Origin of the sequence: Streptomyces sp. NPDC002838, from assembly GCF_040295365.1 — a bacterium.
GTDB lineage: Bacteria > Actinomycetota > Actinomycetes > Streptomycetales > Streptomycetaceae > Streptomyces.
On the sequence record NZ_JBEOVF010000018.1, the window covers coordinates 1,274 to 111,641 of the forward strand.

Consider the following 110,368-nt stretch of genomic DNA (forward strand, 5'->3'; position numbering starts at 1 on the left):
GAGCGCCGTACTGACGACCGTGGGGACCGTGGTGGTTTTCGTCGTGACGACAGCCGGGGTGAGCGCCGTACTGACGACCGTGGGGACCGTGGTGGTTTTCGTCGTGACGACAGCCGGGGTGAGCGCCGTACTGACGACCGTGGGGACCGTGGTGGCTTCCGACGTGACGACAGCCGGGGAGAGCGCGGTGGGTTCCGTGGGCGGGACGACCGAGGTGGCCGTGGGCCCCGCCGGGATGACCGTGGCGGACGTCCCGGTGGCTTCCGTGGTCGCGATGACCGGCGCGGCGGCGATGACCGGCGCGGTGGCGGCCGTTTCCGGGACGAGCGGGACCGGGATCGTGAGCCGATCAAGCGGCTGCCGATTCCCGAGGACGTCACGGGCGAGGAGATCGACAAGGACGTACGACAGGAGCTCCAGAGCCTGCCGAAGACGCTCGCGGAGGACGTCGCCAAGAACCTGGTGATGGTCGCCCGGCTCATCGACGAAGACCCCGAGGGTGCCTACGGCTACTCCAGGGTGGCCCTCCGGTTGGCGTCGCGTGTCGCCGCCGTACGCGAGGCGGCCGGGTTCGCGGCGTACGCGAGCCAGAAGTACGGCGAGGCGCTTGCCGAGTTCCGGGCCGCGCGGCGGATGACCGGCAACGTGGAGCTGTGGCCCGTCATGGCCGACTGCGAGCGTGGGCTCGGGCGGCCGGAGAAGGCGCTGGACATGGCCGGGGCGCCCGAGGTGCACAAGCTCGACAAGGCCGGGCAGGTGGAGATGCGGCTCGTCGTGGCCGGCGCCCGCCGTGACCTGGGGCAGCTCGACGCCGCCATCGTGACGCTGCAGAGCCCCGAGCTGGCGTCCAACTCCGTGCAGCCGTGGACCGCGCGACTGCGGTACGCGTACGCCGACGCGCTGCTGGCCGCGGGGCGCGAGGGTGAGGCGCGTGAGTGGTTCGCGAAGGCCGTTGAGGCCGACAAGGGCGGCAGCACGGACGCGTCCGACCGGCTTGCCGAGTTGGACGGTGTGGAGTTCGTCGACGCCTTCGACGAGAACGAGGGCGAGGGCGAGGACGACGCTGAGCCCCACCAGGCAGCCGCCGAGGACGCCGAGGACGCCGAGGACGCCGAGGACGCCGAGGACGCCGAGGACGGCGAGGACGGCGACAAGGACTGACGTCAGTGTGTGAAAAGGGCGGGATCCCGGCTAACCGGATCCCGCCCTTTCGTATCTCCGCTTTGTTTGTCCGCGCGGGTTACAGATCCAGCGCCCGCAGTACCAGTCCCGACGCCGGCTTCGGGCCGAACGATGTCGACTTGCGGGGCATCGTGACGCCCTGGCGGGCGAGGTCGCGGACGACCTCCTCGCGGACCGGGTGCATCAGGACGGCCGTACCGCCGTCGTGTTCGGCCTTCGCGACCGTGGCAGCCGTGTCGTGGATGTAGGCGATGTGGGCGGGGGAGTCCTCGGGGATGTGCCAGACGTGGTCGAGGAGGGTGGCGTGCAGGACCGTCGCGTCGAGGGTGCGCCAGGCGGCGGGGCGGTCCGCGGGGACTGTACGGGCCAGGACGCCGGTATCCGGGCGGTCGATCAGGTGGAAGGCGCCGTCGCCGGCGAGAAGGAAGGCGTTGCCCGCGCGGGCCGCCTCGGCCAGAGCCTCCAGGGCTTGCGCCAAGGGCACCTCCAGGCGGCGTACGCGGAACAGGCCGTCCACGGCGGCCAAGGCGTCCGTCACCGGCAGGCCGTGCAGGAGACGGTGGATGGCACGGACGCGCAGGGGATAGCGGGCCGTGTCGACGAGGAGGACCAGGCCGTAGTCCCAGGGGCCGGGGGACGGGTGCTCCGCGCGTAGACGACGGTAGGTGGCCCAGCGGTGGTGGCCGTCGGCGATCAGGGCCTGGTGCCGGGCCAGGTCGGACTGGACGCGGGCCACGTCGGCCGGCTCGGTGACCGACCACAGGCGGTGGCTGAAGCCGTCCTCCGTGGTCGTCGCGAGCAGTGGGGGCTGTTCGGCGGTGCGCTCGACGACCTCGGCGGCGGCGGCCGCCGAGCCGTTGCCGCGGTAGGTCAGGAGCAGGGGTTCCAGGTTCGCGGAGGTGGCGCGCATGAGGCCCGCGCGGTCGGCGACGACATGCGGCATGACGTCCTCGTGCGGCAGGACCACGCCCTCCGACGGCTCCGACAGGTGCAGGGCACCGATGATGCCGCGCTGGAGCATGCCGTCGCCGTCGCGCTGTTCGTAGACGTACAGACCCGGGTCGGGGTCGGCGGCCAGAATCCCCTCGGACAGCCAGCGGCGCAGGGTGCGGGCCGCCTGTTCGTTGCGTTCGGCGGGGGTCGTGGCCTGGGGGAGGATCAGCCGGACGATGTTGTGCGGGTCCGCGGACTGGAGCTGGTGCAGGCCGTCGGGGCGGACGACGACGTCGTACGGCGGGGATGTCACAGCGGCCAGGCTGCCGACCCGGTCGGGGTCGTAGCGAAGGCCTCGGAACGGGGTGAGTTCCAGGCCTCGGCGCGCCGTTGCTTCCGAGTGACCTGCTGTATTCATCCCGGCATCGTACGGGTGTCAGTGGCATGGGGGATGATCGGGGGAAAGCGAGCCACACCAAGGAGCGATGCGTAATGAGCCAGGGCGTCAGGACGAGGCCCGAGGGCAGTGGGCAGGCCCTGAGCGAGGCGTACGACACCGCCCTGCTCGACCTGGACGGGGTGGTGTACGCGGGCGGGAACGCGATCGCGTACGCGGTCGAGTCGCTCGCCACCGCGCGCGGGGGCGGGATGCATCTGGCGTACGTCACCAACAACGCGCTGCGGACTCCTGATGTCGTGGCCGAGCATCTCACCGAGTTGGGCATACCGACGGCGGCGTCGGACGTCATCACCTCGGCGCAGGCGGTCGCGCGGCTGATCGCCGAGCAGGTGCCGGCGGGTGCGCGCGTGCTGGTGATCGGCGGGGAGGGGCTGCGGGCGGCGCTGCGCGAGCGCGGGCTGGAGCCTGTGGAGTCGGCGGAGGACGATCCGGCGGCGGTCGTGCAGGGGTACGGCGGGCCCGAGCTGCCCTGGGGTCGTTTCGCCGAGGCGTGCTACGCCATCGCGCGCGGGGTGCCGTGGTTCGCGTCCAACACCGACCTGACGATCCCGAGCGCGCGTGGCATCGCGCCGGGCAACGGCGCGGCGGTGCAGGTCGTGCGGATCGCGACCGGTGCGGAGCCGCAGGTGGCGGGAAAGCCGTTGCCCCCCATGCACCGCGAGACGATCCTGCGCACGGGCGCCGAGCGGCCGTTGGTGGTCGGGGACCGGTTGGACACGGACATCGAGGGCGCGTTCAACGGGGAGGTCGACTCGCTGCTCGTCCTGACCGGCGTGACCGATGGTGCGCAGTTGCTCGCGGCGCCTCCGCAGCACCGGCCGACGTATGTCGACGCCGATCTGCGAGGGATGCTCACCGGGCAGCCGGAGGTCACCGAGGAGCGCGACGGCTTCCGGTGCGGCGGCTGGACGGCGACGGCAGGTGCCGAGCGGCTGGAACTGGATGGTGAGGGAGCGGCTTTGGACGGGCTGCGCGCGCTGTGTGCGGCGGCCTGGACGGCGGCCGGCGAGGGGGTGTGCGAGCTGGACGGTGAGAAGGCGCTGGCACGACTGGGGTTGTGAGCCGGTGTCGTACGGCATCGAGTGAGCACGCTTGCCTGTGAACCCGAGGACCTTCGTACCTCGGGATCGTGGCTAAATGCGAGGGTAGGCTAACCTAACTGCGTGTTGGTCGACAGTCCTCCCGAACAGCGCGCGGAAACCGCCTCCGCGCCCCCGAACCGCCGGGCGATACGAGCCTTTGGACTGCTCGTGTCCCTCGTGATCCTGGTGCTCGTCGCGTTGGCGAGTATCGCGATCGGTGCCAAGGCGCTCTCCCTCGGAGAGGTCTGGCACGGACTGTTCCAGGATTCGGGGACCTACGGCGACGTCGTGGTCGCCGACCGGCTGTCGCGGACCGTGCTGGGACTGCTCGCCGGCGCCGCTCTCGGCCTGTCCGGGGCCGTGCTCCAGGCGCTTACCCGTAATCCGCTGGCCGACCCCGGGCTGCTCGGCATCAACGCGGGCGCGTCCGCCGCGGTCGTCACCGCCATCTCGTTCTTCGGCGTCACGAGTCTGAGTGGCTATGTGTGGTTCGCCTTCATCGGCGCGGCCGCGGTCGGAGCGCTGGTCTGGTTCCTCGGCGGCAGCCGAGGCGCGACGCCGGTGCGGCTCGCGCTCGCCGGAACGGCGATCAGTGCCGCGCTCTACGGCTACCTCCAGGCCGTGATGATCCTGGACGACGCGGCGCTGGCCAGGATGCGCTTCTGGACCGTCGGTTCGCTGGCCTCGGCGAGCAACTCGGCCATCCAGCAGGTGCTGCCGTTCCTCGCGGTCGGCACGGTCCTCGCGCTCGCCCTCGCCCGGCCGCTGAACGCCATGGCCATGGGCGACGACACCGCCAAGGCGCTCGGCGCCAACCTCAACCGCACCCGGGCGCTGGCCATGCTCTCCGCGACCGTGCTGTGCGGGGCCGCGACCGCCGCCTGCGGGCCGATCGTGTTCGTCGGGCTGATGGTGCCGCATGTCGTGCGGTCCTTCACCGGGCCCGACCTGCGCTGGATCCTGCCGTACGCGACGATCCTGTCGCCCGTGCTGCTCCTCGGGTCGGACGTCATCGGCCGGATCGTGGCGCGGCCCTCGGAGCTTCAGGTCGGCATCGTCACCGCGATCATCGGCGGTCCGGTCTTCATCTATCTCGTACGACGGCGGAGGACGGCGCAGCTGTGAGGACCAACCGTGCCATCAGGACCCCGGGCGGGCTCTCCCTGCGTCTGGACGTCCGCGCCGTCACCGTCGTCGCCCTGCTGCTGCTCGCCGCGCTCACCGCGAGCGTCGTGCTGATCGGCACCGGCGACTTCCCGATCCCGGCCGCCGACGTGCTGAAGACGCTGTTCGGCGACGGCAACGCGGGGCAGGAGTTCATCGTCAACGAGCTGCGGCTGCCGCGGGTCCTCGTCGGACTGCTGGTCGGCGCCTCGCTGGGGCTCGGGGGCGCGCTGTTCCAGGCCATCTCCCGCAATCCGCTGGGCAGTCCGGACGTGCTCGGGCTCGGTCAGGGGGCCACGGCCGGCGCGCTCGTGATGATCGTGGTGTTCTCCGGGAGCGCGGCCCAGGTCACCGCAGGCGCCCTTGTGGGCGGCCTGGTGACGGGTCTGGCCATCTATCTGCTCGCCTGGAAGCGGGGTGTGCACGGCTATCGACTGGTCCTGGTCGGTATCGGTGTGTCCGCGATCGTCACCGCGATCAACGGCTATCTGCTCACCAAGTCCGACCTCGTCGACGCGGCCCGCGCGGTCGTCTGGATGACCGGGTCGCTCAACGGCCGCGACTGGGACCAGGTCTGGCCGCTGCTCGCCCTGTGCGCCGTGTTCGTACCGCTCGTCCTCGCCAAGGCGCGCGGGCTGCGGATGATGGAGATGGGCGACGATGTCTCGTACGCCCTCGGAGTGCGCGTCGAACGGGTGCGGATGCTGCTGCTGGTCGCCGCCGTCCTGCTCACCGCGACCGCCACCGCCGCCGCCGGTCCCGTCAGCTTCGTGGCGCTCACGGCGCCGCAGCTGGCCCGCCGCCTGACCCGCTCGCCCGGCCCGAACCTGCTGCCGTCCCTGTGCATGGGCGCCGCCCTTCTGGTCACCGCCGACTGGGTCTCGCAGCGTACGTTCGGAGCCGATCAGCTGCCCGTGGGCGTGCTCACCGGCGTCCTCGGCGGTGTCTATCTGCTGTGGCTGCTGGTCACCGAGCGCAAGGCGGGCCGGATATGAGCCCGCAGAAGGGAGACCGGCCCCACAAGCGCGGCTCGGCGAACGAGAACACCCGAAGGAGCACTGTGAACCGCCTGTCCGCCGAGAACGTCACCCTCGCCTACGACCAGAGGGTCATCGCCGAGCGGTTGTCGGTCGAGATACCCGACAACTCCTTCACCGTGATCGTCGGCCCGAACGCGTGCGGCAAGTCCACGCTCCTGCGGGCGCTGTCGCGGATGCTGAAGCCGAACCAGGGCCGGGTACTGCTCGACGGACAGGTCATCCAGTCGATGCCCGCGAAGAAGGTCGCGCGGACCCTGGGCCTGCTGCCGCAGTCGTCGATCGCGCCCGACGGGATCACCGTCGCCGACCTGGTCGGCCGCGGCCGCTACCCGCACCAGGGCATCCTGCGCCAGTGGTCCACCGAGGACGAGAAGGTCGTACAGGAGTCGATGGCCCAGACCGGGGTCGCCGAACTCGCCGACCGCTACGTCGACGAGCTGTCCGGCGGCCAGCGGCAGCGCGTGTGGATCGCGATGGCGCTCGCCCAGCAGACGCCGCTGCTGCTCCTCGATGAGCCGACGACATATCTGGACATCCAGCACCAGATCGACGTACTGGATCTCTGTGCGGAGCTGCACGAGGAGCAGGGGCGCACGCTCGTCGCCGTGCTGCACGACCTCAACCACGCGGCCCGCTACGCCACCCACCTCATCGCACTGAAGAGCGGCGAGATCATCGCGGAGGGCGCGCCGAAGGACATCGTCAACGCCGAGCTCGTGGAGGAGGTCTTCGGGCTGCGCTGCCAGGTGATCGACGACCCGGAGACGGGGACGCCGCTGGTGGTGCCGGCGGCGCGGAAGGCGCGTACGGCCACGAAGGTCGCGGCTGAAGCGGCTAGAGAAGCTTCCTGAGGCGGAACAGGTCCCTGAGGCCCGCCTCCAGCTTCACCCGGCCCGAGCCCCAGGCCTTGGCGAAGTTCAGCTCGCCGTCGACCAGCGCCACCAAGTCGTCGCCGGCCACGGCGAGTCTGATCTCGGCCTTCTCGGGCGGCGGTCCCTGGAGCGTGTCGGCCACGACGATGCGGCCGTCGGTGAGCCGGCCGACGAATGTGACGTCCAGGTCGGTGATGTGGCAGCTCACCGAGCGGTCCAGGGCCGCGGCCGTGCGGACGTCCCCTTCGGCGGACTGCATGTTGTCCGAGAGCTTCTCGAGTGCGGCGCGGCACTCCTCGATCGTGGCCATCGCGGTCGACGGTACCCCAGCGGTTCGAGGTAGCGTCTGGGCATGAGCGACTCAGTGCCCGAGGCCGAGATCCGGGAGGAAGCGGAGGCTCCGGAGCGGGACGTGCCGGCCGAAGCCGGCCACGACCCCGCCGCCCCCGCTGCGCTGAACGTGCCCCGCACCCCCACCGGCAACGCCGACGTGGACGCCCAGCTGGAGCGGCTCGGTGACGCCGACCACATCGCCACGGACGGACACCTCGAGGTGTACGAGGATGTACACCAGGGGCTGCGCGAGGCGCTCACCGCGCTCGACGCCCGCCCGGGACCTCCGGCGCCCCCGTCGACGTATGGCAATAGGAGCTGAACCGAACGTGGCAGGAGTGGCACGCCGCCGTCTCGACGCGGAGCTGGTCCGCCGGAAGCTCGCGCGCTCGCGCGAGCATGCCGGCCAGCTGATCGCCGCGGGGCGCGTGACCGTCGGCAAGACCGTCGCGACCAAGCCCGCCACGCAGGTGGAGACCGCGGCGGCGATCGTGGTCGCGGTCGACGACAGCGATCCCGACTACGTGTCGCGGGGCGGGCACAAGCTCGCCGGTGCGCTGGAGGCGTTCGTACCGCACGGGCTCGTCGTCGAAGGGCGGCGGGCCCTGGACGCCGGCGCGTCGACCGGGGGTTTCACGGATGTGCTGCTGCGGTCGGGGGCCGCGCACGTCGTCGCCGTCGACGTCGGATACGGACAACTCGCCTGGTCTCTTCAGAGCGATGAACGCGTCACCGTCAAGGATCGTACGAACGTACGCGAGTTGACGCTTGAAGCGATCGATGGGGAGCCTGTGGATCTTGTCGTGGGGGATCTGTCCTTCATCCCGCTCGGGCTGGTGCTGCCCGCCCTGGTGCGGTGCGTGAAGGCGGACGCCGATCTGGTGATGATGGTCAAGCCGCAGTTCGAGGTGGGGAAGGAACGGCTGGGGAGCGGGGGCGTGGTGCGCAGTGGCCAGCTGCGGGCGGAGGCCGTGCGCGGTGTGGCCCACAAGGCGTGGGAACTCGGGCTCGGGGTGAAGGGTGTCACCGCCAGTCCGCTGCCCGGGCCGTCCGGGAATGTCGAATACTTTCTGTGGCTGCGGGCCGGAGCACCCGAGCTGGACCCGGCCGACGTTGACCGTGCAGTGGCGGAGGGGCCGCGTTGACACAGAACCGAGCTCGTACTGTTTTCCTGCTGGCCCACACGGGCCGGCCCGCGGCGATTCGCAGCGCCGAGCTGGTGGTGAAGGGGCTGCTGCGCGAGGGCATCGGCGTGCGTGTCCTGGAGACCGAGGCGCTCGATCTGCCGCTGCCGGGGGAGGTGGAGCTGGTCAAGGAGGCCACTCCGCAGTGCCTCGACGGGTGCGAGTTGCTGATAGTGCTCGGTGGCGACGGGACGCTGCTGCGGGGGGCCGAGTTCGCCCGGGCGTCCGGGGTGCCGATGCTCGGCGTCAACCTGGGGAGGGTCGGCTTCCTCGCGGAGGCCGAGCGGGACGATCTCGACAAGGTCGTCGACCGGGTGGTGACCAAGGCGTACGAGGTCGAGGAGCGGATGACCGTCGATGTCGTCGTGCATCGCAACGGGGACATCGTGCACACGGACTGGGCGCTGAACGAGGCGGCCGTTCAGAAGGCCGGCGCGGAGAAGCTGCTCGAGGTCGTGCTGGAGATCGACGGGCGGCCGGTTACGGGGTTCGGGTGTGACGGGATCGTGCTGTCGACGCCTACCGGATCGACCGCGTATGCCTTCTCCGCGGGTGGGCCTGTGGTGTGGCCCGAGGTCGAGGCGCTGTTGATGGTGCCGATCAGTGCGCACGCGTTGTTCGCCAAGCCGTTGGTCACTTCGCCGGATTCTGTGCTTGCTGTGGAGGTTCTGCCTCATATTCCGCCGGGGGTGCTGTGGTGTGACGGGCGGCGGACTGTGGAGTTGCCGCCCGGGGCGCGGGTTGAGGTGCGGCGGGGGGCTGTGCCGGTGCGGTTGGCTCGGCTGCATCATGCTTCGTTCACTGATCGGCTTGTGGCCAAGTTCGCGTTGCCGGTTTCTGGGTGGCGGGGGGCGCCGCATTAGCGCTCCGTGGGGGGTGGTGGGGATTTCTGCGCGGCTGCAGGTCGTTTGTGGCTGATCGCGCAGTTTCCCGCGCCCCTGGGCGTCTCCACTCGCCCGAGTGACATTGCGCGGTCGATCCACATCGTTACCTGCACCTTCACATGTCAGGGGCGGGGGCCGTCGCACTTGCCCTCCCTGACCTCGTAAGGTCGTGTCCGTGTTGGAGGAGATGCGGATACGGTCGCTGGGAGTCATCGACGACGCGGTCGTCGAGCTGTCGCCCGGGTTCACCGCCGTCACGGGTGAGACCGGTGCGGGCAAGACCATGGTGGTCACCAGCCTGGGGCTGCTGCTCGGTGGGCGTGCCGACGCGGCGCTCGTGCGGATCGGGGCCAGGAGCGCGGTCGTGGAGGGGCGGATCAGTGTGTCCGAGGACGCCTCGGCCGCCGTACGGGCCGAGGAGGCCGGGGCGGAGCTCGACGACGGGGCGTTGCTGATCAGCCGTACCGTTTCCGCCGAAGGGCGGTCGCGGGCGCACCTGGGCGGGCGCAACGTGCCTGTGGGGGTGCTTGCCGAGCTCGCCGACGAGCTGGTGGCCGTGCACGGGCAGACCGATCAGCAGGGGCTGCTGAAGCTGTCGCGGCAGCGGCAGGCGCTCGACCGGTATGCGGGCGATGCCGTCGCCGTGCCGTTGGCCAAGTACACGGAGGCCTATCGGCGGCTGCGGGCCGTCTCCGTGGAGCTCGACGAGATCACCACGCGCGCGCGTGAGCGGGCCCAGGAAGCCGACATGCTGCGTTACGGGCTCGACGAGATCGCCGGCGTCGAGCCGCGCGCCGGAGAGGACGTGGAGCTGGCGGAGGAGGCGGAGCGGCTGGGGCACGCGGAGGCCCTGTCGTCCGCCGCCACGGCCGCCCACGCCGCGCTCGCCGGCAATCCGGAGGATCCCGAGGGCATCGACGCGGCGACGTTCGTCGCGGGCGCGCAGCGGGCCCTGGACGCCGTACGGTCGCACGATCCGGCGCTGGCCGCGCTCGCGGGCCGGATCGGGGAGATCGGGATCCTGCTGGGCGACGTGGCGGGGGAGCTCGCCGGGTACGCCGACGACCTGGACGCCGATCCGCTGCGGCTGGCGGCCGTCGAGGAGCGGCGGGCCGCGCTGACCGCGTTGACGCGGAAGTACGGCGAGGACGTCGCCTCGGTGCTGGCGTGGGCCGAGCGGAGTGCCGCGCGGCTCACCGAGCTGGACGGCGACGACGAGCGGATCGGCGAGCTGACCGCCGAGCGGGACGCGCTGCGGACCGAACTGGGGGGGCTGGCACAGGCGTTGACCGATGCGCGGGCGGAGGCCGCGGAGCGCTTCGCCGCTGCCGTGACCGCCGAGTTGGCCTCGCTCGCCATGCCGCACGCGCGCGTGTCCTTCGAGATTCGGCAGACCGAGGATCCGGAGGGCGTCGAGGTCGGTGGGCGTGCGGTGGCTTATGGGCCGTCCGGTGTCGACGAGGTCGAGCTGTTGCTGGCCCCGCATCCGGGTGCTCCGCCCCGGCCCATTGCCAAGGGCGCGTCCGGTGGTGAGCTGTCGCGCGTGATGCTCGCCGTCGAGGTCGTGTTCGCGGGGACGGATCCGGTGCCGACGTATCTCTTCGACGAGGTCGACGCGGGCGTCGGCGGCAAGGCCGCGGTCGAGATCGGGCGGCGGCTGGCGCGGCTCGCGAAGACCGCGCAGGTCGTCGTCGTGACGCACCTGCCGCAGGTGGCCGCCTTCGCCGACCGGCAGTTGCTGGTGGAGAAGACGAACGACGGGTCGGTCACCCGGTCCGGCGTGAAGGTGCTGGAGGGCGAGGAGCGGGTCCGGGAGCTGTCCCGGATGCTGGCCGGGCAGGAGGACTCGGAGACGGCTCGGGCGCACGCGGAGGAGCTGCTGGCGACGGCGAGGGCGGACCTCTAGGGGGACGCCCGGGTGAGAGCCGTAGGGTGGTCGGATGATCAACCGCGCTCGCAGGACCACCTCGTTGGGGCTCACCGCAGTCCTCACCCGTGCCGCGAACGCCGCCCTGCGGACCAAGACTCCCGGCGGCCGCGACCGCTGGGAGCGGAAGAACACGCCGGGCGGACCGTCGAGTTGTACGCCGGGCCCGCGTCCGCCCTGGCGGCTGCCGTCGGGGCCGGGCGGGTCCGGCCCGCGGCCGGGTTCGCCGTCCTCGCCGCCGGGATCTGCGGGGCCTACGACGACGTGGCCGGCGCCGGTGACCCCCGGCGGGGGTTCCGCGCGCATCTGGCCGCGCTGCGGGACGGCGAGGTCACCAGCGGGGCGGTGAAGCTGTTCGGGATCTCCGCGGCCGGGCTCGTCGCGGGGGCGCTGCTCAAGGAGCGGGCGGTCGACAAGGTGCTCGCGGGGGTGGTGATCGCCGGGGCCGCGCACTTCGTGAACCTCGTGGACGTACGGCCCGGGCGGGCCGCCGCCGTCGTACTCGCGCTCGGCGCGCCGGGGCTGCCGCGGGAGGGGGCCGGAGCGGAGCTGTCCGCCGTCGCGATGGGGGCCGCGGCGGCCGTGCTGCCCGACGACCTCGGCGAACGGGCGATGATCGGCGACACGGGGGCGCACGCGCTGGGCGCGGTCCTGGGCGCCGCGGTCGTTGTGGGTAACAGGAGGGTGGGGCTGCTCGTGCATGCGGGCGCGGTCGTCGCCGCGGCCGTGTACGGGGACAGAGTGAGTGGCGTGATGGGGTTCGGGTTGAGTGAGGGTTTCGCACAGAATTGCCCTACCTCACTCGTGTGAGTGACCCGACCCCGTGCGTCGCCGGGCCGCCCCCTACCTGGCGTTCCCGGAACACCCGTACGTCCTGGCATCCTTGGCGTAGAACGCAGTACGCGTAGGAAGCGCGCGGTACACCCCTCCGCTCGATACCTTCTGTACGTTTCCTCGTGACCGCCCGACGCCGAACCAGGAGCCCCGGCCACGTGACCCCCGTGAGCAGCCACTCACCGCACGGCCAGTCCCCGCTGCGCACCGTGCAGGTGCTGGGCGGAGGCAACGCCGGCAGCAGCGCGCATGTGCGCTCCCTGGCCTCGGGGTTGGTCGCGCGGGGCGTGCGGGTGACCGTGTGCGCCCCCGTCGAGGCGGATCGCACCTACGACTTCACCGGAGCCGGCGCCGAACACGTGCACGTGCCGCGCAGCAGTGATCCGGCCTCCGTGGCCGCGCTGCGGGCGGCGTGCGCGAACGCCGACCTGGTGCACGCGCACGGACTGCATGCCTCATTCCGTGCCGTGCTCGCGCTCAGCGGACGGCGCACTCCGCTCATCGTCACCTGGCACGACCGCGCGTACGCCGAGGGTGCGCGTGCCCATCTGGTGCGGCTGTTGGAGCGGCGGGTGGTCAAGGCCGCCTCCGTGGTGCTCGGCACCACCTCGGCCCTCGTGGACCGGGCCCGCCGTACGGGCGCACGGGACGCGCGACTGGCCGCCGTCGCCCTGCCCGGGCCCCGCCGGGCCGTCGAGCCGGAGGACCCCGACCGGCTGCGACCCAAGGTCCGGGCCGAACTCGGCGCCATCGGCCGCCCGTTGCTGATGGCCGTCGGCTCCCTCGACCGGTACCGGGGCTACGACATGCTGCTGGACGCCACGCGCGCGTGGCGCCGCCTCGACCCCGTGCCGCTGGTGGTGATCGCGGGGGAGGGGCCGTTGCGGGGGGAGTTGCAGCGCCGGATCGAGGACGAGGGGCTGCCGGTCCGGCTCATCGGGCTGCGCGAGGACATCACCGAGCTGCTTGCCGCCGCCGACCTCGCGCTGCTGCCGAGCGGTGGGGACTCGCGCTCCGTCCTCGCCCATGAGGCCTTCCACGCGCGCGTGCCGCTCGTCGCGACCGGGGCCGGCGGCATCCCCGAACTCGTCGGCGACGCGGCCGAACTCGTCCCGCCCGGGGACCCCGAGGCCTTCGCCGACACCGTCGTACGGCTCCTCGGTGATCCCGAACGCCGGGAACTGCTGGCGGAGAAGGGCGTGCGGCAGGCGGCCACCTGGCCGAGCGAGGACGAGACCGTCGCTCAAGTGCTCAGCGTCTACGACGAGTTGACTCAGCCGCAGCCCTTGATGTGAAAACGGGTGGCCCTAGGACACGTGCCGACGGGCCCGCAGCGCCAGGCTCAACGCCAGTACCGTGTGCGGGTCGTCGAGATCGGTGCCCAGCAACTCACCGATACGAGCGAGGCGGTTGTAGAGCGTCTGCCGGTTGAGATGCAGTTCGCGTGCCGTCTCCGCCTTGCGGCCCGCGTGTGCCAGGTACGTCTCCAGGGTGGGCAGCAGCGGCGGCTTCGAGCGCTTGTCGTGGTCCCGGACCGGGCCGATCGCACGGTCCACGAAGGCCGCGAGGTCGGGGTGGTCGCGCAGCCGCCACAGCAGCAGGTCGATGTCCAGGCGGCGGGCGTCGTACCAGGGACGGTCCGGCAGGCCCTGCGCCGCAGTCGCCGTCTCGGCCGCGTGCCTGAGGCCGGCCGAGGCCGCCGCCCAGCCGCCCGCCACTCCGACGACGACCACCGGCGGCTGCGCTCCCGGCCGTTGCATCCCGGCCCGCTCCACACCCGCCCGCAGCGCCGCCGCGACCCGGTCCGCGACCGCCGACCGCTCCGACTCCGCACGCAGGCCCAGCAGAAGAGGGACGCGGCCTTCGACCGGTCGTACGCCCAGCAGGACCGGCACGCCCACCGAGGCCAGCTCCTCCGCCACCGCGCGCGCCAGGACCGCCCAACCTCCCCCACTCTGGGCTCCGCTCGAGCGGGCGGTACGCCCATCCGGAGACAGGGCGTCCGCGAGCCGCATCACCACCGGCAGCAGCGGGCTGTCACCCGGCTTGAAGCCCAGCACGCGCGCCTGCGCGGGCGCGTCCTGAGCGGCGATACGGCCCTCGGCGAGGTCGGTCAGGAAATCGCCCCGTCCCCGCGCCGCCAGCTCCTCCTCCTGGCGGGCCTGCATCAGCACGACGGCGAGGATGCCGGCGGCCCGTTCGGCGGCCATCCGGTGCACGGGCGCGAGAGGGGCCCGGACGGGCAGCAGGACGAGCCGGGCCCGCACCGACCCCGTCCCCGGACCGCCGCCCGGCACGTCCACCAGGACCGAGCCCGTCGGCGGGGTGTCCTTGTGCTGGGCGCGCAGCCCCTCCCACACCTGGAGCGGATCCGCGCCCTCGGGGCCGGATCCGGCGGCGAACAGGAGCTGGCCGTCCGTCGTCTCCAGGAAGACCGGGTTGCCGCTGAAGTCGGCCAGGATGCCCAGGACCTGAGGGACTCCGCCGCCGCCCAGCAGGGCCTCCGTACAGCGGCGGTGCACCTCCTCCGCGCGCTGCAGCAGGGCGTAGTGGCCGTTGACGATCTCGGTGTGGATCTCCTCCGTCACCGTCACGAACGGCACCTCGCGGTGCAGTTGGACCAGTGGCAGACCCGCCGAGCGTGCCGTGTCTACGAGGGCGGCGGGCAGGCGGGTGAAGCGCGGGCCGAGCTCCACGACGAGGGCCGCGATGCCGCGCTCGGCCAGGGCGCGCACGAACGCGCGCTGGTCGGCAGGACGGGTGCCTAGGCCGTAGCCCGTGGTCAGCAGCAGCTCGCCGCCCTTGAGCAGCGAGGCGATGTGGGGCACCTCGCCGGCGTGCACCCAGCGCACGGTCCGCTGCAGCCGGTCGGCGCCCGCGAGGATCTCCGGGAGCCCGCTGCGCAGGCCGGGCAGCTCCAGAGCCCGCTGCACGGTGATCCCGGCGATCTGGGTGTCGAATCCGCCGCCGTTACCGCTGCCCGTATCGCTGTCCGTGCCGTCACCCACGCCGCCGTTCATGCATCGGACGCTACCCGCGCACCCGCCGTGCCGACATCTCGGAGTGGTTATGTCGACCTTGGTTGGGGCGTACGCGGCTGGGTAGCGGCCGGGGCATGGACATCAGCGTGGTCGCCGTGGGGCGCGAGGACGACAGTGCGGTCGACGAACCGTTGCGGGTGGCGGAGCTCGCCGACCGGCTCGGTTACCGCGAGGTGTGGGCCGGCGAGGGACCGACATGGGACTCCTTCGTGCTGGCCGCGGCGATCGGGCGGGCCACCGAGCGGGTCGCGTTGACCGCCGGGCCGGTGCCGGTCTCGGTGCGCGACGCCTACACGATCGCCCGGGGTGCCGCGTCGGTCGCGGCCGTCACCGGCCGTCCGGTCGGGGTGGCGCTGGGCACGTCCAGCAAGCGGGTGGTCGAGGGCGTGCACGGCCGGCCCCGCGTCCGGCCCGCGGCCGCGATGGAGGAGGCCTCGGCGGCCGTACGAGGATTCCTGCACGCGGCTCCGGGCGAACCGGTCGTGCCCGGCAGCCCCTTCCGCCGCCGTCTCCCGCCGCCCGGCGGCCCGCTCACCGTGGCGGCGTTCGGCGACCGCGCGATCGCCACGGCCGCCGCGCACGCCGACCGGATGCTGCTGGACATCGTCACTCCGGAGCAGGTCCGCATGCTGCGGGCGAAACTCGAGGCGGCCGCCGAGCGCGTGGGCCGCACACCGCCGACGCTGGCCTCCTGGCTGCCCGCGGCCGTCGATCCGGCGCCGGAGTCCCTCGCCCAGGTGCTGGGCAGCATCGCCGGCTATCTGACCGTGCCCGGCTACAGCGACATGTTCGTCGCGGCGGGCCTGGGCGAGGCGGTGGAGCTGGCCGCGACCGGCGCGGACCGGGACACCCTGCTGCGTGCCCTCCCGCCGGAGGCGGCCGGCATGGTCGGCCTGGTCGGCGACCTGGACGCCGTACGCGCCCGGATCGACGCCTATGCCGAGGCCGGGCTCGACGAAGTCGCCCTGGTTCCGGCCACGGCGGGCGACCCGGGCGGGGAACGCACCCTGAAGGCCCTCAGGCCGGCCTGATGTTGTGGTTGAAGCGGAAGACGTTGTCGGGGTCGTAGCGCCGCTTCAGCTCGGCCAGCCGCCGGGCGTTCTCCGCGCCCAGGCCGGCCACCACCCGCTCCGCGCCCTCGTCGCCGATGAAGTTGAGGTAGACCGCGCCCGTGCTCCACGGCCGGACGTCGGCGCGGACGTCCCGGACCCAGCGCACGCACCGCTCGTCGTTCGCCGGGTCCTCCCACATGCCGTAGGGGTGCACCGCCCAGGGAGCGTCCCGGTAGGGCACCGGGTACTCGTGCGGGCCGGCGGCGACGGCGGCCCCCTGCGGGAGCAGCGCGTACTGGGTACCGGTCGGTACGGGCATGGCCTCGGCGCTCGCGCAGTAGACGTCCACGAAGTCGTCGGGCGCACCCGTCAGGTACTCGGCCGACCAGTAGTGCCGCATGCCGGGCGGGTCGTCGATCATGCACTGCACGTCGGCGTACGGCATCGCTCCCACGATCTCCGCCTCGTGCGGCAGCGCCAGCAGGGGCTCGGCGAGCTTGCGCATGTCCTCCTCGGGGCCCGCGTACGTCAGCAGCGCACCGCACAGCCGCGTACCGACCAGGTGCGGCGGCAGGAACTCCTCGGGCGGGCCGGTGAGATACAGGATGCCGCCGCCCACCTCGTCGGGGCCCGCCGCGATCACGTCGCGGAAGGTGCGGACGGCCTCGGGGCCGAACTCCGGGAGGTACATCAGCAGCGCGATGGAGAACTGGGGCAGCTCGTGCAGTTTCAGCGTGATCGCCGTCGCGATGCCGAAGTTCCCGCCGCCGCCGTGCAGGGCCCAGAACAGGTCGGGATTCTCGTCGGCGTTCGCGTGGACCCGGCTGCCGTCGGCGCTGACCAGCTCGACGCCGAGCAGATTGTCGACGGCGAGTCCGCACAGGCGGTCCAGCCAGCCGGTGCCGCCGCCCAGGACGAAGCCGCCGACGCCGGTGGTGGACGCCCGGCCGCCCGTGGTCGCGAGGCCGTAGGGCTGGGTGGCGCGGTCGAGGTGGCTCATCGTGGCACCGCCGCCGATCCGTACCGCCTCGGCCCCGGGATGGACGGTCACCTCGTGTATGCGGCGCAGGTCGACCACCAGACCGTTGTCGTTCAGCGCCATACCCGCCACGCTGTGCCCGCCGCCGCGGACCGCGATGTTCAGGTCCAGGTCCCGGCCAAAGCGCACGGCCCGTACGACGTCGTCCTCGTCGGCGCACTGCGCGATGACGGCGGGCCGCCGGTCGATCATGGCGTTGAAGACGGTCCGGGCGTCGTCGTAGCCCGGATCCCCGGGGGCGAACACGTCACCGACCAGATCCTCGCGCAGCGCGGCGAGAGCAGCGCCCGCCTTCGAGAGGGAAGCCATGGCCGCCCCCTTCCGCAAAGGGGCAATCTTGCTTCCAGGCTAGGCGGGCGCGTTGCGTCCGTCCTGTTGTAGGTTCCGCGTCCGGCTGTCCACCGGCGTCGCTCTGAACAGCGGCTTTCACGGGAGTCCCGCCCTCTCGTTCAGGGCGGAGAAGAGAGGGCGGTTGATCAGCGTCATGAGCGAGCCGATGCGCCCGGTCTGGGCGAGGACCGCAGCTGCCGCCCTCGCTGAACAGTCCCCTGGCCTCCAGCCCGACCCCGATCATCAGCAAAGTGACCGGGAACTCGTTCGCGATGTACTTGATTCGGCCACGCGATGGACATCGCCGGCGGGAAAAGGACACGGGATCTGGGATCCCACACCTGTTCAGCCGCCGTACGCACCCGAAGCCGTCAGCCGCAGAGCCGTGTCGATCAGCGGCACGTGGCTGAAAGCCTGCGGGAAATTGCCGACCTGGCGCTTCAGGCGCGGGTCCCACTCCTCGGCCAGCAGACCGAGGTCGTTGCGCAGCGACAGCAGCTTCTCGAACAGCTTGCGGGCCTCGTCCACGCGGCCGATCATCGCCAGGTCGTCCGCCATCCAGAACGAGCAGGCGAGGAAGGCGCCCTCGTCGCCGGGCAGGCCGTCGACGCCCTCGTCCTCGCCCTGCGTCGGGTAGCGCAGGATGAAGCCGTCCGTCGTGGACAGCTCGCGCTGGATGGCCTCGATGGTGCCGATCACGCGCTTGTCGTCCGGGGGCAGGAAGCCCATCTGCGGGATCAGCAGCAGGGAGGCGTCCAGTTCCTTCGAGCCGTAGGACTGCGTGAAGGTGTTGCGCTCCTTGTCGTAGCCCTTCTCGCACACGTCCCGGTGGATGTCGTCGCGCAGTTCGCGCCACTTGTCCAGCGGGCCGTCCGCGTCGCCGGACTCGATCAGCTTGATCGTGCGATCGACGGCGACCCAGGCCATGACCTTGGAGTGCACGAAGTGGCGGCGCGGGCCGCGCACCTCCCAGATGCCCTCGTCCGGCTCGTCCCAGTGCTGCTCCAGGTAGCGGATGAGCTTCAGCTGGAGCAGCGAGGCGTAGTCGTTGCGGGCCAGGCCCGTCATGTGGGCCAGGTGCAGGGCCTCGGTGACCTCGCCGTACACGTCCAGCTGGAGCTGGTGCGCCGCGCCGTTGCCGACCCGGACCGGTGCCGACGTCTCGTAACCGGGCAGCCAGTCCAGCTCGGCCTCGCCCAGCTCGCGCTCGCCGGCGATGCCGTACATGATCTGCAGGTTCTCCGGATCGCCCGCGACCGCGCGCAGCAGCCACTCCCGCCAGGCGCGGGCTTCCTCGCGGTAGCCGGTGCGCAGCAGCGAGGACAGGGTGATCGCCGCGTCGCGCAGCCAGGTGTAGCGGTAGTCCCAGTTGCGGACGCCGCCGATCTCCTCCGGCAGGGAGGTCGTGGGGGCGGCGACGATGCCGCCCGTCGGGGCGTACGTCAGCGCCTTCAGCGTGATCAGCGAGCGGATCACGGCCTCGCGGTAGGGGCCGTGGTAGGTGCAGTGCTCGACCCAGTCCCGCCAGAAGTCCTCCGTCGCCTCCAGGGACTGCTCCGGCTCCGGCAGCGGCGGCGGCTCCTTGTGCGAGGGCTGCCACGAGATCGTGAACGCGATCCGGTCACCCGGAGCGACCGTGAAGTCCGCGTACGTCGTCAAAGACTTGCCGTACGTCTCGGCATGTGTGTCGAACCACACAGAGTCCGGGCCCGCGACGGCCACCGTGCGGCCCTCGTGCTTGTGCACCCACGGCACGACCCGGCCGTAGGAGAAACGCATGCGCAGCGCCGAGCGCATCGGGACGCGGCCCGAGACCCCCTCCACGATCCTGATCAGCTGCGGAGCGCCGTCACGCGGGGGCATGAAGTCCGTCACGCGGACCGTGCCGCGCTGGGTGTCCCACTCGGATTCCAGGATCAGGGAGTCGCCCCGGTAGGTGCGCCGGGCCGCGGTGGGCGGCTCGGCGTCGGCCGCGTGGGCGGGCCCGAGCCGCCAGAAGCCGTGTTCCTCGGTGCCCAGCAGACCGGCGAAGATGGCGTGCGAGTCGAAGCGGGGCAGGCACAGCCAGTCCACCGTGCCGTCCCGGCAGACCAGGGCAGCGGTCTGCATGTCTCCGATGAGTGCGTAATCTTCGATGCGCCCGGCCACGTGCAACTCCAGTCGAACGGCCACGTCACCCCGCGAAAAGGGGGCTGTCGCTAGTGCGGTCAAGGGGGTCGTTGTAATGCGTCGTTGAGCGATGAAGCAAAACAGTCCGTGCTGCTGTGAGGCAAAACGACATCTGTTGCTCAACGAACTGACGAGCTCTCGTTGTTCCGGTGCGTACGGGCGGGGGTGGTGCCGTGTTGCCGGCCGGGCTCGGCAGCGAGTGTCCGAGCAGGATACGACGCACGTAGATGATCTGCGTGCCGCTCCGGACAAGGAGAGTGCGCCGAACGGGTGAGCAAGGGGTGAGAAACCCGTGCGCCTGTGCGAGGTCTGTGTCGGCCCGTGTGCGGAGCGTGGCCGGAAGCCATCTCGCCCGGGCGCTGATACCCTGGTAGCCCGTGGACCGGTGGGCGCCCCCCGAAGGGAAAATCACAGAAGGGGACCCCCGAACCGCAGCGACGGCACCCCCGGAATTCCTCCGGCTCGGCAGCCGCACCGCACCTCCAGACCGCGACCACGGGAGCCCCCTCTTGGCCATGCCGCCCGCTGCTTTTCGAAACAGCAAAGCCACGACGACCAAGCACATCTTCGTCACCGGGGGTGTCGCCTCCTCGCTGGGCAAGGGCCTGACGGCCTCCAGCCTCGGCATGCTGCTCAAGGCGCGGGGCCTGCGCGTCGTGATGCAGAAGCTCGACCCGTACCTGAACGTCGACCCGGGCACGATGAACCCCTTCCAGCACGGTGAGGTGTTCGTCACCAACGACGGCGCCGAGACCGACCTGGACATCGGCCACTACGAGCGCTTCCTCGACCGCGATCTGGACGGCTCCGCCAACGTCACCACCGGTCAGATCTACTCGACGGTGATCGCCAAGGAGCGGCGCGGCGAGTACCTGGGCGACACCGTGCAGGTCATCCCGCACATCACCAACGAGATCAAGCATCGCATCCGGCGCATGGCGACGGACGAGGTGGACGTCGTGATCACCGAGGTGGGTGGCACGGTCGGCGACATCGAGTCGCTGCCGTTCCTGGAGACCGTGCGCCAGGTCCGGCACGAGGTCGGTCGCGACAACGTCTTCGTTGTTCACATCTCTCTCCTGCCCTACATCGGACCCTCGGGTGAGCTCAAGACGAAGCCGACCCAGCATTCGGTTGCGGCCCTCAGGAACATCGGTATCCAGCCGGACGCCATCGTGCTGCGCTGCGACCGCGAGGTGCCCACCGCGATCAAGCGCAAGATCTCGCTGATGTGCGACGTCGACGAGGCAGCCGTGGTCGCCTGCCCCGACGCCCGCTCGATCTACGACATCCCGAAGACCGTGCACGGCGAGGGCCTGGACGCCTACGTCGTGCGCAAGCTGGACCTGCCGTTCCGTGACGTGGACTGGACGACGTGGGACGACCTGCTCGACCGCGTCCACAACCCCGACCACGAGATCACCCTGGCCCTGGTCGGCAAGTACATCGACCTGCCCGACGCCTACCTCTCGGTCATCGAGGCGCTGCGCGCGGGCGGCTTCGCCAACAAAGCCCGCGTGAAGATCAAGTGGGTCACCTCCGACGACTGCAAGACCCAGTCGGGCGCCGCCCAGCAGCTCGGTGACGTGGACGGCATCTGCATTCCGGGCGGCTTCGGCGACCGCGGGGTGCAGGGCAAGGTCGGTGCCATCCGCTACGCCCGCGAGAACAGGATCCCGCTGCTCGGCCTCTGCCTGGGCCTGCAGTGCATCGTGATCGAGGCGGCCCGGAACCTCGCCGACATCTCCGACGCCAACTCCACCGAGTTCGATCCGGCCACCGCCCACCCGGTCATCTCCACCATGGCCGAGCAGCTCGACATCGTCGCCGGCGAGGGCGACATGGGCGGAACCATGCGCCTGGGCATGTACCCGGCCAAGCTGGCCGAGGGATCGATCGTGCGCGAGGTGTACGACGGCAAGGAGTACGTCGAGGAGCGGCACCGTCACCGGTACGAGGTGAACAACACCTACCGCGCCGAGCTGGAGAAGAAGGCGGGCATCCTGTTCTCGGGCACCTCGCCGGACGGCAAGCTCGTCGAGTATGTCGAGTACCCGCGCGAGGTCCACCCGTACCTGGTCGCCACCCAGGCGCACCCCGAGCTGCGCTCGCGTCCGACGCGTCCGCACCCGCTGTTCGCCGGGCTCGTGAAGGCCTCGGTCGAGCGGAAGAATTCCAAGTAACACACCAGTTGTACGGTGGCCGGGGTGCATACCTTCAAAAGGTGGGCACCCCGGTTTTCCTTGTACGTGTGGAAGGACAGGGCATGACGATCAAGGACACCCCCGAGGAGTGGGAGATCCGGGCGACGGAGACCCCCTTCGTGGGGAACAAGACCTCCGTCCGCACGGATGAGGTGGTCATGCCCGACGGCTCGGTGGTCCGGCGCGACTACCAGGTTCACCCCGGCTCCGTCGGCGTGCTCGCCCTCGACGCCGAGGACCGCGTCCTGCTCATCAAGCAGTACCGCCACCCGGTGCGGCAGAAGCTGTGGGAGATCCCGGCGGGCCTTCTCGACGTCCCCGGCGAGAACCCGCTGCACGCCGCTCAGCGCGAGCTGTACGAGGAGGCGCACGTCAAGGCCGAGGACTGGCGCGTCCTCACCGATGTGTACACGACCGCCGGAGGCTGCGACGAGGCCGTGCGGATCTTCCTGGCCCGCGATCTGTCCGAGGCCGACGGGCAGCGCTTCGAGGTGGAGGACGAGGAGGCCGACATGGAGCACGCGCGCGTGCCGGTCGACGAGCTGGTCCGGGGTGTGCTCGCGGGGGAGCTGCACAACAACTGCCTCGTCGTGGGCGTGCTTTCACTGGTCGCCGCGCGTGGCGGCGACGGGCTGGACGCGCTGCGTCCGGCGGAGGCGCCGTGGCCGGCGCGTCCCTTCGAGACGTGAACCCACCCGATAGTGCGTGTGATCTGACGATCGGTTGATCCGATCGGGGGACGTGCCCGCCGCGCTCCGCCCGGAACGTAGCAGAGCGTGAACTAGGCTCTGTAAGCGCTCGAACCGGAGTCCCGGCGGGCTTGCGCGTGCGGTGGGACGGGAGTGTGGCCCGTGACGGATCAGGCGGTGGACACAGGCGGCGTGCAGCTGTCCGGAGACGCTGCTGAGGAGACTCGGTTCCTGGGCCGTACAAGGGAGTTGAAGGAACTCCGCGCCGACATCGAACGCGCCGGCCTCGACACCCTCTCCGGCCGCAAGGCCCCACGCGCGCGCGTATTGCTCATCGCGGGCAGGCCCGGCTCGGGGCGCACCGCCCTCGCCGAAGAGCTCGTACGGCAGGTCGCGGACCGTTACCGGGACGGCGTGCTGCGGGCCCGGCTCAGCGAGCCGGACGGCACCCCCGTCCCCGTCGAGTACACCGCTCGCGAACTGCTCGCCGCCCTCGACCTGCCGACCCCCGCCGGAGCCGCCGAGGACGACCTCACCGCGGCCCTCCGCGAGGCCCTCGCCGACCGCAGGACGCTGCTCCTGCTCGACGACGCGGCCACCGCCGAGCAGGTCGACGCCCTGCTGCCGGACACCCCGGAATGCCTGGCCGTCGCCGTCTCGGGGGGCCCGCTGACCGGCATCGCGGACGTCCGCCCCTGCACCCTGGGCGGCCTCGACACCAAGTCCGCCCTTGAGTTGCTGTCCCGGCACACCGGCTCGGTCCGCATCACCGTCGACCCGCGGGCGGCCGAGGGCCTGGTCGAGGAGTGCCAGGCCCAGCCCGCCGCGCTGATGCTGGCGGGCGGCTGGCTGGCCGCCCGCCCCAAGGCGGCCGTCGCCGACCTCGCCAAGCAGCTGCACGCGGAGAGTGACGAGGGAACTCCGCTGAGCCGGGTCTTCCGACTCGCCTACGCGTCCCTCCCGGGCACCGCCGCCCGGATACTGCGACTGCTCGCCCTCTCCCCGGCCGGCCTCGTCGACCCGCACACCGCCTCCGCGCTCGCCGGCTGCTCGGTGAGCGGCGCCCGCACCACCCTGGACGATTTCGTCGCCCTGGGCCTGCTGCACGCCGTGGACTCGCCGCTGCCCCAGTACGAGGTCCCCGGCTGCCTGCACCCCCTCCTGAAGGCCCTCGCCGAGACCCAGGAGCGTCCCGCCGAGCTCCAGCTGGCCCGCGCGCGGATGCTGGAGCGGACCGTACGGCTGCTGCAGTCCTGCCGGACGATCACCGAGACCGACAGCCCCGAGGCGCGCGAGAAGCTCCAGGGCATGCCGCCCTCCCTACGTTTCCCGAGCCCCCGGGCGGCCGCCGACTGGCTGCGCCTGCGCCGGCCCGCTCTGCTCGCCGCGGCCCGTCTCGCGGTCGCCGACGGGGAGCTGGACACGCTCGCCCGGCGCCTGATGTCCCAGCTGGTCCGGGCGATGGTCGCCCACTTCGGCACGCAGGCGGCCGCGCCCGACCTGTACGGCATCCACCGCCTCGTCCTGGACGTGGCCGAGCGCCGGAACCTGCCCCGCGAGCAGGCCGCCGCCCTGCTCAACCTCGCCGACCTGGACGCCCGGACCGGCCGTACGCGGGAGGCGCTGACCCGCTATCGGGCGGCGCTGGACGCCGGACGCGAGGCGAACGACCCGTATGCGACCGGCCGCGCGATGGAATCCGTAGGCGGTGCCCATCTGGAGCTCGGGGACTACGACCGGGCCGCCGACTGGTTCGGCCGGGCCCTCGCCGAGCGGCTGGCCCGGGACGAGCGCGCCGACGCCGCCCGGCTGTACGGCCGTATCGCCGCCGCGCACACCTACGCGGGCCGTTACGGCGAGGCGCTGCGGAACTGGCGGGCAGCGGTCGCCGGGCACCGCAAGAACGGCGATGTGGCCGCCCACGCGCGGGCGCTGAGCGAACTGGCGCGCGTCCAGGAGTACGCGGGCCGGCCCGAGGAGTCGCTGCGCACCTGCCAGGAGGCCGTGGAGTGGGCGCGCCGCGCCGAGGACGTACGCCTCCAGGCCGCCCTGTACCTGCGGCTCGCCGACACCCTGGAGCACCTCGGCGATCCCGCGGCGGCCTGGCTGCACCGGGGCACGGCCGAGCGGCTGCTGGCGGAGGAGCATCCGGAGCCGGACGCGGAATCCGGCGCGCAGCCCGAGGCGGAGCCGGAAGCAGAGCCCGAAACGGAGTCGGGCACGAAGCCGGGCACGGGGCTGGGCATGAAGCCGGGCACGGAGTCGGACACGGGGCCGGGCACGGGGCCGGGCATGGAGCCGGGCACGGAGCCGGATACGGGGCCGGGCACGAAGCCGGACATGAAGCCGGACATGAAGCCGGACATGAAGCCGGGCACGGGGCTGGGCATGAAGCCGGGCACGGGGCTGGGCATGAAGCCGGGCACGGAGTCGGACACGGAGCCGGGCACGGGGCCGGGCACGGAGCCGGGCACGGGGCCGGGCACGGAGCCGGATACGGGGCCGGACATGAAGCCGGGCATGGAGCCGGGCAGGGGGCCGGGCATGGAGCCGGGCACGGGGCCGGGCACGGAGCCGGGCACGGGGCCGGGCATGAAGCCGGGCACGGGGCCGGACACGGAGCCGGGCACGAAGCCGGACACGGGGCCGGGCACGAAGCCGGAAGCGGAGCCCGGGACGGGGCCGGAGGCAGAGCCCGACAAGGGCCGGAAATGAAGCCCGATCCGGAGCCGGGACCCCTCGATGACCCGGAACACGACGCTAACGCCTGCGAAATCCGCAGTACATCCGCTGAAGGTTGATGCAATGAAAGGCTAGACAGCGGGAACACCTTCATTAGACTGGCTCTGCCGCACCTTCTCCTGCGGTGTCTCCCGGTGTGCCCGCGCATGCCTGGGTATGTCTTGTAATGCCCCACACCCTCTGAGCCAAGGACCGTGATCGACGTGAAGGTCGGCATCCCCCGCGAGGTCAAGAACAACGAGTTCCGGGTGGCCATCACCCCCGCCGGCGTGCACGAGCTGGTGCGCCACGGCCACCAGGTCGTCGTCGAACACAACGCCGGTGTCGGTTCCTCGATCACGGACGACGAGTACATCGCCGCCGGCGCGCAGATCCTGCCGAGCGCCGACGAGGTGTGGGCCACCGCCGACCTGCTGCTGAAGGTCAAGGAGCCCATCGCGGAGGAGTACCACCGCCTCCGCAAGGACCAGACGCTCTTCACCTACCTGCACCTGGCCGCCTCCAAGGAGTGCACGGACGCCCTCGTCGAGTCCGGCACCACCGCGATCGCATACGAGACGGTGGAGCTGCCCGGCCGCGCGCTCCCGCTGCTCGCCCCCATGTCCGAGGTCGCGGGCCGCCTCGCCCCGCAGGTCGGCGCCTACCACCTGATGGCCGCGAACGGCGGCCGCGGTGTGCTGCCCGGCGGTGTCCCGGGCGTGCTGGCCGGCCGGGCCGTCGTCATCGGCGGCGGCGTCTCCGGCTGGAACGCCGCGCAGATCGCCATCGGCATGGGCTTCCACGTCACCCTGCTCGACAAGGACATCAACAAGCTCAAGGAGGCGGACAAGATCTTCGGTACGAAGATCCAGACCGTCGTCTCCAACGCCTTCGAACTGGAGAAGGCCTGCCTGGAGGCCGACCTCGTCATCGGCGCCGTCCTCATCCCGGGCGCCAAGGCCCCGAAGCTGGTCACCAACGAGCTCGTGTCGCGCATGAAGCCGGGAAGTGTCCTTGTCGACATCGCGATCGACCAGGGCGGCTGCTTCGAGGACTCCCGCCCGACCACCCACGCCGATCCGACCTTCAAGGTCCACGAATCGGTTTTCTACTGCGTCGCCAACATGCCCGGCGCGGTGCCCAACACCTCCACCTACGCGCTCACCAACGCCACGCTGCCCTACATCGTCGAACTCGCCGACCACGGCTGGGTGGACGCGCTGCGCCGCGACCCCGCGCTCGCCAGGGGCCTCAACGCCCACGACGGCAAGGTGACTTACCGGGAGGTCGCGGAGGCGCACGGCTTGGAGCACGTGGAGCTCGAGTCCCTGCTCGGCTGAGCCCGCGTCGACTGACCCCCGCGTGGCCGAACCGCTAAGTCACCATTGGGTAAAAGGCGATACGTCAACACTGGTCGTCAACGGCACACATACGGCCGGACCTTGCCCGACAAGGTCCGGCCGGATGTGTGTATGGTCACTTTGCGACTCTCGGTCAACTCGCCTCGAACGTAACCCTTGAACCGATTCGTACACCGGTGAAACCCACCGTGCGACGGCCGTACGCCCTTGACAGAGGGATGTTTCATTGCCGACACATCCTGCCGGGTCCGGCGGATTGTGTTGCTGCGGACGCCCGACACGCCATAGAGTCGCCAACCGTCGGCATGGTGCCACGCTGACCTGTCTAGAAGTTTCCTGGTCACCAAGGAGGTAAGACGACTTGTGAATGAGTCGACATTTTCTCCCGGGGGTGGTCAACCAGGAACGCCTGCACGGGCCCAGGGCTCCGCGGGGTTCGAGGCTGTCGGCTCCGTCGCGGTGCGCACCTTCGCAGCCCACCAGAGTCACCAGAGGTCGATTGTGACTCAGCCAGCACACCAGAGCATGGATGGCCATCACGTGAACGCCATGGCCGGCGACGGAAGTGGCGCGCCCCACAACCACTTCGCCGACTACGACGAACTGCCCGAGGGGCACTTCTACGACCCCGACGCCGAGTACGAGCCCGATCCCGAGTACGCGGCCACGCTCGCGCCCGACGCTGCCCGCCAGCGCCGCGAGCGCATCGGCCCGACCGGGCGCCCGCTGCCGTACTTCCCGATCCCGGGCCCGCTGACCGATCACGGACCCGCGAAGATCATCGCGATGTGCAACCAGAAGGGCGGCGTCGGCAAGACGACGTCGACCATCAACCTGGGTGCCGCTCTCGCGGAGTACGGACGCCGGGTGCTGCTCGTGGACTTCGACCCGCAGGGCGCGCTGTCGGTCGGTCTCGGTGTCAACCCGATGGAGCTCGACCTCACCGTCTACAACCTGCTCATGGAGCGGGGCATGGCGGCCGACGAGGTGCTCCTGAAGACGGCGGTCCCGAACATGGACCTGCTGCCCAGCAACATCGACCTGTCCGCCGCCGAGGTCCAGCTGGTGAGCGAGGTCGCGCGCGAGTCCACGCTCCAGCGCGCCCTGAAGCCGCTCATGGCCGACTACGACTACATCGTGATCGACTGCCAGCCCTCGCTCGGCCTGCTCACCGTCAACGCCCTGACGGCCGCGCACAAGGTGATCGTGCCCCTGGAGTGCGAGTTCTTCGCCCTCCGCGGTGTCGCACTGCTGACGGAGACCATCGAGAAGGTCCAGGAACGGCTCAACCCGGAGCTGGAGCTCGACGGGATCCTCGCCACGATGTACGACTCGCGCACCGTGCACAGCCGCGAGGTGCTCGCGCGGGTCGTCGAGGCGTTCGACGACCACGTCTACCACACGGTCATCGGGCGCACGGTCCGCTTCCCGGAGACCACGGTCGCCGGTGAGCCGATCACCACGTACGCCTCCAACTCCGTCGGCGCCGCCGCCTACCGTCAGCTGGCCAGGGAGGTGCTCGCCCGGTGTCACGCCGAGTGAGTCTGCCGGGGGCCGACGAACTGTTCCGTACGACAGGGGGGATGGCGCTCCAGGCGTCCACTCCCCGGCGCCAGGCCAACGGCGAGGCCCGGGTGCCGGCTCCCGCGGGGGAGTCCGACGGGGCCGCGGGCGCGTCCTCCGAGGACGCACCGCAGTCCGTGCCCGCGCAGGGCGGTGACGGCGACGGCGCGGAGCATGTGGCGACCGACGCGGAACCGGCCGAGGCCGGCGAGTCCCGCAGCCGGGGTGCGGCTGCGGACCGCTCCGGGCGACGTCAGGGGGCGCAGGAAGGTTCTGCCGCGGGTTCCGCGACGTCCGCGACCCCAGCGACGTCCGCTGCGCCGCGCAAGCGCGGACGGGCCGCCGCGCGGCGGCCCAGCGGGCGGGAGCGGCACGACGAGAAGATCACGGTGTACGTGTCCGCCGAGGAGCTCATGGATCTGGAGCACGCGCGGCTGGTGCTCCGGGGTGAGCACGGGCTGGCGGTCGACCGCGGGCGGATCGTCCGTGAGGCGGTCGCCGTGGTGCTCGCGGATCTGGAGACCCGGGGGGATGCCAGCATCCTCGTACGACGGCTTCGTGGGCGGTAGCGGTAGCCTGCGGGGGCTATGACCTCGAACGACGTTCCCTCGGGCTCCGGCGTCCCTGCCGGTCGTCGGCGTGCGCTGGGGCGGGGACCAGGAGCGGCGTCGGTTCCTCTGGAACCCGTGGCTCCGGTGGCTCCGGTGGAGGAGCCTCAGGCTTCTGTTGATGAGGAGCCTCCCGTAGCGGAGCCACCGATTCCGGCGGAGGCGGAACCCGAGGTCGTAGTTCCGGAACCGGCACCCGAAGTACCTCGCAGTGAGCCCGAACCCGCCGAACCCCAAGACCCCGACGACGGCGTCTTCAAGGTCCGGCTCGCCAACTTCGAGGGCCCTTTCGACCTGCTCCTCCAGCTGATCTCCAAGCACAAGCTGGACGTCACCGAGGTCGCCCTGTCCAAGGTGACCGACGAGTTCATGGCGCACATCAGGGCGATGGGGCCGGACTGGGACCTGGACGAGACGACTGAGTTCCTGGTGGTCGCGGCCACGCTGCTCGACCTGAAGGCCGCCCGGCTGCTGCCCTCCGCCGAAGTGGAGGACGAGGCGGACCTGGCCCTGCTGGAGGCCCGGGACCTGCTGTTCGCGAGGCTGCTCCAGTACCGCGCGTACAAGCAGATCGCCGACATCTTCGGCGGACGGCTCGACGAGGAGGCCCGGCGCTACCCCCGTACCGTCGGACTGGAACCCCACCACGCCGAGCTGCTGCCCGAGGTCGTCATCAGAATCGGCGCGGAAGGGTTCGCCAAGCTCGCCGTCAAGGCGATGCAGCCCAGGCCCAAGCCGCAGGTGTACGTCGACCACATCCACGCGCCGCTGGTCAGCGTGCAGGAGCAGGCCGGGATCGTCGTCGCACGGCTGAAGGAGCTCGGCGAGGCCAGCTTCCGCGCGCTCGTCGAGGACACCGACGACACCCTGACCGTCGTAGCGCGCTTTCTGGCCCTGCTGGAGCTGTACCGCGAGAAGGCCGTGGCGCTGGAGCAGGAGACCGCCCTCGGTGAGCTGCTCGTGCGCTGGACCGGCGGGGACGGGGACGAGACGCCGACGGTGACCGACGAGTTCGACCGGCCGCCCGAGGAGCCCAAGGACGAAGCCAAGGAGAAGAAGGCGTGAGCGAGGAGACCACCGAGGTTCCGGCCGGGCTGCGGACCGTCGCCGACCTCGACCTCAAGCCGGCCCTGGAGGCCGTCCTCATGGTCGTGGACGAGCCCGCGACCGAGGAGCACCTGGCGAAGATCCTCCAGCGGCCCAAGCGGCAGATCGCGGACGCGCTGCGGGAGCTGGCCGACCAGTACACCGTGCAGGGGCGGGGCTTCGAACTGCGGCTGATCGCGGGCGGTTGGCGCTACTACACCCGTCCCGAGTACGCGGCGGCCGTCGAGGGCTTCGTCCTGGACGGCCAGCAGGCCCGGCTCACCCAGGCGGCGCTGGAGACGCTCGCGGTCGTCGCCTACCGCCAGCCGGTCAGCCGCAGCAGGGTCTCGGCGGTGCGCGGAGTGAACTGCGACGGCGTGATGCGTACCCTCCTGCAGCGCGGTCTGGTCGAGGAGGCGGGCACGGAACCCGAAACAGGTGCGATCCTGTACAGGACGACGAACTACTTCCTGGAGCGGATGGGCCTGCGCGGTCTGGACGAGCTCCCGGAGCTCGCGCCCTTCCTCCCGGAGGCGGAGGCGATCGAGGCCGAGACCCAGGAAGCCGTACCGTCGTTCGATCCGGATGCTCCGGACGCGGACGACGGTCCCACGTCGACCATGCCTGATACGACGACGACGGAACTTTGATGCGAAGCAGCGGTAGCGGCAAGAGCGGCGGGCGCGGTAACCACCGCGGGGCCGGCAACAACAGGGACCAGAAGCAGGGGCAGGGGCAGGGTCAGGGCCGTCCCCGCAAGCCCCGCCCCGAGGAGCGCCGCTACGACGTGGGCCCCGGCGCCTCCCCGGAGGGCCCGAAGTCGGGGCGCGGCGGCGCGGCCCGCGGCGGTGCCAAGGGCGGACCGAAGAAGCCCCAGCAGCGCGGGCGGACGGCTCCGGCGACCTCGCGTGAGTACGAGACGCGGGCCGAGGAGCGCAACCGCGAGCGGTACGCGGGCAAGAAGGACGTCAAGCTGCCCAAGACCTTCCCGGGCGCCGAGCAGGAGGGCGAGCGGCTGCAGAAGGTCCTCGCGCGCGCGGGATACGGCTCGCGGCGGGCCTGCGAGGAGCTGATCGAGCAGGCGCGGGTCGAGGTCAACGGCGAGATCGTCCTGGAGCAGGGCAAGCGGGTCGACCCGGAGAAGGACGAGGTCAAGGTGGACGGCCTGACGGTCGCCACGCAGTCGTACCAGTTCTTCGCGCTGAACAAGCCGGCCGGTGTGGTCTCCACGATGGAGGACCCCGAGGGCCGGCAGTGCCTCGGTGACTACGTCACCAACCGCGAGACCCGGCTCTTCCACGTCGGCCGGCTCGACACCGAGACCGAGGGCGTCATCCTGCTCACCAACCACGGCGAGCTGGCGCACCGGCTGACCCACCCCAAGTACGGCGTGAAGAAGACCTACCTCGCGCACATCGTCGGCCCGATCCCGCGCGACCTGGGCAAGCGCCTGAAGGACGGCATCCAGCTGGAGGACGGCTACGCGCGCGCGGACCACTTCCGGGTCGTCGAGCAGACCGGCAAGAACTACCTGGTCGAGGTCACCCTCCACGAGGGCCGCAAGCACATCGTGCGCCGCATGCTGGCCGAGGCCGGCTTCCCGGTCGACAAGCTGGTCCGCGTCGCCTTCGGGCCGATCACCCTGGGCGACCAGAAATCGGGCTGGCTGCGACGGCTGTCGAACACGGAGGTCGGGATGCTGATGCAGGAGGTCGACCTCTAGGCCCTGTCGGCAGGCCCTAGGGTTCTCCCATGATCACGACTCCGACCAAACGCGCCGCCACGGGGGCGCTCATCGGCCTCGCCCTCGGGGACGCCCTCGGATATCCGACCGAGTTCCACAGCGTGCCGTCGATCCTCGACAGGTACGGGCCCTGGCGGGAGCTGGAGCTGCCGGCGTCCGGGATGGTCACCGACGACACGCAGATGACGCTGGCGCTCGGGCGGGGGCTGCGGACGGCCATGGACCGGGGGGTGCTCGGGCCCGAGGACATGGCGGAGGCGGTGCGCCTGGAGTTCATCGCGTGGAACCGCTCCCCGGAGAACAACCGCGCGCCCGGCAACACCTGCCTCAGGGCCTGTGCTCTGCTGGAACACGCGGACCGGCCGTGGCAGGACGCCAGCCAGATCGGCTCCAAGGGCTGCGGCGCCAACATGCGCGTCGCGCCCGTCGGGCTCGTCCCCGGGCTGAGCGACGAACAGCGCGCGGGTGCCGCTCAGTTGCAGTCCGCGCTCACCCACGGGCATCCGACGGCGCTCGCCGCGTCCGACCTCACCGCGCACGCCGTACGACTGCTCGCGCAGGGCGCCGAGCCGGCCGGGCTGGTCGACCTGCTGCGGTCGTACGCGCACGAGAACCGCACCCACTACCACGAGCGCTGGCTCGGCGACCTGTGGACGCGCGGTCAGGACCCCAGCCCCGAGCTCTTCATGGCGCGTGGCTGGGACGAGTGCCTGGGGGTTCTGGACCGGCTCCAGGACGCCCTGCGCACTCCCTCGCCGGAGACCGACCCGTGCCTGGCCACCGGAGAGGGCTGGATCGCCGAAGAGGCGCTGGCGACCGGCCTGTTGTGCTTCCTGCTCTTCCCCGACGAGCCGGTGACGGCCCTGCGCCGGGCCGCCTGCACCTCCGGCGACTCCGACTCGATCGCCTGCCTGGCGGGTGCCTTCGCGGGCGCGCACCTGGGCGGGGAGGTCTGGCCGGCCGAGTGGGCGGACCGGATCGAGTACCGGGGCGAGCTGGTGACGCTCGGGGCGCTCTGGGACGCCTGACGGGACGGCGGCGGACGGGCGGCGGACGGGTGGCGGTCACGCCAGGCGGATGGAGTCCCCCTCCACCGTGATCTTCTTCTCGGGCAGCGGCTTGGTCGCCGGAGGGCTGGTCACCGCGCCGTCCGCGATGGAGAACTTGCTGCCGTGGCAGGTGCAGTTGATGGTGCCGTCGGAAACACTGGCCACCGGGCACCGCTGATGGGTGCAGATGTTGGTGAAGGCCTTGAACTCGCCCTGCGCCGGCTGGGTGACGACGACGCCCTCGTCCTTGAAGATCGTGCCGCCGCCGACCGGGATGTCGCTCGTCTTCGCCAGCTCCTGGCCGGGGGAGACGGACGGGGACGCACCGGAGTCGTCGCCGCGGTCGCCGCATCCGGCGACGAGCGCCGCCGCGCCCGTCGCGAGGAGAACCGTGCGCCGCGTCGGGCCTTGAGTCATGTCGTCACTCCGAAGGTGCGGAAGAACCAGAGGGCCGATGTCAGCCAGGTGATCGTGAAGGCCGTGAAGACCAGGCCGCCGACGATCGGCAGCAACCAGCCCGGGAGTCGCTCCGAGCGGAGCAACAGCATCTTGGCACTGAAGGCACCGAAGAAGAAACAACCCAGGAGCGAGTGCCACAGAACGCGTGATCCGTACGTCTGATAGCCCAGCGCGTACAGACAGTGCACCGCGACCGGGACCGACACGAGGAACGCCGCGCGACCCGACCAGCGGTGCGGTGCCGGTGCCCAGCGGGGGCCCGGCAGCTTGCCGTACACCATCGCCGCCGAGACCACCTGGACGAGCGCGAAGAGGAACGCCGTCGTCGCCAGCCAGGACTTCACCGTCCCCGTGCTGTCGAAGCCGACGAGGTCGAAGGCGTTCCCCGCCGGCTCGTGGACCTTGCCGTACGCCCCCAGGCGACCGCCACCGCGCCGGCGACGAGCGCCGGGACCAGGTAGCGGGCGGGACCCGGTCGGCGGTGCGTGGGCTCGGGGGAGGGGAAGTCCTGGGTGGCGGCGTTCGGGTCGACGGTCATGATCGCTCCCGTGAGCAGGGGATCAGGGGGTTGCCGGGCGTGCCGTGAGCTGCTGTCAGTCGACCGTCACCGCACCGGTCTCCGGGGCGATGCGCGGCGCAGTCGAGGGCGCGCCGTCGATGTCGACGGCGGAGGAATCGTCGTCGATACGGCCCGCGTAGTCGGCGTTCGATACGGGGGTTCTCGTCGGGAGCGGAGACGGGGTCGGCGTCGTGGGCGCCGGTGACACCGTGGCCGGGGGCGGTTCGTTCATACGGGCCTCCCCTGAGGCGACTTTCTGCCATGCGAGCGGACCGGTGGCCCGGCGTCCACAGGCGCACAGGAGTGTTCCCGCCCGGCGGGCGTCTCAGCGGGCGGGCGCGGCGCACCGGCCCGACGGGGGCTGACTAGGCTGGACGGACAAAGAGCCGATACGCACATCAGCGAGGAGCAACGCCGTGGCGGTACGAGCGGTCCGGGGCGCCGTCCAGCTCGAGCGGGACGAGGCCGGCCACATGGACGAGCAGGTCGGAGCCCTGCTCAGCGCCATCCTGGAGCGGAACGACCTCACCTCGGACGACCTGATCAGCATCTGGTTCACGGCCACGCCCGACCTGCACAGCGACTTCCCGGCGGCCTCGGCCCGCAAGCTCGGCATCGTCGACGTCCCGCTGATCTGCGCCCAGGAACTGGACATCGAGGGCGCCCTGCCCCGCGTCGTCCGCGTTCTCGCGCACATCGAGTCCGACCGGCCCCGCAGCGGGATCAACCACGTCTACCTCGGCGCCGCGGCCGCCCTGCGCAAGGACATCGCCCAGTGAGAACCGCACTCGTCATCGGAACCGGCCTCATCGGTACGTCGGCCGCCCTCGCCCTGTCCCAGCGGGGCGTCGTCGTCCACCTCGCCGACCACGACGCGGAGCAGGCCCGTACGGCCGCCGCGCTCGGCGCCGGCACCGACGAGGCGCCCGACGCTCCCGTCGACCTCGCGATCGTCGCCGCCCCGCCCGCCCACGTGGCCGGGGTGCTCGCCGACGCCATGCGCCGGGGCGTGGCCCGCGGCTACCTCGACGTGGCCAGCGTCAAGGGCGGCCCGCGCCGCGAGTTGGAGGCGCTGGGCCTGGACCTCGCGTCGTACATCGGCACGCACCCCATGTCCGGCCGCGAGAAGTCCGGCCCGCTGGCCGCGACCGGCGACCTCTTCGAGGGCCGCCCCTGGGTGCTGACGCCGACCCGGGACACCGACACCGAGGTGCTGAACCTGGCTCTGGAACTGGTCTCGCACTGCCGGGCGGTTCCGGTGGTGATGGACGCGGACGCCCACGACCGCGCCGTCGCCCTGGTCTCCCACATGCCCCACCTGGTCTCCAGCATGGTCGCCGCGCGCCTGGAGCACGCCGAGGAGGCGGCCGTACGGCTGTGCGGGCAGGGCATCCGGGACGTGACCCGGATCGCCGCGTCCGACCCCGGGATGTGGATCGACATCCTGTCCGCCAACCCCGGTCCGGTCGCCGACCTCCTCGCGGACGTCTCCGCCGACCTCGACGAGACGGTCCGGGCGCTGCGGGCCCTGCAGGCCTCCGACGAGGCCAAGCGCCTGGAGGGCACCGCGGGCATCGAGAACGTCCTGCGGCGCGGCAACGCGGGCCAGGTCCGCGTCCCCGGCAAGCACGGGTCCGCTCCGCGGGCGTACGAGGTCGTGGCCGTCCTCATCGACGACCAGCCGGGCCAGCTGGCCCGCATCTTCGCGGACGCGGGGATGGCCGGGGTCAACATCGAGGACGTACGCATCGAGCACGCGACCGGGCAGCAGGCCGGTCTGGTGCAGCTGATGGTGGAGCCGAAGGCGGCGCCCGTCCTGACGGCGGCGCTGCGGGAGCGGGGCTGGTCGATTCGGCAGTGATCACTCGCACCGCGCAGTGATCCTCCGGATCATCCGCCTGTAAGAGGGGTCCCGGGGAGCCAGTAACCTTGTGCGGGGCACATGCGCGCCCCGCACACCCCACCACACCGCACCAGGAAGGTGTCCCCCTGTGGAAAACGGCGCCGCCCGGACCGTCCCGTCAGTGATTGTCGCCATCGACGGTCCCTCCGGCACGGGTAAGTCGAGCACGTCCAAGGCCGTGGCCGCGCAGCTCGGTCTGAGCTACCTGGACACCGGCGCCCAGTACCGGGCGATCACCTGGTGGATGGTGAACAACGGGATCGACATCGACGACCCGTCGGCGATCGCCGCCGCGGCCGGCAAGCCCGAGATCGTCTCCGGCACCGACCCGGCGAACCCGACGATCGCGGTCGACGGCACCGACGTGGCCGGTCCGATCCGCACCCACGAGGTCACCTCCAAGGTCAGCGCGGTCAGCGCGGTGCCCGAGGTGCGCGCCCGGATCACCGAGCTGCAGCGGTCGCTCGCGGCCTCCGCCGAGCAGGGCATCGTCGTCGAGGGCCGGGACATCGGTACGACCGTGCTGCCCGACGCCGACCTGAAGATCTTCCTCACCGCCTCCCCGGAGGCCCGGGCCGCCCGCCGCAGCGGCGAGCTGAAGGGCGCCGACGTCCACGCGACCCGCGAGGCGTTGATCAAGCGGGACGCGGCCGACTCCAGCCGCAGGACCTCGCCGCTCGCCAAGGCGGACGACGCGGTCGAGGTGGACACCACCGAGTTCACGCTGGCGCAGGTCATCGAGTGCGTCGTCACGCTCGTCGAGGAGAAGCGGGCCGCGAAGTGAGCGAACTGCCTTCGGCGCGGGGTGCCGAGGTCGGGCGGCGCATCGGCGTCGGCCTGATGTACGGGCTGTGGAAGCCGCGCGTGCTCGGCGCCTGGCGGGTCCCCGCGACCGGCCCGGCGATCCTCGCCGTCAACCACTCCCACAACATCGACGGCCCGATGGTCATGGGTGTGGCGCCCCGGCCGACGCACTTCCTGATCAAGAAGGAGGCGTTCGTCGGACCGCTCGATCCCTTCCTGCTCGGCATCGGGCAGGTGAAGGTGGACCGCGACACCACCGACCGTACGGCGATCACCCGGGCGCTGGGTGTGCTGGCGGGCGGCGGCGTCCTCGGGATCTTCCCGGAGGGCACCCGGGGCGAGGGCGACTTCGCCGCGCTGCGCGCCGGGCTCGCGTACTTCGCCGTACGAGGCGGTGCACCGATCGTCCCGGTCGCCGTGCTGGGAAGTTCCGACCGGCCGGGACGGTTGATAAAGGGGCTGCCTCCGCTGCGCAGCCGGGTCGACGTCGTCTTCGGCGACCCTTTCGAGGCGGGCGACGGCAGCGGACGGCGTACGCGCAAGGCGCTCGACGAGGCGACCGAACGCATCCAGAAGCAGCTCACCGCGCACCTGGAAAACGCCAGGCGGCTGACCGGCCGCCCGGGCGACACTGAGTAGTGGACCAATCCGGAAAACTCCGGGTGTTCCACCGATCACCACGATGAACGAGGTACGGACTTCATGAACGACCAGATCCACTCCGACGGCTCGGGCGGGGAGCACGAGCACGGAGAGCTTGGCGATGCCGAGTACGCGGAGTTCATGGAGCTCGCCGCGGAAGAGGGCTTCGACATCGAGGACGTCGAGGGCGCGATCGAGGCGGCCGGACATGGCCCGCTGCCCGTCCTCGCCGTCGTGGGCCGTCCGAATGTCGGCAAGTCGACGCTCGTGAACCGCATCATCGGCCGACGCGAAGCCGTCGTCGAGGACAAGCCCGGCGTCACCCGCGACCGCGTCACCTACGAGGCCGAGTGGGCGGGCCGCCGCTTCAAGGTCGTCGACACCGGCGGCTGGGAGCAGGACGTCCTCGGCATCGACGCCTCCGTGGCCGCGCAGGCCGAGTACGCGATCGAGGCCGCCGACGCCGTCGTGTTCGTCGTCGACGCCAAGGTCGGCGCGACCGACACCGACGAGGCGGTCGTACGACTGCTGCGCAAGGCCGGCAAGCCCGTGGTGCTGTGCGCCAACAAGGTCGACGGCCCGAGCGGCGAAGCGGACGCGGCCTACCTGTGGTCCCTGGGCCTGGGCGAGCCGTACCCCGTCTCCGCGCTGCACGGCCGGGGCACCGGCGACATGCTGGACCAGGTCCTTCAGGCCCTGCCGGACGCGCCTGAGCAGACCTTCGGCACCGCGATCGGCGGCCCGCGCCGCATCGCGCTGATCGGCCGCCCGAACGTCGGCAAGTCCTCGCTGCTGAACAAGGTGGCCGGCGAGGAGCGCGTCGTCGTCAACGAAATCGCCGGCACCACCCGTGACCCGGTCGACGAGCTGATCGAACTCGGCGGAGTGACCTGGAAGTTCGTCGACACGGCGGGCATCCGCAAGCGCGTCCACCTCCAGCAGGGCGCCGACTACTACGCCTCGCTGCGCACCGCCGCCGCCGTCGAGAAGGCCGAGGTGGCCGTCATCCTCATCGACGCCTCCGAGTCCATCTCGGTCCAGGACCAGCGCATCGTCACCATGGCCGTCGAGGCGGGCCGCGCGATCGTCCTGGCGTTCAACAAGTGGGACACCCTCGACGAGGAGCGCCGCTACTACCTGGAGCGGGAGATCGAGACCGAGCTCGGCCAGGTCGCGTGGGCGCCCCGGGCGAACGTCTCGGCGCGCACCGGACGGCACATGGAGAAGCTCGTCCCGGCGATCGAGACGGCCCTGGCGGGCTGGGAGACCCGAGTCCCGACGGGCCGGCTGAACGCCTTCCTCGGCGAGCTGGTCGCCGCCCACCCGCACCCGATCCGCGGCGGCAAGCAGCCCCGCATCCTCTTCGGCACCCAGGCCGGCACCAGGCCCCCGCGGTTCGTGCTCTTCGCGTCCGGCTTCATCGAGGCGGGCTACCGCCGCTTCATCGAGCGCCGCCTGCGCGAGGAGTTCGGTTTCGAGGGGACGCCGATCCACATCTCGGTGCGGGTGCGCGAGAAGCGCGGCAGGAAGAAGTGACGCACGTATGAGGAAGGGCGGCCCCGACCGGGGCCGCCCTTCCTCATGCCTCAGACGCCTCTGCGCGGCCCGGGCGGCAGCGCCGCCGGAACGTGGTGCATCCCGGTGCTGTGCTGCTGCCCGATCTGTCCCACGCGCTGCCACTGCGACTGCTGGCGGGCGCTGTACGCCCCCGTGCTGTAGGCGCTGTACGAGTTGCTGAACGAGCCCGTACTGTGCGGGATGTTCCCGAAGGCGGTGAACCCCAGCTCCTCCTCGCCGCTGCGGTCACCCGGCAGCGAGCGGAAGGACTTGACGTACTCGGCGTAGAGCGCGTCGTAGATCGGCGTGGCCGATGGGCCACCCAGAGGATCCTGAGCCACTCGCGCAAACGGCAGCGGCTGGAACTGGCGGCGGGGAACGTCGTAGGTGTGCACGTATGTCCAAACGACCCTGAGGTCGAAGGGATGCGGCTGGGCCACGCCCTACGCGCAGCCCCGTGACGGGAGGCGCACTCACGTCCCCGCAAGCGGCAGCGCCGCCGCAACCAACTTCCCGTTCGCCGCCGCCTTGTCCAGCGCGTCCCGCAGCAGGTCCTCTCGAGGCTGCCGCCCGATGGACCCCACCGGCGCCGCGAACAACAGCACCTGCTGGTGCTTGTTGGCGGCGGCCCGCCACGGCTCCGTCACCTGCAACGGCTGGTGCGCCTGCCACCAGGCGATCGGCTGCCCGCCATTCGCCGAAGGCTGAAGCACCGCGTGCAGCTGGCCCATGGCCAACAGCACCGACCACCCGTGCAGCACGGACGGCGTGGAATGAATCGCGGTCACCGGCATGAAGCCCTGCTCGATGAGCAGCGGCAGGAAGTCGTCGCCGACGCCGGTCGTGCCGGGCCGCACGATGGGCCCGGTCGGCTCGACCACCAGGGCGGGGTGCAACTCCCCGGCGATCAGGACGAGTCCGCTGGTCACACCGAGCACGGCCTGCTCGGGCGCGATCTTCTCGGGCTCCAGGTCGACCGTGTCACCGGTGATGGACTTCACGGCACCCTGGAGCTGCTCCTCGGTGACCTGGACAACCTGCGAGGGCAGGCAGGTGGCGTGGGCGAAGGCGAGGACGGCGGTCTCGTCGCCGACGAACAGGACGGTGCTGGTGCGCTCCTGTTCGGAGTCGCCCGGGGTGCGGCAGGACGTGCAGTCGTAACTGCCGGGGGCGTTCTCTCCGGCGAGCAGCCGGTCGGCTTCTTCGTCGCCGATCTCGGCGCGTACCTCGTTGCTGACGTCGAGCATGCGCGGCACGGGTGGCTCCCTCGGGGAAGTGGTGCGTGGCGGGACCGGGTGGCTCCCGGCCCGTGAACCGGGCGGGTCCCGGGCTCATGAAGGAGACAACGGGCGATCTGTGGCGGGAGTCACGCCCCACGGCGAACGGAATCGAACCATCCACCGCACAGGGTCACGTGAAGTACGGAATGCGGCACTCAGCGTCAACTGCTCGGAAATCAGAGGAAGTTGGTTCGGTGAAGTGGGTCACAGATCGTCATGGTGACTGGTCGACAAATCCGGAAATCGGCGAATGAAGTGGGTGTCCGGAAATCGCCGATACCGGAGGTAACGGCGAACTGGCCTGGAATGACAAGGAGCTGGTTGATACCGGTCGGTCGCCCTCCCTAGATTCCTCCGCCGTGTGCAACGAGCACCGTTCGGGTACGTCCGCCGGCCGCGCAAAGCCAGCCAGAAGTACAGCCTCCGGCGGACGGGGAGGGGCGCGACGACCGCGTAGGACACGCCGGGAGTCGCGCACCGCCTTGGGGGACCCCGAGTCGTTGGAGAGGGAACTACATGTCCGAATGTGCCGATACCACTCACGACAACGTTCGTAAGACGCAGACGACCCCCGGCAAGAATCCGAACCGGAGTCAGACCCGTACGACGGCGGTCCTCGCCGGGGCGGCACTGCTCGCCCCCCTCGGACTGCTGGCCGCGACCGGCAACGCCGCGGCGGCGGACAGCGGAGTGTGGGACCGCATCGCCCAGTGCGAGAGCGGCGGCAACTGGCACATCAACACCGGAAACGGCTACTACGGAGGACTCCAGTTCTCCGGCTCCACCTGGCGCGCGTACGGCGGCACGGCCTACGCGCCGACCGCCGACCAGGCGAGCAAGGACCAGCAGATCGCCGTGGCCACCAAGGTCCAGCGGGCCCAGGGGTGGGGCGCCTGGCCGACCTGCTCGGCGCGGGCCGGGGCTTCCGGGAGCGCGCCTGACGCCTCCTCATCCGGTACGGCCGTGAAGTCCGCCCCGCCGAAGGCGCCGGAGCGCTCCACGGGGCACACCACCCGCGGCTCGTCCCGCGGCGACTACACCGTCCGCGAGGGCGACACGCTGAGCGGCATCGCCGCCCGGCACGGGACCACCTGGCAGCGGCTCTACGCCGCCAACAAGGCCGTCATCGGCGGTGATCCCCATGTGATCGTGCCCGGGCAGGGCCTCGAAGTCTGAGCGTCGCTCCCCTGTCCCGGGCACGGGGCTCCGCCCGGCCCGCCGACCGGGCGGGGCCCCTGGGCGTGACAGGCAGCACCGCCTCGCCGGTCATCCGGATGGGCTCGACCCCGGCCTCCGCCCTGTTCGGTCCGCCGCTTCCCGCTGCTGGAACTCGCCCGCCTCTCCGCTGAACACGACCGCGCCGCGGCGCAGTTCGTACACCAGGGCCGGCCGCCCGTGCGGTACGGGCGGCAGCCGCTGTTCGGCCACGACCACACAGGCGTCGAGGGAGCCGAGCAGTTCGTACGTGCGGGCCGCGACCGTGGGCGACATGCCCTGCGCGGGCTCGTCGACGAGCACCACGCGCGCGCGTGCCAGCAGAGCCCGGGAGAGGGCGAGCATGCGCTGCTCGCCGCCGGAGAGGGTGCCGGCGCGGCGCGCGAGCAGGGGCTCCAGTTGCGGATAGGCGGCGAGGGCGCTGTCGTAGGCCGGGGCGGCGAGTTCGAGGTTCTCGCGCACGGTGAGGGAGCCGAACACCGCCCGCCGCTCGGGGACCAGGCACAGTCCGCGGCGGGCCCGCTGGAACGCCGGCACGCGGCTCACGTCGGTGCCGTCCCAGACCACCGCGCCACCGGACAGGGGCACGGTTCCGGCCAGCGCGCGCAGGGCGGTCGTACGGCCGGAACCGTTGCGGCCCAGCAGGACGGTGAGACCGGGGCCGGGCGCGGCGAGGGTGATGCCGTGCAGGACCTCCAGGGGGCCGTAGCGCACGCGCGCGTGGCGCAGTCGCAGGGAGGTCATGCGGGGGCCTCGCGGGCGAGGGCGTCCAGGACGCGGTCGGGCGGGCCGGAGGCGATGATGCGGCCGACCGCCATGACGTGCACGACGTCGGCGAGGTCGGCGACCAGGTCGAGGTCGTGCTCGACGACGAGCAGGGCGGTGCCGTCGGCGGCCAGGGCCCTCAGCACCCGGGTCAGCGCGGCCACTTCGGCGGTGTCGAGGCCGGCGGCGGGCTCGTCGAGCAGCAGCACGCGCGGGCCGCCGGCGAGGGCGCGGGCCAGTTCGACGCGGCGCAGTGTGCCGGTGGGCAGGTCGGCGGCGGGCAACGCGCGCACGGGACCGTCGAGCCCGAGCAGCCTGAGCGCCCGCTCCACGGCGGACGGGTCGGTGACGTGCCCCTGCTCGGCGCCGACTCGGACGTTCTCGGTGACGGTCAGCGAGGGGAAGACGGCCAGTTGCTGGAAGGTGCGGGCGATTCCCAGCCGGGTGCGGGCGTGGGCGGGCAGCCGGGTGATGTCCCGCCCGCCGAGCAGTACTTGGCCGCGTGAGGGGCGGTGTGTGCCGGCGAGGCAGTGGAACAGGGTGCTCTTGCCGGCGCCGTTGGGGCCGACGATCGCGGTGACCTGCCCAGGGGGGACGTTCAGGTCGACGTCGTCGAGGGCGGTGAAGTCGTCGTAGCGGGCTTGGAGGTGGCGGGCGGTGAGGGTGGGTGCCGAGGCGGGTGCCGGTGCGTGGGTGGGCACGCGGCCTTCGGCCGCGTTGGAGTTCTCACCCGCACCACCCGTGCGGCTTTCGTCGTCGGGTGCGGGTGGCCCTTGTGGGGGCTCAGCGCCGTCGGCGGCCCTCAGAGTCCCGCGCACCCGCGCCCCCAACGGCGTCAGCGCCGCCCGCCGCCGCAGTCGCAGGTACCCCGCCGCCCTCCGCAGTGCCTCGTACGGCCCTCCGGGGAAACGCCCCACCAGCACCGCCAGCACCCCGATCAGCGCCGCCGCCACTCCACCCCGCGCGCCCGCGTCCAGGCCGACCAGCAGGGCCGCCGCGGCCAGGGCGCCCAGGGTGCTGTCGGCGCCCAGGACCACGACCGCGGCGAACCAGAGGAGGCCGCGGACGGGGTCGAAGGCGCCGGGGTCGAAGGCGCGCAGGCCCATGCCGAGCATGCCGCCGCCCAGGGCGGCCAGCGCGGCGCCCGAGACGAAGGCGAGGAGCTTCAGGGACGGGACCCGGACGCCCGCCGCCGACGCCCCCGCCTCGTGGTCCCGCATGGCGGCGAGGGCGCGGCCCGTGCGGCCCCTGCGCAGTGCCCACGTCGTGAGCAGCGCGGCCGCCAGCAGGACCAGCTCCAGGACGTAGTACGCCCGGTCTCCTTCGAAGCCCGCCGGGCGGCCCAGCGACAGACCGGAGACGGCATACGGCTGGGCGAAGACGAAGCGGCTCACCCCGACGCCGACCGCGAAGGTCGCGAGCGCCAGTGCCAGGCCCTGGCGGCTGATCGCCGGCCAGCCGGTCAGCAGGCCGAGCGGGGCCACCAGGACCACCGCCACCGCCAGTGCCGCCAGCTCCGGCAGGTGCGGCAGGCCCGGGAAGCGGCCCGCCGCGAGCAGCGCCGTGAACAGGGCGCCCAGACCCGCGTAAGCCGCCTGACCGAGCGAGATCTGGCCGCCGCGGCCGGTGACCACGACCAGGGACAGCAGCACCACGCCCAGTGCCGGCACCTGGACCGACGTGTGCAGGTCCGAGCCCGCGAAGCCGAGTGGCAGCAGGAACAGCACGACGGCCACGATCCAGGCACCCGGCGGGGTCGGCACGCGCGCGGTGGCCGTGCGCGGCAGCGCGTCGCGCGTACCGATCCGCGGGAGCACCAACGCCGCGACCAGCAGGGCCACGACGAACAGGTTCGCGCCGACCGCCTGGAGCAGCGGTTCGCCCCAGCCCGACGGATGCAGCCGCGTCAGCTGGCTCTGCGCCACCCCGATGCCCAGCGCCACCAGCACGGCCACCGTCAGGCTGCGCATCCGCGCGGCCACCGCGACCGCCACCACCTCCATGACGAGCAGCGGCAGACCGTACGGGTCCAGCCGCACGTACGGCGCCAGCAGCACGCCCGTCAGACCCGCCGTGAACGAGCCGAAGGCCCAGCCCGCCGCGGCCACCCGGTCCGCGTCGATCCCGCCGAGCACGGCCAGCTGCCGGTCGTCCACCACGGCCCGCAGCTCCCGCCCGAAACGCGTCCAGCGGATCACCGCGGCGACCCCGACGGCCAGCACGGCCACCACCGCCAGCTGCCCCCAGGGCTCCGCCGACACCGGCTCCGGCGCGTCGTCCCGCGCCCCCTGGCCCCACACCAGCGTGGCCCCGCCCACCAGCAGCACGAACACGCCGATGGACGCCACCAGGGTCTGCGCGGGATCGCTCCCCAGGACCGACAACGGCCGGAACACGAACCGTTCCAGCGCCATGCCCAGGCCCGGCGCCAGCACCAGCAGCGTCACGGCGGCCCCCGCCCACAGCGGCCAGCCCCACTCGACCACGCACTGCCGCAGCACGTAGGCGCACACCATCGCGATCGCGCCGTGCGCGAAGTTGAGCACACCGGTCGCGCGGTACGTCACGATCAGGCCGATCCCGGTGAGCGCGGCGGCGCCGCCGATCGACAGTCCGGCGAGCGTGAGGTCGTACGTCAGCGAGGAGGCGAGCGGAGACATCAGCGGGGACATCAGTCGGTTTCTTCGGCGGGCTCGCAGATCGGGCAGGGACCCAGTTCACCGCTCGCCACCAGCTTGGAGTCCACCGGCACGGCCTCCGCCTTCCCCGTGACCAGCGGGCAGTCCGCGCGGTGCCACAGTGTGCCGCCCGGCACCATCAGCAGGTCCCCGCTGACCGCCAGGGGCGCCGACGCCGCCTGGCGTGGCTCCTCGGCGTCGGCGGGCTCGGCGGCCACCAGAAGGCCGTACAGCTCCTCCACGCGCGCGGCGGCGAGCGCGCCCCGGCCATGGGTGAGCAGCACCGCCCCGGCGATGATCAGGGCGGCGCCGGGGACCGTGCAGGAGGCGAGGTAGGGCAGTTGCCGCTCGGCGTAGCGCTCGCCGGAGACGCCGTACCAGCCGAGGACACACAGGACCGCACCCGCGGCGAGCGCGGCCCAGCCGGCCCAGAGGACGGGGTGCACGGTCCGCAGTCGGGCTGTCCGCATCGCTGGCTCCCACGCGTCGGGTTTCAGTGCATGTGCCTGTCCATGTCAGCCAATGGCTTGCACTATGCCTCTTGGAAGCTGACCCTGAAAGCACCGGGCGCCCACGGCCCGGACCGACACCCGGTGGTGAGCCAGATGGTTCTCGGGAGCGACCTCAGGCGGGGGAACACGAGGAGGGGACGCGGCCCAGGGGCGGCAGGACGGGGTACGGCGATCGTGGCCGCCCTGGTTCTCTTCCTGGCCCCGGCCCTCGCGTCATGCGGCGACGACGAGGGAGGCGGCGGCAGCGAGACGCCCCCCACTCCAACCGTCGAGCAGACGGCTCCGGGCGAGACGACTCCGGACGCGACGGCGCCCGCCGACGCGGCGGCGGCCGAGCGGGAGATCAAGCAGAACTGGCAGAAGTTCTTCGACCCGGCGACCTCACTGGACGACAAGCAGGCAGTCCTGGAGAACGGCGACCGGATGGCCCCGGTCCTGCAGGCCTTCAGCGGTGACGCACGCGGCGGGCAGGTGCAGGCCCAGGTCACCGAGGTCGAGTTCACCTCGCCGACCGAGGCGAACGTGACGTACACGCTGACCCTGAAGGGCGCCACCGCCCTGCCCGACGCGGCGGGGACGGCCGTCGAGCAGGACGGCACCTGGAAGGTGTCCGCCAAGACGCTGTGCGCGCTGGTCCAACTGAGCGGCAATGGGACCGCGTCGCCGATCCCGGGCTGCTGAGGCCGCCGCCGCGGTCCTGCTGCTCGCCCTGGGCACGGCCTGCGGCAGCCGCCTCCCGGAGAGCGACTTCGAGCGCGACGACCGCACTCCCGTGCCCGCGAGGAGCGACGGCACGCCCCTCCGCGTCGGCATCATCACCAGCGCCACCAGCCCGGTCGGCGGCAACGCCTTCACCGGCCCGCGCGACGGCGCCCGGGCCTACTTCGACCGGCTCAACGCGCGCGGGGGCATCGACGGCCGCCGGGTCGAGGTCCGGCTGTGCGACGACGGCGGCAGCGGTGTCGGCAACAACACCTGCGTGCACAAGCTGATCGACGAGGACAAGGTCGTCGCCCTGGTCGCCACCACCGCCCTCGACTACGCGGGCGCCTCCCGCGTCTCCCGCGCGCGCGTGCCCGACATCGGCGGCCAGCCCATCGGAGCCGCCTACGACACCTGGCCGCACCTGTACAGCATCTACGGCAGCCTCGCGCCCCGCGCCGGCACGACCGGCTGGGACGGCAAGCAGTACGGCGGCACGGAGGTCTACCGCTACTTCAAGCGCGAGCACGGCGCCCGTACGGCCGCCGTCGTCTCCTACAACCAGGTCGCCTCCGCCGCCTACGCCTCACTCGTCGAGCGGGGCCTGAAGGCAGAGGGCTACCAGGTCGTCACCGAGCAGGTCGACTTCGTGCTGCCCAACTTCCGTGCCGTGGCGGCGGACCTGAAGGAACAGGGCGCCGACCTCGTCTTCGACGCCATCGACACCCATGGCAACGCCCAGCTGTGCAAGGCGATGGACGAGGTCGACGTCGAGGTGACCGCCAAGGTCACGAACGTGCAGAACTGGACGTCCACCGTCCCCGAGGACTACGAGGACGCCCCGCGCTGCCGCAACGCCCTGTGGGCGACCGGATCCAGCCGCAACTACGAGGACACCGGGCACGAGGCCGTACGGGAATTCCGGGAGGCGACCCAGGGGCTGAAGACGCACTCCCAGTGGCAGCTGGAGGGCTGGGCGGCGGCGAGGTGGTTCACGGACGCGGCCGAATCGTGTGCGAAGACGGGCATCACGCGCGCGTGCGTCGACGACTTCGTCAACCGCAGCGAGGGATACACGGCGGGCGGCCTGCTCCTCCCCGTCACGTTCGAGCGGCTGCCAGAACCGCCGAAGACCCGCAGGACCTGTCTGTCGGTGGCCCGCTGGGAGGACGGCCGGGGATGGGTCTCCCAGGGGGACATGAACAGCACGTGCTTCGACGTGCCGCAACTGTCCTATCAGCCGTGACGGCGGCGGAAGGACAGCCGTCACAGGCAACCAAAAGGCCCGATCGACGGTCTAACCGGACAGTAGGGACCGAGGGAGGAACCGCCCCGCATGAAGATGCCCGCCCCGCGGGTCGCACCGTTGCGCGCCGACTGCGTCGCCGACTCCGCGGGCGGACTGACCTTCGACGTCACCGCGCGTGGAGCGAGCGGGGCGGCGCATCTTGTGCTGCGCCGACGCGACGCGGACGAGGAGGTCAGTCTGCCGCTGGCCCCGGTCGCCGACGGCCGGCTGCGCGCCGCCCTGCCCAGCACCGTCGCCCTCCCCGAGGGCCGCTGGGACGCCTACGTGTGCGTGGGCGACGACGAGCCGCAGCGCCTCGCACCCGGCCTCACCGACCTGCGCTCGCTCGCCGCGCGCACGCCGAGCGGCTCCCGCGGTCACGTCGCCGTCCGCATCCCGTACGCGACCCGGCAGGGCAACCTCACCGTCCGCAGCTGGCTGCGCGCCCCGCACGCGGAGGCGGGGGAACTGCGTCTCAGGGACGCCGAACTGACCGTCCTCGGGCGCGTGTACGGCACGGCCCTCGCCCAGGACGCGTACGCCGAACTGCGCGACCGGCACGCCCCGGGTCCCGCCCGCCGCACCGACGTCACCGTCGACCACGCCGACTTCGGCTTCTCGGTGGCGTACGCACGGCTGACGCCCGGCATCTGGGACCTGTGGCTGCGGCCCGGGGGAGCGGCGGGACCGCGCGTGCGGATCGCGCGGCTGCTCGACGACATCGCCGACAAGAAGCCCGTGCTCACCTACCCACGCGCGCGCGTGCGGACGCCGTACGGTCCGGTGGAGGCGGGGCCGTACTACACGCGGGACAACGACCTGTCCGTGTCCGTGACCGCCCTGACCCCTTGAGGGGCTTGCGGACAGCGGCTGTCCGCAATCGCTGGCAGACTCGGATCCATGTTGGAGACCTCGGCACGACTGCTGCGCCTGCTCTCGCTTCTCCAGGCCCACCGCGAATGGTCCGGGGCCGACCTCGCCGAGCGCCTCGGCGTCACCCCGCGCACCGTGCGCCGGGACGTGGACCGGCTGCGCGAGCTGGGATACCCCGTCAACGCCAGCCCCGGCACCGGCGGCGGCTACCAGCTGGGCGCGGGCGCCGAGCTCCCGCCCCTGCTTCTGGACGACGACGAGGCGGTCGCCGTCGCCGTGGGCCTGCGCACGGCCGCCGGGCAGGGCATCGAGGGCATCGGCGAGACCTCCGTACGGGCGCTCGCCAAGCTGGAGCAGGTCCTGCCGGGCCGGCTGCGCCGCCGGGTGAGCGCGCTCAACGCCTTCACCGTGCCGATGCTGCGCGGTCCGAGGCCCTCCGCCGTCGACCCGGCCGTCCTCACCGAGCTGGCCAACCTCTGCCGGGACGCCGAACGACTGCGTTTCGAGTACCGCGACCACGAGGGTGCCTCCACCCGCCGTACCGTCGAACCGCATCGCCTGGTGTGCACCGAGCGCCGCTGGTACCTGGTCGCCTGGGACGTCGACCGTGACGACTGGCGTACGTTCCGGGTCGACCGCATCACCCCCAAGCCGCCGCACGGCGCGCGCTTCCAGCCGCGCAAGCCTCCCGCCGACGACCTCGCCGCGTACGTCTCCAAGGGCGTCTCCACGCGCGCGTACGCCTCGCACGCGGTCATCCGGCTGCTCGTGCCGGTCGAGGAGGCCGCCGGGCGGATCTCGCCGTCCGCCGGGAACCTGGAGGCCGAAACCCCCGACAGCTGCATCCTGCGCACCGGCGCCGCGAGCCTCGACGTGATGGTGGTCCACGTGATGATGCTGGGTTTCGAGTTCGAGGTGCTGGAGCCGGCCGAGCTCACCGAGGCGGTCAGGACGGCTCGCGACCGGCTTGCTCGCTCTTTGGCTCGGGCTGAGGAGCCTCGGCCGCGTACTGAGGATGGTGCAGATCGAACGCCGGGGACTCGGAGCGGATCTTCGGCAGCACGGTGAAGTTGTGCCGGGGCGGCGGACAGGAGGTCGCCCACTCCAGGGAGCGGCTGTAGCCCCAGGGGTCGTCGACGCCGACCTTCTCGCCGTACTTGGCGGTCTTCCAGACGTTGTACAGGAACGGCAGCGTCGAGATGCCGAGCAGGAACGCGCCGATCGTCGAGATCGTGTTGAGCGCGGTGAACCCGTCGGCGGCCAGATAGTCGGCGTACCGGCGCGGCATGCCCTCCGCGCCCAGCCAGTGCTGTACCAGGAACGTGGTGTGGAAGCCGGTGAACAGCGTCCAGAACTGGATCTTGCCGAGCCGTTCGTCGAGCATCTTGCCGGTGAACTTCGGCCACCAGAAGTAGAAGCCGGCGAAGGTCGCGAAGACGACCGTGCCGAAGACGACGTAGTGGAAGTGCGCGACGACGAAGTACGTGTCGGTGACGTGGAAGTCCATCGGCGGGGAGGCCAGGATCACCCCGGTCAGGCCGCCGAACAGGAACGACACCAGGAAGCCGACCGCCCACAGCATCGGCGTCTCGAAGGACAGCGAGCCCTTGATCATGGTGCCGGTCCAGTTGAAGAACTTCACGCCCGTCGGCACCGCGATCAGGAAGCTCATGAACGAGAAGAACGGCAGCAGCACCGCCCCCGTCGCGAACATGTGGTGCGCCCACACGACCATCGACAGACCGGTGATCGCCATCGTCGCCGCGACCAGCGTCAGATAGCCGAACATCGGCTTGCGGCTGAAGACCGGGATGATCTCCGTGATGATGCCGAAGAACGGCAGCGCGATGATGTACACCTCGGGGTGCCCGAAGAACCAGAACAGGTGCTGCCACAGCAGCGCCCCGCCGCCCGCCGCGTCGAAGACCTGCGAGCCGAAGCGCCGGTCCGCCTCCAGCACCAGCAGGGCCGCCGCGAGCACCGGGAACGCCATCAGGATCAGGATCGACGTGAACAGCGTGTTCCAGGTGAAGATCGGCATCCGGAACATCGTCATGCCGGGGGCGCGCATCCCGATGATCGTGGTGATGAAGTTGACCGCGCCGAGGATCGTGCCGAAGCCGGACAGCGCCAGGCCCATGATCCACAGGTCGGGGCCGATGCCGGGGGAGTGCACGGAGTCGTTGAGCGGCGCGTAGGCGAACCAGCCGAAGGCGGCGGGGCCGGACGGCACCGCGAGCGAGCCGAGCACGATCAGGCCGCCGAAGAGGAACAGCCAGTACGACAACATGTTCAGCCGCGGGAAGGCGACGTCCGGGGCGCCGATCTGCAGCGGCATCAGCTCGTTGGCGAAGCCCGCGAAGCTCGGGGTCGCGAACAGCAGCAGCATGATCGTGCCGTGCATCGTGAACAGCTGGTTGAACTGCTGGTTGTCCACGAGCTGCAGCCCGGGCCGGGCGAGTTCGGCGCGCATCAGCAGCGCCATGACACCGGCGATCAAGAAGAACGCGAACGACGTGATCAGGTAGAGGTGGCCGATCTTCTTGTGGTCGGTGGTGGTCAGCCAGTCGACGATCACCCGCCCCTGAGGTGTGGTCCGCTCGGGTCGTGCCGTCGCCCGCACGGTCTGCGTCCCCATCGCTCCCTCGCCCCTTCGCTCGTCGCGCCCCGGGCCCGCTGAAGCCCGCGCCACGCGTGCCCGCGAGCTCACGCCATGATGCTCGCGCCGTCGCGCGCTCCGACAGGGGGCGTACGGGGGGTTCTGTGCCGGAACCATGCATTTGCTATGTGGTCTCGGCTACCGCCGGCCCGCCCGTAATCAGCGGGAAAAGGGGGCCGGGGGCGGTTCTCCGGGAACTTTCCGCCGGGCTTTTCGCACAGCCGTGGAGACACGCGGGAATTGCGTTCGATTACCTGCGGAAGGCGTAGGGAACCAGCAGGGAACCGCCCATACGTGTGACGGAGTTCGACGGAAACGCGTGTCGTGATTCTGTGACAGAAGCGTGACCGGAGGGGGACGCGTGACCCGGGATGCGGGCCCGGACTTCCCCGGCCGCCGGACAGGGCCTAGCGTTGCCGTATGGCACCCATTCCGACTCCTGCCGCCGAACCGGACGACAGTCCGGACACCTATCTGGGCCTAGAGGCCGACAGCGCCGAGCGGCTCGCGCGCGAGCGCGGGTGGTCGACGGTGCGCTCGCTGCCGCCGGGGGCGATCATCACGATGGAGTACCGCGTGGGACGGCTGAACTTCGAGGTGAAGGACGGCCGCGTGGCCCGGGCCTGGAAGGGCTGAGGCGTGACGACGGCGGCCCCGGCTCCTTCGAGGAGCCGGGGCCGCCGTGCTGCGGGGTGAGGTGTGCGTACCGGCCCCGCTGGCTCGTGTCAGCCGCCCGTGAGGGGGCGGGTCGGCGATGCCGTACCGCGCGTGACGCGGTCCGACTGCGGTGGGCGGCGGCTGCCGACCGGGGTGACCGGCGTGCGCTCCGAGCGGGCCGTGTGCGGGCCCGGGGTCAGGTAGACCGGCGCCCGGACAGAACGCGCCGCGGTCTCGTTCTGTCCGGCCGGACACGGCTTGAGCAGCACGGGAGCCTCGACGGGCGACAGCGGGGCCGGCGCCGTGCTGCCGCGGCGGGCTCGCCAGCGGTCGCGCAGGTCGAAGATCCCGGCCTCGGCGCGGGCCATCAGCGGCTCGAACCATGGCAGGGCCAGCAGGATCAGCAGGCCCGCGGCCCAGCCGAGGAGTACGTCGCTGAGCCAGTGCGTACCGAGGTAGACCGTGGCCATTCCGACGCCGAGCGAGACCACCGCCGACAGGGCGGACAGCCAGCGGCGCGCTGCCGGGGTGGAGGCCAGGTACGCCAGGATGCCCCAGGTCACCACGGCGTTGGCGGTGTGGCCGCTGGGAAATATATCGCCGCCCAGGCCCATCTCGTTCGAGCCGATGGCCGTCGCGTAGTGCGGTCCGAGCCGGCCCATGCCGATCTTGGCGGCGCCGACCGTGATGTTCAGCAGCAGCAGCGACGTGCCCAGGGTCAGCAGCGGGCGCAGCGTGTGCTGCCGCCAGGAACGCCAGCCCAGCCAGGCGGCGACCATCACAGCGGTCGGGCCGCGCTGGCCGAGCACCACGTAGTAGTCGACGAACCAGTGGATCCCCGCCCACTGCTGGTACGGCCGGAAGAACATGACCTGCCAGTCGAGGCGGACCAGCCACGAGGTGATCACCACGAGCCACACGATCGCCAGATAGAAGGCGAGAGTCCCGGCGAACAGCGCGACCCGGTGCCTACTCATCTTCGGCACATCGATGTGGGCCGGTCGTTCCGGCTCACGGTCAAGCCTGGTGAACACCCGGTCCAGACGGGTGAGAGTTCGTTCGGTACGCACCTAATCGACGTTACAGCGAGTGAGCTCAGTTGCCCTGCGAATCCACGGCTTTGTGATGACGATGTGATGTGGGATTCCTCTCAGCGAGAGGTTTATTTCCGAGGAATCCGCATAGCTGGGCGCCCGCGCCCTTCAATTCCTTTGATCATTCCGGGTGGTGGTTTTAAGCTGCTTATGAATTCGTTCACCGAATCATGGGCTGGAATTACCCGAGTGCTCATCGACGCTCCGTAGTCGATCAGGGCGGACCGGAGCCGTTCAGCCAGAACGCCCCATATGTCGCGGAGGCCGTCGCGACGGTGCCCAGGACCAGCGCCGACCTGGGCGTACGCAGCCGGGCCAGGGCGAGCGCGAGGGGCATCAGCAGGGGGAAGGCGGGCATCAGCAGGCGCGGTTTCGAGCCGAAGTAGCTCGACGCGCACAGGGCGAGCGCGGTGACGACACCGGCGTACACCAGGAGCGGGAGCGGCTGGCGCTGCCGTACGCAGACCACATACAGCCAGACGACCAGGCCGACGCCGACGATCAGCCCGACGCCCGCGAGGGCCGACGGAAACGACGTGAACTTTTCGGAGACGAAGCGGGCGAAGGCGTAGCCGCCGTCGAAGCCGTTGCGCCAGCCGGCCTGGACGTCGAGATACCCCAGCGGCCCCTTGCCGGTGCGGTGACCGACCCACAGGACGTAGGCGGCGGCGCCGAGGGGGGCGAGCAGCATGCCGAGGGCGCGACGGGTGGCGAGGCCGGGCGTGCCGCTGTCCCGCCCGAACGCGGCGATCGCCGCCGCCCACACCGCCGCCACCACGGCGAGGCCCACCGGGCGGGTCAGGCCCGCCAGACAGGCCAGGGCGCCCGCCGTCACCCAGCGGCCGGTCAGGATCGCGTACAGCGACCAGGCGGCCAGCGCCGTGAACAGCGACTCGCTGTACGCCATCGACTGCACGATCCCGACGGGGAGCACGGCCCACAGCAGAACCGCGCAGACCCCTACCCGGCTGCCGTACACATGATCCGCCACCGCGAAGATGCCCCAGGCCGCGGCGAGCGAGGCGAGCACGGCGACGACGAAGCCCGCGTCGGCGTACGACAGCGGGGTCACCGCGGCCAGCAGCCGCTCCAGCCAGGGCAGCAGCGGGAAGAAGGCGAGATTGGAGTGCACGTCGCCGTTCGGCAGGCGCACCTCGTAGCCGTACCCCAGCTCGGCGACCCGCGTGTACCACAGCGCGTCCCAGCGGGCGGTCAGCAGTGTGTACGCGCTCTTGTCGCGCGCCGCGCTCCACAGGGCCAGCGCGAGCAGGCCCAGAGCACGTACGGCCACGTACCCGAGGAGGGCCGGGGCCGCCCGGCGCAGGGCCGAGGCGCCGGGCGGAGCCGCGCGCGTTTCAAGATCGGTCACGGGCTCGATTATCGACCCCGCACGGAACCGGGCGGCCCGCCGGGGCGTGCTCGCAGAGGAGGGGAGTGGTGTACGCCACACACGTTCCGCACAGGGTCTGAGAGGTCCGCCACTTGGCACCGGCACGGACTCGCGTACGCTGACGTGTCACTCGCCTTCGTTGCGCGGGCCGGAGACCACCGCTCCTCTCCGGCCGAGTCACGGGGAGTCCCCACCCCGTGAGCCCGCCGAATGCGAGGGAACATCTGGGAGGTACGTACATGTCCGGGACGACCACGGCCGCCATGGGGCTGCGCCGTCGGGCGGCCGGGGCAGGTGCCAACCGCTGGGTCGTCCTCGTCGTCCTCTGCGTCAGCCTGCTCCTGGTCGCCCTCGACGCGACCGTGCTGCACGTGGCGGTGCCCGCCGTCACCGAGGACCTCAAGCCCGGCGCGATCGAACTGCTCTGGATCGTCGACATCTATCCGCTCGTCTGCGCCTCGCTGCTGATCCTCTTCGGCACGCTCGGCGACCGTGTCGGCCGCAGAAGGATCCTCCTTCTCGGTTACGCCCTTTTCGGTGTCGCCTCCGCCATGGCCGCCTGCGCCGACAGCGCCCAGGTGCTGATCGTGGCGCGGGCGCTGCTCGGTGTCGGCGGCGCGATGATCATGCCCGCGACGCTGTCGATCCTGCGCCAGGTCTTTCCCGACCGGCGGGAGCGGGCGCTGGCGATAGGCATCTGGAGTGCGGTGGCCGCGGTGGGCGCGGCGGTGGGGCCGCTGCTCGGCGGCTTCCTCCTCGAGCACTTCTGGTGGGGATCGGTCTTCCTCATCAACATCCCGTTGATGCTGGTCAGCCTGCCGGTGGGGCGGCTGCTGCTGCCCGAGTCGAAGGGCGACGGCGAGGGTCCCTGGGACGTGATCGGTGCGCTGATGGCGGCGGCCGGGCTGTTCGGGATCGTGCTGGGCGTGAAGCGGCTCGGGGGCGGGGAACTGGGCCCGTTCACGGTGGTGCCGCTGGTGACGGGCGCGGTGCTGATCACTCTCTTCGTACGGCGTCAGCGGCGACGGGCGCATCCCCTGGTGGACCTGCGGATGTTCGCGCGGCCGGCGTTCAGTACGTCGGTGGGGTGCATCGTGCTGGCGATGCTCGCGCTGGTGGGTCTCGAGCTGATAGCGGCGCAGTATCTGCAGCTGGTGCTGGGACTGTCTCCGCTGGAGACGGGTCTACGGCTGCTGCCGCTGACGGTCGCCGCGATGGCGGCGGGGTTGGCGGGCGCGAGGATGCTGCGGCGGTTCGGGCCGCGGCTGATGGTGAGCCTCGGGTTCTGTCTCACGGCCGTGGCGGTGGTGCTGCTGACCGCGATGGGCGGGGAGGACAACACCGGGCTGATGCTGTGCGGGTTCGTGCTGCTGGGGTTCGGGCTGGAGACGACGCTGTTCGGGGCGTACGAGTCGATGCTGAGCGAGGCTCCGCCGGAGCAGGCGGGCGGGGCGGCGGCGATCGGGGAGACGTCGTACCAGCTGGGCGCGGGGATCGGGATCGCGCTGCTCGGCAGTGTGATGAACGCGGCGTATGCGCCGGGGCTCTCGTCCGTGCCGGGGGTGCCGGCGTCGGCGTCGGCGGCGGCGGGGCATTCGCTGGGGGAGGCCTACGAGGTGGCCGGGCGGCTCGGGGGCGAGGCGGGCGTGGCCCTGCGTCGGACCGCTCGGGACTGCTTTGTGTACGGGCTGCATGTGACGCTGCTGGTGAGTGCGGCGCTGTTGCTGCTGGGAGCGGTGATGGCGTTGCGGTTGCCGCGGGTGATGCAGTGCGGTGAGGCTGAGACCGAGGCGGTGGAGCTTCCTTCGCCGAGGGAGGTCGCCGAGTCCCGCGTCTCGGCTTGACGCCCGGGGTCTCCCAGCCGGGGGTCTCTCTCCCGCCCACGCCTCACACCGGGCACGTCAAAGGCCCTCGAGACGCGCCGGCTCGTGCTGGGCAAGGCGCTCACCGGACTCGACGCGTTCCGGTAATGATCCGGTGAACCCTGCGCGAAGCAGGGCCGGTGAGCGGCCCTGCCTCAGCTCTGGTTGAAAAATCCGTCCGTCCGGTGCGCGGCCGGTTCCCCGTTGACGATTTCCGTGTCGGCGGGGGTCAGCAGGAACACGCGGTTGGACACGCGGTCGATAGAACCCCGCAGGCCGAAAATCAGCCCCGCCGCGAAGTCGACGACGCGCTTGGCGTCGGCGGCCTCCATGGCCGTGAGGTTCACGATGACCGGAACGCCTTCGCGGAACAGTTCGCCGATGGCGCGGGCGTCCCGGAAACTGTCCGGGGTGACCGTGCCGATCCGGCGGCCCTTCTCCTCGGCTACGTCCGAGGCCACCTTGACCCGCGGGTCTGTGACCCAGGCATCCCCGGGCTCGGTCCCTTCGGAGTAGTCGTCGTCGTAGTAACGCTCGTCATCGTTGTCGTCAACGAGGCCCAGCCAGGCACTCGCCTTGCGCACCGATCCCATGGACGCCTCCTCTCACAGCGGTCTTTCTTGCTTTCCGCATCCCTATGGTCATCCATGATGCGGACGGCGCGCCAAGTGGATAGACGCCGCGCGGGGGGTTTGTGACGGTACTGGTGCACAGCCAATTCGTCGAGAGTCCATGTGTCCCAAGGGTCCTGCCGTAAACGGCTGCTGACTGTGAGTGAAATATGATTCTTCACGGCGTACGGGTGATGGCCGGTGCGTACGGGTGAACGAGACGGTCGCTACGATGCCGCAGATCAGCGCGGCTCAGCACGGCGGCTCACCGCAGTTCGACGCCGCACGCACCACGGGGATCGTCGTGTTCGGAATCGTCAGGCCATGCCGTCACCGGCTGGGAGAGAGCCTCCAAGGCGCAGTGGATGGCCCGTTTTTTGTGCGGGCTGTGTCTCGCACTGCGTAAGGACCACGGTCAGTTCGCGCGAGTGGTGACGGACTACGACGGTTTGCTGATTTCGGTTTTGACAGAGGCTCAGGCCGAGCGCGGCGGTGACGGCAGGCGTACGGCGGGACCGTGCCCGTTGCGGGGAATGCGCACCGCGTCCGTCGCGCACGGTGAGGGGGCGCGCCTGGCGGCCGCCGTCTCGCTGGTGCTCGCCTCGGCCAAGGTGCGCGACCATGTCGCCGACGGGGACGGGCTGCTGGCCCGACGGCCGGTGGCGCTCGCCGCGCGCCGGGTCGCCGCCGGCTGGGGTGCGGCCGGGGCGCGTACCGGATCCGACGTGGGCTTCGACACCGCCGTACTCGTCGACGCCGTGGACCGGCAGATCGGCATCGAGGCGCTGGCCGGGCCCGGCACGCCCCTGCTGACCGTCACCGAGCCGACCGAGACCGCGACCGCCGCCGCCTTCGCGCATACCGCGGTCCTGGCCCAACGCCCCGGCAACGCCGAGCCGCTCGCCGAGGCCGGGCGCCTCTTCGGACGGCTCGCCCGCCTCCTGGACGCCGTGGAGGACAGGGAGGCCGACGCCGCGTCGGGTGCCTGGAATCCTCCCCCACTCTCGGCTCCGCTCGAGCGGGGGGACCCCCATCCGCCACCGGGACGTCCCTGACGGAGGCCCGGCGGCTCGCCGACGACGCCGTGCACGGGATACGGCTCGCCCTGCGGGAGGCGGACCTCACGGACGGGCGGCGAGCTGCGCTGCTCGTGCACGAGCTGCGCAGCTCCGTGGACCGGGCCTTCGGCACCGTCTCCTGCGCACACGGGCCCGCGCCGTCCGGGCCGTACACCCCGCCCGGCGGGCCGCCGCTGCCTCCGGAGCCGCCGCGCCGCGACCGGCACGGGCTGCTCGCGGGCTGCCTCGTCTGGGCGGGGCTCGCCTGCACGTGCCAGATGTGCTGCGGCGCGTACGAGGACCCCTGGAGCCGGGAGCACAGGGAAGGGCTGTGCCCCAACGCCGACTGCAGCGGCTGCGGCGACTGCTGCAACTGCTGTGAGTGCTGCGGGAACTGCTGTGGTGACGACGGTTGCGGCTGCGGTTGCGACGGCTGTGACTGCGGGTGCGGCTGCTGAGGGGAGGGCGCGCGTGTGAAGGCCGTCCGTGTGCAGGCGAAGGGGGAGGAGAACGCGAGAAGCGCTGGTGAGGTGCGGCTCGGGGCCGACGTCGGACGGCGGCTGCCGCCCGGGTGGCGTACGGCGAGCGCCGGCTGGTCGTGCTGGTCCGCGAGGGCGTGTGGGGCGTACCCGACTTCGACCCCGCCTCCGCGGCCCGCCGGGCGTTCCAGGGTGTCGAGGCCACGCCGTACGCTGCGCGCTGGTCGGTGCCAGGGCGCTCGGCGGCGAGCTGGTCTTCACCCTGGGCGGGCGGGAGTTCACCCTTCAGGTGACGGTCCAGGGCGACGGCTCGCTGGAGGCGGTTTTCGGCGAGTCCACGAGCGGGGACAGCAGTTGCCGCTTCCGGTTCCTGCGGCCGGCCACGCCCGACGCCGAAGGCCGTACGACAGTCGACTTCAGGCTGGACGTCTCTGTCTGGGCGGGGGAGCGGAACCCGCTCTGACGGGCGGTCATCTCGTGTAGACCACAGAGATCGTTTAAATGTTGACGGCCGAAAGGCGCCCTTGCGCCGACCGTCCGTTCGGCCGAATACTCCCCCACAGCGCTTGTCAGGGGCACGGCATGTTCGGAATCCGGGCAACTGTTCCCTGGCTGCGCCTCACGGGCCCGAACCCCACGAGGGCCCCCGACTTCCCATGTGGAGGAACGAAAAGTGAGGATCAAGCGCACCACCCCCCGTAGCGGCGTTGCGAGACGGACCCGGCTGATCGCCGTATCCACCGGCCTCGCGGCCGCCGCCGCTATCGCGATCCCCAGCGCGAACGCGGCAGACACCCCCTCCACCTTCAGCGCCGCCGAGCTCAAGAGCGCGAGTGGCTCCCTGCTGAAGGCCGACGTCCCGGGCACCGCCTGGGCCGTCGACAGCAAGACCGACCGGCTGCTCGTCACCGTCGACAGCACGGTCTCCCAGGCCGAGATCGCGAAGATCAAGAAGCAGGCCGGCGCCAACGCCGACGCGCTCACGATCAAGCGCACCCCCGGCAAGTTCAACAAGCTGATCCAGGGCGGCGACGCCATCTATGCGAGTAGCTGGCGCTGCTCCCTCGGCTTCAACGTCCAGAGCAGCAACGGCACTCAGTACTTCCTGACCGCCGGTCACTGCACCGACGGCGCGGGCACGTGGTACTCCAACTCCGGCCGTACCACGGTCATCGGCTCGACCGCCGGCTCCAGCTTCCCGGGCAACGACTACGGCATCGTGCGGTACTCCGGGTCCGTCAGCAGGCCCGGCACCGCGAACGGCGTGGACATCACCCGGGCGGCCACGCCGAGCGTGGGCACCACCGTCATCCGCGACGGCTCCACCACCGGTACGCACAGCGGCCGTGTCACCGCCCTGAACGCGACCGTCAACTACGGTGGCGGCGACATCGTCTCCGGCCTGATCCAGACCAACGTCTGCGCCGAGCCCGGCGACTCCGGCGGCTCGCTCTACGGCAGCAACGGCACCGCGTACGGTCTGACCTCCGGCGGCAGCGGCAACTGCCGCACCGGCGGCACGACCTTCTTCCAGCCCGTCACGGAGGCCCTGAGCGCCTACGGCGTCAGCGTCTACTGAGGCTCTGGCCGCACCTCGGCACCCGTACGGACCGGTCTGCAGCCGGCAGCAGAAGAGCCCCCGCACGCAACTGGCGTGCGGGGGCTCGCCCTTGTTCGGGTCCCGGAGTTACCGTCGACCTACAGGCGGTCACGTCGGACCCTGGGGGCCGTGATGGTCGAGGAGCTGGTGGCGGCGGGAGTGACGCTCGCGTCCGCCGGAGCGGTGTACGTGATGGCGGCGGCGCGGGTCGTCAAACAGTACGAACGGGGCGTGGTGTTCCGCCTCGGCAAACTCCGGTCCGAAGTGCGCGGGCCAGGGTTCACGATGATCGTTCCGGGCATCGACAAGCTCCGGAAGGTCAACATGCAGATCGTGACGATGCCCGTGCCCGCGCAGGAGGGCATCACCCGGGACAACGTCACGGTGCGGGTGGACGCCGTCGTCTACTTCAAGGTGACCTCGCCGGCCGAGGCGGTCGTCCGCGTGGAGGACTACCGGTTCGCGGTCTCGCAGATGGCGCAGACCTCGCTCAGGTCCATCATCGGCAAGAGCGAGCTGGACGATCTGCTCTCCGACCGCGAAAAGCTCAACCAGGGGCTGGAGTTGATGATCGACAGCCCGGCCGTGGAGTGGGGCGTCACCATCGACCGGGTCGAGATCAAGGACGTGTCGCTGCCCGAGACCATGAAGCGGTCCATGGCCCGGCAGGCGGAGGCCGACCGGGAGCGGCGGGCCCGGGTCATCAACGCCGACGCCGAGCTCCAGGCGTCGAAGAAGCTCTCCGAGGCCGCCCGGGAGATGTCCGATCAGCCGGCCGCGCTGCAACTGCGGCTGCTGCAGACGGTGGTGGCGGTCGCCGCCGAGAAGAACTCGACGCTGGTGCTGCCGTTCCCGGTGGAACTGCTGCGGTTCCTGGAGAAGGCGCAGCAGCAGGTGCCGCAGATGCCTGCGCAGCAGCAGACGCCGCAGATGCCGGCCGTGCCTCAGCAACCGGTGCAGGAGCAACTTCCGCCTGCCGAACCACATCTGGAACCCGATCCGCAAGAGTCGAATTCGAGACAGGATTAGACCTCACGGACGGGTGAAGGTTACTCGCGCGTAGTGTTTGCAGTGCGAACCGGCCTGGTCTGACCGTGGACAGTCAACTCAAGTCGTGGGGAAGGGGGGCGTGTTCGTCACTCTACGCGCGTCCGGAAGTCGACCTTGTGTGCTCCCTGTGGAGTTCGGAAGAGTGGTCGCTCGTCAACCAGCCTTTCGGTCCGCGAGGTCCCCACAACCGACCGGGCCGACCCCCCACAGGAGGACGCGAGTTGAAGCACCGACGCATACCCAAGCGGCGGGCGGCCGTGGCAGGTGCGGGTATCGCCGCACTGGTCGCCGCGGGAGTCACCTTCCAGACTGCGAACGCCAGTGAAACGCCGGAGAGTTCCGCACCCAAGACGCTGTCGGCCCTGGCGGCCGGAAAGCTCGCCTCGACGCTCGACAGGGACCTCGGCGCCGACGCGGCGGGCACGTTCTACGACGCGAAGACCAAGAGCCTCGTGGTCAACGTGCTCGACGAGGCCGCGGCGAAGACCGTCGAGGCGGCCGGAGCGCAGGCCAGACTCGTCCAGAACTCCCTCGCCGAGCTCAAGAGCGCCCGCAGCACGCTGAAGCAGGACGCGACCATCCCGGGCACCTCCTGGGTGACCGACCCGACGACCAACAAGGTCGTCGTCACCGCCGACCGTACGGTCTCCAAGGCCGAGTGGGCCAAGCTGACCAAGGTCGTCGACGGGCTCGGCGCCACGGCCGAAATCCAGCGGACGAAGGGGGAGTTCAAGCCCTTCATCGCGGGCGGCGACGCCATCACCGACGGCAGCGGCCGCTGCTCGCTCGGCTTCAACGTGGTCAAGGGCGGCGAGCCGTTCTTCCTGACCGCAGGCCACTGCACCGAGTCCATCTCCACCTGGCAGGACTCCAGTGGCAACGAGCTGGGCACCAACGAGGTCTCCAGCTTCCCGGACGACGACTACGGCCTGGTCAAGTACACCGGCCAGGTCGACCACCCGAGCGAGGTGAACCTCTACAACGGCTCCGCCCAGGAGATCACCGGCGCGGCCGAGGCCACCGTCGGCATGAAGGTCACCCGCAGCGGCTCCACGACCCAGGTGCACGACGGCACGGTCACCGGCCTGGACGCCACCGTGAACTACGGCAGCGGCGACATCGTCAACGGCCTGATCCAGACCGATGTGTGCGCCGAGCCCGGCGACAGCGGCGGCTCGCTCTTCTCGGGCGGCAACGCGATCGGCCTCACCTCCGGCGGCAGCGGCGACTGTACCTCGGGCGGCGAGACCTTCTTCCAGCCGGTGACGGAGGCACTGTCCGCGACCGGTACCGAGATCGGCTGACGCTCTCTCCGGCTCGCTGAAGCCATGTGAAAGTCCCGCCCCGCGCGCGAGGGGCGGGACTTTCGTGTCGTAGCAGCGTTGCCCTCGGCGTGACGGCGTCCTCCGGGTCGGCGAGGAAGGGGCCGCGGGGAGCGTCGCCGCCGGGGCCTGCTGCGTCATGCCCCCACAGCCCGGGCCGCGGGGTGTTTGCGCAGGTGAGGCGGGGCCGAACGAGTGTCGCACACACATTCGAGAATTGGTCTATGGTGGGGGTGAGGTAGTTGGGAACAGATGTTCGAGAGCTGGTCGCGGCTCACGAGTGCGGGAGGTGCGTGTGCCGGGCTTCACGCATCTGCGCACCGTCTCCGGGTTCTCCCTGCGCTACGGCGCCTCGCACCCGGAACGGCTGGCCGAGCGCGCCTCGGAACAGGGCATGGACGCCCTCGCCCTCACCGACCGCGACACCCTCGCCGGCACGGTCCGCTTCGCCAAGGCCTGCGCCAAGGCGGGCGTGCGCCCCTTGTTCGGGGTGGAGCTGGCGGTGGAGGAACCCCTTCGGGACGATCCGGGGGACACGTCCGTACGACGGGAAAGGCGCCGCACCCCCGTGCGCGGAGGCGCCTTCATCGACGAGTCGACACCCCGCGTCACCTTCCTCGCCCGGGACGGGGCCCGCGGCTGGGCCGACCTGTGCCGGACCGTCACGGCGGCGCACGCGGGGGACGGCACTCCGCTGCTGCCCTGGGCCGACAACAGGGGAGACGGCCTGACCGTCCTGCTCGGTCCCGACTCCGACGTCGGCCGTGCCCTCGCCGCGGGGCGTCCCGACCGCGCGGCCAAGCTCCTCGTCCTCTGGAGGGAGGTCTACGGCGACGCCCTGCGCCTGGAGGCCGTCTGGCACGGCCGCAAGGGCACGGGCCCCGGCTCCCTGCGGCTGGCCGCCCGTACCGTCGGCTTCGCCGCCGAGCAGCGGATCCGGCCCGTGCTCAGCAACGCCGTCCGGTACGCCGACCCCGGCCTCGGCCCGGTCGCCGACGTCCTGGACGCCGCCCGTCGCCTGGTCCCCATCGACGGGACCAAGGAACTGGACTCCGGCGAGGCCTGGCTCAAGGGCGCGGGCGCGATGCTGGAGGCGGCCGAGCGGGTCGTCGAAGCCGCGGGTTACCGGCGCGACACCGCCCACCGCCTGCTGGAGCAGACCCGGGCGACGGCCGCCGAGTGCCTGGTCGACCCCGAGGACGACCTCGGCATCGGCACCGTCCACTTCCCCGAACCGCACCTCGTCGGCGCCGGTCGCCGCACCGCACAGCGGGCGCTGGCCTCGCGGGCGGCGGCGGGGATGGTGCTGCACGGTTACTCCGGGAAGCGCGCGTACTGGGAGCGGATGCACCACGAGCTGGACGTCATCGCCCACCACGGCTTCGCCTCCTACTTCCTGACGGTCGCTCAAGTGGTCGACGACGTGCGGAAGATGGGCATCCGGGTGGCCGCGCGCGGCTCAGGCGCGGGATCGTTGGTGAACCACCTCCTCGGGATCGCCCACGCCGATCCCGTCGAGCACGGGCTGCTGATGGAGCGCTTCCTGTCCAAGGAACGGGTCGTCCTGCCCGACATCGACATCGACGTGGAGTCCGCGCGCCGGCTGGAGGTCTACCGCGCGATCATCGACCGGTTCGGCACCGAGCGGGTCGCGACGGTCGCGATGCCGGAGACGTACCGCGTCCGCCACGCGATCCGGGACGTCGGCGCGGCCCTGTCCATGGACCCGGCCGACATCGACCGCATCGCCAAGTCCTTCCCGCACATCCGCGCCCGCGACGCCCGTGCGGCGCTGGAGGAGCTGCCCGAACTCAAGGCGCTGGCGGGGGAGCTTCAGCGGGAAGGGGAGAGGTACGGCAGGCTGTGGGAGCTGGCCGAAGCCCTCGACGCCCTGCCGCGCGGAGTCGCCATGCACCCCTGCGGGGTCCTGCTCTCCGACGCCTCCCTTCTCTCCCGTACGCCGGTCATGCCGACCAGCGGCGAGGGGTTCCCCATGTCCCAGTTCGACAAGGACGACGTCGAGGACCTCGGGCTGCTCAAGCTCGATGTGCTGGGTGTGCGGATGCAGTCGGCGATGGCGCACGCGGTCGCGGAGGTGGAGCGGGCGACGGGGAACCGGATCGACCTGGACGCGTTGAAGGCCGGCGACCCGGCGACGTACCGGCTCATCCGCTCCACCGAGACGCTCGGCTGCTTCCAGATCGAGTCGCCGGGCCAGCGCGACCTCGTCGGGCGGCTCCAGCCGGCCACCTTCCACGATCTGGTCGTCGACATCTCGCTCTTCAGGCCCGGTCCGGTCGCCGCGGACATGGTGCGGCCGTTCATCGAGGCGCGGCACGGGCGGGCGCCCGTCCGCTACCCGCACCCGGATCTGGAAGGGCCGCTGAAGGAGACGTACGGAGTCGTCGTCTTCCACGAGCAGATCATCGACATCGTCGCCATCATGACCGGCTGCGGACGCGGCGAGGCGGACCAGGTGCGGCGCGGGCTGTCCGACCCGGAGTCGCAGGGGCGGATCAAGGTCTGGTTCGCGCAGCACGCGGCGGCGAAGGGGTATGACGCAGAAACGATTCGGCGCACCTGGGAGATCGTCGAGGCCTTCGGGTCCTACGGCTTCTGCAAGGCGCACGCGGTCGCCTTCGCCGTACCGACGTACCAGTCGGCCTGGCTGAAGGCGCACCACCCCGCCGCCTTCTACGCGGGGTTGCTCACGCACGACCCCGGGATGTATCCGAAGCGGCTGCTGCTGGCGGACGCGCGGCGGCGTGGGGTGCCGATCCTGCCGTTGGACGTGAACGAATCGGGGGTCGCACACAGGATCGAACTGGTGTCTGAATCCAAGCTGTGGGGGCTGCGGTTGGCGCTCTCCGACGTGCACGGAATCAGCGAGGCCGAGGCGGCGCGGATCGCCGACGGGCAGCCGTACGCCTCGCTGCTCGACTTCTGGGAACGGGCGCGCCCGAGCAGGCCGCTCGCTCAAAGGCTCGCTCAGGTAGGCGCGTTGGACTCCTTCGGCGCCAACCGCCGCGATCTCCAACTGCACTTGACCGAGCTGCATCGAGGTGCGCGCGGCGGTCGCGGTGACCAGCTCCCGCTGTCCGGCGGGCGGAAGACCGCACCGGCCGGGCTGCCCGACCTCTCCTCGGCGGAGAGGCTGAGTGCCGAGCTGGGTGTGCTGTCCATGGACGCCTCGCGGAATCTGATGGACGATCACCGGGCCTTCCTCGACGAACTGGGCGTGGTGTCGGCGCGCCGGCTGCGCGACGCGCGGCACGGGGAGTCGGTGCTGGTCGCGGGGGCCAAGGCGGCCACCCAGACGCCGCCGATCCGGTCCGGCAAACGGGTCATCTTCAGCACGCTGGACGACGGGACGGGCCTGGTCGACCTCGCCTTCTTCGACGACTCCCACGACGCCTGCGCCCACACCGTCTTCCACTCCTGGCTGCTGCTGGTGCGCGGGGTGGTGCAGCGCCGCGGCCCGCGCAGCCTCAGCGTGGTGGGTGCCGCCGCCTGGAACCTCGCCGACCTGATCGAACTGCGCGCCGAGGGCGGGCTCGAGGAGGTGGCGGCACGGCTGGCGGAGCCGCTGCCGCAGAAGCCGGACGGCGATCCGACCCACGGTCGGCGAATCCAGATGCCCACCGGATACGAAATGCATCCGTGGGCCGATCTGCGCCCGGCGGGCGAAGAGCCCGCGAAGGTACGGAAGTTGTGGCACCAGAGTCCGGGGAGTGCGGGATGACCATCCTCTGCGTACGTTTCCAGCTGCCGCCGACGGACGAGGCGGCCCTGCCGGAGCTGCTCGGGTTGCTGGAGGAGTTCACGCCCGTCGTCGAAGCCCTGCCTCCGGACGGAGCACTGGCCGATCTGCGGGGCGCCGAACGGTACTTCGGGCGTGACGCCGCCGAATTGGCGACGATGATCCGGGTCCGTGCCCTCGCCCTGCACGGCGTCGACTGCGTGATCGGCGCCGGGCCGGGGCCGATGCTGGCCCGCATGGCGCTGTGGGACGCCGCGCCCGGGGTGACGTGTGCGGTGCCCGAGGACGCCGTCGGGGAGTTCCTCGCCGACAAGCCCGTCGCCGCGCTCCCCGGCGTCGGCGCCGCGACCGCCCGCACGCTGGGCGAATACGGCCTCGACACCCTCGGCGCGGTCGCCGCCGCGCCCCTGTCCACGCTCCAGCGCCTGGTCGGCGTGAAGGCCGGCCGCGAGCTGCACGAGAAGGCGAACGGCATCGACCGCGGCCGGGTCGTCCCGAACGCGGTGTCCCGCTCGCTGGCCACCGAACGCCCCTTCACCCGCGACGAGCTGGACCCCGACCGGCACCGCCGCGCCCTGCTCTCGGCCGCCGAGGAACTGGGCGCCCGCCTGCGCGCCCTGGACAAGGTCTGCGGCACCCTGACCCTCACCGTGCGCTACGCCGACCGTTCCGCGACGACCCGCACCCGCACCCTCAAGGAACCGACGGCCCACTCGCGGGCGCTGACCAGGGCGGCGTACGGCATGTACGAGGCGCTCGGCCTCCAGCGCGCCCGGGTCCGCTCGATGGCCCTGCGCGCCGAGGGCCTCGACCCCGCCGAACAGGCCTCCTACCAGCTCACCTTCGATCCCATGGACGAGAAGGCCCGCCGCATCGAGGAGGTCGCGGACCGCGCGCGAGCGAAGTTCGGGCCGCGTGCGGTGATGCCGGGGCGGCTGCACGGGGATCAGTTAGCCCACGGAGGAGTGATCCGCGTGCCGTCGGCCAATTCTGCCTCCAGGCCGATGGAGGTGGTGACCCAGGAGATCGCTGTGTGATCCGTCGGGTTCTCGACGGCCACGGTCGCGCAGCGGTTGATGATCACTGTGTCGCCCGCGGTGATGCGGTCCGTACGGCCGTCGAGGGTGATCAGGAGTTCGCCGCTGAGCAGGTGGAAGATCTCCTCGCGGTTGACGGTGTGCGCGGGTGCTTTCGTCCCCGCGGGGATCTCGCCGCGCCAGGCGCACAGCTCCTTGCTCCCGGTGCGGGGAGTGGCGTACGAGACGAAGCGGGCGCCGTGGATCTCGTGGGTGACGGCTTCGGACGGGCGGATGACGGGCATGTGCGCTCTCCTGGAACTGGAAGATGGTCAAGTTGCTTGACTATATGGATCGATGGTCAAGCCGCTTGACCGTTTCGTCAAGGGTGTTTCAATGCCTTCCGTGCAGAACTCCGAAGCCATGGCCCTGTCCGCCGCCCTGCTCGCCGTCGCCGGTGAGCTCACACAGCGCATCCACGAGGGCGTGGTCGCCCGCGGCTTCGAAGGGCTCAGGCCCGCGCACGGCTTCGCGTTCACCCGGCTCACGCCGGACGGTGCCACGGTCACCGACCTCGCCGGCCATCTCGGGGTGACCAAACAGGCCGCCAGTCAGCTCGTCGACGAGATCGTGCGCAAGGGGTACGCCGAGCGCCGGCCGCATCCCGATGACGCGCGTGCCCGGCTGGTCGTACTGACCGAGCGCGGCTGGGCCTGCACCCGTGCGGCGGAGGAGGCGGCGGCGGAGGCTGTCGAGGCGTGGGTCGAGCTGCTGGGTGAGGGGGAAGTGCGCGCGTTGCGCGATCAGTTGGCGCGCATCGCCCCCTATGGCCCCGTCCGGCCCGCCTGGTGACGGCTCATCAGCGGTTGCAGTCGTCCGCGGTTACCACTGGAAGTTTTTACTGACACGTAACTTCACAAGTGAACTACCCGTCCGTAACTTGACGAGTGAACAGCATCCTCGTGATCCGGATCACAGGGCGTAGTGCCATCGCACCTCCCTTGAGCCGCAAGGAGATCACCCGATGCTGCCCTGGAAACGAGTGCTCAGATCCCTGGCCGCGCTGCTGCTGACCGCCGCGGTCGCCACCCTCCCCACCGCCACCGCCACCGCGCAGACCGCCGCCGCACCGAGCAGTGGCTGGAACGACTACTCCTGCAAGCCCTCCGCCGCCCATCCCCGCCCCGTCGTCCTGGTGCACGGTACCTTCGCGAACTCCGTCGACAACTGGCTGGCCTTCGCGCCGTACCTGAAGAACCGCGGCTACTGCGTCTTCTCCCTCGACTACGGCCAACTGCCCGGCGTCCCCTTCTTCAACGGCCTCGGCCCCGTCGACAGGTCTGCCGAGCAACTGAAGGCCTTCGTCGACAAGGTGCTCGCCGCGACCGGCACCGCCGAGGCCGACCTCGTCGGCCACTCGCAGGGCGGCATGATGCCCCGCTACTACCTGAAGTTCCTCGGCGGAGCCGCCAAAGTGAACGCCTTCGTCGGCATAGCGCCCAGCAACCGCGGCACCACCCTGAACGGCCTCACCCAACTGCTGGACCACTTCCCGGGCGCCGGAGACCTGCTCTCCGCCAACACCCCAGCCCTCGCCGACCAGGTCGCCGGATCCGCCTTCCTCACCAAGCTCAACGAGGGCGGCGACACCGTGCCCGGCGTCCGCTACACCGTCCTCGCCACCAAGTACGACGAGGTGGTCACGCCGTACCGGAGCCAGTTCCTCAGCGGATCGAACGTCCACAACGTCCTGCTGCAGGACCTGTGCCCGCTCGACCTCTCCGAGCACGCCGCGATCGGGCTGCTGGACCGGATCGCCTTCCACGAAGTGGCCAACGCCCTGGATCCGGCGCGCGCCACCCCGACCACGTGCGCCTCGGCGTTCAGCTGAGGCCTACTTGAAGGTGTACGACCCGCTGCTCACGCTCGTCGCCGGCCAGTCGGCGCGGGCCAGGTCGAGGCCCTTGAACGCGTCGTTGTTCGCGCTGCACAGCTTGCCGTCCGGGATCAGCGCCTGGTGCCGCCCGTCCGCGTCGCCGATGCGGACGCCGTTCCAGTCGTAAAGCGCCTGTGTGCCGCCGGCCGCGACCGCCGCCTCGCACGCGTCCGACCTCGGGCTCTCGGGGCCCTCGGCGTACCACTGCGAGACCCGGCTGACCGGGTCGCCCATCGACCCGTGCGCGGCGGCGGGCGCGGTGCCCAGCGCGGTCAGGGCGAGCGGGGTGATGCCGAGGGCGACGGCGGTGACGGCCTTGCGGCGTGCGGGCATGGAGGATCTCCTTGGAACCGGTGCCGATGGGTGCCGGGTCCAAGAAACCGTGAAACACCTGCTGAGGGCGGCCGACGGCGATCTTTACGGCCGCCTTAAGGGAGTGTTCGGACTGAGATCAGGTAGGGAGTCCGCGCGCCATGACGAGCGAGGAGATCCGGCCCGCCACGGCGGCCGACGTGCCGGCCGTGAAGGCCGTGACCGATGCCGCGTACCACCACTACATCGAGCGCATCGGGGTGGTGCCGGTGCCCATGGAGGCGGACCACGCGGCGAACGTGGCCGCGGGGCGGGTGTTCGTGACGGGCGATCCCGTCGCCGGCCTGGTGGTGATCGAGGCGTACGACGACCATCTCTTCCTCGACAGCATCGCCGTCCACCCCGACGCGCACGGAAGGGGCGTGGGGCGACGGCTGCTGGAGTTCGTGGACGCACGCGCGTGTGCGCTCGGTCTGCACGAGGTCAGGCTCTACACGAACGTGAAGATGTGGGAGAACCGGAAGCTCTACCCGAAGTTCGGTTATGAGCTGGTGGAGCGGCGCGTGAGCGGGCCGTACGACCGCCTTCACTACCGCAAGCGGCTGGACTGACGGACCGCGTCCGTCACCCGTCCGGCCACCAGGTGCGCGCGATGTCCTTCCGGACCTCCGGGCGTCCCGCGGGACGCTCGTCCGCCTCCTCATGGACCCGGCGGGAGTCCGTCTTCTTCAGGGGCTTCTGCACGGTCACACGGCGCATGGCTGCCTCCTTAAGGATCTACCGGGTTCCGCGTTCTCACGGAGGTAGACCCGTTCGGGGAGAGTTCCTCATCGGTTGCTGTTCTGTCAGTGGCCGTTGTCACGATTCGACTGTCAGTGGCGGGTGTCACTCTTGGGCACATGACAAACGAGAGTGACGGTACGACTTCGGTGGGTGTCGACTGGGACGCGCGGGCCGCCTCCTTCGACGACGAACCGGACCACGGGCTGCGCGACCCGGAGGTGCGCCGGGCCTGGGCCGACCGGCTGCGCGGCTGGCTGCCCGGACGCGCCTGCGACGTGCTCGACCTCGGCTGCGGCACCGGCAGCCTGTCGCTCCTCGCGGCCGAGCAGGGGCATCGTGTCACCGGCGTGGACCTGTCCCCGCCGATGGTGGACCTCGCGCGCGCGAAGCTCGCCGGGCGTGACGCCGTGTTCCTGGTCGGTGACGCGGCGGCACCACCGGTGGGGGAGCAGCGCTTCGACGCCGTGCTCGTACGGCATGTGCTGTGGGCGCTGCCCGACCCCGGCCGCGCCCTGCGGCACTGGCGGGAGCTGCTGCGACCCGGAGGACGGTTGGTGCTGATCGAGGGCGTGTGGGGGCCGGTCGCTCCGGTCGGCATAGCCGCCGACCGGCTCACGGCCCTCCTCGCGCCGCTCGCCTCGCACGTGCGCGTGGAGTCGTTGTCGGCGGACGCGCTGCTGTGGGGGAAGCGCGTGGAGGACGAGCGGTATGCGGTGGTGGCGGTGGTCGGTTGAGGGCGGGTGCGTGGCACCGACGCCGTAGTCACCAACCATTTCGCACAGCTGCTCCGACTGGTGGGAAACCTCCCGACGCTGAAGCGGACTGCCCCGCGACAGAACACCTCGCGGTACGCGCCGCCCGCGCCGTCGATCACGTCGGCGCATGTGGACCAGCAGTTCGGCAGGCCCCACGCCGGGAGAACCCACCCGAACCAGTGGGGGCCCGCACCTTCTTCCACCCTTGGTGGCATCCGCCAGTCCCTCCCCAATACCGCCCATGGCAACCCCTCCCCACGAGACACCGTTGCGGCTGCCGCCGCCCATGGACGGGCCCGTCCTCCGGCTCGTCGGCACCGCCCGCGATCACGAACATGCGGTCATGTCGAACGAGCTCGACGTTCCCTGGCTCTTCCCGACCCAGCGTCCCGGAAAACCGCTGACCACCAGACAACTCGCCGACCGCCTCAGACCTCCGATTGTCGGAGCCGCCGGCACGCTCCCCATTCCTCATCGCTCACCTGCCGGCCGGAGCGCTGGTGGACCGGTGGAACCGCCGCAGGATCCTGCTGATCAGCGAACCCAATGCGCTTCGGCATCGACCGCGCCGTGCCCTTCCGGTGTGACGTTTCCGCCCACGCCGCGAGCCTGGTCCGAGCTCCACGACGGCATTGACGACCCCGAGGCCGGGAAGAGCGCCGCAACCTCGGCCGGTGGGTGGCCGACGAGGAACCGGAGCCCATCCCGACATTCACCTCGGGCTGGCCACTGGAGGCGTGGCTCACCGAGCTCGCTGACGCTCTTGTGCCGGTTGTCGCCTGTGTCGACCTGACGTGAGCTCCGGGAGACGGGGAGCCGCAGGTCATGTGAGCAACGCCTCGAAGTCGCCCCCGCGGGCCAGCGCCTCCAGTTCGTCGAGGGCCGCCACGGCGGCGGACGCTGCCTGCGGATCCCGGTCCGCGAGGCCGCTCTCGGCGAACTCGTCCTCGTCCAGCCGCCGTACGTCCGTGCCGTCGGCGGAGCGCCACAGGTCCAGGTCGAGATCCTCCACGACGAGATCGGTGCCGGAGAGCGTGGCGGGGCGGGTGATGTCGCAGTACCAGCCCTTGAGCGCGCCGGCGGAGTCGCGGACCTCCTTCACCGAGTACCAGCGGTCCCGCCAGTAGTGCTCGGTGAAGACGTCGCCGGGCTCGAAGCGGACGAAGCCGAAGTCGCGGACGCCGCCCCCGGCCCAGGGGGCGCGGACGGCGATCCGCGTGCCGTCGTCGGCGAGGAGTTCTGCGCCGTAGCGGATCTTCGTACGGCCCGCCTTCACGAGGACGACGTCCACGTGGAGCGTCGGCTCAGCCGAGTTCGCGGACATACCGAACCTCCGTCGCGCAGATCTCGTACCCGAACCACTTGTTGATCGCGATCATCGGGCCGTTGCCGGCGTCGTTGGCCGTGAACGCCTGCGTGAAACCGGCGGCGCGGGCGCGGTGCAGGGAGTCGTTCTTGGCGAGCTTGGCCAGGCCCCGGCCGCGGAAGGCTCGGGCGGTGCCGGTCATGACAGTGCCGTACCAGGTGCCGCCGTCCGTGCGGGCCGCGCTGAAGGCGGCGGGGCGGCCGTCGACGACGGCGACGGAGGTGAGCTCAGGGCTGATGAGGGGGTGGTTCCAGGTCTCCTTCAGCCAGGCCTCGTAGTCGGTGAACTCATAGACGATGTCGCTCGGTTCGTCGGACATCGTCTCCGAGTCCAGCTCGAACAGGGGGCGCGGGTCGTCCGCGAAGTCGGCGCCCGTGCGCAGCTCGACGTCCGGCGGGAGGCTCTGGAGCGGCGGCAGCGTACCGTTGGCCAGGTCCAGGCGGAGGAAGTGGGCGGAGCGGCTCTCGCGGTAGCCGTGCCGCTCGGCGAAGGCGCGGTTGCCGGGTTCGTCCAGGACCCAGGAGAACAGCCTGGTCGCGCCCCGGGCGGCCAGGTGCTCCTCGGCGGCGCGGACCAGCAGCGAGCCGGCGCGGCGTCGCGTCCGCTCGGGGTGCACGTACACGTTGATGTACCCCTGGCCGGGTTCCGGGCTGTCGTGGACGATCCCGACCTGCGCCGTGCCGATCACCTCGCCGTCCTCCTCCGCGACGAGGGGGCGGTAGTGGGCGTCGGGGTGGGTGTGGGTGAGGTCGTAGGCCAGGGAGTCCGGGGTGATCAGGAAGAAGGGGATCGTGAGGCGGCGCACGTGGGCGAAGCCCTCGATGTCGGCTCGGACCTCGGGGTGGAGGTCGCGCACGGTGACAGTCATATACGCGCACGCTACGGCGGGACGAGCGCGGGTGCCTCTCATTTTCCGGTGGGTGCGGGACAATCACCCCGTGACCTTGAAGATCCACATCGATGAGAGCGCACCGCCGTACGAGCAGGTGCGGGCGCAGATCTCCGAGCAGGCGCGGGCGGGCGTGCTGCCCGTGGGGTACCGGCTGCCGACCGTGCGGGGGCTGGCCGAGTCGCTGGGCCTGGCGGCGAACACGGTCGCCAAGGCGTACCGGGCGCTGGAGAGCGACGGGGTGATCGAGACGCGGGGGCGCAACGGCACGTTCGTGGCTGCCGCCGGCTCGGCCGCGGAGCGCGAGCTGGCGTCGGCTGCTCATGCTTACGTCGAGCGGGCTCGGCGGCTGGGGGTGGACGAGGATGCGGCGCTTGCCGCTGTGCGGGATGCTCTGCGGGCGGCTTACGGGGAGGGGTGAGCAGGGTTCGGCACCGCCGGACGACGCCGTCGTGGCTGAGCGCCGTCGCGGCGGGAAAAAGACTACGGGGTACGAGTGGGCTCCAGACCCACCGCGCCCGCCACCCCCGCGAACGTCACCGCGTTCTCCACCGCCGCCCCGTTCGGGTCGTTGTTGAAGTACGTGTACACGTCCTCCCCGTCGGCCCACGTCCCCGCGATCCGCTCGGCCCACGTCTTCAAGGACTGTCGCCCATAGCGCGGCCACGCCTCGGCACGGCCCTCGTGGAAGCGGACGTACCCCCAGTCGGTGGTCCGCCACAACGGTGTCACCGGGCGGGCCCGCGCGTCGGCCCAGCAGAGCGCGGCGCCCCGGCTCTCCAGCACCTTGCGCACCTCGGGCGTCCACCAGGACTCATGGCGTGGCTCCACCGCGATCCGGGTCGCCGACGGGAAGCAGCCCAGGCACGCCTCCAGCAGGCCGGCGTCGGCGCGCAGTGTCGGCGGCAGCTGCAGCAGCACCGGGCCGAGCCGGTCGCCCAGGCCCTCCGCGTGGCTCATCAGGCGATGCACCGGCTCCTCGGGGTCCCGCAGCCGCTTGATGTGGGTCAGATAGCGGCTGGCCTTGACCGCGACGACGAAGTCCGGCGGGACGCGCTCCCGCCAGGCCTCGAAGTTCTCCCGCGACGGCAGCCGGTAAAAGGCGTTGTTGACCTCGACCGTCGCGAAACGCCTCGCGTACTCCTCCAGCCACAGCCGCATGGGGCACCCGTCCGGGTAGAGGACACCGCGCCAGTCCTTGTACTGCCACCCCGACGTGCCGACGAACAGGGTCATACCTTCATGAAAGCACCCGCGAGGCTCTCGTACGGATACAGCCCCTTACAGGTACAACCCCGCGTCCGCCCCGGGCCGCGGTTCCGGCAGTGACGTCGGGGACGTGCCCCGGCGCAGTGCGTACAGCTCCGCCAGTGTCGCGCCCTCGCGGCCGACGCCCTCCTCGGTGCCGAGCCAGTTCACCGCCTCCCGGCGGGTCAGCGGCCCCACCTCGATGCGGGCCAGGCAGCGGCCGGGGCGGACCACGGCCGGGTGGAGGCGCTCCAGGTCCTCGTTGGTCGTCACACCGACCAGGACGTTGCGGCCCTGGCCGAGCAGGCCGTCCGTGAGGTTCAGCAGCCGGGACAGCGCCTGGCCCGCCGTGTGCTTGGCCTCCCCGCGGATCAGCTCGTCGCAGTCCTCCAGCAACAGCAGCCGCCAGCGGCCCTTGCCGGTGGAGTCCTCCTCGCCGATCGCGATGTCCATCAGGTAGCCGACATCGCTGAACAGCCGTTCCGGGTCCAGGACGCAGTCCACCTGGCACCAGTCGCGCCAGGAGCGGGCCAGCGTCCGCAGCGCCGAGGTCTTGCCGGTGCCCGGCGGGCCGTGCAGCAGGAGCAGCCGGCCGGCGATGTCCTCCGGCGTCGTCTTCATCAGGCGGTCCATGGCGTCCGCCACCGGCGCGGTGTAGTTGTCCCGCACCTCGTCCCAGGCGCCCGCCGAGATCTGGCGGGTGGTGCGGTGCGGGCCCCGCCTCGGGGACACGTACCAGAAACCCATCGTCACGTTCTCCGGCTGCGGCTCGGGTTCGTCCGCCGCACCGTCCGTGGCCTGGTCGAGGATCTTCGCCGCCAGTTCGGCGCTGGTCGCCGTGACCGTGACGTCGGCGCCCCGGTTCCAGCGGGAGATCAGCAGGGTCCAGCCGTCGCCCTCCGCCAGCGTCGCGCTGCGGTCGTCGTCGCGCGCGACGCGCAGCACGCCGGCGCCCGGCGGCAGCAGGGTCGCCCCGGACCGGACGCGGTCGATGTTGGCCGCGTGCGAGTACGGCTGCTCGCCCGTCGCGAAGCGGCCGAGGAACAGCGCGTCGACGACGTCGGACGGTGAGTCGCTGTCATCGACGTTGAGCCGGATCGGCAGAGCGTCGTGTGGGTTCGCAGACATGCCGCCATGATCCGGCACGGGCGGGCCTGGCGCACCCGCTTTCCGGTGCACGCCGGTTGTGTCGCGGGTGCCCTGCGCTCCCGGTGTATCCCCTCCGCCCTGTTACAGAGCTGTGCGGCTACGACATCTGCCCCGGCGCGTACCCTCCCGGCTACCGTTGCCCTCGATGGGACGTCATGGGTGGAATTCGGGGGTGGGGCGGTGGCGGCTCACCGCGCTGCTCGGCGTGGGCGTGGCCGCACTGGCCCTGGTGGTGACCCTGCTCAACACGCTTCCCGGGGGCGGCACGAGCACCGAGGGCACCTCGCGCGACGGCGACAAGGTGCACGGCACACCGGCCTCCCCGTCGGACGAGACGACCCCGGACGTCGGCTGGGGTTTCACGCACACCCAGTTCAGCGCGGACGAGGGCAGCTCAGCGGCCACCGGGCGCGTCGAGGGACTGCTGTCGGAGGCCGGGGGTCTGCCGCAGAACCAGCACATCATGGGCTGGGGCGCCGACAACCCCGAGCCGGTGAAGGGGCGTTACGACTTCGAGGCTCTGGACCGCCGCATCGACTTCATGCGCTCCTCCGGCGGCACGCCCGTGGTCACCCTGTGCTGCGCCCCGGACTGGATGAAGGGCGGCAGGGGCGGCGTCGACAACACCGACTGGAGCCAGGCCGCCCTGGAGACCGCCCCGACGCCCGACCACTACCAGGACTTCGCCGACCTCGCCGCGACCGTCGCCAAGCGCTATCCGGATGTACGCCACTTCGTCGTCTGGAACGAGTTCAAGGGCTTCTGGAACGACGCGAAGGCCCGCTGGGACTACGAGGGCTACACCCGGCTGTACAACCTCGTTCACAAGGCCCTGAAGAAGGTCGACAAGGACATCATGGTCGGCGGGCCGTACCTGGTGATGGACAGCCTCGACCCACGGTCGGAGGACGCCTCCCCGACCTTCGAGGGGCCGTGGGGCGCCATGGACCAGCGGGTCCTCGACGCCTTCGCCTACTGGAACGAGAACAAGGTCGGCGCCGACTTCGTGGTCGTGGACGGCTCCAGCTACACCAAGGACGACGAACTGCTGCCCGACGAGTTCGCCGCCACCGACAAGTTCACGGCCGTGAGCGAATGGGTACGCGCGCGGACCGGTGACCTGCCGCTGTGGTGGGCCGAGTACTACGTCGAGCCCGCCGACGGCAACGACGACCGCAAGGGCTGGTCCGAGACCCGTCGCGCCGCCGTCCAGGCCACCGCAATGATCGCCATGGTCAAGGGCGGCGCCACCTCCGGCTTCTACTGGAACCCGGAGAAGGAGAAGGGCAACGAGTGCGCGGGCTGCCTGTGGACCCCGACCGACAAGGGCAGCGGTGGTGAGAAGCTGCCCATGTACGACCTCGTCTCCCGCTTCGGCGCGGAGTTCCCGCCGGGCACCGCGTACGAGACCGTGTCCGTCGCCCCGGACGACGTACCCAACGTCCGCGTCCTGGCGTCCGACAAGGTGATCCTGGTCGTCAACATCCTCGACCGGCGGATCAGCGCGAAGATCGACGGCAAGCGGTTCGACATGCAGGCGTACGAGGTGAAGTGGCTCAGCCGGTAGGCCGTAAAAGCCACTTCACTTCATCGTCAGGAACCGCTGCACCAGCGAGGCGAGCAGCACCGCCAGCAGCGGCAGCGCGAACCAGAAGCTGCTCTGCAGCCACCGCAGTTGCCGCACGCTCGGCCGCACCGCGACCCGCACGACCTCCCGTGTCGTCAGCAGCACGATCAGCGCGAGCGCCGCGAGGGCCCCGACGACCGACCAGGGCGTCCACGTCACCTGCGGCCCGATCGGACCGGGGTCCGCGGCCGGGACCTTGCCCTCGGGCTGGTTCCGCAGCGTGTACACCGTCACGTCGCCGTTGACGAAGACCTTCTTCAGTTCCTTACGGGCGTCCAGGTTCTGGATCAGCCGCGGCTCCCAGGTCTTCGAATAGCCCACGTCCAGCTGGAGATAGATCACCTGACTGCGGTTGATCATCAGATACGAGTTCGGGCCCGCGTCCTTCAACGCCTTGACCAGCCCCGAAACCAGCACGGGGTCGGTCGGCGCCAGCGTGGGCACGTACTCCACCTTCTCCATGTCCCGCGCGCCCCACGGCATCGCCGGCGTCACGTTGTTCACCGTGTCATTGCTCAGCCACAGCAGGCGTGCTGTCGGCTCGTCGTGGGCGTACACGTAGTCCATGGCGGCGACCTCGCCGGGCCGGATCCGCTCGAACGGCTCGTTGCCCCAACGGGCCACCAGGAAGCCGCCCATGAGCACCAGACCCGCCATCAGCGCGGCCAGCGGGGCCAGGCTCACCCGGTCCTTGTCGCGCTCCTCGACCGTGACACCGGTGCGCGGGAACAGGGCGAGGGCGGCGAGCAGGGCCGCGCCCGGCAGGGCGAACATGAAGACCCGCAGCGCCATTTCGCCGCCGTACGACTGCATGCCGAAGCCAAGGAACGGCACGAAGGTCAGGACCAGCAGCGACCGCTCGCGGTACTTGTGCCAGCGCCGCCGCCACCAGCCCCAGCAGGCGAAGGCCATCACACCGCCGGCAAGGAGCACGCGCGCGTACAGCACGAGCTTGTGCGTCGAACTGCCGCCCTCGATACGGCCGGACACGGACGACGACACGTTGCCGCCGACGCCGCCGACCCCGCCGAACAGCTCGTCGAAGTGCCCGGACCAGTACGGCTCGGCCATGAAGCCGACCCAGACGGCCACCAGGACGCCGAACAGGACGGGCAGGCCGCGCAGTTCGCTGCGGCCGATCAGGACGAGCACCGCCAGCACGCCCAGCATCACGAACGGGGTGAGCTGGTGCGCCGGGACGCTCGCCGCGAACAGGCCGATCACGACCATGAGCAGCACGGCCCGCTGCCGCCGGTTCGTCGGCTCGACCTCGATCTCGCCCGGCCGCCGCTTCGTCCAGATCACGCCCGGAGCCCGGAACCAGACGAGCAGGATCGCCACGAACACCAGGTAGAGGAGATACGTGAAGCCCTGCGGGGAGAAGTAGTCCTGGCCGACCCAGCCGCTGAGCACGAAGATCCAGATGCCGGTCCACTTGGCCCGCCAGCTCGCCCGCATCGAGCGGACGAGGAGGAACATCGGCGCGAGATACAGCAGCTGGATGGCGAGCGGCCACCAGCGGATGACCTCGGTGAGGTCACTGACCCCGCAGGCCTTCAGCACGAACGCGGCCACCGCGAAGAAGCCCGGCCAGCTCCAGCGCGCGTCCAGGTCGGGTACGGCCGACCCGGTCCGGTCGATGTAGTCGAGGAAGCCGAGATGCTGCCAGGCCGTCGCGAACCGCGGCTCGGTCTCGATCAGGGCGGGCAGCGCGTGCAGCGAGACCACGGTCGCGAGCAACGTGACCAGCAGCAGCGCCCGGTGCTCGCGGCCCAGCCACAGCAGGGAGGCGAACACGACGACCAGCAGTGCCGCGCCCACGAGGGTGGGCAGGGGCAGGACGGAGATCAGCCCCAGCCCGCCCATCTCGTCGAGTTCGGCCTCGCCGAGGCGCAGCGCGGGCACCCAGTACAACAGGAGCGCGGCGGTCAGGAGACAGCCGAGGATCACGCCAAGGCGCGTGGGTGCACGCGAGGGCACCTCTTCGCGCACCGGTGCCTCTTCCCGTACGACTTCCTCTACGGGCTCTACGGGCTCTACGGGCTCTACGGGCTCTACGGGGGCCTCCGCATCGAACGGCGCGTCCACCTCCGCCGGCCCCAACGACGCCTCGGAGCCCGGTTCCCGCTCTTCCACCGGCAACCCCAGCTCCGGCTTCCGCACCCAGGCCGGCCGCTGGTCTTCGGGAAGCACGGGCGTGCCCGTGGGCGGTGTGCCCGGCCCCGGGCGGACGTCGGGCCGGCGTTCCGGATGGTCGAGGTCGACATGGATACCGAGGGCGAGCGTGTCCTGGTCGAGCGCCCAGCCGGGCCCGCGCCGGTGCGGTGCCGCCTGGGCGGGGACCTCACGCGCCCCCAGGTCGGCGAGGTCCCCGTCGGGCGCCGCGCTCTCGGGGATGTCGGCACCCGAGGCACGGACGATCTTGTACAGCTTGGGCGCGGCGATCGCGACGATCACCGCGAGCGAGGAGATCTCCGCGACGCCCGCACCGGTCAGGCCCATGCGGGGGAGCAGCAGCAGCGTCAGACCGAGCACCATGACGCAGAGCAGGCCCTGCAGCCAGGCCAGTCCGGCCGTGCGGCTCTGCGCGCGCAGCACCGCGAAGTACGTCTCCATGACCACCCGCAGCACCGCGCCGACCGCGAACCAGCGCAGCAGCGGGGTGGCCGCGTCCGCGTAGCCCGCGCCGAACACGCCGAGGATCCAGGGGGCGCCGAAGAACAGCACCCCGGCCACCGGCAGCATGATCCGGGCCATCCGCTTCAGCGCGGCCCGGGTGTTGGCGGCCAGCCGGCGCGGGTCGTGCGAGCCCTCGACGGTGAGGGAGGCACCCATGTTGATGGCGAGCAGGTTGACCGTGCCGCCGATCGTGGTGGTGATGTAGAAGTACGCGTTGTCCTCGGAGCTGACCTGCGAGGCGATGATCACGGGGACCAGGTAGACCACGGCGAGCGAGAACAGCGAGCCGGTGTAGTCGCCCGCCAGGAAGCGCCCGATCTCCTTCAGCGTCGGCGGCCGGGCATGGTCCTCGGTGGCCTTCACATGCCGCGGCACCAGCCGCCGGAACACCAGCCAGCCCAATGGCAGCACGGAGAAGGCGATCGCCGCGACCCAGGACACGAAGACGCCGGTGGTGGGGATGGCCACCGCGAAGGCGACCAGCAGCCCCAGCTTGACGGCAGAGAACACGGTGTTGCCGACCGGCACCCACAGCGCGCTGCGCAGCCCGGTCAGCACCCCGTCCTGGAGCGTCAGCAGCGACCACGCCACGACGGCCACGACGAAACCGAGCCCGTGGACCGGCCCGTGCAGGAAGCGGTACGACGGCCCCCACGCGTCCAGGGTGAGCAGGAAGACCAGCGCGGCCAGCGCCACGATCACCGAACTGCCCGCGTAGGTACGGAAGATGAGCCGCCCGGTGTTCCGTCCCGCGATCGGGATGAAGCGGGCCAGCGCCCCGGTCAGGGTGACCGCGGTCAGGCCGGCGAGCAGCTTCATCGCGGCGATCGCGGCGGAGCCCTGGCCCACGGCCGACTCGGAGTAGTAGCGGGCCGCGGCCAGCCAGAACCCGAGGCCGAGCACCGCGGAGATGCCGGTGTTCAGCATCAGGGCGTAGGCGTTGCGGAACAGCTGACTGCCCCCCGGGCCCATTCCGGGCAGCCGGAGCCGGCGCCCCGGCCGCTCGGGCGCCTCGGTCGCGGGCGACTCTTCCTCGGTCGTGGTCGTGGTCGTGTCAGACACGGGAACGGATGGCCTTCCGGCGGACCTGTCGTGCTCTGCGGACCAGGGCGTACCCCTTGGTGAGGGCCCGGTCCCTGGCGAAGTTCCGGGCGATCGCGCGGCCCTCGACCAGCCGCTCGAACTCCTCGACGCCCGTGGCGCGGCGCACGGTGACGCGTCGCAGGGCGTACGGCCCCTGGCGGCGGCGCGCCAGGCCGTTGCCGACGGCGAGCGCCTGGCCGTACCCCGTCTCGCGCACCGCCTGCCGCACCCGGCGGCTGGAGTAGCCGTAGGGGTAGGCGAACGAGGCCGGGACGGCGCCGAGTCCGTCCGAGACGATCTCCTTGCAGTGGATCAGCTCGTGGCGCAGGCCGGCGTCGTCGAGCTGGTCGAGCTGCGGGTGGGTGTGGCTGTGCCCGCCGATCTCCACGTCCGCCGCCGCGAGTTCGCGGACCTGGTCCCAGTCCAGCATGGCGTCCAGACCGCCCCCGGTGTCGTACGCGCCCCGGATCCACCCGGTGGAGACGAACAGCGTGGCGGCGAAACCGTGCTTGGCGAGGACGGGGAGGGCGTGCCGGTGCACGCCCTCGTAGCCGTCGTCGAAGGTGATCAGGACCGGCCGCTCGGGCAGCGGCCGGCCCGAGCGCCAACGGGCGGCGAGAGCGGCCGTGGTGACGGGGGTGAAGCCGAGTCCCGCGATCACCGCCATCTGCTGGGCGAAGGCCTCCGGAGCCACCGACAACTCCCGTGTGGCCTCGTTCGGGTCGGTCGCGATCGCGTGGTACATGAGGATCGGCACGGGCGCCTCGGTCATCTGCTTCCCCCCTCGATCTCCGTCACCACGAAGGTCGTCCTGCCCCGGCGCGCCCGGACGCTCCCCACGACGTACCCACCGGCCGCCGTCAGCACCCCGGCGACGATCGCCCCCGCGCGACCGGCGCCCCCCGGCCGGACCAGCAGGGCGTCCCGCAGCCCGCGCGCCACACCGGCGGGCAGCACCCGCGTGGCGTACCGGCGCTCGGACTCGAGTCCCTTGTCCGAACCGACACTTCGGGCCACCAGCGCCTTCGACAGGCCCTCGGCATACGTACGCGTGCGGAAGTACCCGAAGTGCTCGCGCGCCTCGGGCACCCGGTGGTGGATCACCGCGCGGTCGTCGATCAGCAGGATGGCGTCGGGCCGGGCGCGGGTGAGGCGGATGCACAGTTCCGTCTCCTCGCAGCCCAGCGGACGCTTGTCGCCGTCGCGCCCGATGCCGGTGGCGAAACCGCCCGCCGCGTCGAACGCCGTACGGCGGAAGGAGGCGTTGCCGCCGAGCACGTTGCGCACCCGCACCAGCCCGGCGGGCAGGCCCTTGTACGTGCAGCCCACCACCCAGTCGAACTCCTCCGGAAACCAGGCCGGCCGGCGGCCCGACGCCCAGATGGGCACCGTACGGCCGCCGACGGCCATCACCCGGGGATCGGCGTAGCCTGAAGCGAAGTGCCTGAGCCAGTCCCGCTCGGCGACGGCGTCGTCGTCCAGGAACGCGACGACGTCGCCGCGCGAGGCGGCGATCCCGGTGTTGCGGCCGGCGGACAGGCCGCGGGGGCCCGCGTTGGCGAGCACCCGCACCTCGTCGGCACCCTCGGCGTCCTTGTACTCCCTGGACAGCCGGTCCAGGAGCGCCGCGTTGTGGTCGACGACGAGCAGCGTTTCCAGGGCCGGCCGTGACTGCGCCCGCACCGAGGAGACCGCCGCGAGGATGTCCTCCCAGCGGTCCTCGGTGTAGACGCAGATCACGACGGAGATGTCGGGATCGGTCAAGACACCTCTCCCCGGACCGTGTCGAGCATCGGGGAGTGCTGCGGACGGCTGCGCAGGGCACGCCGGTTGGAGCGCTCCCGCAGGATCACCCTGAGCACCCTCAGCCCGTCCCGCACGGCCCGCAGATTGCTGGTGCCGTGGATGCGGAGGTACTCGTGGCTCGGTATCTCCTGCACCTTCAGCCCGGCCTTCACCACCCGGATGTTCATCAGGGTCTCGACCTCGAAGCCGGTGCAGTCGAGGTCGATCTTGTCCAGGCAGTACCTCCAGAACGCGTTGTAGCCGTAGCACAGGTCCGTGTAGCGGGCGCCGAACTTGCGGTTGACGGCCGTGCACAGTGCCCAGTTGCCGAGCTTGCGGATGAAGGTCATGTCGTCGGTGCCGCCGCCGTTGGCGAAGCGGGAGCCCTTGGCGAAGTCCGCGCCCGAGACGAGGGCGGAGACGTACGACACGATCTCGTTGCCGTCGGCCGAGCCGTCCGCGTCGACCATCACGATGATGTCGCCGGTGCAGGCGTGGAAGCCGGTGATCAGCGCGTCGCCCTTGCCCTTGCCGCGCTGCTCGACGACCTTGACGTCCGGCCACAGCTCGCGGGCGACTTCGACGGTGTTGTCGGTGGAATTGCCGTCCACGAGAACCACTTCATGGATCCAGTCCGGAAGGGTCTTGAAGACGTACGGGAGATTCTCCGCCTCGTTCATGGCGGGGATCACCACGCTCACCGGCGGCGCTATGGCCAGGTGAGAGGAGATAGGCCGGTATTTCCTGGCTTTCACAGGATCCTGACCCGATGTCGCCGGGCGCAGAACTGAGCTCATGAGTCTGGTCCCTCTCGTCCGGTGGACCGCCCGCCCCTGGGTGGCCCGGTTCGGTTCGAAAGGGGGGTTTCTCACGCACGGCACGACGGAATGTATCTCCGTACTCGCCGGGTGAGCTGGCATAGCTGGCCGGCGCCGCAAAACGGCAGCCGGTCGCGCGGCACGACTCGGTCACACAGTGCGGTCACCGAGCACGGCACCCCCCTACCGCGCCCCGCGCCGGGCCGTCGCGGTCCTTGAGCCCTCCCCTAAAACCGCTAGCCGACGGACCGATGCGGGTGAGATGTACGACGGTATTGATGATTGAACCTGTATGGCAAGACCTGGAACGAGGCCTCACGTTTTTGTTGGTTTGACCGTTACCGATCGACTGTCACGAACGCCCCGAGCGGATCTTTCCCACCCGTTTGAGTAGTTTGTCGGCCGGTTCGAACAGCTCCGGCCGGGACACCACGGCATTGCGCAGAGCCCGTACCGGGGCGCGGCGGGCCCGATGCCCGAGCGCCACCGGGTGACGTCGTGTCACCCACCCTTCGGACACCTTCAGCTCGCGTGTCTTCAGGGAGTCCTTGTATTCCTTCTGGCCCCGGCCGAGATCGAGATACGCGATGCCGTCGGCGGCGGCCGCCTCGGCCATGCGCAGATGCAGGACCAGGCCCGGGGAGTACTTCGAGTACGCCGGGTCGTACGCCGGGAACCAGCACGCGAGCACCCGCTCGGTGCGCAGCCCGAAGTGCGCGGCGATCGGCTTGCCGTCCGCGTACAGCACCGACAGGATCCCCGCGAACGGCTCGGAGCGGGTGTGGAACAGCTGCTGGACGAGCCGGGTGATCCAGTCGTGCGCGAAGCGGTCGCTGCGCCCGGTCCTGCGGTACTGCGCGGACTTCCAGTCCATCAGCGTGCGCAGGGCGGCCGGGTCGCGCTCGTCGTGGACGTACGTCACCTCGCCCGCGTCCCGGCCGAGCTTGCGCTCCTTGGCGAGTGTGGTGCGGGTGAACTTCGGCGACTGCGCGCGCAGTTGGGCCAGATAGGCCTCGTAGCCCCGGTCGACGTCCATGACCGGGGACGGGAAGGTGCCGGAGGCCTCCGCCTCGAACGGCCGCTGGCCCTCCACCAGGTGGTCGAACTCCCACACGGCCAGCCCGCAGGCCCGCATCAGCTCCCGGGCGTCCCAGGCGAACCCGGGCCGGTGCACCACGCCCTGGGCGTCCGAGACGCCGAGGCCGATGGCCCGGCCGACGCCGGCGGCCGATCTCTGGTAGGGGAAGAACGCGGCGGGCTCGCCGTCCTCCCGTACGACCGCGATCCGCACCCCGCGTCGGCACCGGCCCACCGCGAGCGCGAACTCCGGTGCGAGGAAAGGGTTCGCCAGCTCGGGCGACCCGTGCAGATGGGCCTTGGACTGCATCGCCGTCCACGCCGCCCGGTCTGCCGCGCTCAGCTCGCCGGGGCGGTACACGCTGATGTCCACGTCAGATGCCCTGTCTTCTCGCCGCACGGCCCCGCAGCCGCCGTACCAGAACCAGCAGGAGAACGAGGGCGCTGATCGCGGTCACCGCCACGATCCCACCGCGCACGGACCAGCGGTGCACGGCCAGCATGCCCTGGGCCACCAGCATGTTGACCACGACCGAACCCGCAACCGCGGCGACCAGACGGCCGAACGGTTCCAGCCCGCGCAGGGCCGCGGCGATGGCCGCGGCGGGCGCCGCGAGCAGGAAGAACAGCGTGAGCGGACCGCGCAGCGGCGAGTCCGAGTCGGCGAGCGCGAGCAGCGCGCCGCATCCCCCGACCGCCGTCGCGGCGCCCGCGAGCAGTGGCGACAGGTCCCTCCCCGGCCCTGGCCGCGCCCGCTCGGCGCCGTCCGATGACGCTGTTGAAGATGTCTTGATGCGTATGGTCTGCATTGGCGACTTTGCCCCCCGAAGCGCCGGATGCCGGGCTTCAATGTCGCTCAGCCGCGCGGGGGCCGTCAAGATGCGGAAGACGGTCACACCGAGTGGAGTACGACTTGGCGGGCCTGGTACGGGCGTTCCCCGGAGGCGGCTGTGCCTCCGGGGAACGGTGGTTCAGATGGCGCGAGTTGGCGTCTTGGTACTCACCGCACTCACGGCACTCACTGCACTCACGGCACGATCTTCAGCAGCCGGTTCGGGGAACCGGTGCCCGCGCTGGTGACCTTGCCGGTGGTGGAGCCGTTCACCAGGGCCGTGGCGACCTGGGCCGGGGTGGCCGAGGTGTGGCCCGCCAGGTAGACCGCGGCCGCGCCCGCGACGTGCGGGGTGGCCATCGACGTACCGGAGATGGTGTTCGTCGCGGTGTCGCTGGTGTACCAGCCCGCCGTGATGGAGGAGCCGGGGGCGAAGATGTCCAGGACCGAGCCGTAGTTGGAGTAGCTGGCCTTGGCGTCGGTGCTGGTGGTGGCGCCGACGGTGATCGCCTCGGTGACCCGGGCCGGGGAGGACGAGGAGGCGGTGGTGCTGCTGTTGCCCGCCGCGACGGCGTAGGTCACGCCGCTCGCGATGGAGCGGCGCACGGCCGCGTCCAGGGTGGTGGACACACCGCCGCCCAGGGACATGTTGGCGACCGAGGGGCCGGAGTGGTTCGCCGTCACCCAGTCGATGCCCGCGATCACGCCGGCCGTGGTGCCGGAGCCGGAGTTGTTCAGCACGCGGACCGCCACGATCTTCGCCTTCTTGGCGACGCCGTACGTCGTGCCCGCGATCGTCGTGGCCACGTGGGTGCCGTGGCCGTTGCCGTCCTGGGCGACGTTGTCGCCGTCGACGGCGTCGTAGCCGTTGGTGGCGCGGCCGCTGATCTGCTGGTGGGTGATGCGCACGCCGGTGTCGATGACGTAGGCCGTCACGCCGCTGCCCGCGCTGTCCGGGTAGGTGTAGGTGCCGGACAGCGGCAGGGAGGTCTGGTCGACGCGGTCCAGGCCCCAGGGGGCGTTGGACTGCGTGGTGTCGGCGAGCTGGACGCGCTGGTCCTGCTCGACGGAGGCCACCGCCGGGTCGGCGGCGAGTCTCCTGGCCTCGGCCGCGGAGAGGCTGGCCGAGTAGCCGTTCAGCGCCGCGCCGAACGTCTTCTTGACGGTGCCGCCGTACTCCTTGACCAGACTCTTGCCCGCGCTCGAGGACGCCTTGAGGCCGGCGCCCTGCTTGAGCGTGACGATGTAGCTGTCCTTGATCGCCGTGGGGGAACCGGCGGCCAGGACCTTGCCCTCGGCCGGGGCGGCCTGGGCGGGGAGAGCGGTGAGCCCGCCCACGAGGGCGGCGGTCGCCAGGCTGGTTATCGCGGCGATCCGGACCTTCTTGCTACGCAGTTCTGCCATTACGAGGGAGTCCTCCTCTTGGCGGCGCACGCCTGGGTGGGGCGCGCGTCTGTGGGGGGTGCGCGCGTCGTCGCGCGCACGGCCGTGGAGCGTCGCGTTCCGCCCTGCGGCTGAGTAAAGAATCAGTGGTCTACGTGTGTAGATCAAGGGACTTGACGCCCTGTCACATATTTGTCATGCCCGCGTAATCAAGCAGCGTCGCGAATGCGCCACTGAGACAAGTTTTGGCATGGACACTTCCGGTCAACACGCGTAGTTGCTACGACGGTTATGGCAGAGATCCTGCTAAAGGGAGGTTCCATGAGACGTTCCCGACTTGCCGTATACGTCAGCTCGCTCCTTCTCGCCGCCTGTGCCGCCCTCACCGGGGCCGCCACGGCGCAGGCGTCACAACTCGCCGCACCCGGCGGCTATGTGGCGCTCGGCGACTCCTACTCCTCCGGGCTCGGCGCCGGCAGCTACCTCTCCGCGAGCGGCGACTGCAAGCGCAGCACGAAGGCCTATCCCTACCTCTGGGCCGCCGCCCACTCACCCTCGTCCTTCGACTTCACCGCCTGCTCGGGCGCCCGAACGGGTGATGTTCTGGCGAATCAACTGACCCCGCTCAGCGCCGCCACCGCCCTGGTCTCGATCAGCGTCGGCGGCAACGACGCGGGCTTCGCCGACGTCATGACGACCTGTGTGCTCCAGTCCGACAGCTCCTGCGTGTCCCGGATCAACACCGCGAAGGCGTACGTCGACACGACGCTGCCCGGCCGGCTCGACGGCGTCTACTCGGCGATCCGCACCAAGGCCCCGAACGCCCGCGTGGTCGTGCTCGGTTACCCCCGCTTCTACAAGCTCGGCACCTCGTGCGTCGGCCTCTCCGAGACCAAGCGGAAGGCGATCAACGACGCAGCGGACCATCTCGACACCGCCATCGCCAAGCGAGCCGCGGACCACGGCTTCGTCTTCGGCGACGTCCGCCCCACCTTCACCGGCCACGAGATCTGCTCCGGCAGCTCCTGGCTGCACAGCCTCAACTGGCTCAACGTCGGTGAGTCGTATCACCCGACGGCGGCGGGGCAGTCCGGCGGGTACCTGCCGGTGCTGACCGGCGCGGTCTAGTTCTCATGGAGAAGGCCTGAGTTCTCAGGGAGAAGGCTCAGTCCTCAGGAGAAGGTGAGCCAGAAGCGGAGGCCCCGTCCGACGGGGTCTCCGTCTCACAGGTCACCGAGAACGGCACCGAGTTGGACGTCGTGCGCACCGGATCGCGGACCTCGACACTGATCTCGTTCTCGAAACTCCCGCTGTTGTCGTTCGTGGTCACGAACGCCGTGTCCTGCTTGGTCCGGTCGCCGCCCTCCGGGAACGAGAGGGTCTTCCACCCCGCGTCCATGACCTCGCCGTCCCGCGACACCCAGCGATAACGCACCTCCGCAGGCAGGTCGCCGACCGTGAACGTCGCCGTGAAGGCGGGTGCCTCGCCCTGCGGCGGCGGACAACTGCCGGTGTAGTCGGTGTTCGAGCCGGCCAGCGACACTTGCACCGACTGCGGCGGGGGAGCGGTCGTGGCGCTGCTGCTCCGGCTGGGAGTGGGCTCGGGATCTCCGGTGTCCTGTGTACCGCTGGGGGTGTCGCTGGGCGCGGGCGAACTCAGCCCGGGTGTCTCGTTCTTGGTGCCGCCTCCGGCCTGGTCCCCGTCGTCACGGTTCAGCAGCGCGTACGTCAGCCCGGCGATCGCCAGTGCGAGGGCGGCGAGGCCCGCGATCAGTACGACGGCGGCGCGGCGGTTGCGGTTCGGTGCCGGGCGGGTGGCCGTGGCGGCCGTCGGGCCTGCCGCCGGGGTCGGCTGCGTCCACGGTTGCGGACCCGGTGCCGTCGGCGGGGGCTGCTGGGGGGAGGCGGCGACCGTCGGCGCATAAGGCGTATAGGGGGACGTCTGCACGGCGTCCGCGCGAGGCGTGCCGCCCGCCCCGATCACCCGCAGATCCCGCTCGGCCCGCTCGGCCGACAGCCGCTCGGCCGGGTCCTTGCGCAGCAGCCCCTCGATCACGGGCGTGAGCGGACCGGCCCGGTGCGGCGGCGGCAGCTCCTCGTCCACGATCGCGCGCAGGGTGCTGAGCGGGGTGTTCTGACGGAAGGGGGAGTTGCCCTCGACCGCCGAGTACAGCAGCACGCCGAGCGACCACAGGTCGGATTCCGGGCCCGGCGTACGGCCCAGCGCCCGCTCCGGAGCCAGGAACTCGGGTGAGCCGATGACCTCGCCGGTCATGGTCAGCGCGGAACTGCCCTCGACCATGGCGATGCCGAAGTCGGTGAGCACGACCCGCCCGTCGTTCGACATCAGCACGTTGGCCGGCTTCACGTCCCGGTGCAGCACCCCGGCCGCATGGGCGGCCCGCAGCGCGGACAGCACCTCGGCGCCGATGTGCGCGGTGCGTTGCGGGGTGAGCGGGCCCTCGGCGTCCAGGAGCTCGGCGAGCGAGATGCCACGGACGATCTCCATGACGATCCAGGGGCGGCCGTCCTGCGTGGCCACGTCGTACACCGTCACCACGTTGCGGTTGGCGACCCGGGCCGCCGCCCACGCCTCGCGCTCCAGCCGGGCGTACATCCGCTCGACCTCGGGTCCCTGCAGCCCGGCGGGCGCGCGCACCTCCTTGACGGCGACCTCGCGGTGCAGCACCTCGTCGCGGGCGCGCCACACGGTGCCCATGCCGCCCTCGCCGAGCGGGGACAGCAGACGGTAGCGGCCCGCGATCAGACGTTCACTGCCCGGTACTTCGGACACGGGCGCCCCCTCTTCGCATCCGCGTGATCTCTCCCCAAAAGTAGCTCAGCCGAGTGCGGATGCCGCCCCCTTGAGCACGAGTCCGGCGCCGAGTGCCACGACGACGAGCGCGGACCCCAGGGGGGCGGCCCGACGGACCAGGGCCGTCACGGGGCTGGTCGCCCAGCGCGGGCGTGTGTCGAGCACCCGGGTGACACCGGTACCGAGCTTGACGACCGCGAAGCCGGCCGCAGTGAGGGTGAGGGCGAGCCCGACGCCGTACGCGACGACGAGCAGGAGCCCGAACCAGGCCTGCCCCAGGGCTGCCGCCCCCACCAGCACCACCACGGCGGAGGGGCTGGGCACGAGGCCACCGGCGAAGCCGAGGAGGATCGTGCCGCGGAGGGTGGGAGCGGTGGGGTGGGTGTGGGTGAAGCCGCCGTGGGTGTGACTTACGTGGGTGTGACCTGCATGGGTGTGACTCGCATGGGTGTGACTTGCGTGAGTGTGAGCGGTGGGGGGTTGTGGGCGGCGGTGTGGGTGGTCGTGCGTGTGGGTTTCAGCAGCGGCGTGACCGCGTGTCGGGGCGTCAACAGTGGCGTGGCTGTGTGCGGACGCCAGGACCAGTGGGCGCTCGGGGGCGTCGGCCGTCTCGTGTGTGTCGCCGTGCCCGTGGTCGTCCCCGTCCCCGTCCCCGTCCCCGTGCCCGTGGTCGTGGGCGTGCTCGTGATCGTGTGTGTGCCCGTGCCCATGGCTGTGCCCGTGCCCGTGCCCATGGCTGTGCCCGTGCGTATGCCCGTGTCCGTGCGTGTGGCTCCGGTTGCGCCAGGCCCGTCGTACGAGGGTCAGACCCGCCGCCGTCACCAGCGCGCCGCTCGCGATGCCCAGCCAGGTGATCACCGAGGGCGCCGCCGCCGAGCCGGCCGTGACCAGCAGGCCGAGGGCGACCACGCCGAGCGTGTGGGTGACCGTGACCGACGCGGCCAGGGGCAGGACGTCCTTCATGCGGGCCCTGCCTCCCCGGGCGGCGGCCACGGCGGCCATCAGGGTCTTGCCGTGGCCCGGTGCGAGGGCGTGCATCGCGCCGAGGGCGACGGCGATGAGGAGGGCGAGGGCGGCGAACGCGGGGGTGAGGTCGTGGCGGGCGACCAGGTCGTCCAGGGCCCGGGTCCAGCGGTCGACGCCGCGCGGCAGGACGGAGGCGGCGGGGGCGTCCGCCTCCTCCTCGGCCAGGGCGGGGCCGCCGGGGCGCACCCGGAGCGACGCGGTCGCGGTGTCGGCGGGGGAGGAGAGCAACTCCTCGGGGTAGCTGGTCAGTTCACGTGACAGCGACTCTTTCGGTACGTCCGACGCGGTGAGCGTCATCCGGTCGCCGCGCGCCGTGATCTCCCGCCAGCCTGGGCCGGCGTCCGCGCCCGCGCCGCGGAAGCCGAGGGTCGTCGTGTCGCCCTCGGGGAGCGGCGCGGTCAGCCGGCACTCCACGCGGAGGGTGTCGAGTCCGGCCTGGCCGGGCCGCACGCGCGCGTCGCTGCGTTCCGCTGTCAGGCCGACCGTACGTCCGTCGACGGTGAGTTCGCTGTCCCCGGCGGCCTGCGCGCACCGCTGCCGGGCCCACTCGGTCATGCCCAGCCTCTTGATGTCCGGCTGGGCCTGGGTCGCGGGGATCTCGGCGAGGTCCTCGACGTGGTCGACGCGGAGTTCTCCGGGGGCGGCGACGAGACCGTCGTAACGGTTGACGGTGAAGTTGCCGAGGGGGTGAGCGCTGGCGGTGGTGGCGGGGAGCAGCGCGAGCGCGCCGGCGGCGGTGAGGACGGCCGCGGCGGAGGCGAACAGGCGACGGGGCGTCACTTGGCCGCCTCCAGTGCCTTGAGCGCCTTACGGGCCTCGCGGGCACCGGTCGGCGAGAAGCCGGGGTTCAGCTTCAGTGCTGCCTTCAAGTGGGCGCGGCCTTCCTGTTCATGGCCCGTGGCGAGCTCGATCATGCCGCGGTGGTGGAGGAACACGGCGTTGCGGTAGCCGGTGGCCGTGGCCCGGCGGGCGTACGGCAGGGCTTCCTCGCTGCGGCCGTTGACGTGCAGGGCCCAGGCGAGGGCGTCCGCGGTGTGCACGGTGCGGCGGCGGTCCCATTCGGCGCGGGCCGCGCGCAGGGCGGAGGCGGCGTCGCCGTGGTCGGCGGCGGCGAGCGCGGTGTCGAGGTCGGCGTTGACGCCGGCCGCGCGGGCGAGGGAGGTCCAGGCGTTGACGAGGGCGTACTGGTCGCGGGCCTTGGCCCGGTCGCCCTCGCCGCCACGCTCCTCGTACAGCTCGCCGAGTACGACGAGCGGGCCGGGCAGGGGGTAGCGGGCGACCACGTCCTCCATGCCCTTGATCGCGGCGGCGCGGTCGCCGCTCGCGGCCTGGGCGCGGGCGCGGCCCTCCAGGGCCGGGACATAGGTGTCGTCGGCGGCGAGGGCGCGTGCGTAGTGCCGCAGGGCGGTGGTGTGGTCGCCCTGGTTCCAGGCGAGTTGGCCGAGCGCGGTGGCGACGTACGCCACGTCTCCCGGGGCGGTGGCGGAAGCGAGCGCCTGCTCCAGCACGCGTCGGGCGGTGGTGACGTCGCCGCGCAGCTCGTGGACGTACGCGTACCGGGTGAAGACGGGGATCCCGGGCCGCCGGGTGTCCGCGAGCTCCGCGGCCTTCGACGCGTCGTCGTAACGGCCCAGTTCCACCAGGGCGTCGATACGGGAGGACAGGGCGCGTTCGCTGTAAGGGTTCTGTTCCAGGGCCTGGTCCGCGTACCTCAGGGCGTCCTCGAAGTCGTGCCGGGCGGCGGCGAGGGCCGCGCGGCCGGCCAGCGCGCGGTCGTTGTCGGGCTTCAGGTCCAAGGAGCGCTTCAGGGCGCGTTCGGCCTGCGGGTAGCGTGAGGGGTCGCCCTTGGTCCGCGCCTGCTCGACGTAGGCGAGACCGAGGGTGGCCCAGCCGCCGAAGTCCTTGGGCTGGGCGCGGAGCTGGGTCTGGAGGGCGGTGATGCTCGTGTCGAGGTCGCCGCCGTTCAGCAGCTCCGGCGAGAGGGCCCCCGGCGCGGACGCGACCGCCGCGCCGCTCCCTCCGTCCCGCACGGACCCGACGGCGACGGCACCGGCGGTGAGCGCGACAGCCAACAGCACCGCACACCCGATCAGCTGGGCCCCACGCCAACGCCGCCCAGCAGCCGAAACCCGCCGCACGGCAGCGACCCGCGGATCGACGGCTGTCTCGCCGGAGATCCCTGTCTGAACCCGGGGTGGCGCTTCGCCCCCGGACCTGGTTTCGGCTTCGGCTTCGGCTTTCGGTCCGGTTCCGGGCAAGGCTTTGGCCCGCGAATCGGCCTCGGACGCGGGCAGGCTTTCGCCCTCCGGCCCAACGGCTTCCCGCTCGGCCTCGTCCTCAGCCGCGAAGACCTTCAGCCAAGCAGCGCTTGTGTCGTCCCCGTCCCGCACGCCGGGGCCCGACGGGGCAGCCGGCGACGGGGCCTCGGTCACAGCACCCACCTCTGGCTCTGCGGCAGGCTCGGTGGCCTTCGACCGGGCCGGCTCGACGGCTGCCGGTGGAGCAGCGGCCCTCTGTCTCACCTCGGCGGTCTCCGGTGCGGCGGTCCCTTGCTCAGCTTCGGTCCCCGACCCCGCAGCCCCCGCCCCGGCCTCGGCCCCCGGCCCGTCGGCCGGTGTCGTGCCGCGCTCGCGCTTCCTGGCCGCGGGCCTCATGCCGCCGTGCTCGCTCTCCGGGGCGCTGTCGTTCTTACGCGGGGCCATGCCTCTCCTCAATGGGCTCGCTGGGGACGGAAGTTCTCGCGCGGGGCGGCGCGGCCCGCACCGTGGGGGATGTATGTGCGGGCCGCGCCAGTCAGGGGGTACGCCGGGGCCGGAGGCCCGGCCGGGCCAATAGGCCTGACCGGAGTCACTACGCCGGCCCTCGGGCCAGACGCCCGGCAAGGGCCTAGTACGCCCGGTCCCGCATCCGGCGCCACCACGTGAGGCCCGCGCCGATCAGGAGGATGCCGGCCGCGCCGGCGCCCGCGGAGGCGGCGATCAGGGTGGTGTCGTCGGAGCCGGAGGAACCGCCGGCCGGCTGGAGCGCGTCGCCGATCTCGTTGCGGACGTCGTTGCCGCCGGTCGTGCCCTTGGCGAGCGGGCCGCGCGAGCCCTCCGTCGGCAGCGCGACGTACGGGAAGGCCTTCTCGAAGTCCTTGTCGTTCTTGTCGACCGCGTCGCCCAAGTCGTTCTTCGCGCCGAGCAGTTCACCCTCGACGACCTGGAGCGAGGCGTCGATCACGTCGTCGGTGAGCCGGCGGCCGTTCGGGAAGCCCGCGTTGTCGCCGTCGAGGACGCCGAGACGCTTGGGTTCGGCGGCAGGCTTGATGGAGGTGTTCAGGCGCAGCTCCTCCGCCGGACGTACGTGCGGCGGCTGGTTGAGGCCCTCGACGCCCTTGAGGAAGACGTCGACCAGGTCATTGCGCGGCTCGTCCGGCGCCGGGATCTTGTAGATCGCCTCGATCAGCTTCGGCAGCTCCGGATTGGTCACGTTCTCGAGGAACTGCGCGTCGTCCCACGGCGCGGACGCGTTGAACTTGTCCTTGTCCTTCAGCGGGTTGACGACCTCGTTGACCAACGGCATACCCAGCCGCGACACCTGCCTGAAGTGCCCCTGCGCGTTCTTGCGCTGCGTCGTCGACCAGATACCGACGATCGGCTGCTCGGCCGACTCGGTGATCATGTGGGTCGGCACCTGAAGGGCGATGGAGTTGACGTTGTAGCCCTTGAGCGTGTCGTTGCCGACCTCGGTCAGGTTCCCGCCGTACAGGAGGTCGAAGACCCGCAGGTCCAGGAAGAAGGGGTCGTCGGCCTGGCCGGCGAACGTCGTCGAGCCGCCCGGCAGCTCGTGCACCGCCTGGTCGCGCAGCTTGGCGTAGTCCGGCATCGAGGCCTTGCCGACGTTCGACGGCGCCACCGGCACGTCGTCCGCGACCTTCGTCTTCGACTCCAGACGCTGGTTCTTCAGCCGCAGCAGCTCGATGTCGTACGTCTGCGTGATGTTCAGGTCCGGGTCGTCCAGGCTCTCGACCGGACCGGTGTTGTAGAGGAACGTCTTGTCGTTCTTGACGTGCGTCTCGAAGGTGAAGCGGTACAGCAGCTCGCCCTGCGCGTCACCGTTGTTGTCGATGTGGATGTCGTACTGCGCGTCCTCGGCGAACGTGAAGAAGTTGGGCCCGCCGGCCGGTTCCTCCATCGGAATCCAGTTGGCCACGATCGTCGTCGTGTCCGGCTTGTCCGGGCTGACGAACGCGTACACGTCCGTGTTGTCGTACTGGGGCTGCCCCGAGATCAGCGGGGCCTCCCGGTGGCTGGAGGCGCTGGCCGCCCCCGGTTGCAGCGCGGCCACGCCGGCGGCTGCGAGCCCGCCTGCGGCCAGCGCACCACATATGAGGGTCGCGATGCTCCTGCGTCCCGCGCCGCTCCTGGAGATAGCTGTCATGCCGTCCGTCCTCCGTGCCAACTTGCCTGACGCCGGGGGATTCGGAACGGGGGCCGGGCCGGATTGGTCGAATCTCAAAACTCTTTTCCTCGCTGCTGGACCCGCGTTTTCGGCCCGCTGATCCGTAACCCCATCCGGAGGTGTGTTCGTTGCGAATGCCTCGTGGGACGGGACGGGCCGGGTGCGGCTTGCGGAGAGGGGGAGACGGCTTGGAGGCGGACGAGCTTCTGGTACTCGTGGCAGGCGGCGACCAGAAGGCATTCGAGGAGCTGTACGGCCTGGTGTCCGGGCCGGTGTTCGGGCTCGTCAGACGGGTCGTACGGGATCCGGCGCAGTCGGAGGAGGTGGCGCAGGAGGTGCTGCTGGAACTCTGGCGGTCCGCCGCGCGGTTCGATCCGGCGCGGGGCAGCGCCATGTCGTGGATCCTCACCCTCGCCCACCGCCGTGCCGTCGACCGGGTGCGCAGCGCCCGCGCGGCCGGCGAGCGCGAGCAGCGGGAGGCGCTGCGCGCCAACCAGCCGGCCTTCGACCAGGTCACCGAGGAGGTCGAGGCCGGTCTCGAACGCGAGTGGGTGCGCCGCTGCCTCGACCGGCTCACGGACCTGCAGCGCCAGTCGGTCACGCTCGCCTACTACGAGGGCTACACGTACCGTGAGGTGGCCGAGCGGCTCTCCCTGCCGCTGGGCACGGTCAAGACGCGGATGCGCGACGGGCTGACCCGGATGCGTGAGTGCCTGGGAGGTGTCGCATGAGCCTCTTCCGCCGCGAGGACCCCCACTCCCTCGCCGCGCCCTACGCCCTCGACGCCCTGGAACCCGCCGAGCGGGTCCGCTTCGAGAGGCACCTCAAGGGCTGCGCCGCCTGCGCCGCCGAGGTACGGGCCCTGTCCGAGGACGCCGTACGGCTCGCCTGGTCGACGGCCGCGCGGCCGCCTGCCGCACTGCGCGACCGAGTGCTGGCCGCCGTACGCACGATTCCGCAGGAGCCCGGCCCTCAGCAGGAACCGGCACGCCCGCGCACGCCCCAGCTGCCGCCCCATGTGTGGGGCACCGCGCCCCCACCGCGCCCCCGTGAGCGGCGGCGGATCCCCCTCTTCGTACCCTTCGCGACCGCCACCGCCGCCGCGGCCCTCGTCGTCGCCTCCCTCTTCGCCGTCCAGGCGGGCCAGACGCAGGACGAGCTGGACGCGCAGCGGGCCCAGGCACGTGAGATCGCCCACGTTCTCGCGGCTCCCGACGCCCGGGCGACGAGCGGTCAGGACAACCGGGGCCGCAGTATCGGAGTGGTCGCCTCCGCATCCGAGGAGAGCGCGGTGGTCACCCTGAGCGGATACGGCGACCTGCCGAGCGATCGAGTGCACCAACTGTGGCTCATGCGCCCCGACGCGCAACCGCGCTCCCTGGGCCTCTTCGACGGCGACACGCCCTTGGTGGCGTCCGACCTGAACAAGTCGGCCACGTCACTCGCTGTGACCGTCGAACCCGACGGTGGATCGCCGCAGCCCACTACCCAGCCGGTTGTCCAACTCGCCCTGGAATCGGTTGGATTCGGAGAGTGACCGAGGAGGAGGCCGCGAGGAGTCGTCAACCGCCTTACGGGGAAGGTGAATCCTGTGACCGCGATACACGAGTGCCCCAAGGGGGCGATAGGGTTACCCTGCCCGGGCCGGGTGGACTCGTACGGGTGGGGAGTGACATGGAACAGATAACAGTGCGCAGCAGGGCGAGGGTCCCTGCGATCACCTGCGGGAGCAGCGCGACCAGTTCGCGCCTCGACCGCCATCTCTCGGTGCTGGCGGGTCCCGCCGTCCCACAGGGAGAGACGGCCGAGGCGACATCGCTGATGCGGGAGCTGACCGCACGTGACACCACGCAGAACCGCAGCGACAGGGGCAAGCGCGTGAGGCGGGTCTCGCTCTTCGCGCCACTGCGCCGGCTGCGCCGTTCGCTGTTCGGCGGACGCTGAGCGACACCGGCGTTCCTCAGGGCAGTCCCCAAGGGCCCGCGCCCGGGCCGGTCGCCACGCCGTTCCGGTGCGGCGCTGCGATCTCGCCGTCCGTCATCCCCACGGCACGCAGCGACGCACCGGCGCGACGTCCCGAGCGCGGGCACGTCTCCCCGCCCCCTCGACCCGCTCACCTCGGCACGCCCCACCCCACGTGCCCGAAGCCGCCTTACTCCACGGCCCTTGACGACCGTTCAACGGTGTCGGTTCACCGCTCACCGTGCGCGTACCGGCGCACGGCCGACGGAACGAACACGGCGAGCAGCACCGCACACCAGGCCAGCGACCCGGCGACCGGATGCGCCACCGGCCAGGCCGCCCCCTCCGGCACCGGCGCGTTCCCGAACAGGTACCGCAGGGCCGTGGTCACCGCGCTGATCGGATTCCACTCGGCGACCGTGCGCAGCCAGCCCGGCAGTCCCTCGGTCGGGATGTAGGCGTTGGACAGCAGCGGCAGCAGGAAGGTCGCACCGCCCAGCTGACCCGCGGCCTCCTCGTTCCGGGTGAGCAGGCCGAGGAAGATCCCCACCCACGTGGTCGCGAACCGGAACAGCAGCAACAGGCCGAAGGCCCCCACCGCGTCGAGCGCGCTGCCCTCGATCCGCCAGCCCACCGCGAGCCCGACCAGCAGGAAGGGCACCGTCCCGGCTGCCGTGACGACCAGGTCCGCGGCCGCCTGCCCGAGCGGTACGGCCGCCCGGCTCACCGGCAGCGTCCGGAAGCGGTCCATCACGCCCCGGTGCGTGTCCTGGGCGGCCTGGAACATCCCGGTCATGATCCCGTTCGCGGCGGTCGCCACCAGCAGCCCCGGCACGAGAAACGACCGGTACTCCTCGCCCGGCATCGCGAGGGCGCTGCCGAAGACGTAGCCGAAGAACAGCAGCATGCTGACCGGCATGGTCTGGGTCAGGATCAGCAGGCCCGGGTTGTTCCGCAGTCGCCGCAGCTGGCGGCCCAGCATCGCGGTGCCGTCGTACGCCAGTGTGGTCATGCCACACGCTCCTTGGGGTCTTCGGTGAGCCGGAGAAACACGTCGTCGAGGGTCGGTGGGCGCAGGCTCGCGTCGAGCAACGGCACGCCGGCGGCGTCCAGTTCGCGCACCAGACGGGGGAGCGTGAGCGTCGAGTCGCGGGTGACCGCGGCGACGGCGTTCCGGTCGCGGTCGAACGTCGGTTCCCCGCCGGTGAGCTGATCGAGGACGCCCGCCGCCTTCGCCATCACGTCCGCGTTCGCGACGACCACCTCGACATGGGCGCCGATGAGTGCCTTGAGCTGGGCCGGAGAGCCTGTGTGCGCGACCCGTCCCTGGTCCACCAGGGCGATGTCGTCGGCGAGTTGGTCGGCCTCCTCCAGGTACTGCGTGGTCAGCAGCACGGTCGTACCGTCCGTGGTGAGCTCGCGCACGGCGGACCAGATCAGGTTCCGGCTGGCCGGGTCGAGTCCGGTGGTCGGCTCGTCCAGGAACAGCACCTCGGGGCGGCGGATCAGGCTCGCCGCCAGGTCCAGTCGGCGCCGCATTCCGCCCGAGTAGGTGGACGCCGGCCGGTCGGCGGCCTCGGCCAGGCCGAAGCGGTCGAGGAGCTCGCCGGCGCGTTCGGCGGGCCCCCGCACCCGGTGCAGCCGGGCGAACAGCCGCAGGTTCTCGCGTCCGGTGAGGTCCCCGTCGACCGAGGCGTACTGCCCGGTGACACCGATCCTGCGCCGGACGGCCGCCGCCTCGCGCACGAGATCGTGCCCGGCGATCCGTGCGGAGCCGGCGTCCGGCCGCAGCAGCGTGGTGAGCAGTCGTACGGCCGTGGTCTTGCCCGCCCCGTTCGGTCCGAGGACTCCGCAGACCGTGCCGGTCGCCACCGCGAGGTCCAGCCCGCGCAGGGCGTGAACGGCACCGAAGCGTTTCTCCAGACCTTCACTAAGTACAGCGTACGTAGAAGTCATGCGTTGACCATAGCGCACTACGTACGCTGTACGTAACTAGGATGGTGGCCGAGGTGATGATCGATGGCGGGCCGAGCGGCCGTACCCGAAGTGATCTGGGCCCGTCCCGAGCGGACGGGCCGGGGGCCGAAGCCGGCGTTCAAGCGCGCGGACATCGCGGCGGCGGCCGTGCGGATCGCGGACGCGCAGGGGCTGGACGGCGTCTCCATGCGGCATGTCGCGGCCGAACTGGGCTGCGGAACGATGTCGCTGTACAACTACGTACCGCGCAAGGAGGACCTGTACGAGCTGATGCTCGACGCCGTGGGCGCCGAGCACGAGTTCCGCGAGCCCTCGGGCGACTGGCGGGCCGACATGCTCCGCAACTGCCATGAGACCCGTACCATCATGCGCCGCCACCCGTGGGTGCCGCGCCTCATGGCGGGCGTCTACGGCTTCAGCCCCAACACCCTGCGCTATCTGGAGCACTGCCTGGCCTGCCTCGAACCGCTCGAGATCCCGTACAGCACGAAGATGGAGCTGGTCGCGTTGCTCAACGGCGTCGTGACGACGTACACCGCGAACGAGCTCGCCACTGCCGAGCGCACCCGCTCCATGCCCTGGTCCGAGGAGGAGGAGAACGCGGTCCGTATCGCCTATCTCAGCAGCCAGGTGGCCACCGGCGCCTATCCGCGACTGGCGGCGGCCTTCATGGAGGACGCGGGGCCGATCGACCTGGAGGCGGTGTTCGATCGGGCGCTCCATCGGGTCATGGACGCCTTCGAGCCCAGGCCCTAGGGCCTGTCCGGCGGATCAGGTCGCAGGAAAGCAGCGGCGCCTCATCGACGCAGATGGGCGTGCCAGACCCCGCGTCTGCGGCATGAGCCGCCGGACAGGCCCTAGCCGGCTAGATCAGAGCGAACTGGCCTTCCGGGCCTTCCTCGTGGTGGTCGAAGACAGACGCCGGCCTGCGTGCCGCCTCCGGTACCGGCAGCACGCCCGCCTCGCGTAGCTCCTGCGCCGTGATCGGGGCCGTCACTGTCAACTCCTCCTGTTGCGGCCACAGTTCCGCCAGCAGTGCCAACACTGTGATCAGCTCCAGCAGTTCCGACGTCCACGCCTGCGGCCAGGTCGCCGGGCGGATCGCTTCCAGGGTGCCGGGGGTGGGTTCGGCGGTCCGCGACGTGAACCAGCCCTCCAGCACCCGTGTTCCGCTCACCTCGAAGTCCCAGGACTCCGGCGGCACCGGGGAGATGCGGCCCTCGTCGATGTGGAGGGTCTCCTCGTCGCGGTCGTAGTGCAGGGTCAGAGGGCGGGTGGGCAGGGGGGCGCGGACGTAGGGGCGGCGGCCGCCGGGGAGCTTGGGGCGGTCGCCGTTGCGGCGCATCAGCCAGAGGGTGCGGTGGCCGCGTTCGACGCCGTGGGCCCAGAGTTCGGGGTCCTCGGTGAGGGGGACGGTGAGGTCGGGGCGTGTGGCCGTGACGGCCCAGGCCAGGAGATCCGTCGGGGTGGGGGAGAGACCGAGGCGGGCTGTCAGGTGGTCCAACAGGCCCGGTGCGAGGTTGGGTTCCGAGCCGCCGGGGCGGCGGTAGAGGGGGCGGACGCGGCCGGGGCGGAGGAGGGGGAGCAGGGAGGTCGCCAGCAACACGGGGCCGGGGCTGCCGGGTGTCTCCGTGACGAAGATCTGCTGCTCGTCCGCCACCCGCCACAGTTCGGGCCGGGCCGCGTCGATCAGCCGGTGGTCGGGGATCAGCCACTGCTCGTCGAAGGGCGCGTGCAGGACCCGTACGGGCTCGGGGCAGGGGCCCGTCGCGCGGACCAGCTTCTCCGTGCCGCCGGAGCGGCCCGGCAGTTGCCCCACCGCCGAGCGCAGGGTGCGTGAGCGCGTCGGCTCGAAGAGGGCCTCCCGGTCCGGGCCCTCCGCCTTCATCAGGGCGTCCCAGCGGGCCTTCAGGGATGCCGGGTCGGGGCCCGTCGGCCACCCCCGGCCGAGCCGCGGCGGTGCGACGGACCACGGCATGAGGTCCGCCAGCAGCGGAGCGTCGTCGTGCGTCACGCTGGGCATCGTACGACCTGCCAAGGACAGCCGGGTCAGGTGGCGTCCAGGGTCACCGTGAAGGAGAAACGGTCGCCCCGGTAGTGGATGACGGCCGTGTCCAGCACGCGCCCCTCCGTGTCGTAGGTGACGCCCGTGTAGTGCAGGATCGGGCTGAGCAGCGGCACTTGGAGGAGCCGGGACGTCTCCGGGTCCGCCAGCCGGGCCTCCACAGTGTCCGTGATGCGGCTGATGTCCGCCCCGGCGATGTCTCTGAGCACCTTGGTCATCGGCCGGCGGAGCAGGTCGTCCGGGTCGATGAGGGCGGCCAGTTCGGGGCGGACGTAGTTACGGGCGTGGTTGGTGGGCTCGCCGGTCTTCTCGTCGCCGCGCAGGCGGTGGTACGTCGCCACCTCGTCGAGATCCGGGAAGTACTCGGCGAGTTCGACGGGTACCGGTCCCTTGCCGTGGTCGAGCAGCTGGGTCGCCATGCCGGACTGCTGGGCCACGATCGCGTCCACCGAGCCGAGCAGCCGCACGGGGGCGCCCCTGAGGGCGTCCGGCTCGATGAAGGTGCCGCGCCGGCGGTGGCGCGTGATCAGGCCCTCGTCCTCCAGCTCCTTCAGCGCCTGCCGCATGGTCAGCACGCTGACTTTGTAGTGCCCCGCCAGCTGTTCCTCGGTGGGCAGGCGCAGCGGGTCCTGGGGCGAGCGGCCGAGAATCGAGGCGCGCAGCGACTGCGACACCTGGTACCAGAGCGGCAGCTTGCGGTTCAGGACGATCGAGTCCGGGGCGAAGGAGGTCACGGGCCATCCGTACCGGTAGGGAATCTTCCGTGCAAGGGGCGGAAGTGGCGCTGAAGGCCCTCCCACACGTCGTCGTAGCGCTGTTGCAGGTGCTCCGCCCGGGCCGCGTGCGGTGTGAGCGTCACCGGCCAGCGGGTTTCGAACATGAAGGCAAGGCCGTCGTCGACCTTCTGCGGCTTCAGCTCGGCGGCGCTCGCGCGATCGAACGTCTCCCGGTCCGGGCCGTGCGCCGACATCATGTTGTGCAGCGAGCCGCCACCGGGGACGAAGCCCTCCGCCTTCGCGTCGTAGGCGCCCTCGATCAGGCCCATGTACTCGCTCATCACGTTCCGGTGGAAGTACGGCGGCCGGAAGGTGTCCTCGCCCACCAGCCAGCGCGGCGCGAAGACCACGAAGTCGGCGCCCGCCAGGCCCGGGGTGTCCGAGGGGGACGTCAGCACCGTGAAGATCGACGGGTCGGGGTGGTCGTACGAGATGCTCCCGATCACATTGAAACGGCGCAGGTCGTAGACGTACGGCACATGGTTGCCGTGCCAGGCGACCACGTCGAGCGGTGAGTGGTCGTAGGTCGCCGTCCAGAGGTTGCCGCAGAACTTGTTCACCACCTCCACCGGACCCTCGACGTCCTCGTACGCGGCGACCGGTGCCTGGAAGTCGCGGGCATTGGCGAGGCCGTTGGCGCCGATGGGGCCGAGGTCGGGGAGGCGGAAGGGGGCGCCATAGTTCTCGCACACATAGCCCCGCGCACTCGGGCTCTGCCCGCCGTCGGACGCAGCATCCAGCAGCTCCACACGGAAGCGCACCCCGCGCGGGATCAGCGCCACATGTCCCGGCTCCACCTGCAGCGGTCCGAACTCCGTGCGCAGCAGCAGTCCGCCGCGCTCCGGCACGATCAGCAGCTCGCCGTCGGCGTCGCTGAAGACCCGGTCCATGGAGGAGTTGGCGTGGTAGAGGTGCACGGCCATGCCGGTGCGCTGCGTCGCGTCGCCGTTGCCGCCGAGGGTCCACAGGCCGGCGAGGAAGTCGGTGCCTTCCACCGGTTCCGGCAGGGGGTTCCAGCGCAGCCGGTTCGGGTCCAGCACGGACTCCGTGAAGGGGGCGGTACGGATCCAGCCGTTGTGTGTGTGGGTGAACGCCGGGTGGGCGGCCGACGGGCGGATCCGGTACAGCCACGAGCGGCGGTTGTGCGCCCGGGGCTCGGTGAACGCCGTACCGCTGAGCTGCTCCGCGTACAGACCCAGGGGTGCGCGCTGCGGCGAGTTGCGGCCCTCGGGCAGTGCTCCCGGAACGGCCTCGGAGCTGTGCTCGTTGCCGAAACCGGAGAGGTAGGTCAAGGCCTCGGCGGTCTTCCGCGCGTCCCCGCTCATGATCGCTCCTTTGCGGTCTTATTCCTATGCTCCACCGTAGGATTGCGATTTCGCGGACGCAAGAGGGAGCAAGCGGGTGGCCGGATCCTCCTCCTGACTGGGGGTTCTGGCTGGGGATGACCTCCTCTCGGAGGACGACCGGAGGCGGCCGGAACCAGACTCCAGGGGGATTCGAGGGGTCGCACCGGTGTTCTACGCTCCCGGTCATGTCGTGGACGCGGGGACTGCTTGCCGCGCTCGCGGTCTGTGTCCTGCTGCTGACCGGATCCGCGAGCTGCGGTTCCGGTGATGCGCCGAAGCAGGAAGAGAGCGCCTCGCCCTCGCCGGTGGGGAAGGTCCTCGACGACACGGACCACGAAGGGCGCCACTTCCGTGAGGTGAAGAAGGAGCACGCGCCCGACGTCGGCATCGAGGTGCAGCCCGGCGCCGACGACAGCTGGAACGTCCGGCTGACCGTCCGCAACTTCCGCTTCACGCCCGTCGGCGCGCAGGCGAAGGCGGTGCCCGGACGCGGTGTCGCCCGCCTCTTCGTGGACGACCGCCCCGTCACCGGCCTGCGCACCTCCGAGTACCGCCTCTCGGGCCGCTATGTCCCGCACGGCACGCATCAGGTCACCGTGCGTCTGTACGCCGACGACGGCACGGTGTGGGCCGTGGACGGCGAGCCGGTCGAGAGCACGGCGGACATCACGGCCTCGAAGCCGGGACCGGCCGGGACCGCGAACCCCGCGACGGGTGCATCCGGCACCGGTCCGCGTACCGGGGGGCGAGCTTCCCCGGGCCCCGGTGGAGAGGCATCATGAAGCCCGTGCCCCCAGCGACATCGCTTCGTCGAGCGCCTGTGCAGCGGCGCAGCGCCGAACGGCTCACCAGGATCCTCGACGCCTGCGCCGACCTCCTCGACGAGGTCGGCTACGACGCCCTGAGCACCCGGGCCGTGGCCGTGCGCGCCGGCGTCCCCATCGGCTCGGTCTACCGCTTCTTCGGCAACAAGCGCCAGATGGCGGACGCCCTCGCCCAGCGCAACCTGGAGCGCTACACCGCGCGCGTCACCGAGCGCCTCAAGGAGACCGGCGACGCGGGCTGGCGCGCGGCGGTGGACGCCGTGCTCGACGAGTACCTCGCCATGAAGCGCACCGCGCCCGGCTTCTCGCTCGTCGACTTCGGCAACCAGATCCCGGTCGGTACCCGCCACGCCGAACCCAACCACCGCGTCGCCGACCGCCTCACCGACCTCCTGTCCGGCTACCTCGACCGCGCACCGGACGAGGACCTGCGCCGCGTCTTCCTCGTCGCCGTGGAAACCGCAGACACCCTTGTTCACCTCGCCTTCCGGGTGGCTCCGGAGGGCGAGGTGAAGATCATCGAGGAGACGCGGCAGATGCTGCGGGCGTATCTGGCGCGGGTGCTGGACTGACAGCACGCGACTGCCGGCACGCGACTGCCGGCACGCGAATTTTGGTACGTGACATTCGGTGTCCGTGCCCCGCGACCCCTCGCGTCCGTGCATACCGGTCGGTATGCTCGGCCGGAGTTCGCGCGTCACTTAGCCGCCACCCTCCGGGAGGACCCGTGCCCACCACCGACTCCCGCACCGCCCTGCGCATCTGCCCCCTTTGCGAGGCCACCTGCGGCCTGACCCTCACCATCGAGGGGAGCCGTGTGACCGGCGCCCGCGGTGACCGGGACGATGTGTTCAGCCGTGGGTTCATCTGCCCCAAGGGCGCCTCCTTCGGGGCCGTCGACGGTGACCCCGACCGGCTGCGCACCCCACTCGTGCGCAAGGACGGGGAGTTGCGCGAGGCCACCTGGGAGGAGGCCTTCGACGCGGTCGCCGCCGGGATCCGGCCCGTCGTCGAGCGGTACGGCCCGCACTCCGTCGGCGTCGTCCTCGGCAACCCCAACGTGCACACCATGGCCGGCGCCCTCTACCCGCCCGTGCTCCTCGCCGGACTCGGCACCCGCAGCATCTTCACCGCCTCCACGGTCGACCAGATGCCCAAGCACGTCTCCAGCGGGCTGCTCTACGGCGACGCCAACGCCATCCCCGTACCGGATCTCGACCGCACGGACCACCTGCTGCTCATCGGTGCCAACCCCGTGGAATCCAACGGAAGTCTGTGCACCGCCCCCGACTTCCCCGGCAAGCTCAAGGCGCTCAAGGCCCGCGGCGGCACCCTCACCGTCATCGACCCGCGCCGCACCCGCACCGCCAAGCTCGCCGACCGGCACATCGCGATCCGCCCCGGCACGGACGCCCTGCTGCTCGCGGCGATGGCTCACGTCCTCTTCGAGGAAGGCCTCGTGGATCTCGGCGAGTTGGCCCCGCATGTCCAAGGTCTCCACGAACTCAGGGCATCCGTACGGGACTTCACTCCGGAAGCCGTCGCGCCGGCCTGTGACGTGGACGCCTCCGTCACCCGCACCCTTGCCCGCGAACTCGCCACCGCCCCCACCGCCGCCGTATACGGCCGCATCGGCAGCTGTACGGTTCCCCACGGCACCCTCGCCAGCTGGCTCGTCGACGTGCTCAACATCCTCACCGGCAACCTCGACCGCCCCGGCGGCGCACTCTTCCCGCAGGCCGCCACCGACAAGACACCCCGCCCCGCAGGTCCCGGCCGCGGGTTCGCGCTCGGGCGCTGGCGCTCGCGGGTCGGTCGACACCCCGAAGCGAAGGGCGAGTTGCCGCTCTCCGCACTCGCCGAGGAGATCGACACCGCGACGGAGGAGGGCGAGCCGGTCCGGGCGCTCGTCGTCGTCGCCGCCAACCCCGTCCTGTCGGCCCCCGACGGCGACCGGCTCGACAAGGCCCTCGACTCGCTCGACTTCATGGTCAGCGTGGACCCGTACCTGAACGAGACCTCGCGCCACGCCCATGTCGTCCTGCCCCCGCCGCCGCCCGCGCAGAGCCCGCACCACGACTTCGCCTTCAACACCCTCGCCGTCCACAACCAGGTCCGCTACACCCGCCCCGCCGTCCCCCTGGAACCCGGCCGCATGGCCGAGACCGAGATCCTCGCCCGGCTGATCCTGGCCGCCACCGGCATGCACGGCGCCGACCCGTCCGCCGTCGACGCGATGGTGATCGACCAGACCCTCGGCAAGGCGGTCAAGGAACCGCATTCCCCGGTGCACGGCCGCGACCCGCGCGAACTCGCCGCACAACTCACCGGCGACAACGGCCCCGAGCGGCGGCTGGACATGATGCTGCGCCTCGGCCCCTACGGCGACGGCTTCGGCGTACGACCGGACGGGCTGAGCCTGGAGAAACTGCTGGTCCACCCGCACGGCATCGACCTCGGACCACTGCGGCCGCGCCTGCCGCAGCCGCTGAAGACCAGGAGCGGCAAGGTGGAGCTGCTGCCGCAGCCGATCGCCGACGACCTGCCCCGCCTCCGGCAGGCCCTGCGCGAGCGCCCCGCCGGGCTGGTCCTCGTCGGCCGCCGCCATCTGCGCTCCAACAACAGCTGGATGCACAACGTGCCCGCCCTCACCGGCGGCACCAACCGCTGCACCCTCCACATCCACCCCGAGGACGCCGAACGGCTGGGCGTGCGGGACGGGGAACCCGTCCGCGTGAAGGGCGCCGGGGGAGAGGTGACCGCCCCGGCCGAGGTCACCGACGGCGTGCGCCGGGGCGTGGTGAGCCTGCCGCACGGCTGGGGCCACGACCGGCCCGGCACCCGCCTCAACCACGCCTCCGCCGACCCCGGCGTCAACGTCAACCAGCTCCTCGACGGCACGCTGCTCGACCCGCTGTCGGGCAACGCGGTCCTCAACGGCATGCCCGTCGAACTGGCCGCCGTACCCGCCGCCGAAGCCGCCCCCATGGCCGAAAAGCTCAGCCCTCTGACCTGAGCAAAGCGCTGACCTGGAGTTTTGCGCTTATTGCTCGCACGTCAACGTCTTGTTAACGCCGCTTGACGGGACCTAACGTCATCGCACCGCCGGCCCTGGTGGGAGTTCAAGGGCGAACGTTAGGTATCCATTCATGCTGACCATCCTCGGCTTCACCATGATCGCGACCTTCCTGGTCCTGATCATGATGAAGAAGATGTCGCCGATCGCGGCGCTCGTACTGATCCCCGCACTGTTCTGTGTGTTCGTCGGTAAGGGCGCCCAACTCGGTGACTACGTCATCGACGGCGTCACCAGCCTCGCCCCCACCGCGGCGATGCTCATGTTCGCGATCGTCTACTTCGGTGTGATGATCGACGTCGGCCTCTTCGACCCGATCGTGCGCGGGATCCTGAAGTTCTGCAAGGCCGACCCGATGCGGATCGTCGTGGGCACCGCCGTGCTCGCCGCGATCGTCTCGCTGGACGGCGACGGCTCGACCACCTTCATGATCACCGTCTCGGCCATGTACCCGCTGTACAAGCGCCTGAAGATGAGCCTGGTCGTGCTGACCGGTGTCGCCGCCATGGCCAACGGCGTGATGAACACCCTGCCCTGGGGTGGCCCCACGGCCCGCGCCGCCACCGCCCTCAAGCTGGACGCCAGCGACATCTTCGTCCCGATGATCCCGGCCCTCGCCGTCGGCCTCCTCGGTGTCTTCGTCCTGTCGTACGCACTCGGTCTGCGCGAGCGCAAGCGGCTGGGTGCGCTGACGCTGGACGAGGTGCTGGAGCCCCAGGAAGCCGAGACGGTTCTCGTGGGCGCGGGTGGCTCGGGCGGCGAGAAGACCCCCGTGCGCACCGGCAGTGCCGGTTCCGGCTCCGGTACCGACGCCGACGCCGAGGAGGGCGAGGACGACGGCTTCAAGGCCCTCGACCCCAACCGGGCCACGCTGCGCCCCAAGCTCTACTGGTTCAACGCGCTGCTCACGGTCGTCCTGCTCACCGCCATGATCATGGAGTGGCTGCCGATCCCGGTGCTGTTCCTGCTCGGCGCCGCGCTGGTGCTCACCGTGAACTTCCCGCACATCCCCGACCAGAAGGCCCGGATCGCCGCCCACGCCGAGAACGTCCTCAACGTCTCCGGCATGGTCTTCGCCGCCGCCGTCTTCACCGGCGTCCTCCAGGGCACCGGCATGGTCGAGCACATGGCCAAGTGGATGGTGGACGTCATCCCCGAGGGCATGGGCCCGCACATGGCCCTCGTCACCGGCGTGCTGAGCCTGCCGCTGACGTACTTCATGTCGAACGACGGCTTCTACTTCGGTGTCCTGCCGGTCCTCGCCGAGGCGGGCGCGGCACACGGCGTGTCCCCGCTGGAGATCGCCCGCGCCTCGCTGGTCGGCCAGCCGCTGCACATGTCGAGCCCGCTCGTCCCGGCCGTGTACGTCCTGGTCGGCATGGCCAAGGTCGAGTTCGGCGACCACACGCGGTTCGTGGTCAAGTGGGCGGCCCTCACATGCCTCATCATCCTCGGGGCAGGAATGCTCTTCGGGATCATCTGAACAGTCGCCCGAAGAACAGTCGTCCGCACGCTCGGCACACTCGATGGAGGGGTTCGAACATGGGGCCCGGTGGGAACCGCGGCTGGCTGCTCCGCCTCGTCATCGCCTTCAGCTTCGCGCAGGGGGCGGTGTCGATGGCCCGGCCCGCCGTCTCCTACCGGGCCCTCGCGCTGGGCGCGGACGAGCGGGCGATCGGTGTGATCGCGGGTGTGTACGCGCTGCTCCCGCTGTTCGCCGCCGTACCACTGGGTCGCCGTACCGACCACGGCCGCTGCGCGCCCCTGCTGCCCGTCGGCGTGGTCCTGATATCCGGCGGCTGCGCCCTGAGCGGTATCGCGAACTCCCTCTGGGCGATGGCGATCTGGAGCGGTGTGATGGGCCTCGGCCATCTCTGCTTCGTGATCGGCGCCCAGTCGCTCGTCGCCCGCCAGTCAGCCTCGCACGAACAGGACCGCAACTTCGGCCACTTCACCATCGGCGCCTCCCTCGGCCAACTGGTCGGCCCGATCGCGGCGGGCGCGCTGATCGGCGGCCCGGACATGGCCGGCACCAGCGCGCTCGCCCTCGTCGTGGCGGGTGCGGGGGCGGCGGTCGCGTTCACGTCGTTGTGGCGCATAGAGCACCGCGATACGGCGGCCAAGTCCCGTGCGGAACAAGACGAACGCGTCCCCGTCCAGCGCATCCTGCGCGCCCGGGGTGTGCCCGCGGGCATCTTCATCAGCCTGTCCGTGCTGTCCGCGACCGACATTCTCACCGCCTACCTCCCGGTGGTCGGCGAGCACCGGGGCATCGCGCCGTCCGTGATCGGCGTCCTGCTGAGCCTGCGCGCGGCGGCCACGATCGCCTGCCGCCTGGTGCTCACGCCCCTGCTGCGGCTGCTCGGCCGAACCCTTCTCCTCACCGTGACCTGTCTGCTGGCGGCCGTGCTGTGCGCGGGCATCGCGCTGCCGGTTCCGGTGTGGGCGCTGGCCCTGATCCTCGCCGTCCTCGGCTTCTGCCTCGGTGTCGGGCAGCCGCTGTCCATGACGACGGTCGTCCAGGCGGCCCCCGACGGCGCCCGTTCCACGGCCCTCGCGCTGCGCCTGACCGGCAACCGCCTCGGCCAGGTCGCCGCGCCCGCCGCGGCGGGCCTGGTCGCGGGGGTCGCGGGTGTGGCCGCGCCGTTCGTGATGCTGGGCGCGCTGCTGCTGGTGTCCTCGGGGATCGCGCTGCGGTCACCGGGGCGGCCCGGGGCGGGGGATGGTGGGGCGGGGGGTGGCGAGGCGGAGGACGGTGAGGCATCGGGCCGGGGGCGTCGCTTCCGGCCGTCGTTGAGCCGGAAGAGCGATATCTGACGGGGCGTAGGGCGCTGCTCCCACCATATTCGGACCAAATGTGACATTGAGTCAGATGACAGTGAGATTCGTATGAAAAGCATCTGATTCGGAGGGTCCCGTATGCCGACCTCGTCCCGTCCGCGCAGAGCCGCCGCACTGACGGCGCTCACCGTCGGCGGAGCCCTGCTCCTCAGCGCGCCGAACGCCGTCGCCCAACCCGGGCACAACGGAGACGTCAACATCCACATGGCGGGCACCGCCGTCGCCGCCCGGCTCAACCAGCCCAAGATCTGCAAGTTCTACCTCGATGCCTTCAACTTCGACATCGCTGAGGGCATCAACTGGACCATCGAGCCGCAGACCGCGCAGGCCCCCACCAACGCCACGCTCTCCGGCGTCGTCACGCTCGCCAACGGAGCGGGCGTCTCAGGCAACCTGATGCTGCCCGCCGGCCGATACCGGCTGAACTGGAGGGTCTTCGGCGTGCCGGGCCCGGGCAGGAACAAGGACTTCAACGTGGACTGCGCGAACCGGGTGGCAGGGGCTCTCGGCCCCAACGGCAGTGTGCCCGCCGGTGGCGGCGGCCTCGCCCGGGCCGACGCCTTCACGCCGGTGGCCGGCGCGGCCGCGGTGGGGGTGGCCGCGGTCGGCGGGGCGGTGTGGTTCCGGCGGCGTCGCGCCGATGGCGCGGCGTAGACGCCGCAGGCCCTGGTACCGGACGCGCGCCTACCGCCTGGCGAGAACCGCCGTACTGACCGCCTCCCTGGTGGCGGGCGGCATGTGGTGGTCCCAGGACGAGGAGCCCGGCGGAGTGACCACGACCGCTCCGCCGGGCCCCTCCGGGGCGTCGGACACCCGCGTCGACGCACGAGGGGCAGCACCGGAACGACCCGTGAACGGCACCGGGGTGCAAGGGGCGCCGCCCGAAGGGGCCGGGGTCGGTGAGGGCGGGGCGAAGCCTCCCGGAACCCGCGGCGGCGCGGGGGACGTCCGGCCCGGCGCGGAGGCGGGGGGCGGGCGGTCTGGGGCCGGCGCGGGTGCGAGTGGTGCCCGGCGTGATCCGGCTGGGGCCCGAGCGGGCGGTGGGGCGGCGCAGGCGCGGCCTGGATCCGGTGCTGTGGCGGGCGGCGCGCGGCCTGGTGCCGGTGCGAGTGGTGCCCGGCGTGATCCGGCAGGAACTCAAGCGGGCGG

91 protein-coding genes and 8 pseudogenes are annotated in these 110,368 nt (G+C 71.3%); 59 read left to right on the top strand and 40 right to left on the bottom strand.

What is annotated here, in order from left to right; translation table 11 throughout:
* Positions 1-357 precede the first annotated feature (357 nt).
* On the top strand, positions 358-1,161 hold the full coding sequence (locus ABT063_RS22855; protein WP_351059627.1) for a tetratricopeptide repeat protein: 804 nt from the start codon (positions 358-360) through the stop codon (positions 1,159-1,161).
* Positions 1,162-1,240: 79 nt separating this feature from the next.
* On the opposite strand, the gene ABT063_RS22860 is transcribed toward ABT063_RS22855, so the two are convergent.
* Positions 1,241-2,533 carry a DUF1015 family protein gene (locus tag ABT063_RS22860; RefSeq protein WP_351059235.1) on the bottom strand — a complete coding sequence of 431 codons (1,293 nt, stop codon included), beginning with the start codon at positions 2,531-2,533 and terminating at the stop codon, positions 1,241-1,243.
* A gap of 74 nt (positions 2,534-2,607) precedes the next feature.
* On the opposite strand from ABT063_RS22860, the gene ABT063_RS22865 reads away from it, so the two are divergent.
* From ABT063_RS22865 to ABT063_RS22880, 4 genes are all read left to right on the top strand, one after another.
* Positions 2,608-3,636, top strand: coding sequence for an HAD hydrolase-like protein (locus ABT063_RS22865; RefSeq protein WP_351059236.1), 1,029 nt, complete (start codon positions 2,608-2,610; stop codon positions 3,634-3,636).
* A gap of 102 nt (positions 3,637-3,738) precedes the next feature.
* On the top strand, positions 3,739-4,782 hold the full coding sequence (locus ABT063_RS22870) for a FecCD family ABC transporter permease (protein WP_351059238.1): 1,044 nt from the start codon (positions 3,739-3,741) through the stop codon (positions 4,780-4,782).
* Positions 4,779-5,816: a FecCD family ABC transporter permease gene (locus tag ABT063_RS22875; RefSeq protein ID WP_351059239.1), complete on the top strand. Its 1,038-nt coding sequence runs from the start codon at positions 4,779-4,781 to the stop codon at positions 5,814-5,816. The genes ABT063_RS22870 and ABT063_RS22875 overlap by 4 nt, the downstream gene beginning before the upstream one ends.
* Entirely contained in the window at positions 5,813-6,712 is a 900-nt protein-coding gene (locus tag ABT063_RS22880; RefSeq protein ID WP_351059241.1) for an ABC transporter ATP-binding protein, read from the top strand. Before ABT063_RS22875 ends, ABT063_RS22880 begins: the two co-directional genes overlap by 4 nt.
* Here ABT063_RS22880 and ABT063_RS22885 read toward each other — a convergent pair.
* Entirely contained in the window at positions 6,696-7,043 is a 348-nt protein-coding gene (locus ABT063_RS22885; RefSeq protein ID WP_351059243.1) for an SCP2 sterol-binding domain-containing protein, read from the bottom strand. The genes ABT063_RS22880 and ABT063_RS22885 overlap by 17 nt on opposite strands.
* 42 nt (positions 7,044-7,085) lie before the next feature.
* On the opposite strand from ABT063_RS22885, the gene ABT063_RS22890 reads away from it, so the two are divergent.
* The 6 genes and pseudogenes from ABT063_RS22890 (at position 7,086) to ABT063_RS22915 (ending at position 13,190) form a co-directional block, all read left to right on the top strand.
* Complete coding sequence (locus tag ABT063_RS22890; protein ID WP_351059246.1) at positions 7,086-7,388, top strand: hypothetical protein; 303 nt, start codon at positions 7,086-7,088, stop codon at positions 7,386-7,388.
* A gap of 7 nt (positions 7,389-7,395) precedes the next feature.
* Positions 7,396-8,211 (top strand): TlyA family RNA methyltransferase, encoded by an 816-nt coding sequence (locus ABT063_RS22895; RefSeq protein WP_351059249.1) that lies wholly within the window; start codon positions 7,396-7,398, stop codon positions 8,209-8,211.
* On the top strand, positions 8,208-9,113 hold the full coding sequence (locus ABT063_RS22900) for an NAD kinase (protein WP_351059252.1): 906 nt from the start codon (positions 8,208-8,210) through the stop codon (positions 9,111-9,113). Before ABT063_RS22895 ends, ABT063_RS22900 begins: the two co-directional genes overlap by 4 nt.
* 208 nt (positions 9,114-9,321) lie before the next feature.
* Positions 9,322-11,040, top strand: a complete 1,719-nt coding sequence (gene recN, locus ABT063_RS22905; protein WP_351059629.1) for a DNA repair protein RecN — start codon at positions 9,322-9,324, stop codon at positions 11,038-11,040.
* Positions 11,041-11,074: 34 nt separating this feature from the next.
* Positions 11,075-11,871, top strand: a pseudogene (locus tag ABT063_RS22910) (hypothetical protein).
* A 182-nt stretch (positions 11,872-12,053) separates the two neighbouring features.
* Positions 12,054-13,190, top strand: a complete 1,137-nt coding sequence (locus ABT063_RS22915) for a glycosyltransferase family 4 protein (protein WP_351059254.1) — start codon at positions 12,054-12,056, stop codon at positions 13,188-13,190.
* A 12-nt stretch (positions 13,191-13,202) separates the two neighbouring features.
* On the opposite strand, the gene ABT063_RS22920 is transcribed toward ABT063_RS22915, so the two are convergent.
* Positions 13,203-14,915: a PucR family transcriptional regulator gene (locus tag ABT063_RS22920; RefSeq protein WP_351059257.1), complete on the bottom strand. Its 1,713-nt coding sequence runs from the start codon at positions 14,913-14,915 to the stop codon at positions 13,203-13,205.
* Between the two features lie 95 nt (positions 14,916-15,010).
* On the opposite strand from ABT063_RS22920, the gene ABT063_RS22925 reads away from it, so the two are divergent.
* The gene (locus ABT063_RS22925; RefSeq protein WP_351059260.1) at positions 15,011-15,967 is read left to right on the top strand and encodes an LLM class F420-dependent oxidoreductase; all 957 of its coding nucleotides are present in this window, start codon (positions 15,011-15,013) and stop codon (positions 15,965-15,967) included.
* Here the strand turns inward: ABT063_RS22925 and ABT063_RS22930 are convergent.
* Together ABT063_RS22930 and ABT063_RS22935 are read right to left on the bottom strand one after the other, a co-directional pair.
* Positions 15,954-17,336 carry an FAD-binding oxidoreductase gene (locus ABT063_RS22930; protein ID WP_351059263.1) on the bottom strand — a complete coding sequence of 461 codons (1,383 nt, stop codon included), beginning with the start codon at positions 17,334-17,336 and terminating at the stop codon, positions 15,954-15,956. The two genes, ABT063_RS22925 and ABT063_RS22930, sit on opposite strands and share 14 nt — an antisense overlap.
* A 366-nt stretch (positions 17,337-17,702) precedes the next feature.
* Positions 17,703-19,505, bottom strand: a complete 1,803-nt coding sequence (locus ABT063_RS22935) for a glycoside hydrolase family 15 protein (protein WP_351059632.1) — start codon at positions 19,503-19,505, stop codon at positions 17,703-17,705.
* Between the two features lie 536 nt (positions 19,506-20,041).
* On the opposite strand from ABT063_RS22935, the gene pyrG reads away from it, so the two are divergent.
* The 10 genes and pseudogenes from pyrG (at position 20,042) to ABT063_RS22985 (ending at position 32,530) form a co-directional block, all read left to right on the top strand.
* Positions 20,042-21,709 (top strand): CTP synthase, encoded by a 1,668-nt coding sequence (gene pyrG / locus ABT063_RS22940; RefSeq protein ID WP_351059635.1) that lies wholly within the window; start codon positions 20,042-20,044, stop codon positions 21,707-21,709.
* 83 nt (positions 21,710-21,792) lie between these two features.
* Positions 21,793-22,419 carry an NUDIX domain-containing protein gene (locus tag ABT063_RS22945; RefSeq protein WP_351059266.1) on the top strand — a complete coding sequence of 209 codons (627 nt, stop codon included), beginning with the start codon at positions 21,793-21,795 and terminating at the stop codon, positions 22,417-22,419.
* A gap of 162 nt (positions 22,420-22,581) precedes the next feature.
* Positions 22,582-24,618: pseudogene (locus tag ABT063_RS22950) on the top strand (tetratricopeptide repeat protein); the annotation flags it as partial.
* A 737-nt stretch (positions 24,619-25,355) separates the two neighbouring features.
* On the top strand, positions 25,356-26,480 hold the full coding sequence (gene ald / locus ABT063_RS22955) for an alanine dehydrogenase (protein ID WP_351059269.1): 1,125 nt from the start codon (positions 25,356-25,358) through the stop codon (positions 26,478-26,480).
* Between the two features lie 570 nt (positions 26,481-27,050).
* Positions 27,051-28,043: a ParA family protein gene (locus ABT063_RS22960; protein ID WP_278196802.1), complete on the top strand. Its 993-nt coding sequence runs from the start codon at positions 27,051-27,053 to the stop codon at positions 28,041-28,043.
* A complete protein-coding gene (locus ABT063_RS22965; protein ID WP_351059275.1) occupies positions 28,028-28,633 on the top strand; it encodes a hypothetical protein in 606 nt (201 codons plus the stop codon). Before ABT063_RS22960 ends, ABT063_RS22965 begins: the two co-directional genes overlap by 16 nt.
* 18 nt (positions 28,634-28,651) lie before the next feature.
* Positions 28,652-29,737: a segregation and condensation protein A gene (locus ABT063_RS22970; RefSeq protein ID WP_351059278.1), complete on the top strand. Its 1,086-nt coding sequence runs from the start codon at positions 28,652-28,654 to the stop codon at positions 29,735-29,737.
* On the top strand, positions 29,734-30,408 hold the full coding sequence (scpB, locus tag ABT063_RS22975; RefSeq protein ID WP_351059281.1) for an SMC-Scp complex subunit ScpB: 675 nt from the start codon (positions 29,734-29,736) through the stop codon (positions 30,406-30,408). Before ABT063_RS22970 ends, scpB begins: the two co-directional genes overlap by 4 nt.
* On the top strand, positions 30,408-31,481 hold the full coding sequence (locus ABT063_RS22980) for a pseudouridine synthase (protein WP_351059284.1): 1,074 nt from the start codon (positions 30,408-30,410) through the stop codon (positions 31,479-31,481). The genes scpB and ABT063_RS22980 overlap by 1 nt, the downstream gene beginning before the upstream one ends.
* 29 nt (positions 31,482-31,510) lie before the next feature.
* Entirely contained in the window at positions 31,511-32,530 is a 1,020-nt protein-coding gene (locus ABT063_RS22985) for an ADP-ribosylglycohydrolase family protein (RefSeq protein WP_351059287.1), read from the top strand.
* A gap of 36 nt (positions 32,531-32,566) precedes the next feature.
* Here ABT063_RS22985 and ABT063_RS22990 read toward each other — a convergent pair whose 3' ends face one another.
* The 3 genes and pseudogenes from ABT063_RS22990 to ABT063_RS23000 form a co-directional block, all read right to left on the bottom strand.
* Entirely contained in the window at positions 32,567-32,968 is a 402-nt protein-coding gene (locus ABT063_RS22990; RefSeq protein ID WP_351059289.1) for a Rieske (2Fe-2S) protein, read from the bottom strand.
* A pseudogene (locus tag ABT063_RS22995) lies at positions 32,965-33,548 on the bottom strand (DUF6529 family protein). Before ABT063_RS22995 ends, ABT063_RS22990 begins: the two are co-directional and overlap by 4 nt.
* A gap of 55 nt (positions 33,549-33,603) precedes the next feature.
* Positions 33,604-33,801, bottom strand: coding sequence for a hypothetical protein (locus ABT063_RS23000; protein ID WP_351059291.1), 198 nt, complete (start codon positions 33,799-33,801; stop codon positions 33,604-33,606).
* A gap of 184 nt (positions 33,802-33,985) precedes the next feature.
* On the opposite strand from ABT063_RS23000, the gene aroH reads away from it, so the two are divergent.
* From aroH to der, 5 genes are all read left to right on the top strand, one after another.
* Positions 33,986-34,348 (top strand): chorismate mutase, encoded by a 363-nt coding sequence (gene aroH, locus ABT063_RS23005; RefSeq protein ID WP_351059294.1) that lies wholly within the window; start codon positions 33,986-33,988, stop codon positions 34,346-34,348.
* Entirely contained in the window at positions 34,345-35,430 is a 1,086-nt protein-coding gene (locus ABT063_RS23010; RefSeq protein ID WP_351059297.1) for a prephenate dehydrogenase, read from the top strand. Before aroH ends, ABT063_RS23010 begins: the two co-directional genes overlap by 4 nt.
* Before the next feature lie 130 nt (positions 35,431-35,560).
* The gene (gene cmk, locus ABT063_RS23015) at positions 35,561-36,256 is read left to right on the top strand and encodes a (d)CMP kinase (protein ID WP_351059300.1); all 696 of its coding nucleotides are present in this window, start codon (positions 35,561-35,563) and stop codon (positions 36,254-36,256) included.
* Positions 36,257-36,312: 56 nt separating this feature from the next.
* Entirely contained in the window at positions 36,313-36,915 is a 603-nt protein-coding gene (locus ABT063_RS23020; protein ID WP_502990872.1) for a lysophospholipid acyltransferase family protein, read from the top strand.
* A 63-nt stretch (positions 36,916-36,978) separates the two neighbouring features.
* A complete protein-coding gene (gene der, locus ABT063_RS23025) occupies positions 36,979-38,454 on the top strand; it encodes a ribosome biogenesis GTPase Der (RefSeq protein ID WP_351059306.1) in 1,476 nt (491 codons plus the stop codon).
* Between the two features lie 50 nt (positions 38,455-38,504).
* On the opposite strand, the gene ABT063_RS23030 is transcribed toward der, so the two are convergent.
* Entirely contained in the window at positions 38,505-38,870 is a 366-nt protein-coding gene (locus ABT063_RS23030) for a hypothetical protein (RefSeq protein WP_351059309.1), read from the bottom strand.
* Between the two features lie 78 nt (positions 38,871-38,948).
* The gene (locus ABT063_RS23035; protein WP_351059311.1) at positions 38,949-39,731 is read right to left on the bottom strand and encodes a DUF8842 C-terminal domain-containing protein; all 783 of its coding nucleotides are present in this window, start codon (positions 39,729-39,731) and stop codon (positions 38,949-38,951) included.
* A gap of 540 nt (positions 39,732-40,271) precedes the next feature.
* Here ABT063_RS23035 and ABT063_RS23040 point away from each other — a divergent pair.
* The gene (locus tag ABT063_RS23040; protein ID WP_351059314.1) at positions 40,272-40,931 is read left to right on the top strand and encodes a transglycosylase family protein; all 660 of its coding nucleotides are present in this window, start codon (positions 40,272-40,274) and stop codon (positions 40,929-40,931) included.
* Between the two features lie 90 nt (positions 40,932-41,021).
* Here ABT063_RS23040 and ABT063_RS23045 read toward each other — a convergent pair whose 3' ends face one another.
* From ABT063_RS23045 to ABT063_RS23055, 3 genes are read right to left on the bottom strand one after another with little or no spacing between them, the layout of a single operon-like run.
* On the bottom strand, positions 41,022-41,714 hold the full coding sequence (locus ABT063_RS23045) for an ATP-binding cassette domain-containing protein (RefSeq protein WP_351059316.1): 693 nt from the start codon (positions 41,712-41,714) through the stop codon (positions 41,022-41,024).
* Positions 41,711-44,407: an ABC transporter permease subunit gene (locus ABT063_RS23050; RefSeq protein ID WP_351059319.1), complete on the bottom strand. Its 2,697-nt coding sequence runs from the start codon at positions 44,405-44,407 to the stop codon at positions 41,711-41,713. Before ABT063_RS23050 ends, ABT063_RS23045 begins: the two co-directional genes overlap by 4 nt.
* Positions 44,407-44,883, bottom strand: a complete 477-nt coding sequence (locus tag ABT063_RS23055) for a hypothetical protein (protein WP_351059322.1) — start codon at positions 44,881-44,883, stop codon at positions 44,407-44,409. The genes ABT063_RS23050 and ABT063_RS23055 overlap by 1 nt, the downstream gene beginning before the upstream one ends.
* Positions 44,884-45,018: 135 nt before the next feature.
* Here ABT063_RS23055 and ABT063_RS23060 point away from each other — a divergent pair, with 135 nt between their 5' ends.
* From ABT063_RS23060 to ABT063_RS23075, 4 genes are all read left to right on the top strand, one after another.
* Positions 45,019-45,606 carry an MTB12 C-terminal domain-containing protein gene (locus ABT063_RS23060; protein ID WP_351059325.1) on the top strand — a complete coding sequence of 196 codons (588 nt, stop codon included), beginning with the start codon at positions 45,019-45,021 and terminating at the stop codon, positions 45,604-45,606.
* The gene (locus ABT063_RS23065; protein WP_351059328.1) at positions 45,575-46,873 is read left to right on the top strand and encodes an ABC transporter substrate-binding protein; all 1,299 of its coding nucleotides are present in this window, start codon (positions 45,575-45,577) and stop codon (positions 46,871-46,873) included. Before ABT063_RS23060 ends, ABT063_RS23065 begins: the two co-directional genes overlap by 32 nt.
* Before the next feature lie 90 nt (positions 46,874-46,963).
* Entirely contained in the window at positions 46,964-47,767 is an 804-nt protein-coding gene (locus ABT063_RS23070; RefSeq protein ID WP_351059330.1) for a hypothetical protein, read from the top strand.
* A gap of 48 nt (positions 47,768-47,815) precedes the next feature.
* On the top strand, positions 47,816-48,856 hold the full coding sequence (locus tag ABT063_RS23075) for a helix-turn-helix transcriptional regulator (RefSeq protein ID WP_351059332.1): 1,041 nt from the start codon (positions 47,816-47,818) through the stop codon (positions 48,854-48,856).
* On the opposite strand, the pseudogene ctaD reads toward ABT063_RS23075, so the two are convergent.
* Positions 48,855-50,564: pseudogene (ctaD, locus tag ABT063_RS23080) on the bottom strand (aa3-type cytochrome oxidase subunit I); the annotation flags it as partial. The gene ABT063_RS23075 and the pseudogene ctaD sit on opposite strands and share 2 nt — an antisense overlap.
* A gap of 303 nt (positions 50,565-50,867) precedes the next feature.
* Here ctaD and ABT063_RS23085 point away from each other — a divergent pair.
* Positions 50,868-51,083: an I78 family peptidase inhibitor gene (locus ABT063_RS23085; RefSeq protein WP_351059335.1), complete on the top strand. Its 216-nt coding sequence runs from the start codon at positions 50,868-50,870 to the stop codon at positions 51,081-51,083.
* 89 nt (positions 51,084-51,172) lie between these two features.
* On the opposite strand, the gene ABT063_RS23090 is transcribed toward ABT063_RS23085, so the two are convergent.
* Both ABT063_RS23090 and ABT063_RS23095 read right to left on the bottom strand, forming a co-directional pair.
* Positions 51,173-52,174, bottom strand: coding sequence for a phosphatase PAP2 family protein (locus tag ABT063_RS23090; protein ID WP_351059337.1), 1,002 nt, complete (start codon positions 52,172-52,174; stop codon positions 51,173-51,175).
* A 238-nt stretch (positions 52,175-52,412) separates the two neighbouring features.
* Positions 52,413-53,567 (bottom strand): mannosyltransferase family protein, encoded by a 1,155-nt coding sequence (locus ABT063_RS23095; protein ID WP_351059340.1) that lies wholly within the window; start codon positions 53,565-53,567, stop codon positions 52,413-52,415.
* 260 nt (positions 53,568-53,827) lie between these two features.
* Here ABT063_RS23095 and ABT063_RS23100 point away from each other — a divergent pair, with 260 nt between their 5' ends.
* A complete protein-coding gene (locus ABT063_RS23100) occupies positions 53,828-55,432 on the top strand; it encodes an MFS transporter (RefSeq protein WP_351059343.1) in 1,605 nt (534 codons plus the stop codon).
* 173 nt (positions 55,433-55,605) lie between these two features.
* On the opposite strand, the gene ABT063_RS23105 is transcribed toward ABT063_RS23100, so the two are convergent.
* A complete protein-coding gene (locus ABT063_RS23105; protein WP_351059346.1) occupies positions 55,606-56,043 on the bottom strand; it encodes a cell division protein SepF in 438 nt (145 codons plus the stop codon).
* A gap of 322 nt (positions 56,044-56,365) precedes the next feature.
* Here ABT063_RS23105 and ABT063_RS23110 point away from each other — a divergent pair.
* The 7 genes and pseudogenes from ABT063_RS23110 to ABT063_RS23140 all read left to right on the top strand — a co-directional run bounded on the left by ABT063_RS23110 (position 56,366) and on the right by ABT063_RS23140 (position 66,367).
* Positions 56,366-57,577, top strand: a pseudogene (locus ABT063_RS23110) (DUF5685 family protein).
* A gap of 66 nt (positions 57,578-57,643) precedes the next feature.
* A pseudogene (locus ABT063_RS23115) lies at positions 57,644-58,061 on the top strand (DUF1684 domain-containing protein); the annotation flags it as partial.
* A gap of 210 nt (positions 58,062-58,271) precedes the next feature.
* The gene (locus ABT063_RS23120) at positions 58,272-59,177 is read left to right on the top strand and encodes a S1 family peptidase (protein WP_351059349.1); all 906 of its coding nucleotides are present in this window, start codon (positions 58,272-58,274) and stop codon (positions 59,175-59,177) included.
* A gap of 153 nt (positions 59,178-59,330) precedes the next feature.
* Complete coding sequence (locus tag ABT063_RS23125; RefSeq protein ID WP_351059637.1) at positions 59,331-60,227, top strand: slipin family protein; 897 nt, start codon at positions 59,331-59,333, stop codon at positions 60,225-60,227.
* Positions 60,228-60,469: 242 nt separating this feature from the next.
* Entirely contained in the window at positions 60,470-61,552 is a 1,083-nt protein-coding gene (locus ABT063_RS23130) for a S1 family peptidase (RefSeq protein WP_351059352.1), read from the top strand.
* 313 nt (positions 61,553-61,865) lie between these two features.
* Positions 61,866-65,312, top strand: a complete 3,447-nt coding sequence (locus tag ABT063_RS23135; protein WP_351059355.1) for a DNA polymerase III subunit alpha — start codon at positions 61,866-61,868, stop codon at positions 65,310-65,312.
* A complete protein-coding gene (locus ABT063_RS23140) occupies positions 65,309-66,367 on the top strand; it encodes a DNA polymerase Y family protein (RefSeq protein WP_502990870.1) in 1,059 nt (352 codons plus the stop codon). Before ABT063_RS23135 ends, ABT063_RS23140 begins: the two co-directional genes overlap by 4 nt.
* Here ABT063_RS23140 and ABT063_RS23145 read toward each other — a convergent pair.
* The gene (locus ABT063_RS23145; protein ID WP_351059358.1) at positions 66,277-66,651 is read right to left on the bottom strand and encodes a cupin domain-containing protein; all 375 of its coding nucleotides are present in this window, start codon (positions 66,649-66,651) and stop codon (positions 66,277-66,279) included. The two genes, ABT063_RS23140 and ABT063_RS23145, sit on opposite strands and share 91 nt — an antisense overlap.
* Before the next feature lie 100 nt (positions 66,652-66,751).
* On the opposite strand from ABT063_RS23145, the gene ABT063_RS23150 reads away from it, so the two are divergent.
* Both ABT063_RS23150 and ABT063_RS23155 read left to right on the top strand, forming a co-directional pair.
* Positions 66,752-67,198 (top strand): MarR family winged helix-turn-helix transcriptional regulator, encoded by a 447-nt coding sequence (locus tag ABT063_RS23150; RefSeq protein ID WP_351059360.1) that lies wholly within the window; start codon positions 66,752-66,754, stop codon positions 67,196-67,198.
* A gap of 172 nt (positions 67,199-67,370) precedes the next feature.
* Entirely contained in the window at positions 67,371-68,237 is an 867-nt protein-coding gene (locus ABT063_RS23155; RefSeq protein WP_351059363.1) for an esterase/lipase family protein, read from the top strand.
* Positions 68,238-68,243: 6 nt separating this feature from the next.
* On the opposite strand, the pseudogene ABT063_RS23160 reads toward ABT063_RS23155, so the two are convergent.
* Positions 68,244-68,615 (bottom strand): annotated as a pseudogene (locus ABT063_RS23160) (lytic polysaccharide monooxygenase); the annotation flags it as partial.
* A 140-nt stretch (positions 68,616-68,755) separates the two neighbouring features.
* Here ABT063_RS23160 and ABT063_RS23165 point away from each other — a divergent pair.
* Positions 68,756-69,205: a GNAT family N-acetyltransferase gene (locus tag ABT063_RS23165; protein WP_351059366.1), complete on the top strand. Its 450-nt coding sequence runs from the start codon at positions 68,756-68,758 to the stop codon at positions 69,203-69,205.
* Positions 69,206-69,218: 13 nt separating this feature from the next.
* Here ABT063_RS23165 and ABT063_RS23170 read toward each other — a convergent pair whose 3' ends face one another.
* Entirely contained in the window at positions 69,219-69,353 is a 135-nt protein-coding gene (locus tag ABT063_RS23170; RefSeq protein WP_351059369.1) for a hypothetical protein, read from the bottom strand.
* Positions 69,354-69,493: 140 nt separating this feature from the next.
* On the opposite strand from ABT063_RS23170, the gene ABT063_RS23175 reads away from it, so the two are divergent.
* Positions 69,494-70,111 (top strand): class I SAM-dependent methyltransferase, encoded by a 618-nt coding sequence (locus tag ABT063_RS23175; protein ID WP_351059372.1) that lies wholly within the window; start codon positions 69,494-69,496, stop codon positions 70,109-70,111.
* A gap of 844 nt (positions 70,112-70,955) precedes the next feature.
* Here the strand turns inward: ABT063_RS23175 and ABT063_RS23180 are convergent.
* Together ABT063_RS23180 and ABT063_RS23185 are read right to left on the bottom strand one after the other, a co-directional pair.
* Positions 70,956-71,456 (bottom strand): ribonuclease FAU-1 family protein, encoded by a 501-nt coding sequence (locus ABT063_RS23180; RefSeq protein WP_351059374.1) that lies wholly within the window; start codon positions 71,454-71,456, stop codon positions 70,956-70,958.
* Complete coding sequence (locus ABT063_RS23185) at positions 71,437-72,366, bottom strand: GNAT family N-acetyltransferase (RefSeq protein WP_351059377.1); 930 nt, start codon at positions 72,364-72,366, stop codon at positions 71,437-71,439. The genes ABT063_RS23180 and ABT063_RS23185 overlap by 20 nt, the downstream gene beginning before the upstream one ends.
* 70 nt (positions 72,367-72,436) lie before the next feature.
* Between ABT063_RS23185 and ABT063_RS23190 the strand changes: the two genes are divergently transcribed.
* Positions 72,437-72,808, top strand: a complete 372-nt coding sequence (locus ABT063_RS23190; RefSeq protein WP_351059380.1) for a GntR family transcriptional regulator — start codon at positions 72,437-72,439, stop codon at positions 72,806-72,808.
* A gap of 62 nt (positions 72,809-72,870) precedes the next feature.
* Here the strand turns inward: ABT063_RS23190 and ABT063_RS23195 are convergent, their stop codons facing one another.
* On the bottom strand, positions 72,871-73,623 hold the full coding sequence (locus ABT063_RS23195) for a DUF72 domain-containing protein (protein ID WP_351059382.1): 753 nt from the start codon (positions 73,621-73,623) through the stop codon (positions 72,871-72,873).
* A 45-nt stretch (positions 73,624-73,668) separates the two neighbouring features.
* Positions 73,669-74,763, bottom strand: coding sequence for a DUF5925 domain-containing protein (locus ABT063_RS23200; RefSeq protein ID WP_351059384.1), 1,095 nt, complete (start codon positions 74,761-74,763; stop codon positions 73,669-73,671).
* Positions 74,764-74,929: 166 nt separating this feature from the next.
* On the opposite strand from ABT063_RS23200, the gene ABT063_RS23205 reads away from it, so the two are divergent.
* The gene (locus ABT063_RS23205; protein ID WP_351059387.1) at positions 74,930-76,351 is read left to right on the top strand and encodes a GH39 family glycosyl hydrolase; all 1,422 of its coding nucleotides are present in this window, start codon (positions 74,930-74,932) and stop codon (positions 76,349-76,351) included.
* A gap of 15 nt (positions 76,352-76,366) precedes the next feature.
* On the opposite strand, the gene ABT063_RS23210 is transcribed toward ABT063_RS23205, so the two are convergent.
* From ABT063_RS23210 to ABT063_RS23240, 7 genes are all read right to left on the bottom strand, one after another.
* On the bottom strand, positions 76,367-80,152 hold the full coding sequence (locus tag ABT063_RS23210; protein ID WP_351059390.1) for a lipopolysaccharide biosynthesis protein: 3,786 nt from the start codon (positions 80,150-80,152) through the stop codon (positions 76,367-76,369).
* A complete protein-coding gene (locus ABT063_RS23215) occupies positions 80,145-80,945 on the bottom strand; it encodes a polysaccharide deacetylase family protein (protein WP_351059392.1) in 801 nt (266 codons plus the stop codon). The genes ABT063_RS23210 and ABT063_RS23215 overlap by 8 nt, the downstream gene beginning before the upstream one ends.
* On the bottom strand, positions 80,942-81,937 hold the full coding sequence (locus ABT063_RS23220; protein ID WP_351059395.1) for a glycosyltransferase family 2 protein: 996 nt from the start codon (positions 81,935-81,937) through the stop codon (positions 80,942-80,944). Before ABT063_RS23220 ends, ABT063_RS23215 begins: the two co-directional genes overlap by 4 nt.
* Positions 81,934-82,755 (bottom strand): glycosyltransferase family 2 protein, encoded by an 822-nt coding sequence (locus tag ABT063_RS23225; RefSeq protein ID WP_351059398.1) that lies wholly within the window; start codon positions 82,753-82,755, stop codon positions 81,934-81,936. The genes ABT063_RS23220 and ABT063_RS23225 overlap by 4 nt, the downstream gene beginning before the upstream one ends.
* A 373-nt stretch (positions 82,756-83,128) precedes the next feature.
* Positions 83,129-84,226, bottom strand: a complete 1,098-nt coding sequence (locus tag ABT063_RS23230; RefSeq protein WP_351059401.1) for a GNAT family N-acetyltransferase — start codon at positions 84,224-84,226, stop codon at positions 83,129-83,131.
* Between the two features lies 1 nt (position 84,227).
* Positions 84,228-84,662 (bottom strand): hypothetical protein, encoded by a 435-nt coding sequence (locus ABT063_RS23235; RefSeq protein WP_351059404.1) that lies wholly within the window; start codon positions 84,660-84,662, stop codon positions 84,228-84,230.
* A gap of 218 nt (positions 84,663-84,880) precedes the next feature.
* On the bottom strand, positions 84,881-86,089 hold the full coding sequence (locus ABT063_RS23240; RefSeq protein WP_351059407.1) for a S8 family peptidase: 1,209 nt from the start codon (positions 86,087-86,089) through the stop codon (positions 84,881-84,883).
* Between the two features lie 300 nt (positions 86,090-86,389).
* Between ABT063_RS23240 and ABT063_RS23245 the strand changes: the two genes are divergently transcribed.
* On the top strand, positions 86,390-87,196 hold the full coding sequence (locus tag ABT063_RS23245; protein ID WP_351059409.1) for an SGNH/GDSL hydrolase family protein: 807 nt from the start codon (positions 86,390-86,392) through the stop codon (positions 87,194-87,196).
* A 37-nt stretch (positions 87,197-87,233) separates the two neighbouring features.
* Here ABT063_RS23245 and ABT063_RS23250 read toward each other — a convergent pair whose 3' ends face one another.
* Entirely contained in the window at positions 87,234-88,862 is a 1,629-nt protein-coding gene (locus ABT063_RS23250; RefSeq protein WP_351059412.1) for a serine/threonine-protein kinase, read from the bottom strand.
* A gap of 45 nt (positions 88,863-88,907) precedes the next feature.
* A pseudogene (locus ABT063_RS23255) lies at positions 88,908-89,240 on the bottom strand (nickel transporter); the annotation flags it as partial.
* Positions 89,241-89,308: 68 nt separating this feature from the next.
* On the opposite strand from ABT063_RS23255, the gene ABT063_RS23260 reads away from it, so the two are divergent.
* Complete coding sequence (locus tag ABT063_RS23260) at positions 89,309-89,737, top strand: hypothetical protein (protein WP_351059640.1); 429 nt, start codon at positions 89,309-89,311, stop codon at positions 89,735-89,737.
* A gap of 948 nt (positions 89,738-90,685) precedes the next feature.
* Here the strand turns inward: ABT063_RS23260 and ABT063_RS23265 are convergent.
* Positions 90,686-92,611, bottom strand: a complete 1,926-nt coding sequence (locus ABT063_RS23265; RefSeq protein WP_351059414.1) for a tetratricopeptide repeat protein — start codon at positions 92,609-92,611, stop codon at positions 90,686-90,688.
* A 184-nt stretch (positions 92,612-92,795) separates the two neighbouring features.
* The gene (locus ABT063_RS23270) at positions 92,796-94,331 is read right to left on the bottom strand and encodes a DUF4331 domain-containing protein (RefSeq protein ID WP_351059417.1); all 1,536 of its coding nucleotides are present in this window, start codon (positions 94,329-94,331) and stop codon (positions 92,796-92,798) included.
* A gap of 209 nt (positions 94,332-94,540) precedes the next feature.
* On the opposite strand from ABT063_RS23270, the gene ABT063_RS23275 reads away from it, so the two are divergent.
* The 3 genes from ABT063_RS23275 (at position 94,541) to ABT063_RS23285 (ending at position 96,296) form a co-directional block, all read left to right on the top strand.
* Positions 94,541-95,083 (top strand): sigma-70 family RNA polymerase sigma factor, encoded by a 543-nt coding sequence (locus ABT063_RS23275; RefSeq protein ID WP_095749591.1) that lies wholly within the window; start codon positions 94,541-94,543, stop codon positions 95,081-95,083.
* Positions 95,080-95,889 (top strand): anti-sigma factor, encoded by an 810-nt coding sequence (locus ABT063_RS23280; protein ID WP_351059420.1) that lies wholly within the window; start codon positions 95,080-95,082, stop codon positions 95,887-95,889. Before ABT063_RS23275 ends, ABT063_RS23280 begins: the two co-directional genes overlap by 4 nt.
* A gap of 137 nt (positions 95,890-96,026) precedes the next feature.
* Positions 96,027-96,296 carry a hypothetical protein gene (locus ABT063_RS23285; protein ID WP_095749593.1) on the top strand — a complete coding sequence of 90 codons (270 nt, stop codon included), beginning with the start codon at positions 96,027-96,029 and terminating at the stop codon, positions 96,294-96,296.
* A 247-nt stretch (positions 96,297-96,543) separates the two neighbouring features.
* On the opposite strand, the gene ABT063_RS23290 is transcribed toward ABT063_RS23285, so the two are convergent.
* Positions 96,544-97,326 carry an ABC transporter permease gene (locus ABT063_RS23290; protein WP_351059424.1) on the bottom strand — a complete coding sequence of 261 codons (783 nt, stop codon included), beginning with the start codon at positions 97,324-97,326 and terminating at the stop codon, positions 96,544-96,546.
* On the bottom strand, positions 97,323-98,270 hold the full coding sequence (locus tag ABT063_RS23295) for an ATP-binding cassette domain-containing protein (protein ID WP_351059426.1): 948 nt from the start codon (positions 98,268-98,270) through the stop codon (positions 97,323-97,325). The genes ABT063_RS23290 and ABT063_RS23295 overlap by 4 nt, the downstream gene beginning before the upstream one ends.
* 63 nt (positions 98,271-98,333) lie before the next feature.
* Between ABT063_RS23295 and ABT063_RS23300 the strand changes: the two genes are divergently transcribed.
* Positions 98,334-99,047 carry a TetR/AcrR family transcriptional regulator C-terminal domain-containing protein gene (locus ABT063_RS23300; protein ID WP_351059429.1) on the top strand — a complete coding sequence of 238 codons (714 nt, stop codon included), beginning with the start codon at positions 98,334-98,336 and terminating at the stop codon, positions 99,045-99,047.
* Positions 99,048-99,156: 109 nt separating this feature from the next.
* On the opposite strand, the gene ABT063_RS23305 is transcribed toward ABT063_RS23300, so the two are convergent.
* From ABT063_RS23305 to hmgA, 3 genes are read right to left on the bottom strand one after another with little or no spacing between them, the layout of a single operon-like run.
* Positions 99,157-100,314 (bottom strand): type ISP restriction/modification enzyme, encoded by a 1,158-nt coding sequence (locus ABT063_RS23305; protein WP_351059432.1) that lies wholly within the window; start codon positions 100,312-100,314, stop codon positions 99,157-99,159.
* Positions 100,315-100,340: 26 nt separating this feature from the next.
* Entirely contained in the window at positions 100,341-101,090 is a 750-nt protein-coding gene (locus ABT063_RS23310; RefSeq protein ID WP_351059435.1) for a GntR family transcriptional regulator, read from the bottom strand.
* Positions 101,087-102,457, bottom strand: a complete 1,371-nt coding sequence (gene hmgA, locus ABT063_RS23315; protein ID WP_351059438.1) for a homogentisate 1,2-dioxygenase — start codon at positions 102,455-102,457, stop codon at positions 101,087-101,089. The genes ABT063_RS23310 and hmgA overlap by 4 nt, the downstream gene beginning before the upstream one ends.
* 206 nt (positions 102,458-102,663) lie before the next feature.
* Between hmgA and ABT063_RS23320 the strand changes: the two genes are divergently transcribed.
* From ABT063_RS23320 to ABT063_RS23345, 6 genes are all read left to right on the top strand, one after another.
* Positions 102,664-103,260 (top strand): hypothetical protein, encoded by a 597-nt coding sequence (locus ABT063_RS23320; RefSeq protein ID WP_351059441.1) that lies wholly within the window; start codon positions 102,664-102,666, stop codon positions 103,258-103,260.
* Entirely contained in the window at positions 103,257-103,874 is a 618-nt protein-coding gene (locus ABT063_RS23325) for a TetR/AcrR family transcriptional regulator (RefSeq protein WP_351059444.1), read from the top strand. Before ABT063_RS23320 ends, ABT063_RS23325 begins: the two co-directional genes overlap by 4 nt.
* A gap of 155 nt (positions 103,875-104,029) precedes the next feature.
* On the top strand, positions 104,030-106,318 hold the full coding sequence (locus tag ABT063_RS23330; protein ID WP_351059447.1) for a molybdopterin oxidoreductase family protein: 2,289 nt from the start codon (positions 104,030-104,032) through the stop codon (positions 106,316-106,318).
* Positions 106,319-106,451: 133 nt separating this feature from the next.
* Positions 106,452-107,861, top strand: a complete 1,410-nt coding sequence (locus ABT063_RS23335) for a CitMHS family transporter (protein ID WP_351059450.1) — start codon at positions 106,452-106,454, stop codon at positions 107,859-107,861.
* Positions 107,862-107,920: 59 nt separating this feature from the next.
* Positions 107,921-109,195 (top strand): MFS transporter, encoded by a 1,275-nt coding sequence (locus ABT063_RS23340; protein WP_351059453.1) that lies wholly within the window; start codon positions 107,921-107,923, stop codon positions 109,193-109,195.
* 102 nt (positions 109,196-109,297) lie between these two features.
* On the top strand, positions 109,298-109,873 hold the full coding sequence (locus ABT063_RS23345; protein ID WP_351059455.1) for a hypothetical protein: 576 nt from the start codon (positions 109,298-109,300) through the stop codon (positions 109,871-109,873).
* Positions 109,874-110,368 lie beyond the last annotated feature (495 nt).

Bases quoted from the DNA above. Each gene is read 5' to 3' on its own strand.
- ABT063_RS22860 (WP_351059235.1), bottom strand. From the start codon at position 2,533: ATGAATACAGCAGGTCACTCGGAAGCAACGGCGCGCCGAGGCCTGGAA.
- ABT063_RS22865 (WP_351059236.1), top strand. From the start codon at position 2,608: ATGAGCCAGGGCGTCAGGACGAGGCCCGAGGGCAGTGGGCAGGCCCTG.
- ABT063_RS22880 (WP_351059241.1), top strand. From the start codon at position 5,813: ATGAGCCCGCAGAAGGGAGACCGGCCCCACAAGCGCGGCTCGGCGAAC.
- ABT063_RS22885 (WP_351059243.1), bottom strand. From the start codon at position 7,043: ATGGCCACGATCGAGGAGTGCCGCGCCGCACTCGAGAAGCTCTCGGAC.
- ABT063_RS22890 (WP_351059246.1), top strand. From the start codon at position 7,086: ATGAGCGACTCAGTGCCCGAGGCCGAGATCCGGGAGGAAGCGGAGGCT.
- recN (WP_351059629.1), top strand. From the start codon at position 9,322: ATGCGGATACGGTCGCTGGGAGTCATCGACGACGCGGTCGTCGAGCTG.
- ABT063_RS22920 (WP_351059257.1), bottom strand. From the start codon at position 14,915: ATGAACGGCGGCGTGGGTGACGGCACGGACAGCGATACGGGCAGCGGT.
- ABT063_RS22925 (WP_351059260.1), top strand. From the start codon at position 15,011: ATGGACATCAGCGTGGTCGCCGTGGGGCGCGAGGACGACAGTGCGGTC.
- ABT063_RS22930 (WP_351059263.1), bottom strand. From the start codon at position 17,336: ATGGCTTCCCTCTCGAAGGCGGGCGCTGCTCTCGCCGCGCTGCGCGAG.
- pyrG (WP_351059635.1), top strand. From the start codon at position 20,042: ATGCCGCCCGCTGCTTTTCGAAACAGCAAAGCCACGACGACCAAGCAC.
- ABT063_RS22945 (WP_351059266.1), top strand. From the start codon at position 21,793: ATGACGATCAAGGACACCCCCGAGGAGTGGGAGATCCGGGCGACGGAG.
- ABT063_RS22960 (WP_278196802.1), top strand. From the start codon at position 27,051: ATGGCCGGCGACGGAAGTGGCGCGCCCCACAACCACTTCGCCGACTAC.
- ABT063_RS22970 (WP_351059278.1), top strand. From the start codon at position 28,652: ATGACCTCGAACGACGTTCCCTCGGGCTCCGGCGTCCCTGCCGGTCGT.
- ABT063_RS22980 (WP_351059284.1), top strand. From the start codon at position 30,408: ATGCGAAGCAGCGGTAGCGGCAAGAGCGGCGGGCGCGGTAACCACCGC.
- ABT063_RS22985 (WP_351059287.1), top strand. From the start codon at position 31,511: ATGATCACGACTCCGACCAAACGCGCCGCCACGGGGGCGCTCATCGGC.
- ABT063_RS22990 (WP_351059289.1), bottom strand. From the start codon at position 32,968: ATGACTCAAGGCCCGACGCGGCGCACGGTTCTCCTCGCGACGGGCGCG.
- ABT063_RS23000 (WP_351059291.1), bottom strand. From the start codon at position 33,801: ATGAACGAACCGCCCCCGGCCACGGTGTCACCGGCGCCCACGACGCCG.
- ABT063_RS23020 (WP_502990872.1), top strand. From the start codon at position 36,313: ATGTACGGGCTGTGGAAGCCGCGCGTGCTCGGCGCCTGGCGGGTCCCC.
- der (WP_351059306.1), top strand. From the start codon at position 36,979: ATGAACGACCAGATCCACTCCGACGGCTCGGGCGGGGAGCACGAGCAC.
- ABT063_RS23040 (WP_351059314.1), top strand. From the start codon at position 40,272: ATGTCCGAATGTGCCGATACCACTCACGACAACGTTCGTAAGACGCAG.
- ABT063_RS23045 (WP_351059316.1), bottom strand. From the start codon at position 41,714: ATGACCTCCCTGCGACTGCGCCACGCGCGCGTGCGCTACGGCCCCCTG.
- ABT063_RS23050 (WP_351059319.1), bottom strand. From the start codon at position 44,407: ATGTCCCCGCTGATGTCTCCGCTCGCCTCCTCGCTGACGTACGACCTC.
- ABT063_RS23055 (WP_351059322.1), bottom strand. From the start codon at position 44,883: ATGCGGACAGCCCGACTGCGGACCGTGCACCCCGTCCTCTGGGCCGGC.
- ABT063_RS23060 (WP_351059325.1), top strand. From the start codon at position 45,019: ATGGTTCTCGGGAGCGACCTCAGGCGGGGGAACACGAGGAGGGGACGC.
- ABT063_RS23065 (WP_351059328.1), top strand. From the start codon at position 45,575: ATGGGACCGCGTCGCCGATCCCGGGCTGCTGAGGCCGCCGCCGCGGTC.
- ABT063_RS23070 (WP_351059330.1), top strand. From the start codon at position 46,964: ATGAAGATGCCCGCCCCGCGGGTCGCACCGTTGCGCGCCGACTGCGTC.
- ABT063_RS23075 (WP_351059332.1), top strand. From the start codon at position 47,816: ATGTTGGAGACCTCGGCACGACTGCTGCGCCTGCTCTCGCTTCTCCAG.
- ABT063_RS23085 (WP_351059335.1), top strand. From the start codon at position 50,868: ATGGCACCCATTCCGACTCCTGCCGCCGAACCGGACGACAGTCCGGAC.
- ABT063_RS23100 (WP_351059343.1), top strand. From the start codon at position 53,828: ATGTCCGGGACGACCACGGCCGCCATGGGGCTGCGCCGTCGGGCGGCC.
- ABT063_RS23105 (WP_351059346.1), bottom strand. From the start codon at position 56,043: ATGGGATCGGTGCGCAAGGCGAGTGCCTGGCTGGGCCTCGTTGACGAC.
- ABT063_RS23125 (WP_351059637.1), top strand. From the start codon at position 59,331: ATGGTCGAGGAGCTGGTGGCGGCGGGAGTGACGCTCGCGTCCGCCGGA.
- ABT063_RS23140 (WP_502990870.1), top strand. From the start codon at position 65,309: ATGACCATCCTCTGCGTACGTTTCCAGCTGCCGCCGACGGACGAGGCG.
- ABT063_RS23145 (WP_351059358.1), bottom strand. From the start codon at position 66,651: ATGCCCGTCATCCGCCCGTCCGAAGCCGTCACCCACGAGATCCACGGC.
- ABT063_RS23155 (WP_351059363.1), top strand. From the start codon at position 67,371: ATGCTGCCCTGGAAACGAGTGCTCAGATCCCTGGCCGCGCTGCTGCTG.
- ABT063_RS23165 (WP_351059366.1), top strand. From the start codon at position 68,756: ATGACGAGCGAGGAGATCCGGCCCGCCACGGCGGCCGACGTGCCGGCC.
- ABT063_RS23170 (WP_351059369.1), bottom strand. From the start codon at position 69,353: ATGCGCCGTGTGACCGTGCAGAAGCCCCTGAAGAAGACGGACTCCCGC.
- ABT063_RS23175 (WP_351059372.1), top strand. From the start codon at position 69,494: ATGACAAACGAGAGTGACGGTACGACTTCGGTGGGTGTCGACTGGGAC.
- ABT063_RS23180 (WP_351059374.1), bottom strand. From the start codon at position 71,456: ATGTCCGCGAACTCGGCTGAGCCGACGCTCCACGTGGACGTCGTCCTC.
- ABT063_RS23185 (WP_351059377.1), bottom strand. From the start codon at position 72,366: ATGACTGTCACCGTGCGCGACCTCCACCCCGAGGTCCGAGCCGACATC.
- ABT063_RS23195 (WP_351059382.1), bottom strand. From the start codon at position 73,623: ATGACCCTGTTCGTCGGCACGTCGGGGTGGCAGTACAAGGACTGGCGC.
- ABT063_RS23200 (WP_351059384.1), bottom strand. From the start codon at position 74,763: ATGTCTGCGAACCCACACGACGCTCTGCCGATCCGGCTCAACGTCGAT.
- ABT063_RS23205 (WP_351059387.1), top strand. From the start codon at position 74,930: ATGGGACGTCATGGGTGGAATTCGGGGGTGGGGCGGTGGCGGCTCACC.
- ABT063_RS23215 (WP_351059392.1), bottom strand. From the start codon at position 80,945: ATGACCGAGGCGCCCGTGCCGATCCTCATGTACCACGCGATCGCGACC.
- ABT063_RS23225 (WP_351059398.1), bottom strand. From the start codon at position 82,755: ATGAGCTCAGTTCTGCGCCCGGCGACATCGGGTCAGGATCCTGTGAAA.
- ABT063_RS23235 (WP_351059404.1), bottom strand. From the start codon at position 84,662: ATGCAGACCATACGCATCAAGACATCTTCAACAGCGTCATCGGACGGC.
- ABT063_RS23240 (WP_351059407.1), bottom strand. From the start codon at position 86,089: ATGGCAGAACTGCGTAGCAAGAAGGTCCGGATCGCCGCGATAACCAGC.
- ABT063_RS23245 (WP_351059409.1), top strand. From the start codon at position 86,390: ATGAGACGTTCCCGACTTGCCGTATACGTCAGCTCGCTCCTTCTCGCC.
- ABT063_RS23265 (WP_351059414.1), bottom strand. From the start codon at position 92,611: ATGGCCCCGCGTAAGAACGACAGCGCCCCGGAGAGCGAGCACGGCGGC.
- ABT063_RS23270 (WP_351059417.1), bottom strand. From the start codon at position 94,331: ATGACAGCTATCTCCAGGAGCGGCGCGGGACGCAGGAGCATCGCGACC.
- ABT063_RS23280 (WP_351059420.1), top strand. From the start codon at position 95,080: ATGAGCCTCTTCCGCCGCGAGGACCCCCACTCCCTCGCCGCGCCCTAC.
- ABT063_RS23285 (WP_095749593.1), top strand. From the start codon at position 96,027: ATGGAACAGATAACAGTGCGCAGCAGGGCGAGGGTCCCTGCGATCACC.
- ABT063_RS23290 (WP_351059424.1), bottom strand. From the start codon at position 97,326: ATGACCACACTGGCGTACGACGGCACCGCGATGCTGGGCCGCCAGCTG.
- ABT063_RS23295 (WP_351059426.1), bottom strand. From the start codon at position 98,270: ATGACTTCTACGTACGCTGTACTTAGTGAAGGTCTGGAGAAACGCTTC.
- ABT063_RS23300 (WP_351059429.1), top strand. From the start codon at position 98,334: ATGGCGGGCCGAGCGGCCGTACCCGAAGTGATCTGGGCCCGTCCCGAG.
- ABT063_RS23305 (WP_351059432.1), bottom strand. From the start codon at position 100,314: ATGCCCAGCGTGACGCACGACGACGCTCCGCTGCTGGCGGACCTCATG.
- hmgA (WP_351059438.1), bottom strand. From the start codon at position 102,457: ATGAGCGGGGACGCGCGGAAGACCGCCGAGGCCTTGACCTACCTCTCC.
- ABT063_RS23320 (WP_351059441.1), top strand. From the start codon at position 102,664: ATGTCGTGGACGCGGGGACTGCTTGCCGCGCTCGCGGTCTGTGTCCTG.
- ABT063_RS23325 (WP_351059444.1), top strand. From the start codon at position 103,257: ATGAAGCCCGTGCCCCCAGCGACATCGCTTCGTCGAGCGCCTGTGCAG.
- ABT063_RS23335 (WP_351059450.1), top strand. From the start codon at position 106,452: ATGCTGACCATCCTCGGCTTCACCATGATCGCGACCTTCCTGGTCCTG.
- ABT063_RS23340 (WP_351059453.1), top strand. From the start codon at position 107,921: ATGGGGCCCGGTGGGAACCGCGGCTGGCTGCTCCGCCTCGTCATCGCC.
- ABT063_RS23345 (WP_351059455.1), top strand. From the start codon at position 109,298: ATGCCGACCTCGTCCCGTCCGCGCAGAGCCGCCGCACTGACGGCGCTC.